The sequence below is a fragment of the Brachybacterium kimchii genome (genome assembly GCF_023373525.1).
GTDB lineage: Bacteria > Actinomycetota > Actinomycetes > Actinomycetales > Dermabacteraceae > Brachybacterium > Brachybacterium kimchii.
In genome coordinates this window covers 282,695-396,014 of the sequence record NZ_CP097218.1, presented here as the reverse complement: position 1 = coordinate 396,014, position 113,320 = coordinate 282,695, and the positions used below count along the sequence as shown (strand labels likewise).

The following is a 113,320-nucleotide window of genomic DNA, read 5'->3' as shown; positions in this document are numbered from 1 at the left end:
AAGTCCGCGCCGAGCGCGTAGAGCGCGAACCCGGTGCCGCCGGCGGCGCCCGCACCGGGGCGCCCGCGTAGGGGCGACATGGCCGACGGGTCCGCGCTCGTCCGCTCGACGGCGTCGGCCCAGCGGCCGAGGACCTCGTCGGCCGCCCGGATGTCGGCGTCGGCGAGTCCCTTCTGCGGTCCGAAGACCTCGGCGGCGCCGTCGGGTCCGAGCAGGGGGTTGGTCACGTCGCACGCCGCCTCGAGGTGCACGCCCTCGAGGGCGGCGAGGGCCGGGCCGAGATCCGCGCTAGCGACGGCCGCGAGTCCGTCATGGCCGTCGGGGATCGGGGCGCCGTCGCCGTCGAGGAGCCGGGCGCCGAGCGCTGCGAGGAGACCTGCGCCGCCATCGGTGCTCGCGCTGCCGCCGAGGCCGATGACCAGGTGAGCGGCGCCGGCGTCGCGGGCCGCGAGGATCAGCTCGCCCAATCCGCGGGTGCTCGCGCGGGCATGGTCGAGGAGCGTGCGGCCGGCCGCGTCGCAGGGCAGGCGGCGCAGGCCGGAGGTCTCGGCGAGCTCGAGGACCGCGTCGGTGCCGTTCTGGGCCCAGCGCGCGGAGATCGGCTCGCCCGTCGGCCCGGTGATCCGGGCCTCGTGCGCGGTGAAGCCGGCGGCGAGCGCGGCCTCGACGGTGCCGTCGCCTCCGTCGGCGATCGGGAGCAGCTCGGTGTGCGCATCGGGGCTGGTCGCGGCGATGCCGCGGGCGAGCGCCCCTGCGACGTCGGCGGCGCTCAGGGAGCCCTTGAACTTGTCGGGGGCGATGAGGACGGTCGGCATGCGTTCTGACTCCTTGTGACCGGCGGCGCGGGATCCGCCGTGGTGGTGCGCTCGGGTGGATGCCCGTGCGCTCGTGCGTTCAGTCGGACCGGGCGCTCCCGCTCACGTCCAGCGGGATGGTGATGACCCCCGTGCGCGTGATCCAGCCGATCAGCGGAGGATCCGTGACGGCCCCGAGGCGCACCTCGACGCTGCCGTCCTCGAGGACCCGGGCATCCTCGACGTGGATGTCGCGGGTGCGGGTCGATCCCGGCGGGTAGGACTCGAGGTACTCCTCGGCTTCGCGGCGCACGTCGGACCCCTGCAGGGAGGTGGGCCCCTCCTCGTAGACGGAGTCCTCGCCATAGGCCTGCGAGGCGGCGAGGGCCGCGCCGTCGGCCGCGTTCTGCAGGCGATTCCTCTCCAGCTGCACGCCCGTGATGGCCGTGCCCACGCCGATCACCATGAGGATCACGACGAGCACACCGGTGGTCAGCACGGTCATCGTGCCCGTGTCCCGGCCGAGTGCGGTGCGCAGTCGCGAGAGGGGCCCCGTGCTCGCGGAGCCGACCTGTCTCCGTCGCACGCTCATGAGCCGTCACCTCGCTCCTGGTCTCCGGGTCGCGAGGCCTTCGGAGCGTCGTCGGCAGCAGGGACCTCGCCCTCTCCATCCTTCCCGGCGCGTTCTCCCGGCGCCCGGAACTGGTCGGCCTCGACGACGTGCTCGGCGCCGACGTGCACGGGGCCGTCCGCTCCGAGCATCGGTCCGAGGCCGGGGATGGGCACGCCGATCGTCACCTCCGCGGTGACCTCGCTGCCGGCCGCGGAGCACGGATGCTTCGAGCAGTGGATGGTGACGGCGTCCTGCGAGGTCAGCCCATGGTCCTCGAGGGTCATCCTCACCATGGCCTCGGTGCGCTCCTCGGCGCGTGACGCATCCGGCTCGGTGGCGTGGATCCGGGCGGCGTCGCGCGCGATCACATCGGCGGCGAACACGGCGCCCTGCACCGATCCCAGCGAGAGCACGAGGTAAAGGGAGGGGATCAGCAGGATCACCGAGAGCGCGACGAACTCGACGAGCGCGTTGCCGTCCTCGCGGCCCAGCCGTGAGCGCAGCGCGCGCAGCCCCTGCGGCAGGCGGAGGTCCGATCGTTCCCGGGGCCGGGCACGGCGATCCCTGCCGTGCCCGCTCACCAGGTGTCCTCGTCGATCGCATGGCCGTCCACGTGCATCGTGCCGGCGGGGCCGAGCAGCCCGACGAGCGGGAACGAGGCGCTGACGCGGACGCGGATCACGCCGTCGCCGTCCTCGTCTGCCTGGACGTCGACCTCGTAGTCCTCGCCGAAGCGGTCGTGGACGAGCTGCGCGCCGCGCACCTCGCCGTCCTCGGTCGAGTTGCCCTCGAGCGAGGCGGTGTGAGCCGCCTGCACGGCGGCATCGGTCAGCGTGTTGCGGGTGTGCACCACCAGCGCGCACTGGATGATCGTCAGCGCGATCACGATGATCAGCACGGCGACGAGTGGGAACTCGACGACGGCGGACCCTTCGTCATCGCGCAGGCGACGGCGCAGCGCACCGGCGCGAGTGCTCAGAGCTTCCGGTTCAGGAAGGGCTCCATGGCGTTGTTGAAGATCTGCACGATCTGATCGGACGCCACGGCCCACAGAGCGACGACGATCGCCGCCGTCATCAGGGTGATCATCACCCAGCCGGGCACGTCCCCGCGCTCGTCCGCCAGGGAGGCCCGGGAGCCCGCGGGCGTCGGGCGCCGGTGGCGAGGCCCGACGCGCAGGGATGCGGGGGGCGTGCGGTGCATCGTCAGTCGGTGGATCGTCATGGTGTTCTCCTTCTGCCGCGGTGGCGCGGCGCATGGGGTCAGGGATGGGGAGGAGGGACGGGGAGGATCGGATGCTGGCCATGGGCGCTCACAGGGCGATGTCCAGGACGGCGAGCCCGGGGAAGATGGCGAAGACGATCACCAGCGGCAGCACGAAGAACACCACGGGGACCATCATCAGGATCTCGCGGCGGCCGGCCAGCTCCATGAGGTCGCGCTTGGAGGCCTCCCGGGCGTCCTGCGCCTGCGCCCGCAGCACCTCTGCGAGCGGAGTGCCGCGCTCGATCGCGATCGAGACGCCCTCCCCGAAGCGCGCGAGCGCCTCGAGGGGTGTGCGGTTGCCGAGCTGGACGAGGGCATGCGAGACGCTCGAGCCGGCCCGGATCTCCGCCACTGTGCGCCCGAACTCCTCGGGCAGGGCACCCCGACTGGAGCGCGCCACCCTCTCCATCGCCGCGACGGGACTCTCCCCGGCGGCGACGGCGAGCGCGAGCAGGTCCGCGACCGTCGGGAACTCGCGGGCCAAGCGGGCGGCGCGACGGGCGACGGTGCGCTGGAGGAGGTGGTCGCGGCCGACGATTCCGATCACGCCCCCGAGCAGGACGATGAGCAGCCCCAGCAGCGGGCTCGCGCCGCGTGCGCCGACGGCGAGGAAGGCGAGCACCAGGCCGATCACGAGCCCGGCGATGCCCCACAGCACCTGTTCGACGCGGAACGCCTCGATGCCGCTCGTGCGGCCGGCCATGCGCAGCCTCTTCTCGAGCTGCTCGGATCCGCCCGTGAGCCGTTCGAGCAGGCCCAGCATGCGCTGCGCGACGGGGCCGAGGAGGGTGCGCACGAAGGTGCGGGCGCCGGAGGCCGAGGCCCCGTGCTCGAGCAGCGCGCTGCCGCGGTCTCGACGCAGATAGGGATCGACGCGAGCGGCGAGGTCGCGTCGGCGCAGCCACGGATTGCCCACCGCCACGAGGGCAAGCCCGATACCCGCGACCAGCCCGATCCCCGCCCCGATCAGCACGGGCGCCGCCCCGCTCATCGAAGCACCCGCTCGTCCTGCGGGAGGCGTGCGATGAGCAGCATGACGCGGTAGGCGATCACGGACACGACGCCGGCGGAGACGATCACGACGAGACCTGCCGTCGAGTCGTAGGCCTGCGCGGCCTGGGGGCGGGTGGACATGAGCGCGAGCACGATCCAGGGGGCGGCCAGCGCGAGCCGGGACGCGTTGACGGTCCAGGACTGGCGGGCCTCGAGCTCGGCGCGGGTGCGGGCGTCCTCCCGCAGGAAGGCGGAGAGGGTGCGCAGCAGCACGCCGAGGTCGGTGCCGCCCACGTCACGGGTGACGCGCAGGGCCTCGACGATGCGATCGGCGACGGGGTCCGCGAGGCGGTCCTTGAGTCGATCGAGGCTGCTCGCGAAGTCGCCGCTGACCTGGTAGTCCCGGCCGAACTCCTCGAAGGGAGGGCGCAGCTCCTCCGGCCCTCGCCGCCCCACCTGGGCAAGTGCCTCCGGAAGCGACATGCCGGCGCGGATGGCGGAGTTCATGTGGTCCACGACCTCGGGCCAGAGCTCGCGCAGCTGGGTGCGACGGCGGCGCGCGAGGGCTCGCAGCAGGATCGGCGGGAGCACGCTGACCACGGCGCCGATCGCGGCGGCCGGGACCGTCGCACCGGAGATCGACCAGACGAGGATCATGACGGCGAGGCCAAGGCCCAGGCACATGACGGGGACGGCGCCCGCGGGCACGGAGCCGAGCCCGACGGCGATGAGGTCGTCGCGCACCCGGTCCAGCCATCGCGAGACCGGTCCGTGTCGGGTCTCGCGCACGGGGGACTCCCAGAAGCCGAGCCATACGAGCAGCAGCCCGATGCCCGCGACGAGGCCGATGAACGCGCCGTCGATCATGCGCGCTCCTTCGTCCCGAGCAGGCGGCCGAGGTCCAGGCCCGCGCGCTCGAAGCGCTCGGCGTGCGGCGGGTACCCCTCGCCCCGCTCGAGCCGGCCGTCGCCGCTGCGGTGGAAGATGTCGGCGATCTCGACGACACCCTCCTCCGTGCGACCGGGCAGGGCGGCGATCTCGCGCACCTGGCGCTGGCCTCCGGGCAGGATGTCGAGGTGGACGACGAGGTCGATGCAGCTGGCGACGGTGGGCACGACGAAGCGGCTGGAGACGTTCTCCCCGGCGAGCAGCGGCAGCGTGCACAGCTTGGTGACGGCGTCGCGCGCGGAGTTCGCGTGGATGCTCGCGAGCCCTGGCAGTCCGCTGTTGAGCGCGATGAGCATGTCGAGGCTCTCCGCCTCGCGGACCTCCCCGACGACGATGCGGCTGGGTCGCATGCGCAGCGCCTCCTTCACCAGGCGACGCAGCGTGACCTCTCCGGTGCCCTCGAGGTTCGGCTGTCGGGTTTGCATGCCGACGACGTCCCGCAGGCGCAGGTCGAGCTCGAACACCTCCTCGATGGTGACCACGCGCTCGCGGGGACCTATCGCGGCGGCCAGGCAGTTGAGCATCGTCGTCTTCCCGGCCCCGGTCGCCCCCGAAACGATCACGTTGAGCCCGGCGGCGACGGCGCCGTCGAGGAAGTCGGCGGCCTGCGGGGTGAGGGAGCCGAGCGCCACCAGGTCGCGCATGTCGTGCGCGCGGGCGACGAACTTGCGGATGTTCACCGACCAGTGCTTGCGGGAGATCGGAGGGATGAGCACGTGCAGTCGGCTGCCGTCGGGCATGAGGGCGTCCACGAACGGCGAGCTGAGGTCCAGGCGCCGACCGGAGCTCACGAGCATGCGCTCGACGATTCCGCGGACCTCGTCGTCGGTGAGGACCACGGGCGTCAGCTCGCTGCGCCCGGAGCGGGCGCAGAAGATCTCGCTGGGTGAGTTCACCCAGATCTCCTCGACCTCGGGATCGTCGAGGAACTCCTGGAGCGGGCCGAAGCCGCCGATCCTCGCGGCGACCTCCGCGACCACGGTCTCCGCATCGCGGACGACGGGGACGGCGCCTCCAGCCGAGCGCTGGTCGTAGTCGGTGACGACCTCACGGATGAGGGGTTCGAGCTGATCGGCGCGGGCGTCGAGACCCCGCCGCCTGATCAGCTCCCTGGCCTCGGCCTCGATGATGGCCGCCGCTTCCATCCGGTCCCCTTCGTTGCTCCGTGTGCGCGTGCCCCTCGGGCGCGGCACGGATCCGTGATGCGCCTCTCAACGCTGGATACTGTACGGGGTCTGGGAATTGCAGGCCCGCCGATGTGGACAACTTCGGGCAGGGGCGCGCAGGGGCAGCGATCGTGGTGGAAGACGATGACGCCCGGGCCGATGTGCGGGGTGTGCGCCGCTCCGCGAGCCCCAGAGAGGCCCCACATTCTTCGTGCCGGGCGCACGCTCACCGTGTTCGCGCCGGTCGCGACGGCTTCCCGTGGCACGATGGGCGCGTCCCTTCCCCCTGATTCCCGCGGAGGCAACGATGGCCGAGAACCCCAGCGGCACCGCCGAGGACGAGAAGGTGCGCCTCAAGCGCCCCGCGATCATGTACATGATCAAGCGCGTCCTCAGCGAGTTCGGGCGCGACGGCGGCACCGACCAGGCCGCGAAGCTCACCTACTTCATGGTGCTCTCGATCGCGCCGATGCTCCTCGCCGTGTTCTCTCTGGCCGCGCTCGTGCTCTCGAGCATCAAGGATCAGATCGCCAAGCTCGTCACCGACGCCGTGATGAACTCTGGTCTCGGCCAGCAGCTCGGCGACCCCGACACCCTCAAGACGCTCGTGAACACCACGCTCCAGAGCCTCATGGGCAAGGCCTCCGGCGGCATCATCGCTCTGGTCATCGGCATCGCCGTCGCCCTCTGGTCCGCCTCGGCCTACGTGAAGGCGTTCTCCCGGGTCGCCAACCGGATCTACGAGATCCCCGAGGGGCGCAACCCCGTGCGCTTCAACCTCGGCATGCTCGCGGTCACCGCGGGCCTGGTCATCGGCCTCCTGGTCATCGGCATCTCCTTCATGCTCAACGCCACCATCGCCGAGAGCCTGCTGCGGCCGATCGCCGAGCCGCTGCACATGACCGGCTTCGTCGAGTTCCTCGTGACCTCCTTCCTGCCGCTCTGGGCATGGCTCAAGTGGCCCGTCATCGTGGTCCTCATGTTCGTGCTGGTCTCGGTGCTGTACTGGGCGGCCCCGAACATCGCCAAGCCCTTCCGGCTGATCTCCCCCGGCGGCGTCTTCGCGATCATCGGCATCGCGGTGGCCGCGGTGGTCCTCTCGATCTACATGAGCACCTTCGCGAGCTACTCGAGCTACGGCGCGATCGGCGGCGTGATGGCGATCCTGTTCGCCCTCTGGGTGATGAACATCGTGATCATCCTGGGCGCCGAGGTCGACGCCGAGTACGAGCGCGCGAAGGAGCTGCAGGCGGGCCTGCCAGCTGAGAACGGCTTCGAGGTGCCGATGCGCGGGGAGAAGGGCGCGGAGAAGAAGGAGGCGAAGTACGAGAAGGTCGTCGACGCCGGCCGCGACCTGCGCCTGCAGAACCTCCACCGCGACCAGGACTCCTACACCGGTGAGAACGCCCGCATCGTCCCGCGGAACCCCACGGGATCGATCCCTGCGCAGAGCGCCGACGACGCCGAGGACCCCACCGCCGCGGGAGCCGGCGGCGAGGACCACGAGGTACCGTCCGGCTCCTCCGATGCGGCCGACGGCGCGGACCGCTGACCCCGTCCCCGCTCCGCCCCCGGGCGGATCCGCTGCGGCGGGCTTCCGCCCGCGGGCGGACGCCCCGTCGGCCCCGGGAACCTAGGCTCTGGCCATGACCATCTCCCCGCCTCCCGAGGGCCGGACCGCCCCCGAGCCGGTGGACCCGCCGCCGACCCGGCTCGACGCGCCCTTCCGCTGGCTCGCCACGCACCCCCAGATCGTGGACGGCGTGCTCTTCGGCGGCATCGCCCTGCTGCTCGTGCTGGGATCGCTGCCGCTGGTGCCGTCGATGTCCGTGGACGGCTGGCTGATCTGGTCGATCCCGATGTTCGTCGCCGGGGCGTTCCTGCGCACCCGCACGGGCTGGGCGACCCTCGCGATCGCACTCCTCGCCATCGTGCACTTCCTGCTCGGGATGGTGCTCGTCCTGGGCGACGTGATGATCTTCTACGCCCTGTACTGCGCGACCGTGCACGGGCGCGGCCGGGTGCCGACGCTCGCCCTGATCGGCGGCTTCGTCGGCGCACTCCTGCAGTCGGTGGCGCTTGCGTTCGTGCTCGGGAACGGTGAGGTCTGGTACCTGCAGATCATCGCGAGCTTCGTCGTGTTCATGTTCGGATGCGCGCTCGTGCTCGCCACCTGGGCGACCGGCCGCTACCAGAGGGTGCGCGTGGATCAGCTGCGCATGGCCCGCGAGGCCGCCGCGCAGGCCGTTCGCGAGCGGGAGCAGCGCACCCGCCTCGCCGTGGCCGACGAGCGCGCCCGCATCGCCCGCGAGATGCACGACGTGGTCGCCCATTCGCTCTCGGTCATCATCGCCCAGGCCGACGGCGGACGCTTCGTCGCCTCCCAGGACCCCAGCAAGGCCACCGACGTGCTCGAGACGATCGGCAGCACCGGGCGGCGCGCCCTGGCCGACATGCGGAGCCTGCTGGGCGTGCTCCGCAGCGACGACGCCCAGGACCTCGGCCCCCAGCCCGGCCTCGCCTCGCTCGACGAGCTCGTGGACCAGGTGCGCGCGGCGGGCCTGTCGGTCGAGCTCGCGCACGAGGGCGAGGTCTCGGACCTGCCCGGACCGATGGGGCTCACCCTGTACCGCGTGGTCCAGGAGGCCCTCACCAACGTCATGAAGCACGCCGGCCCCGGTGCCTCCGCCCGCGTGTCCCTGCGTCGCGACGACTCCCTGCTCTCCCTGGACGTCGAGGACGACGGGCAGGGCGTGGACCCCCAGTCCGACGGGCTCGGGCACGGCCTCACCGGCATGCGCGAGCGCGTCAACATGTTCCGCGGCACCCTGCACACCGGTCCCCTGCCCGCGGGCGGGTACCGGGTGAGCGTGCGCATCCCCCTGAACGGAAGGACCCGATGATGTCACCGGAGCACACCCCCGAGCAGACGCCGGACCCGGCCTTCGAGCCGTCGGCCGATCGCCCCCTGCGGATCGCCCTGGTCGACGACCAGCCGCTCGTTCGCGCCGGATTCGCGATGGTCATCGACTCCCAGGGCGACCTCGAGGTCGCCCTGCAGAGCGCCGACGGCGCCGAGGCGGTCGAGCAGCTGCGCTCGCATCGGGTGGACGTCGTGCTCATGGACGTGCGCATGCCCCGGCTCGACGGCATCGAGGCCACGCGGCAGATCCTCGAGGAGGCCCCGGAGGGCAGGGCGCCGAAGATCGTGGTGCTCACGACCTTCGACATCGACGACTACGTGATGGCGGCGATCCGGGCGGGCGCGAGCGGCTTCCTGCTCAAGGACGCCCAGCCCGAGGAGCTGCTCGCGGCGATCCGCACCGTGCACCGCGGGGACGCCGTGATCGCTCCGTCGGCCACGCGCCGGCTGATGGCGCAGATGGTGAGCACCCCGCCGCCCGAGGACCGCGACGACTCGGTCCTCGAAGCCCTCACCGAGCGCGAGCGGGAGGTGCTCGCCCTGATGGCGCGCGGCTTCTCCAACCAGGAGATCGGCGCGGAGCTCTTCGTCGCCGAGGCCACCGTGAAGACCCATGTGGGCCGCGTGCTCGCCAAGCTGCATGCCCGCGACCGCGTGCAGGCCGTCATCATCGCCTTCGAGTCCGGGCTGGTCACGCCCGGATCCTGACCCTGTCCGGAGCGGCGTCATACCCAGGGCGGAGGGTCCTGCCCGACCGGGGTCGGGCGGCGCGCGGGGCAGGGGCGACCGGGCGCTGACGACGCGCCCCCTGCAGCGCGGAGAGGATCGTGATGTCCCGCCGCAGCCGGGACGCCGTCGCGAGGGAACCGCCCTCGCCCCGACCCACGGAGGAACTCCATGCACTCCCCCGCTCCTCACCACCGGGCCGCCGCGGCGGACCCCTCCTCGGCCGACGCCCCGACCGCTCCTGCCTCCCCTGCCGCGCACGCGACGACCGCGACCGGTCCCGAGCCGGCGACGCCCGACGCCGTCCTGCGGGCGCGCGGTCTGCGCAAGTCCTACGGGAGGGGCGAGAGCGTCGTGCGGGCGCTCGACGGCGTCGACGTGGACATCGCCCGCGGAGGGTTCACCGCGATCATGGGCCCCTCGGGCTCGGGGAAGTCGACGCTCCTCCACGTGCTCGCCGGTCTGGACGCGGTCGACGCGGGCTCGATCGAGATCGACGGCACCGAGATCACCGGCCTCGGCGACGACGCGCTGACCCGTCTGCGCCGCGACCGCATCGGCTTCGTCTTCCAGTCCTTCAACCTGCTGCCCATGCTCACGGCGGAGCAGAACATCCTGCTGCCGCTCGACCTCGCCGGCCGCCGCGCGGACCGCGCCTGGCTGGACACCATCACCGGCGCCTTCGGCATCGGCGACCGCCTGGACCATCTGCCCTCGCAGCTCTCGGGCGGGCAGATCCAGCGCGTGGCGATCGCGCGGGCGCTGGTCACCTCCCCCGCCGTCGTCTTCGCCGACGAGCCCACGGGCAACCTCGACTCGACGACCACCGAGGAGGTCCTGGACTTCCTGCGCGTGAGCGTCGACGAGTTCGGGCAGAGCGTCGTCATGGTCACCCACGAGCGCGACGCCGCCGAGCGGGCCGACCGCATCATCTCCCTGGCCGACGGCCGCATCAGCGCCGACGAGGTGCTGCGATGAGCCGCCGCATCCGCCTCACCCCGCCCCGCAGGCATCTCGCGGCGCTCATCACCGTGGGCCTCGCCAGCGGCTTCGTCGCGATCATGCTCATCGCGGCGAACCTCATGACCACGTCCCTCTCCGCGGGTGTCGAGCAGCGCTATGCGGGGGCCGACGTGGTCGTCAGCGACGAGGACCAGGACGCCGGGTCCGCGCCCGCGGCTCCCGACGTCCCTCACGCCCGCGCCGTCTGGCCCCAGTCCGACGGGTACACGCAGCTGGACGCCGGCTCGGGCCGCACGGCCTTCCTGCAGCAGCAGAGCGATCCCCCGCACGAGGTCGAGCCCCTCGAGCTGGCCTCCGGCCACGACGCGCGCTCCGCGCACGAGGTGGTCCTCGACCAGGCTGCCGCGGAGCAGCTCGGGGTCGGCGTCGGCCAGAAGGTCGAGATCCCCGCGGAAGCGCGCACGGACGGCAAGCCGGGCGACCTCGAGCTGACCGTCTCCGGCATCAGCGCGAGCGGCACCGCCACGGCGCTCGGCGGCACCCCCGTCGTCCACGTGAACTCCCACAACCGGGACGTGCTCGCCGCTCCGGGAGCGACCAGCACGTGGCTCGCGGCGCTGGAGCCGGGCGCCGATCCCGATCAGGTGGTCTCCGCGCTGCAGGAGGACTCCCTCACCGCGCTCACCGCCCAGCAGGCGATCGACGACGGCGTCTCCCAGGTCATGCAGGGATTCGGCGCCCTCGCGATGGTGTTCGTCGTGTTCGTCGTGATCGCCCTGGTCACGAGCGCGGTCGTGGTGGCGAACACCTTCGCCGTGACCCTCGCCCAGCGCACCCGCGCCCTCGCGCTCCTGCGCACCCTCGGCGCGACCCGCCGTCAGGTGGCCCGCACGGTGCTGCGCGAGAGCGTCCTGGTGGGGCTCCTGGGCGCGGTGATCGGCACTCTCGGCGCTCACCTGCTCGCCCAGGCGCTGCTGGCGGCCGCCGCCGGGGTCGGACTGCTCGACGGCCTGCTCGTCGTCCCGGTCACGCCGCTGTCCCTGCTCGTGCCCGTCGTCATCGGTGTCGCCCTCACGGTCCTCGCGGGGTTCGGCCCGGTGCGGGCCGCCGTGCGCGTCGCACCGCTGCAGGCGCTGCGCCCCGCTCCCCCGGCCCTGGACCGGCGTCTCGGGGCGCGCGGCATCCTGAGCCTCACGGCGGTCGCCCTGGGGCTGCTGGCACTGGTCGGGGCTGTCGCGGTGTCCTTCACGGGCAGCGTGGGCCTCGGCGTCGCGATCGGGCTCCTCGGCGGGGTCGTGAGCTTCGCCGGACTGCTCGTGGGCCTCGTGGTGCTCACGCGCCCGCTCACCCGCTTCGTGGGCGCGCTCGTCGCGAGGATCGGCGGACTGCCGGCGCGGATCGCGGGCGCGAACACCTCGCGCAACCCGCGGCGCAGTGCGGCGACGGTCGCGGCTCTGCTCATCGGCACCACGCTGATGACGATGATGGCCGTCGGCGCGCGCACCACCGAGTCCACGCTCACCACGGAGCTCGACAGCCGCAAGCCCATCGACTCCGTCGTCACCGCCGAGAAGCTCCCCGACGACGCCCTCAGCGCGGTGTCGGAGGTGCCCGGCGTGGCCCACGCCTCCGAGACCGAGCACGGGGACGTGGAGGTCGGGGCCGACGAGCCGATGACCCTGTACGCGGCGACGCCCGCGCAGATCCGCGAGGACTCCCACCGGCCCGATCTCGCCGACTCCCTCGAGGACGGCACCGTGGTGCTGGGCGAGGAGCGCGCGGAGACCTTCGGAGTCCACGACGGCCAGGTGCTCCAGATCGACGGGGCCGACGGCGCCTCGCACGAGCTGCGCGTGAAGGTGGACTCCAACCTGCAGATGTCGATCGTCTCCCCGAGCACCCTCACGGCGCTCGTCGGGAAGGACGCGCAGCCCGCCCTGTTCGTCGCGTTCGCCGAGAAGGGCTCCGCGGCGCGCGAGGGCCAGGACGCCATGGGCATCGTCTCCGGCGTCCAGGACGTCCTCGCCGAGCACGGCGCCCCGGACGCCCAGGTCGACGCCGCCGGCGTCGAGCGCGAGATGTACGGGCAGATCCTCACGGTGCTGCTGGGCATCACCCTCGCGCTGCTCGCGGTCGCCGTGCTCGTCGCCCTCGTCGGCGTCGCCAACACGCTGAGCCTCGGGGTGATCGAGCGGACCGGGGAGAACGCGCTCCTGCGAGCCCTGGGCACGACGCGGGGCCAGATGCGCGCGATGCTCGCCTGGGAGGGCCTGCTGCTGGCCCTCGTGGGAGCGGCGGTCGGGATCGTGCTCGGCTCGGTCTACGGGGTCCTCGGGATCGCGACGATCCTGGGCGGGCAGTTCCCGCTCCAGGTCACGATCCCGTGGGGGCAGATCGCACTGGTCCTCGGGCTCGCGCTCGCGGCGGGCCTGCTGGCCTCGGTGCTGCCGGGCCGTCGTGCGGCGCGCACGGCTCCCGCGCAGGCTCTCGCCTCGGCCGACGAGTAGTCGGGAGCGCCCCGGTGACCTCCGGCCCTCGCGGCGTCAGCCGCGGGGGCCGCGTCGGCCCTTCGCCTCCTCGTCGTCGAAGGGCAGCGGGGTCGCGCGCACGAGGGCCAGCAGCACCACGAAGGTCGCGATGGCCAGCAGCATGCCGATCCCGCCCACGACCACGATGGCGGCGCGCAGCATGCTCGCGGCGACGAGCGCCTGGAACAGCTGCCAGGTGACCCCGAAGCCGAGCCCGAAGCGGCCGCGGCGCGAGAGGGAGAGCGCGGCGAGGCCGACCGCGATCGCGAACAGCAGGATGAACACGGCCAGGCCGATCGCGAGGGAGGCGCCGACGTCCTGCGAGCCGACCCGTGTGATCATGAAGCCGCCGAGGAGGAGCAGGCAGAGCGCCTCGGCGCCCAGCAGCACGGTTCCCAGGCGCCGCGCGCCGGGTCGGTCCTCCGTCGTGGCGGGGCGCGGAGCGCCCCCGCGGGGCGAGGGGGACGGAGATCCGGAGGAAGCCATGTGCTGCACTCTATCGACGCGCTCCGCAGCGGGAGCGTCCCGTAGCAGTCCTCGGGCGCTCACGGCGCTGTGGGAAGTGCCACCCAGGTCGTGCCCGTGCGCTCTTGTCCCCCACCGCGAGGCCTCCGACAATGGAGGGAACCCAGGATCGGCCGCCTCGGCATCGGTCCGCCCGTAGATCCGTATCGCCTTGCCGAAGGCGACCACCAGCCGCGCCGTGGCTCCCGAGCCGCTGCGGGGTGACCGGAAAGTGAGTAGCAGATGGATTGGCGCCACCGCGCGGAATGCCTGACCCAGGACCCCGAGCTGTTCTTCCCGATCGGGAACACGGGTCCCGCGATCACCCAGATCCAGGAGGCCAAGGCGGTGTGCCAGCGCTGCGACGTGATGACCTCCTGCCTGAAGTTCGCCCTCGAGTCCGGCCAGGACTCGGGCGTGTGGGGAGGCCTCTCCGAGGACGAGCGCCGATCCCTCAAGCGCCGCAACGCGCGCGCTCGCCGCGCCGGCTGACCCGGCCACCGCAGCTTCCACGACGGGCGATCCCTCCGGGGGTCGCCCGTCGTCGCGTGCCAGGGGGTCGCGCGGAGAGCGGCGGGCAGGAGGGCCGCCGACGGACGCCGCCTCAGGCGTTCGCGGCGTCCACGCTGACGGGGTCGAGGTAGACGTCGATCGTCGCCCGGGTGCCGCCCTCGGGGCGGTTCTCCCAGTCCAGCGTCCCGCCGAGCTCCCCCTGCACGAGGGTCTGGGCGATGTTCGTGCCGAGCCCGGTGGGCTGGGCGGACTTCATGCCCGCGCCGTCGTCCTCGATGTGGATCACCAGGTGGCTGCCGGTGCGCTCGGCGCGGATGGTGAGCGTGCCGCCGGTCTCCGAGAGCCCGTGCTCCACGGCGTTGGTCGCGAGCTCGGTGACCACGAGCGCGAGCGGGGTGGCCTCCTCGGGCCGCACGGAGCCGACCTTGCCGACGCGCTGGGTGCGGACCTCGACCTGGTGCGGGTCCGTGACGTCGGCCCCCTCGCGGTGCACGGTCGCGCTCGCGGCGTCGACGGCGAGGCGCAGGCAGCGCTCGATGACCTCGTCGAAGAAGACGGCCTCCTCGCTGCCCTGCAGCATCGACTCGTGGACCAGCGCGATGGTGGCGACCCGGCGCTGCGCCTCGGCGAGCGCGTCGCGGGCCTCGTCGCTCTTCATCCGCCGCGACTGCAGGCGCAGCAGCGCCGCCACGGTCTGGAGGTTGTTCTTCACCCGGTGGTGCACCTCCCGGATGGTCGCCTCCTTGGTGATGAGCTCGCGCTCGCGGCGGCGCAGCTCGCTGACGTCGCGCACCAGGATGATCGCGCCGTCGCGCTTGCCGCCGGCGGTCAGCGGGATCGCTCGCAGCGAGAGGGTCCCGCCGCGGGCCTGCATGTCCGAGCGCCAGGCCGCGCGCCCCATGAGCACGAGCGGCAGGGACTCGTCGACGGGGGCGCGCGTCTGCAGCAGCTCCGTGGTGAGCTCGGCGAGCGTGCTGCCGGTCATGTCGCCGGCGACGCCGAAGCGGTGGAAGGCCGACAGCGCGTTCGGCGACCCCCAGATCATCACCCCCTGCGCGTCGAGCTCGACGATGCCGTCGCCCACGCGCGGCGCCCCGCGGCGCGGGGGGATCGGAGCGCCGGCGATCGGGTAGGCGCCCTCCCCCATCATGCGCAGCAGGCGCTCGCCCAGCTCGTGCTGGCGGGTCTCGTTGCGGCTGGGCTCGCCGGCGGGCACAGGGGCCTCGATCGTGAGCACGCCGATGGTCTGTCCCTCATGGCGGACGGGGGCGAGCTGGCGCAGCGCCTCCTGGCCCTCCCTCATCACCACGGCGGGCTCGAAGTACGGCTCCTCGCCGTCGAGGACCGCGCGCACCAGAGGCTTCTCCTCGGGGTCCGCCTCGATCCCCACGGGATCCTCGTAGTAGACGGTGGCGCCGGTCGACGGCCGGCAGTGCGCGACCGCGAGCGCGCCGGCGGGGATGCGGACCCACAGCACGAGGTCCGCCCGCAGCAGGTCCGACAGCAGGGCCCAGTCCCCCACCAGGAGCTGCAGCCATTCGGAGGTCTTCTCATCCATGTCCGGCACGTCGGAGAGGTACTTGGCGAGGCTCGGCATACGGCCAGGATATGTCCTGTGCGGGGGTGCTCGGCGCGGGCGACCGGCCCCGGACTCCCGCGCAGGCCGGGCCGATGGGGACGAGACACGGACGGGGCAGGGACAGGGCAGGGACGAGGCAGGGACGGGGCGGTCGACGGACCGGCCCACCTGGCATAGTGGGAGCATGCGCCTGAGCGAGAACCTGAACCTGCCGATGCCGCCCGAGGCGGCCGCGGCCATGTACGCCGATCCCGCCTACACCCGGATCCGCGGCCGCACTCTGCACGCGGAGTCCGCGACGTCGGAGGTGGAGGGAGATCCTGCCGGCGCCTTCACCGTCACCACGCATCTCGAGCTGGCCACCGAGGGCATCCCGGACATCGCCCGCTCGCTCGTGGGCAGGAGCGTGAAGATCCTCGAGGTGCAGTCCTGGCAGGCCCCTGCCGAGGGCGGTGCGCGCCAGGGCACCATCGAGCTGACCGTGCAGGGAGCGCCCGCCTCGATGCGCGGGCATCTGGAGCTGCGGCCCGCCGGCGAGAACTCCGCGGTGAGCATCGACGGGGAGTTCACGGCGAAGGTCCCGCTGCTGGGCGGCCGGCTCGAGAAGGCCGCGCTCCCGTACGTGACGAAGGTGCTGCGGGCCGAGGAGCGCTCGGCCGAGGACTACCGCAGCGGCGCCTCCGCGTAGTCGATCGCGGCGGGCAGCTCGCTCGCGTCGAACCAGAGCAGCGCGGGGTCGGTGTCGTCGACCTCCGCGGCCGCGGCGTCGAGCTCGGTGGCGTGGGCGCTCGCGACCACGAGAGCGTCCTCGCGGGCGAGGCGCAGCCCGAACGCTCCGCCGTCCTCGCTCGCGTCCACCAGGGAGCCGTCCGGCACGTCGCCGGCGAGGACCAGCGCCCGCATCCGCGGGTCGATCTGTGCCAGCGCACTGAACACGGCGTCCTGCAGCGCGTCGTACTCGAGCTCCTCGACGTCCTCCTCCGCGCGCTCGGCGCGGGCGGCGTCGGAGACGCCCCAGACGGGACGCCCCGTCTCCAGGGCGATCCGCGCGGCGCCGGAGCGCAGGGCGTCGTGATCGGCGGGTCCGACGGGCGCGAAGATCCTCATGGCGCTCATCCTGCCACGCCGGCGCCCGCGCGCTCGGGGTCCGCCCCGCCCGCGCCGGCGCCCTCCGCGCCCGGGTCGTCCGCACCGGCCGTGCTCCCCGCATCCTCCACGCCGACATGCTCCGCGCGCACCCGGGCGGCGAGGTCCCGCAGTGCCCTGCGCAGAGGGCTTCGCGGCGCCGCCTCCGCGAGCACCGCACCGTCCCAGGCGGCGCGGCGGCAGGTGGTGGCCTCCTCCGGGAGGATCGTCACGGAGGCGACGTCCATGCGCGAGCGCAGCAGCTCCTCGACCCTCTCCGCTCGAGCGGGCGGCCCCGCACGGTTGATGACCACGTGCAGCGGCCCGACGCCGATCTCGTCGAGCCGCTCGCGCTCCCGGACCAGTCGCGTGATCGAGACCGGGTCGGAGGAGACCACGGCGAGCAGCACGTCGGCCCGGCGCACGGCGCTCAGGGACGCCGCGCAGCGCTGCGGGGCCGCGGTGTCGTAGCTGAGGTCCTCGTCCTCCTCGAGAGGGGCGCCGACGTCCACGACCACGGCGCCGCCGCGGTCCGCGAGGGACTCCCAGACGTCCTCGAGGGAGCTGCGGTGGACCTCCGCCCAGCGGGCGGGAACGCCGATGCCGCTGAGCAGGTGGAGGCGCCCGCGCACCGCGGGGACGAGCGCATCGAGGGTCTCGTCGTCGAGCGTCCCGCGGGCGGCGGCGCGACAGGCGGCCACGAGCCCCGGGGACTCGTCGAGGACGCCGAGCATCTGGCTGAGGGAGGGTCCGTGGGTGTCGGCGTCCACGAGCACGGTCTGCTCGCCGGCGTCGGCGAGCTCGGCCGCGAGGTTCACGGCGACGGTCGAGCGGCCCGGCGCGCCTCCCGGGCCCCACGTCACGATCAGCGGCGCCCGCTGCGGCGGGAGATCCTCGAGACCGTCGGCGGTGTCCTGCACCCACGCGTCGCCGCCGGACTCCTGCTCCGACTCGGGCCGCAGGGCCCGTTCGCAGGCCTCGAGCAGCTCCTCGACGTCGGCCGACGCGTCCACGACGATGCGCAGGCCGAGCGTGGTGCGCGCCGCCGCGCCCTCCTCGCTGCGCAGCCCGACGACGCCCGCTCCGCCCCGCAGCATCTCGGCGGCGGCCTCACGGTCCAGGCCCCGCACCGCGAGGTCGATGACCACGACGTCGCCGATGCCGGCGGCCACCACGGCCGCGGTCTCCGCGAGATCGGCGCAGCGCCGCACGATCCGCGCCCTCCCGGAGGATCCCCGGGCCACGTCGTGGACGATCCGCACCTCGTCGCGCCCGGAGGCGCAGAGCACGATGTCGATCATGAGCCGACCCCCTCGTCACCGGGCACGCCGATGACGTCCATCCTGTCCCCCGATCCCAGGGCCTCGAGCACCTCGGGGAGGTCGTCGGCCGGGACGAGGACCTCGACGCTCATGGACCGCATGCCCAGGGTGCTGCCCTCGAACACGCGGCGCACGGTGGCGCCGTCCACGAGCTTCTCCGCGAGGGCGTCGCTGTCCTGCTCGTCGGCCGCCGTGCGCCAGAGCTCGACGGGACGGCCCTGGCTCACGGAGTCCGCGACCGCGCTGTCGACGGGGATGACGACGGGGCGCAGGTCGCCCCCGCCTCCCTGGCCGATCGCGGAGACGGGCAGCAGCTCTCCGGAGTGCACGGACTGCAGCGCCGTGGAGCCCTCCGGGATGTCCCCGGGCGAGGAGGCGTAGCGCCCGGACTGGTCGCCCAGCCGGACCTCGGCCGTGGTGAAGGCGTCGGGTCCGATCTCATCGCCGACCACCACCTCGTCGCGGGCGACGAGCACCGTCGTGGTCGCCGAGGCGCGCGAGGCGAGCAGGGCGCCCAGCAGCACGCTGAGGACGACCAGCAGGATGCCGACGATCAGGCGCGGATCCTTCCAGCGGGGTCGGCGCAGGCGCATGAGAGAAGGGGCAGGGGGCACGTGAGCTACCTCCGGGGAGCGGGCGGGGCCGGCGGACTCGGGGGATCCGACCCTCGAGCGAGAGGCTACGGCACTGCTCGTCCGCGCGCGGCCGACCGATCGATCCTGTGGACGACGCGGCGGCGCGCGAAGCACTGTCCGGCGTCAGCGACCGCTCGTCCACAATGCTCAGGATCCGAGGGAGCACGGGTGCGACAATGAGGCCCTTCCCCTTCCGAGGAGACCCATGACCACGCGTTTCATCCCGCTCTCCGACGTCGCCGAGCAGCTCTCGATCTCCGCGTCCCAGGCCTATGCCCTGGTGCGCTCCGGCGAGCTGCGCGCGATCAAGGTGGGCGGGCGCGGGCAGTGGCGCGTCGAGCTCTCGGAGCTCGAGGCGTACATCGAGCGCTCCTACGCCGCCACGGAGACCTTCCTCGAGCAGGAGCGCACGGAGGCGCCGCAGTCCTCGTCGGCCCCGCACCGCGGCGACCGCTGACCTGATCAGTCCGGCCGCTGCGCGGTGATCGAGAAGATCCCCGAGAGCAGGATCGTCACCGCTCGCGTCCCGTAGGCCGGGCGCTGCTCGCCCGAGGGCAGCAGACGGAGATCCAGGGCGTCCTGACCGACGCCCGCGATCCTGCCCCGCATCTCCCCCGCCGCCGTGCGCACGTGCACGAGCGCGCGATCCCGTGCGAGCGCCCGCAGCGCCGTGCCGAGCCCCGGCGGGCGCAGTCGCGTGCGGCCGGGTTCCCGCACGCGCTCCGGCAGGCCCTCGAGCAGCACGATCGCGCCGAGCACCAGCCACGCGGAGCGTGCGTCGGCCCCGGATCGCAGCCGCACCCAGTCGGCTCCGACCTCGACGACCTCTCCGCCGACGACCGCGCCGTCGCGCAGATGCGCCCTGATGTCGTGTCCCACGGCGCCGCGCAGACGATCGAGGACGAGCACCTGCGCGCGCTCGGCGCGCGTGAGCTCCTCGGTGACCGCGCGCCGCTCCTCGCTCTCGAGGTGGTCCATGCGCGATTCGAGGTCCTCGAACATCCTCTCCAGGCTCATCCGCCCACTCTAGGCGCTGCCACGAGCGCGTTTGCGCTTCACATCACATCGCGATAGATTCCCGCACATCGCTTCATTCGACAGCAAACTGCATCAAACGGCATGACTGATAGCGGAGTCACGGCATCGACGACGTGCCGGTGCGCACCGCGAGGGGACGAGATGAGCACGACGGACAGACCGAGCACGGGCATGAGGACCAGGACGACCGGCCGGCGCGCCGCGCTGGCCGCGCCGCTGATCGCCACGGCCTCGCTCGCGGCCGGCGCGATCCTGCTGCGGGTGACGGCGGCGCTCGAGGTCGAGTCGCGCTCGAGCTACGGCACCGACGCCCTCACGGCGCTCGTGCTGCTCGCGGTCGCGGCCCTCGGCGTCCTGCTGTGCGCGTATCTCGCTCTCGTCCACGCCCTCGCCGCCGTGGTGATGCTGCGCGGGGCCGACGCCGCGGGCTCGAGGGCGCTGCTCCGAGCGCTGCGCGTGCTCGCGCCGCGCCTCGCCTCCCGCGCACTGGCGACGCTCGCCGTGACCACGGCGGCCGCCGGACTCCTCGCGGGGCCCGCGCAGGCCCAGGGCACGCCGGCCGTCACGAGCGCGGCGGGACAGACGGCCTCCCCCGCCTCGGCGCCCGCCGCGGCTCCGCTGATGCGCCTGCCCGGATCGCAGGACCACCCGCCCGAGCACACGGATGCCTCACCCTCCGCGCAGCTGCCCGCCGAGCCCGACGCGCCGCCGCCCGAGGAACCCACGGACCGGCCCGACGACGGCGACCAGGACCTCCCCGGCCTGGGATGGGGCGATCAGGAGGCTCCCGCGGACGACCCCGACCCCCACGCCGGATCCGAGGCCTCCGATGCGGATGCCGAAGACAGCAGCGCCGATGACAGCAGCGCGGATGGCAGCGAGCGGCCGGACACCCTCACGGTGGTCGTGAAGGACGGCGATTCTCTCTGGTCGATCAGCGATGACCTCATGGGCGTCGGCACCGACGACCCGGGGGCGGTCTCAGAGGCCTGGCCCGAGCTCTTCGCCGCGAACGCCGACGTCATCGGCCCCGACCCCGACCACATCGAGCCCGGACAGGTGCTCACCGTCCCCGATGCCCTCCCCACCTCCCAGGAGAACTCATGACCGCGACGGACGGCCTCGTGCCCACAGATCAGCAGCTCGTCGCGGGCGTGGATCCGCGCGACCCCGAGGACGGACTCCGGCTGGTGGAGAGCGTGGCCCGCTGCGCCGTCGAGATCGTGCGCGACAGCCGGCCGGTGAGCACGCTGTCCCGGCTGGTGACCCCGGAGGTCTCGGCGTACCTGGCGCGGCGCGCGGCGCTCACACGCAGGATCCGCGGCCTCACCGGGCGCACTCCGCGCGTGCGCCTGGCGATCTCCGGGACCCGCACGTGCGTGGTCACGTCCGGCGTCGTCGAGGCGAGCACCGTGGTGCGCGACGCCGACCGCGCGCGGTTCCTCGCCATGCGCTGGGAACTGCGCCACACCGGGTGGAGGGTCACCGTCCTGGAGGTCGGCTGACCCTCCCCCGGAGGGGTCAGGAGCGCTTGGCGCGCCGTCCGCGCGAGGGACCGCTCGTGTTCCCGCCGGACGCCGTCGGCGAGTCGGAGCCGCGCGCGTTCGACGAGCCCTGCGCGCCCTTGGAGTCCTGCTTGCGCTGCTGGCGCTCGCGACGTCGGCGCTCGGCCCGCGAGAGCGAGGAGACGTCCTGGGTGCTGGAGCCCTCGGCCGAGGAGTAGCGCAGCTCGCGTGCGCTCGGCCCCTGGTCCAGGCCCTTCGCGCGCAGCGTCACGGCAGGGGTCGCATCCGCCGCGTCGGACCCGGCTCCATCGTCCGCCAGGTCCTCGTCGGCCGTCCCCTCCTCGTCCGAGGCGTCCTCGGACGAGCCGCCGGCGGCGGCCTCGGAGGCGTCCCCCGCAGGGGTCCCGGCGAGAGCGCCGACCGCACCGGCGGCCTTGGTCACCAGGTCGGAGACGGACTGCGGCACGACCGGCGCGGGCTGGACCTGCACCTCGAGGTTGAAGATGTACCCGACGGCGTCCTCCTTGATGCCCGCGATCATGTCGCTGAACATCAGGTGGCCCTCGCGCTCGTACTCGATGAGCGGGTCGCGCTGGGCCATGGCGCGCAGGCCGATGCCCTCCTTGAGGTAGTCCATCTCGTAGAGGTGCTCGCGCCAGCGGCGGTCCATGACCGACATCAGCACGCGGCGCTGCAGCTGGTCCATCGCGTCCTCGCCGAGCTCGGCCCGACGGTTCTCGTAGGCCAGGTGCGCGTCGGAGAGGATCTCCTCGCGCAGGGTCGCGGCGTCGAGGTTCTCCTTGCCGCCGTGCTCCTCGACGAGCTCCTCCGCGGAGATCGAGACCGGATAGGTGGGACGCAGGGTGCCCCAGAGCTCATCGAGGTCGACGTCCTCGGGGGTGACGCCGCGCGTGGCCGCGTCGACCGCACCGCCGATGACCTCGTCGATGTAGCGACCGACGTGCTCCTCGAGGTCCTCGCCCTCGAGGATGCGGGTGCGCTCCTCGTAGATCTTCTTGCGCTGCTTGGTGAGGACGTCGTCGTACTTCAGGACGTTCTTGCGGATCTCCGCGTTGCGCGACTCGATGGACTGCTGGGCGCGCTGGATCGCGGACGAGACCATGCGGCCGGTCAGCGGGACCGACTCGTCGACTCCGCCGCGGGCCAGCAGCGTCTCGGCCGCGCCCGCGTTGAACAGCCGCATGAGGTCGTCCTGCAGCGAGAGGTAGAAGCGGGACTCGCCCGGATCGCCCTGTCGGCCGGAGCGGCCGCGCAGCTGGTTGTCGATGCGCCGCGACTCGTGGCGCTCGGTGCCCAGCACGTAGAGTCCGCCGGCCTCGACGACCTCGTCGTGCTGAGCGGAGACCTGGGACTCGGCCTCCGCGATCGCGTCGTCCCACGCCGCCTCGTAGGCCTCGGAGTCCTCCTCCGGGTCCAGGCCGCGCTCCTTGAGCGCGCGGTGGGCCATGAACTCCACGTTGCCGCCGAGCATGATGTCGGTGCCGCGGCCGGCCATGTTGGTGGCGACCGTGACGGCGCCCTTCGCGCCGGCCATGGCGACGATCGCGGCCTCCTGCGCGTGGTTCTTCGCGTTGAGGACCTCGTGCTCGACGCCCTGGGCGTTCAGCAGCTTCGCGAGGTACTCGGACTTCTCGACGCTCGTGGTGCCCACGAGCACGGGCTGGCCCTGGTGGTGGCGGGAGACGATGTCCTCGACGACGGCGTCGAACTTCGCCTTCTCCGTGCGGAAGACCTTGTCGACCTGGTCCTGGCGGATCATGTCCTTGTGGGTGGGGATCGGCACCACACCGAGCTTGTAGGTGTTCATGAACTCGGCGGCCTCGGTCTCGGCCGTGCCGGTCATGCCCGACAGCTTCTCGTAGAGCTTGAAGTAGTTCTGCAGGGTGATCGTGGCGAGCGTCTGGTTCTCGGCCTTGATCGCCACGCCCTCCTTGGCCTCGATGGCCTGGTGCATGCCCTCGTTGTAGCGGCGCCCGGCGAGGATGCGGCCGGTGTGCTCGTCGACGATGAGCACCTCGCCGTTGAGGACCACGTAGTCCTTGTCCTTCTTGAACAGCTCCTTGGCCTTGATGGCGTTGTTCAGGAAGCCGATCAGGGGGGTGTTCAGCGACTCGTAGAGGTTGTCGATCCCCAGGTGGTCCTCGACCTTGTCGATGCCGGTCTCGAGCACGCCCACGGTGCGCTTCTTCTCGTCGACCTCGTAGTCGCGGTCGCGGCGCAGCAGCTGGACGACCTTCGCGAACTCGGCGTACCACTTGTTGGCGTCGCCCGAGGCGGGGCCCGAGATGATCAGCGGCGTCCTGGCCTCGTCGATGAGGATCGAGTCGACCTCGTCGACGATCGCGAAGAAGTGGCCGCGCTGGACGCGCTCGTCGGCGCTCAGGGCCATGTTGTCGCGCAGGTAGTCGAAGCCGAACTCGTTGTTCGTGCCGTAGGTGATGTCCGCGGCGTACTGCTCGCGGCGCTCCTCGGGCTTCTGCCCGGAGATGATGCAGCCCGTGCTCAGCCCCAGCGCGCGGAACACGCGCCCCATGATCTCGCTCTGGTAGGAGGCGAGGTAGTCGTTGACCGTGATCACGTGCACGCCCTTGCCCGCGAGGGCGTTGAGGTAGGCGGGGAGCGTGGCGACCAGGGTCTTGCCCTCACCGGTCTTCATCTCGGCGATGCGACCGCGGTGCAGCGCCGCGCCGCCCATCACCTGCACCTCGTAGGGCCGCTGGCCCAGGGTGCGGCTCGCGGCCTCGCGCACGGCGGCGAAGGCCTCGACCTGGATGTCGTCGAGGGTCTCGCCGTCCTCGAGGCGCTCGCGGAAGCGCACGGACTCCTCGCGCAGCTCCTCGTCGCTGTAGTCCTCGTAGATCGCGGCCGCGTCGTCGACGCGACGGGAGATGGTGGTGAGCCTGCGCAGCTCACGGCCTTCGCCGGCGCGCAGGATCGTGTCGAAGAGGTTGACCACTCGTGCTCCTCGGGGTGGACCGTGACCGGTCCGGTTCGTCTCGTCCGCCCGGGAGGGCGGATGGTGTTCCGGCCCGCCGGGGCGGGTCGGCAGTGCGCGGGCGCCGACGGCCCCGGAGGGCGCGGCGCCGCCCCATCCTACGTGCCCTCTCCTGCGAGCGCCGTGCCACAGGGCACACGGCGGGGCGGCGATCCGGGGACGCCTACGACAGCATCTCCGCGAGCGCGGGGGCGAGGTCGCCGACGCCGAGCACCTCGATGCTCATCAGTCCCTGCCAGCGCGCGGCGCGACCGAGCTCGTCGGCGAGCGCGGGAGCGATCTCCTCGACGCCCGGCACCCTCTCCCGCGCACGCATGGCGGGCAGCGGTTCGAGGTGCGCCTCGCAGACCTCGAGGACGCCGCGCCGGCGGTCGCTGCGCAGGTCGACCCGCGCGACGATCCGATCGCCCAGCAGGAAGGGCAGGGCGTAGTAGCCGTGGGTGCGCTGTGCTCGCGGCGTGTAGATGCCGATCCGGTACTCGACGTCGAAGAGGTCGCGCAGACGGGGGCGATGGAAGGCGACGGGATCGAAGGGGCTCACGAGAGCGGCCGCGGCGACCGGGGCGGGTCGCGGCGCCTCGTGGTGCAGCAGGAGGGGAAGCTCCCGGGAGCCGCGGCGCACGGTGACCTCGCGCAGCATCCCGGTGGCGAGCATGTCCCGGATGTGCGGGGCGACCTCGGCGGCGCGCAGCCGGAAGTAGTCGGCGATGTCCGCCGGGGTGGCGATCCCGAGCGCCTTCGCGGCGCGGCGGGCGAGCTCCCCCTGCGCGGCGGACGGATCCGGTCCGCTCCCCGCGTCGTCCCCGCCCTCCGCGAGGGCGGCGGGGTCGGCGGCGTGATCCGGCAGCGGCGCACCTGCCTCGGCCGCATAGAGCCGCTCGAACTGGGGGCTGCGGCCGACGCAGTCCACGTGGCCGGCGCGGAAGAGGTACTCGACGAGCCACTGCGTGTCCGAGCGGCGCCATCCCCAGCCCTCGGCGGGCTTCTCCTCGTCGCCCACGCGGCGGGCGACGGCGGCGGCGCTGATCGGCCCGTGCGCGGCGATGACGTCGAGCACGCGGCGCATCGCCCCGGCGTCCGAGCCGGCGGCGCGGCGCACGGCGCCCCAGTCCCTGCGCGCGGCGCGCTCGCGCCGGAAGCCCAGCAGGGAGTGGACCTCGGCGGTCGTGAAGGCGGCCTCGTGCGCGAGGGCCTCCTGGACCAGGCGCCCGCGGCCGGGCCGGCTCGCGCGGTCCAGGACGTCCACGTCCCAGCAGCCGCGGCGCGTGAACACGGGCATGTGATGGGCCCGGGCGAACACGCTCACGGAGTCGATCTGCAGCAGGTGGGTGCGCTCGAGGGTCCTCTCGAGGCTGCGCCGGCTCGCGGCGCGCGCGGGGAGGTCGTCGGCGCGGCGCCCGCCGATGCCCTGCGCGCGCAGGGCGATGCGGCGGGCGGATCTCCAGCTCAGTCGCTCGGCCATGCATCCGATCCTAGGAGCAGGGTGGGACGGAGCGGTCCGCACGCGGCTCCGCCCGCCGCGGGGAGCGCGACGGGCGGAGCATGCGGGGTCGATGGTCGACGGTCGATGGCGCACTGCGGGGTGCGCAGGGCGCCGCGCTCTCAGGCGCTGCGGGCGGCGAGCTCGTCCTCGGGGTCGATGTCGAGGGCGATCTCCTCCACGCGCTCGAGCTCGATGACGCCGTAGCTCCATCCCTTGCGGCGGTAGACCACCTTGGGGTTGCCGGTCGCCTCGTCGATGAAGAGGTAGAAGTCGTGGCCCACGAGCTCCATGCGGTTCAGGGCATCGTCGATGCTCATGGGCGCGGCCTTGTGCTTCTTCTCGCGGATCACGACGGGGCTCTCGTCGGCGGCGTCGCTCGTCTCGTCCTCGTCCGCAGCCGCAGCCGCGGGAGCCTCGTCGGCCGACGCCGCAGCCACCGAGTCCTCGGGGAGCAGCGGGATCTCCCCGGTGTGCCCCATGGTGCGCACGCTCTCGGCCCCGCGGCCGCGGGAGCGTCCGCGGCGGTGGTCCTTGCGGCGGTCGCGGGCGCGCCGCAGGCGCTCGAACAGCTTGCCGTAGGCGACGTCGAGCGCGCCGTAGAGGTCATCGGCCCGGGCTTCCGAGCGGATCACGGCGCCGTCGTCATGCACGGTGATCTCCACGCGGGCTGCCTGATCGGCCTGGCGGGGGTTGCTCTCCTCGGAGAGCTCCACGTCCACCCGCATGACCGCGGGTGCGAGCTGGGTGACCTTCTCGAGCTTCTCCGACAGATGGCGGTGGAAGCGCTCAGGGACGTCCATGTGGCGTCCGACGACGTTGATCTCCATGAGGTCCTCCTCATTCGAACGAACGCGGCCGATGATCAGCCCGGCCGCATTGGCTGGTCCGACTGCCACCTCCTCGCGCGAGGGATCCACTCGTCCGCTGCGAGTGTGACGTACAGCATGGCACGGAATCCTGGGGGACGTCAGGGGAACGTCCGAGTGGCGGGCAGTCGCGCCGAGGCGACCACGACCGCCCCCACGACCTCGATGCCCAGGCGCCCGATCGCCTCGGCGCTCGCCCGCAGGGTCGCGCCCGTGGTCACCACGTCGTCCACGAGGATCACCGGTGCGCCCTCGCGCCGCGTGCGCGGCAGCGACCCGCTGCGCACGGCGAGGTGGCGACGGCGCCGCTGACGCGCCGTGCGCCCCTCCTGCCCCTCGCCGAGCGTGCCGCGCAGGACCTCCCAGGGCAGGCCCGTGCGGCGCGAGATCGCCGCGGCCAGCTGGGCGGTGTGGTCCTCCCCGCGCCGCACGCGGGAGCCGAGCCTGCTGGGCACGGGCACGAGCACGGGGCCGCGCCCGGGGTCGGGCTCCTCCCCCGCCGCCGCGAGCGCCCGGGCCGCCGGGGCGAGGCCCCGCGCGAGGACGGGGACCAGGTGGGCCCTGCCGCCGTTCTTCCACGCCAGCACCAGGTCCTGCAGCGGTCCCGCGTACTCGCCGAGCGCCATCACCGGCAGCAGCGGACGATGGTCCACGCCCGCGGGGGCGCCGTCCTCCCCCGCGCGGACCCGCACGTCCTGCACCAGCTGCAGCGCATCGCAGACCGCCTCCACCCGGAGGGCCTCGGAGGCGAGCAGCCCCGCGCAGTCCTCGCACAGCAGTCGCCCCTCGCTGCCGCAGGGGCACTCGAGCGGCACGAGCAGGCCGCAGGTCTCGCGCACGATCGCGACGAGCAGCTCCGCGGCCCTGCGGCGGGGCGCCGCGGTGCGCGTGGGATCCCTCATCGGCTCAGCACAGCACGTCGGCTCCCGTCCCGCGGGACGGGAGCGCCGACTGTGGACGACGGCTTTCTGGGGAGGACCCGCGGAGGGCCCCGGAGCGGACGGGCGTCAGTAGAAGGAGGGGTCGCGGGCCTCCATGTCGACATCGCCCCAGGAGGATCCCTCGACGCGCAGCAGCCGGCCGTCGCTCGTGGTCGCCCAGACGGCGACGGTGACGCCGGTCCCCGCGACCCAGTCGACCGTGGTCGGCGGCGCGGGCAGGCGATCGCCGTCCTCCTGCAGGCCCATGATCTGGGCCCGCGGCGCCGCGCTCTCCGCGTCCTCGCCCAGCAGCAGCACGGTGGACTCGTCGTACCAGGTGGCCATGCGCAGGGACGTGAGGGAGGTGGGCAGCTGCACGGGCTCGGTGAGGGCGCGCGGCACGCCGTGCTCGTCCCGCACCACGGCGCTCAGGTCCAGGCGCGGGGTGCCGTCGTCGCTCGAGAGCACGAGCGCGCGGGTGGCGTCGGCCGCGAGGTCGAAGGAGAGCAGCCGGCGCCCGTCCAGCCAGGTCGCGTCGACCTTCGCATCGTCCTGCGTGCTGCGGCTGGACAGGGCGAGGAGCGCGCCCGAGGCCGCGCGCGTCGGCGCCCACACGAAGCCCGCATCATCGATCCGCGGGGGCAGCAGGTCGGGTCCGACGGCCACCTCGCGGCGGGGGACGCTGCCGTCGCTCGAGCACAGGACGACCGCGGAGCGGTCCTTGCGCAGGGCGGCCGCGAGAGGGGAGGCCTGGGACATCGCCGGGGCGTGCACGGTCTCCTTCGCCAGGGCGGGGATCATCTGCTCCGCCTTCGCCCCGGCGCCGACGTCCGCGAGGGAGACGACGCCCAGGGCGCCGGCGGCGATCGGCCGGTGGCCGGGGAGCGCCCGCGAGGGCCCGTCGGCGGGAGGCTCGAGGGTCTTCCCCTCGCGCAGCAGCTTCACGTCCGAGAGCGCCGGCACCGAGCGCAGGGTCGCCTGGATCTGGGCGGTCGCGAGATCGCGCGCGTCCGCGCCGAGCGAGGTGATGGTCCCGGGCAGCTCGAGCTGGAGCACGCCGTCGCCGCCCGCGCTCACGGGCGCCGAGCCCAGGTGCGCGCTCTCGGGGATCGCGGTGCGCACGGCCTTGGTGAAGGGCGCGGTGGGCCCGGACTCGAGGGCGCTGAGGGCCGAGGCGGTGACGTCGCGCGCGAAGAACCAGCGCGGATCGGGCACCAGATGGATCTGCCGGGGGTCGAGGAAGTAGAGGCGGACGGCGCGGAACAGCAGGGAGAACGCCGAGTCGGAGAGAAAGATGCCGGCGGGCGGATCGCTGATCCGCCACTGCCCGTCCTCCTGCACGACGCCGAGCCCGACCTCGCGCGCGCTCGCGCCGCCGTAGAGGGTGCGCACGCCGGCGCGGTCGACGTGCCCCACGGCCTGCACGCTCAGGTGCACGCTCGAACGGTTCTCGACGGTGATCGCGAGCTCGGTGCCCGCCGAGTACAGGGTGACCCCTGCCGCGGGATCCCAGCTCGCGCGCGCGGAGGAGGTGAGGTACTGGCGGGCGACGCCGAAGTCGTCCTCGGGGCCGACGCCCGCGAGCACGAAGCCCGAGACGATCTGCTCGGGGCTCGCGCCGTCGGCCGGAGGCTGCGGCTGCACATAGGGGACGTCGGAGGCCGCGGCCCCGCTCAGGCTCTCGCGGTGCACGTCGCCCGAGGTGGGGATGCGCGCGCACGCGCCGAGCGCGAGCGCCGTCCCCAGCAGCCCCGCGCCGCGCAGCACTCCGCGGCGTCCGATCTCATGCATCGTCCTCCACCTCCGCGTCCTCTCCGAGGGACGGCAGCGCGTCGGCCCGCACGGGGATCTCCCCGGTGACCGTGCCGACGCTCGCCTGGCCGCGATCGAGGCCGGTGAACGAGCGCTCGAGGGCGAGCGGGGAGCGCGCGATCTGCGTGCCGGGCCTGCGCGGGAGGGTCAGGCGGAACACGGCGCCCTGGCCCCTGCGGCCCCAGGCCTGCAGCCAGCCTCCGTGGAGGTGGGCGTCCTCGAGGGAGATCGCGAGGCCCAGACCGGTCCCGCCCAGGGTGCGGGCGCGCGAGGGGTCGGCGCGCCAGAAGCGGGCGAAGACCTGCTCGGCGTCCTCGGGGGTGAGGCCGACGCCGAAGTCCTGGACGATGACGGCGACCGCCTGGTCGTCGGCCCCCGTGCGCACGACGACGGGCCGTCCGGCCCCGTGCTCGATGGCGTTGGTGAGCAGGTTGCGCAGCACGCGGTCGATGCGCCGGGAGTCCACGACCGCCTCGGTCGAGAGGGACGTGAGCTGGACGTCGAGCAGGGAGCCGCGCGAGCCCGCGAGGGGGCGCGCGTCCTCGGCGGCGCGCATGACGAGATCCCCGAGGTCGTGGCGGCGGGCGTCGAGCACGGCGGCTCCGGCGTCGAAGCGGGAGATCTCCAGGAGGTCCGCGAGCAGGGTGTCGAAGCGCCGCACCTGCGCGGAGAGAAGCTCGGTCGTGCGGGCGACCTCGGGCGTGAAGTCCTCGCGGTGCTCGTCGAGCACGGAGGTCGCCATGCGGATCGTCGTCAGCGGGGTCCGCAGCTCGTGGGAGACGTCGGAGACGAAGCGCTGCTGGACGCGGGAGAGCTCGGTGAGGTCCTCGATCTTCTGCTCGAGGTTGCTGGCCATGGCGTTGAAGGAGCGCCCCACCTTCGCGATCTCGTCGGAGCCGGTGGCCTCGACGCGGCTGCCCAGGTCGCCCGCGGCGATCTTCTCCGCTGCGCTCGCGGCGCGCTGCAGGGGCGCGGTGACCAGACGCGCGACGACGATCGCGATGCCCATGACCAGGGCGAGCATGACGGCGCCGCCGCCCATCAGGGCCCGCTGCACGAACTGCAGCGTCTGCTGCTCCTGGCCCAGGGAGTACAGCAGGAACAGGTCGTAGGTGCCGCTGCCGGGCACCACCACGCGGGTGCCCACGAGCAGCTGCGGCTCGGTCGCGCCCGAGTCGTCGGGGCGCCCGACGCTGCGCCACACCAGCGCGTCCGAGCTCTCGGCGACCGAGGTGCGCATGTCGGAGTCGACGAGGTCGAGCATCGCCCGGTCCGAGGCGATCGTGGAGGTCGCGCTCGTGGTGTCGACGGGCACCAGGGCCGCATCGCGCCGGGCGCCGCTGTCGGTGCTGCGCAGGCCCTGGATGAAGCTCGCGGCGGCGTCCTGCGACTGGGTCGAGGTGGCGCCCGCGGTGCCGTTCAGGGTGTCCAGCAGGTCCTGGCGGATCGTCGTGGACTCCTCGAGCACCTGCACGCGGCGCTGCTCGTAGAGCCCGTCGGAGATCACGGAGGAGAGGTAGGTGCCGACGCTCATCACGGAGATCGCCGCGAGCAGGATCGTCAGCGCCACCACGCGCACCGCGAGGGTCCAGCGCCGCGGATCGAACCACAGGCGCGGGTGGGCGTAGCGGCCCAGCAGGAGGCGCAGCCGCTGCCACCCCGTCCGCCCCCTCGGCCCGTGCTCCTCGCCGCGTCCGCCCGACCCGGTCCGGTCCGCAGCGTCCATGGCGGTGATGCGCGCGCCCCGGGCGTCCAGGACGCTCAGGACGCGCCGCCCGCGCGGTAGCCCACGCCGCGCACGGTGACGACGATGCGCGGATGCTCGGGATCGATCTCGATCTTCGAGCGCAGGCGCTGGACGTGCACGTTGACCAGGCGGGTGTCGGCGCTGTGGCGGTACCCCCAGACCTCCTTGAGCAGGGTCTCGCGCGTGAAGACCTGCCAGGGCCGACGGGCCAGCTGCACGAGGAGCTCGAACTCCAGCGGGGTCAGCGGGATCTTCTCGCCGTCCCGGCGGACCTCGTGCCCGTCGACGTCGATGGACAGGTCGCCGACGCTCAGCTGCTCGGTGCTGGGCGCCTCGCTGCGCCGCACCCTCGCCTTGATGCGGGCGACGAGCTCATCGGGCTCGAAGGGCTTGGTGAGGTAGTCGTCCGCCCCCGCCTCGAGGCCCTCCACCACGTCGGCCGTGTCCGAGCGGGCGGTGAGCATGAGGATGGGGACGCCGGAGTGGCGGCGCAGGCGACGGCACACCTCGATGCCGTCCATGCCCGGGAGCATGAGGTCCAGGAGGACGAGGTCGGGGTGGAGGCGGTCGAAGGCGTCCAGCGCGGAGGCGCCGTCGGCCGTGGTGACCACGTCGAAGCCCTTGCCCCGCAGCACGATGCCCACCATCTCCGCGATCGCATGATCGTCATCGACCACCAGGATGCGTGAGGACGTCGTCATGGGCTCATTGTGCCATTCGTCCCGTCCTCCGCCGTGGACCGACGTCGTCGCAGGTCTCGACCATCGTCGTACCCGGCACGGGCGCCCGGCACCGTACGGTGGGGCAGGCGCGGCGCAGCGGACGCCACGGACCATCGAGGACGACGAGAGGTGAGCGACGTGACCGGACCGAGCGGACCCTGGAGCGCTCCCGGAGCGGGCGCACCGGCGACGTCCTCCCCCGCGTCGCCCGCCCCCGGGTCGTCGGACGCGCCGGGCCGACCCGGCCCCGTGCAGCGCGAGCTCGTCCGCAGCCCGGGCCTGTTCCCCCTGCGCCCCCTGGGGGTCGGCGAGATCTTCTCCGCGGCCGTCGGCATCTACCGCCGCCGCCCGAAGCTCGTGTTCGGCGTCAGCGCGATCGTGCTGGGCATCGCCTTCGTGATCAACTCGGTGGCCGCCGGCATCGGCATCGCGCCGACGGCCGTGCAGCTCCAGGGCATCTCCCAGGACCCCACGGCGGCGTCCTCGAGCGCGACGGAGCCGCTCGGCTCCTCGCTCGGCGACATGCTCGCGACCATCGGATCCTCCATGATCTCGGGAGTGATCACGCTGGTGGCGATGCAGCTGGTGCTCGTGGTCCTCACCCGGGTCACCCTCGCGGAGGCCGTCGGCTCCCGCACCGACGACGCATCCCTGCGCTCGGCGCTGCGCACGCACGGGCCGCGGGCCGCGCTCACGGCGATCCTCGTCTCCCTCATGGGATTCGCGGCCTTCGTGGTGATCTCCCTGATCGGGGGCCTGCCGCTGCTCGTGGTCCGCGAGGCGCACTGGTGGACGATCCTGCCGCTGCCGCTGTTCCTGGTCCTGGGACTGCTGGTCTCGCTGTGGGTGTGGGCGCGCACCGCCTTCTCGACCCCCGCGCTCGTCCTCGAGGACACGAGCGTGCTGGGCGCCGTGCGCCGCTCCTTCGCGCTCACCCGGGGCCGGCGTCTGTGGCGCGCGCTCGGGATCGCCGTGCTGCTGACGGTCTCCTACACCCTCGTGCAGCAGGTGATCGCCGGAGTCTTCGGGACCGTCGGCACGATCGTCTACGTGATCATCCTGCTGGCCACCCAGATGTCGGGCCTCGTGCCGGGCATGATCCTGCTGATGGTCGTGACGATGCTCGGCTCGTACGCGGCCTCCGTGGTGGTCGTGCCGTTCTGGGCCTCCGGCCTCACCGCGCTCTACGCCGATCTGCGGATGCGCCACGAGTCCTGGGACATCGCGCTGCGGCGCGCGCAGCAGGACGCGGACGGCAGGTGAGCGCACGTGGATCCCGATGAGGCGCGCCGGAAGGTCCTCGAGGAGCTCGCGCGCGGCGAGTACCACCGCGACCAGGGCTTCCTCCCCTGGCTCCTGGGGATGCTCGAGGACTGGCTGGACTCCCTGACCGGCGGCGCGGGCGGCGCGTCCTGGGTGCTCATCGTGCTGCTCGCGGTGGTCGTCCTGCTCGCGGCGCTCTCGGCCCTCGCGGTGCTCCGCCGCAGCGGGCGGATGCGGCGCGACACCGCGCTCAGCGTCTCCTCGCGCCTGGACGCGGATCCCGTGCTGAGCGCGCAGGAGCTGCGACGACGGGCCCGCGCCGCGGCCGACGAGCACCGCCCCGGCGATGCGGCGGTGCTGGGCATGCGCTCGCTCGTGCGCGATCTCCAGGAGCGCACCCTGCTCGATGTCGCCGAGGGCATGACCGCGCACGAGGCGGCCGAGGAGGCCTCCCGCGCCTTCCCCGATGTGCGCACGCGCCTGCTGCGCGCCGCCCAGGTCTTCGACACCGCCGCGTACTCCCGTCATCACGTCGACGCCAAGAGCGCCGAGGACGTGGTGCGCCTGGCCGAGTACCTCGCCGAGGCGACCCCGCAGCTCCGCGAGCCGGAGCCCGCATGACGGCCCCGTCGCCCACCACGGCCACCGTCCGCGCCGACGCCGCGCGGCCCGGGCCGCGCACCTCCACGCGCGTGCTCACGGTCGCGCTCGTCCTCGTGGTGCTCGCCGCGGTGGTCGTCGTCGCCCTGCGCGGCACCTTCCGCGACGGCCCGCTCGAGCCCGCCGCCCCCACGCCGCAGGGCTCGAAGGCCGTGGCCCGAGTCCTCGAGCGCGAGGGCACGGACCTCGAGGTCCGCCGGTACACGACCGACGCCGCGCAGGCCCTCGCCGAGGGCCGCACCGTCCTGGTCACCGACCCCTCGGCGCTCGACGGCGCCCAGCTCGACCGTCTGGCCGAGGCCCGGGAGAGCGGCCACGGTCACCTGGTCCTGGTGCGCCCGAGCTTCTTCGTCCTCGCGCGCCTGGCCCCGGGCATCCGGCCCGCCGGGTCGCTGGAGGAGACCACGAGCCTGAGCGCCGACGATTCCTGCGCGGCGGCGTCCCTGCACGCCCGCGAGATCCGCGTGGGCCCGGCCGAGGACGTCGCGAAGGCCGCGACCCTCTACCGGGCCGGGGACGGCTTCGACTCCTGCTTCCGCCGGGGCGACGGCGCGGCCGTGGTCACCGGCCAGGGCGTCACGGTGCTGGGCTCGGCGACGCTGCTGACCAACGCCGGCGCGGGCGATCTCGACAACGCGGCCGTCGCCCTGAACGCCCTCGGCGGGGACGACGAGGGCTCCGCCCTCACCTGGTACGTCCCCTCGCCGACGGATCCGCTCGCCGAGGAGCGCCCCTCCCTCCTCGACCGGCTGCCCGACTTCGCGCTGCCTCTGGCGCTGTGGGCGTGCGCGGTCGTCCTCTCCGTCCTCCTCGCCGTCTCGCGCCGACTGGGCCCGGTCGTCGTGGAGCCGCTGCCCGTGAGCGTGCGCGCCCGCGAGCTGACCGTGGGCCGGGCGCACCTGCTGCATCGCGCCGACGCCCGCGACGCCGCGGCCCGCGCGCTGCGGGCGAGGACCGCCGTGCGTCTGGCCTCCCGGCTCGGCGTGCGCCGCGAGGGCCGCCTGGACGCGCTGATCGCGGCGCTCGCGCCCCACACCTCCCTCATGCCCGAGCAGCTGCGGACGCTGCTGGGACCCACCCCCGTGCGCAGCGACCAGGAGCTGCTGCGCCTGAGCGAAGACCTCGACGCCCTCGAGAAGGAGATCGACCGATGAGCGCAGTCCCCGATCAGCCGACGCCGCCCGCAGCCGTCCCGGCGGAGCCCGGGCCCGAGAGCCCGCGCGAGCGCCTGCGCGCCCTGAGCGACGAGATCCACAAGGCGGTGGTGGGCCAGGACGCGGCCGTCACCAGCCTGGTGGTCGCGCTGCTGTGCCGCGGCCACGTGCTGCTCGAGGGCGTGCCGGGCGTCGCCAAGACCCTGCTGGTGCGCTCGCTCGCCGAGGCGCTCGACGTGGACATGCGCCGCGTCCAGTTCACGCCGGACATGATGCCCGGCGACGTCACCGGCTCCCTGGTCTACGACAACTCGACCTCGGACCTCGTCTTCCGCGAGGGCCCCGTGTTCACGAACCTGCTGCTGGCCGACGAGATCAACCGCACGCCCCCGAAGACCCAGTCGGCGCTGCTCGAGGCGATGGAGGAGCGGCAGGTGACGATCGACGGCAGACCGCGCGCCCTCCCGGATCCGTTCATGGTGGTCGCCACGCAGAACCCCATCGAGTTCGACGGCACCTACGCCCTGCCGGAGGCGCAGCTGGACCGCTTCCTCCTCAAGGCCGTGCTGCCGCTGCCCGAGCGCGAGCAGGAGGTGGACGTCCTGCGCCGCCACGCGGAGGGCTTCGACACCCGCGACCTCGCAGCGGCGGGGCTGCGCACGGTCGCCGACCCCGCCTCCCTGCGCGCCGCCCAGGAGGAGGTGCGCCAGGTGCGCGCCGAACAGAGCGTGCTCGAGTACGTGGTGGACGTGTGCCGCGCGACCCGGCGCTCACCGAGCCTGTCCCTCGGCGTCTCCCCGCGCGGGGCGATCGCGCTGCTGCGCACGGCGAGCGCCTGGGCGTACCTCACGGGCCGCGACTTCGTGACGCCCGACGACGTGAAGACCATGGCCCCGGCGACCCTCTCCCACCGGGTGCGCCTGACCACCGAGGCCGAGCTCGAGGGCTCGCAGGTGCAGGCGGTGCTCGCCGCGACGCTGGCCGGCGTGCCGGTCCCCCGCTGAGGAGCCGGACGTGAGGGACCTGCCCGCCCTGAGGATGCGCGGCGCCCTGCTGGGGGTCGTCGGCGCGCTGCCGATCGTGCTCGTCCCGCACTGGGCGACCGTGCTGGTGTGCGCCCTCGTGTGGGTCGCGCTGCTCGTGCTCGACCTCCTGCTCACGCCGTCGCCCAAGACCCTGCTGGTGCGGCGCCGCTCCCCCGGGCAGGTGCGGCTCGGCGAGGAGGGCACGGGCCGCCTGCTGGTGACGAACCCCGGTGACCGCGGCGTCGACGTCCGTCTGCGCGACGCCTGGAACCCGACGGCGGGCCTCCGCGTCCAGCGCGCCGCGCTCGCGATCCCCGCGCGGGAGCGCCGGGCCGTGGACCAGGTGTTCCGCCCCACCCGGCGCGGGCGGCACACGAGCCGCGCGCTCGTGCTCGCCGTGCGCGGAAGGCTGGGTCTGATCGAGCGCCGCGGGACGCGGGACGCGCCCGGGGAGCTGCTGGCCCTGCACGCCTTCGGCTCGCGCCGCCACCTGCCCTCGCGCACGCGCCGGCTGCGGGAGATCGAGGGCCTCGCGGCGGTCCACCAGCGGGGCCAGGGCACGGAGTTCGACTCCCTGCGGGACTTCGTGGACGGCGACGACGTGCGCTCGATCGACTGGCGGGCGACCGCCCGCCGCCGCAGCGTCGTGGTGCGCACCTGGCGGCCCGAGCGCGACCGTCACGTGCTCATCGTCGTGGACACCTCGCGGACGTCGGCCGGCCGGGTGGGCGACGCCCCGCGACTGGACTCCGCGCTCGATGCCACGCTGCTGCTCACGGCGCTCGCCGCACAGGCCGGGGACCGGGTGGACGTGCTGTGCGCCGACCGCGTCCCGCACGTGCAGGTGCACGGCGGCAACGCCCGCACGGTGCTGCACGACGTGGTCGCGGCGACCGCACCGGTCGAGCCGGCCCTCGTCGAGACCGACTGGGAGATGGTCGCCTCGGAGATCCGCCGACGCGCCCGGCGCGGGGCCCTCGTCGTCCTCCTCACCCCGATCGAGCCGGGGGCGGCGGGCCAGGGCCTGCTGCCCGTCGCCTCCCGGATCGCCGCCGATCATCCGCTGATCGTCGGCTCGGTGGCGGACCCCGCGCTCGCGGGCATGGCGCGCGAGCGCGGCAGCATCGGGGCGGTCTACCGGGCCGCGTCGGCCGAGCAGGAGAGCATCGAGCGCGAGGGCACCGAGCGAGCTCTCGAGCGCTGCGGGGCGCACGTCGTGGACGTCGTCCCGGACGACCTCCCGCAGGCGGTCGCCGACCAGTACCTCGCCCTCAAGGCGGCCGGGAGGCTCTGACCCGGGCGCAGGCGGGGCTCAGGCGGCGACGGCCACCTGGTCCCCCACGACCTCCTCGGGGAGGTCGCCGGTGATCCCGGCACGGGACACCCGGCGTCCGCGCACGATCATCACCGCGAGGAACGCGGCCCAGGCGAGGACGCCGATGCCGATGCGCACGGCGGCGGGGAGGGAGCTGGGCGTCACGAAGGCCTCGATCACCCCGGAGACCAGAAGCACGGCCACGAGGCCCACGCCCACCGTGATCATCGCGCGGGCCGCGCGGGCGAGCGCCCATGCGCGCGGCAGCGGCCCCGGACGCACCCATGCCCAGAACAGGCGCAGTCCGGCGCCCGCGCCCACGCAGATCGCCGTGAGCTCGAGCAGTCCGTGCGGCAGCAGGTACACCAGCAGCGTGCCCAGGTGCCCGTGCGCGGCGAGGACCCCGCCGGAGAGCCCGATGTTCAGCCCGTTGCTGAGCAGCATCCACGCCGGCCACACCCCGGTCACGCCGAGCACCACGGACTGCAGGGCGATCCAGGCGTTGTTCGTCCACACGCTCGCCGCGAAGCCGCTCGCCTCGCCCTGGAAGTAGTAGCCGACGAAGTCGTGCTGGGCGAGGCGGCGCTGCTCCGCCTCGGTGAGCACGGCGGAGCGGGCCGACGGGTCCAGGCCGAACCACAGCCCGGACACCAGTGCGGTGACGAGCAGCAGCGCGGCGCATCCGGCGACCCACCAGCGGGCCTCGTGCAGGGCGGCGGGCAGGTCCTCCCAGAGCATGTCCCGCACGCGCCGCCAGAGGGGCACCCGGGCCCCGGTGATCCGCAGACGCGCGCGCTGCAGAAGGACGGACAGGCGTGCGGTGAGCACCGGATCGGGGTTCGTCGAGCGCACCGTGGACAGGTGCGTCGCGGTGCGCCGGTACAGCGCGATCAGCTCGTCGATGCCCGCGGCGTCCAGGTCGCGGGTGCGGGTGAGCACCGCGAGACGGTCCCAGTCCTCGCGGTGCACGGCGATGAAGGCGTCGGTGTCCACCTCGCCAGCGTAGGCGAGGCGCGCGGACGGCACGTGCGACGAAAGTCGAGGCGCCGCGGTGCGCTCGTCGACCACCGGGTGAGGCCTCCCGCGCCCGCCGATGGGAGACTGGGCGCATGTCCACGGCAGCGGGTCCGACGAGCGCGAGCGCCCCGAGCGCGATGCGCGATGCGATCGTCACCGGCGAGGCCGTCCACCTGGACCTGCGCCCCGCCTCCTTCGCGACCCGTCTGCTGTCCTATCTGATCGACGGCGCCGTCATGCTCGCCCTCAGCATCGGCGCGACGGTGGGCATGGTCGCGCTCGCCTCCCGCACGGGGCTGGACGCTGGCTTCGTGCAGGCCGCCCTGGTCCTCGTGAGCGTGCTCGCCTTCCTCGGCTACCCGGTGCTCACCGAGCTGTTGATGGGCGGACGCAGCCTGGGGCGCCTGGCGACGGGCACCCGCGTGGTGCGCGAGGACGGGGGCCCGGTGCATGCGCGCCAGAGCCTGCTGCGGGCCCTCATGGGGATGCTCGAGATCTGGTCGACGACGGGCGCGATCGCCCTGGTCACGGCGCTCGTCGACCGCCGCTCGCGACGGCTCGGCGACATGCTCGCCGGCACCATGGTGATCCAGGAGCGCATGCGCGCCCCGCGCCCGGTGCGCGAGACCGTGCCCGAGGAGCTGCAGGCCTGGGCCACCGGGGCCGACGTGGGCCGACTGCCCCTGCCGCTGCTGCAGGACGTGCGCTCGTTCCTGCCCCGCGCGCACTCGCTGAATCCGGAGTCGCGCCGCGAGATCGCCCGCGACCTGCTGCAGCGCACCATGCCCTCGGTGACGCCCGCGCCGCCTCCGGGGACCGACCCCGAGATGTTCCTGCGGGCCGTGCTCGCCGAGCGCTCCCGGCGCGACGAGGAGAAGCTGCGTGCGGCCGCGACGCGCGAGCGCGAGCTCGCGGCCGACGTGCGCGCGGTGCCCTTCGCGCAGTAGCCGGTCCCGCAGCGATCCGCCCCGGAGAGGTCAGTCGCGCCCGGCGATGAGCACGGGGATGCCGCCGCGGATGCGGTACTCGTGACCCTGGCCGGTGCAGCGCAGCACGTGGTCCGCGCCGCCCTGCGCACCGTCCAGAGCGACGGCGTCGGCGAGCTCCGCCCCGCACCGGGGGCAGCGCAGGGTCCGGCGCAGCCACGCCGGCCCGTCGAATCCGGCCTCGCTGCGCATCGCGACCTCGCCCCCACTCTCTTCCTCGTGCTCGTGCTCGTGCTCGTGCTCGTGCACCGTGTCGTCGTGCACCGTGTCGCCGCCCGTGCCCTCGTCGATCATCCCGAGCACCTCGTCGCGCACGGCCCGCATGGTGGGCTCGTCGGCCGCCTCGACGTTCAGCCGCAGCGCCTGCTGGGTGTTGGAGGAGCGCAGGGAGAACCACCACTGCTCTCCCGCCGCACCCCAGTGGCGCACGGTGAGCCCGTCGAGCTCGTCGATCTCGACGCCCTCGCGCGGGGCGAAGGCCGCGCGGATCGCCTCGCGCGCCGCGGCGGCAGATGCGGGACGGCGATTGATCTCCCCGCTCGCCGCGTAGGGCGTGTGCCCTGCGACCAGCGCGGACATGCTGGATCCGCTCTCCTCGAGCGCCGCGAGCACGTGCAGGGCGGCGAGCATGCCGGAGTCGGCGCGGAAGAACTCGCGGAAGTAGTAGTGGGCGGAGTGCTCGCCGCCGAACACGGCGTCCTCGCGCTCCATGATCGCCTTGATGAGCGAGTGCCCGACGGGAGTGACCGTGAAGCGCCCGCCCGCGGCCTCGACGGCCTCGGCGACGTGCCGCGAGGAGACGACGTTCGCGACGACCGTCGGGGACTCCTCGCCCCGGGCGCGGGCCCGGGCGATCTCGCGCTCGGCGATCAGCGCCGTCACGGCCGAGGGCGGCACCGGGGCGCCGGTCTCGTCGACCACGGTGCAGCGGTCCGCGTCGCCGTCGAAGGCGAGCCCCAGGTCGGCGCCCTCCTCGCGCACGCGCGCGGCGAGGTCGGTGAGGTTCGCGGGGTCGGTCGGATCCGCCGGATGGTGGGGGAACGATCCGTCGAGCTCGAGGTGCAGACCGCTCATCCCGACGCTCGGCAGATGCTCGGCCACGGCGGGCATCGTGAGCCCTGCCATCCCGTTGCCGGCGTCGACGACCACCGTGAGCCTCCGCGTCCCGGGAACGGGCGCGAGCGCCAGCACGGTCGCGACGTAGTCCTCGAGGGTGTCGAGCTCCTGCAGCCGGCCACCGGGGATCTCGGGGATCTCCCCGGCGTCGAGCAGCTCCTCGGCGCACACACGGAGATCGTCGAGGCCGGTGTCGCGGCTGATGGGGCGCGCGCCGGGCAGGCACAGCTTGATGCCGTTGTCCTGCCCGGGGTTGTGGGAGGCGGTGATCATCGCGCCCGCCGCCCGGTAGAGGCCGGAGGCGCAGTACAGCTGGTCGGTCGCGCTCAGGCCGGCGAGGCCGACCGTGGCTCCGCGGCGCACCGCCCCGTCGGCGAAGGCGCGGGCGAGCTGCGGAGAGCTCAGGCGCATGTCGTGGCCGAGGATCAGGTCCTTCGCCTCGAGGCTGTCGGCGAACGCGGCGCCGAAGGCCCGGGCGACGTCCTCGTCCAGGGTCACGCCGGCGACTCCGCGCACGTCGTTGGCCAGGACGATCGGACGCAGATCGTGCTCAGTCATCGCTCGACCTCACCACGTGCAGGTGACGCTCGGCGGGACGCGGCTCGGGGCGGCCGTTCGCGCGGGCGGCGTCGCGGTCGACAGACGGGGCACCGGCAGTGTCCTCCGTCTCGTGCGCGTCGAGCGCGGCGGCGAGCGCCACGAGGTCGTCGACGGCATCGGCGCTGCCCGCGACCCGCAGCATCGTCCATCCGCGCGGCGGCGTCATCCGCGACGCGTGCTCCTCGCAGAGGTCATAGGCGTGGGGGTCGGCGGTGCGGGCGAGCGGTCCCACCACGAGCGTCGAGTCCTCGTACACGAAGGTCAGGGAGCTGACGGCGGGGCGGGTGCAGCCGGTCTTCGAGCAGTCGCGATGAGGCACGCCCTCGAGTGTACGCAGTGGGCGAGCCGGGCCGCGGCCCGCGACACGAGCGCGTTAGAGTGCGATGCATGACGGGTCAGCGAGTTCTCGGCGGCGCCTCGGGCCCGGTGGGCCGCTCCCGCGGGCGGCGCCGTGACCGGCACGGTCGCGGACTGCGCGGAGACCTGCTGCCTCCCCACCTGCCCGGTCACCTCTCCCGCCGCGAGCTCTTCGAGGACACCGTGCTCGACGCGGCCCGCGCGCTCGTGGAGCGATACCCGCGCCGCCTCGAGCATCTCGAGGTCGCGGTCGAGGAGGTCCCGCTCACGGATCCGGCGCCGTGGGAGGAGAGCGCGGTCGCACTCGGCCGGGCCTTCCCCGCGGACCGCGACCATCCGCCGCGCGTGGTGCTGTTCCGTCGGCCGATCCAGACCCGCTGCTCCCTGCCCGGGGATCTCGAGCTGCTGGTGCGCCAGGTCCTGGCCGACCAGATCGCCTCCCTGCTGCACCTGGACCCCGAGGACGTGGACCCCGAGGCCTGGGGCGAGGACTGACGGCGCCCCTCAGCCCAGACGCACCGTCGTCCCCGAGCCGCCGGTCGAGGCGGAGACCACGGGGACCGAGGTCAGCAGGGGCCCGGCCTTCGCGTCCGACTCGGTCTGGATCCAGGCGGCGTGGACCGCATCGGGGTCGTCGGGGACCACGACGAGTCCCGCGATGCCGCCCTTCGTGCCCTTGAGGTCTCCTGCGGGGATGTCGGTCGCGCTGTCGCCGGCGAGGTCGAGCTCGACGCTCTCCCCCGCGCCGCCGTCTGCCCCGACGGGGATCACGGTGACGTGGGTGTCGTCGGTCGCGGCCAGGGAGAGGGCGCCGTGGGCGCCGTCGGTCGGAAGGGCGGTCACCCCGGAGTCGCGCAGCGCCGGGGCGGCCTGGGCGACCGCGAGGTCGGAGGGCTTGCCGATCGTCTTGCCGAGCTTCTTCTCGGACTGGACGTGCGAGCGGACCGCGGCGCTCACCTTCTGGTCGGACTCCGCGGTGATCGCGAAGTCCCCGGCGATGCCCTCGACGGGCACTGTCGTGACGGATCCCGCGGGCACGGTGACCTCGTCGTCGAGCCCGGACACGTCCACGGGGCCCTTGGCGTCGTGGGCGGCGAGCTGCACGTGCGCGTCCGCGCCCGACTCGTTCATCAGCACCACCTGCGCGCTCGTGCCCTTCCCGATGCGCACGCCGGGGATGACGGAGCTGCGGGAGGCCTCGGGCAGGTCGGAGAGGATCTCGCCGCCCAGCGGGGTGAGACCGTCGCGCTCGGTGTCCTGCAGGGACATGGCCAGCGGCGCGCCGACGGTGCTCACGCTCACGCCGATCACGTCCTGGTCGGGGACGATCGACTCGAGCAGCACGCGCTCCTCCTTGCCCGGGGCCACCACGACCTGGGAGCGGCCGCCCATGTCGGCGGGGCCGTCGGCCGTCCAGACCTGGATCGAGGCCGTCGCGGGCCGGTCGGTGGTGCTGCGCAGCAGCAGGGAGGCGCTCGCGCCGCTCGCGGTGGAGGCGCCGAGGAAGGTCGCCTGCGTGGAGGCGCCGGTGCAGCGGGTCGCGCTCAGGGAGCGGAAGTCGCCGGAGTCCGTGGTCGTGGTCTGCACGGCGTCGGCGACGACCTGCTGATCCTGTGATCCGCGCACGGTCACCTGCGGGCCGTTCGAGATCGAGGAGATGGTCTGGGCGCTCGCGCCGACGTCGCCCGCCGAGGTGTCGATGCCGAGGTCCTCGCCCGCGGCGTCGGCGGCGGTGATCGAGGGCGCGAGGGGGTTGCCGTCCGCGTCCTGCCTCGTGCTGGAGGCGGCGACGCGGCCGAAGAGCAGCGAGGAGTCCGCGTCCAGGCCCAGCGTGCGCACGCCCACGCGGCCGTTCGGCCCCGTCGAGGAGAGCTTCTCGTCCCCCGTGCTCCCCTGCAGCTCCTTCGGGACTTGGACGGGGCCAGGGCACACGAGCGCGGCGGCGCTCGGCGAGGACGTGGTCTCGGCGCGCTCGACCGAGCGGTCCGAGGACCCGTCGGAGAGAGGGCCGACGAGCGCTCCGGCGCCGAGCACCAGGATCGGCACCACGCTCGCGAGGGCCAGTGCGGGCCGCATCGATCGAGTCACAGGGCACCACTCTCCTGGCTCTCCTGCCAGGGCTCCTCGCCCCGACGCCGGCCGGGGCCGGCCCGCCAGGGCACGGCGACCACGGCGGTGATCAGCACGGTCAGGGCCAGCACGATCGCGAGCACGAGGCGCCAGGGGTCCTGGCGGTGGATCTCGAGGTGCCCCGAGGCGCCGGCGGGGACGGTGAAGCCCTGGGCCCAGCCGTCGACGGTGACGGGTGCGAGCGCCTCGCCGTCGAGCGTCGCCTCCCAGCCGCTCTCGCGGCGCTCCGAGAGCACCACGGTGCGCTCGCCCTGCGCGACGGCCACGTCGCCCTCGGCGTCGAGCACTCCGCTCGCGAGGGCTGTCTCGTCGTCGGCCGACGGGTCCTCCCCCGCCGGGCGGATCACGACGCGGGATCCCGCGTCGACCACGCGCCACATGCCGCCGCTGCTCCCCTCGGTGACCTTCTCGAGCTGCGGGGAGGCGTCGAGGGCGTCCGTGAGGGCCGGTGCGTCCTGCGAGGACCCGGGCACGACGACGTAGCCGACGCCGAGGGTGCGCAGACGCACGGGGTCGCTCGCGGCGTCGGCCGTGAGCAGCTCGCCGGTGGCCTCGCGCAGCGCGGTCGAGGCGGGGTCCTCGTCGACGGCGGCGCCCGAGCCCGCCGCGGCGAGGGTCCTCGCGGCGACGGAGCCGGAGTCCTGCTGGGCGGTGGGTCCGCCGTCGACCACGAGGTGGGCGTCGACCGAGTCGTCGCCGCCCTGGGACAGCACGAGGACGCGTCCGCGCGTCTCGGAGGTCCCGAGGTCGCTCGCGGCCTGCGGCACCTCGTCGCTCTGCGTGCGGTGCACCTGCAGCGCGTCGGGCAGGCTCAGGGTCCAGCCGATCGTGGCGACGAGGCAGCAGGCGGCGACGAGCCCGGCGATCGCGACGGTCGCGCCGCGGCGCGCACCGGATTCGCGGCCGCTGCGGCGCGCCAGGGCGTCGCAGGTCGCCGCGCACCCCACGAGCAGGGAGAGCAGGGCGAGGCTGAGCACCCCGCCGATCGGTGCGCTCAGCAGGGTCTCGTCCCCGACCTCGGTGGGCACGGCGCGTGCGAGCAGCGCCGTCGCCATCGCGAGAGCGGCGAGCACGATCGCGTACCGTCCCGCGCGGCCCGCGTCGGCCCGCTGGAAGGGGGCGAGCAGCGCGCCCAGCAGCACCGGGGCCATCAGCAGCACGGGCAGCGCTCCGGCCGCGGACGCACCGAGAAGGCCCTCGAGCGCCGTCCAGCAGGGTGCGGGCGCGGGCCACAGGGCGAGCAGCTCGAGGCCCGAGGGGGCTTCGGCGGAGGCGGGGACGCCGGCGACGTGCAGGAGCGCGGCGGGGTGGGCGATGAAGGCGCCGAGGTAGGGAAGCTGCAGGGCGAGCGAGGGCACGAGCACCCAGATGAGTCGCCGCCGCCGGCCCGGCACGAAGGGTGCGAGCAGGGCGAGGGCGAGGCCGACGAGGATCACGAGCACCGGCTGCACGGCGCCGATCACGAGCAGCACGAGACCTGCGGCGGCGGCCGCGGAGACGCTGGCCTGGGAGACCTTGTGCACGAGCCCGATGGCGCGGCCCACCGCGAGGGCGAGCAGGGGCAGCAGCAGGTGGACGAGCACGAGCGGCCAGGCGCCGGAGCCCAGGGAGGCGAGGAGGGGCGGGCCGACGGCCCAGGCCACGGCGAGGGCCAGGCGCGCGCCGACCGCGCGGGTGAGGGCGCCGGCCGCCCACCAGGCGCCCATGGCGGCCAGCGGCACCGCGAGGACGAGCAGCACGCCGAGCGCGCCCTCGGGCAGGGGAAGCGGGGCGATCAGCCGCAGCAGGGCGTCGCCCGGCCCGCGTGCTCCCAGTCCGCCGTCGCCGCCGGGCACCCAGCTCGACCAGGCGACCTGCGTGCGCTCCCGCCAGTCGTCCGCGAGGGTCTGCAGCTGCGGGCCCGCGAGATGGCCGCGCGCGAGCAGCGGGCGCGCGCCCACGATCCCGGCGATCAGCGAGAGCGCCGCGAGGATGATCGTCCACACGCCGTGGCGGCCGAAGTCCGCGTCGTCGGAGCCGTGGGTGGTGCCGGCGATCCCCCAGGTGGTGCGGCGGATGCGACGGGCGCGCTCGTCGTCGGCGAACAGGCGCGTCCAGATCGCCTCGAGGCGGCGGCGCAGCGCCTCCGTGCGCGGAAGGTACAGGGGCGCGAGCCGCCGTCGGGGCACGAGCGCCCTGCGGGAGGCGCGCGCACCGCGGGCGATGACGCCCGGCGCGCGCCGGTAGGCGGCGAGGGTCCCGCGGAGCTCGGCGAGGGCGAGCCGGGGCGCCTGCGCGGCGACCTGCCCGAGCATCCGTGCCAGGGTCCCCAGCGGCATGCTCAGCAGGAGGGTGAGCACGACGCCCAGCAGCGGACGGTGCTTGAGCAGCAGGAGCATCTGCCCGCGCCGGTGCTCGCGCAGCAGGGCGGGGGCGGGGGCCGCACGATGCGGGGCCAGCACGCGCGCGTCGGGAGCGACCTCGACCCGCTCACCGCCCCGCCAGACCCTCTGGCCGAGGTCGATCTCGGCGAAGGGCGAGCCGAGCGCGGGGTCGGTGCCGCCGAGTCTCGCGAGGGTGCTCTCGCGCACCAGCAGGCCGGGCAGGGCGACCCCGAGCACGTCGTGGCGCCAGTCGGACTGCCCCTGGTCGATCTCGCCGGGCTCGACGCCGGTGACGATGCGGCCGCTGTGGGTGAGGGTGAGGCCCACGTCCACGAGCACGTCGGCGTCGTCGGCGGTCGGGCGGGCGGCGCTCCGGCCAGGGGTCTCGTCCTGGTCCTCGTCCTGCGCCGCGTCGTCCTCGCCGGACGCCGCGGGCCGCAGGCGCTTGGAGCCGATGAGCGCGGCAGTGGGCGAGGCCTCGGCGGCGTCGACGAGGGCGCGCAGGGAGGCGCGGCCGGGCAGCGCGTCCTCGGTGAGCAGCCAGAACCAGCTCTCGGAATCGGCGGAGGCGCGGCGCCTTCCGGCCGGCGGCGCGGCGATCGCCGAGCCTCCCTCGCGCAGGCGGGTCGGGATCTGCGCCGTCTCCTCGGCCTCGCGCACGAGCCCGCGCTCGTGCGCGTCGCGGTCGATGGGGCGCATGTGCCCGCCGGCGCGCGGAGCGGCCTCGGAGACGTCCTTCTGCTGGACGTTCGTGAGCACCCCGCTGGACAGGGAGGTCATGATCTCGCGGACGGCGCTCGCGAGCCCCGCGCCGGCAGGGATCCGCAGCACCTCGTCGATCGTGCCGTCGTCGGCGAGCGCGGCGACCTGCGCCTCGCGCTCCTCGCCGAGCTGTCCACGAGCGATCACCGCGACGCGATCGGCCGCCCTCTCCTGAGCGGAGAGGGCGGCGAGGGCGGTCGAGAGGGATTCGGGGTCGTCGCGTCCGCCGAGCAGGAGGACGGCGGTGACGTCGCGCGAGGTCACAGGCGGCGGGCCGGGTTCACGGGCCGCTCAGACGGCGCGGCGCTTGAGCTTGCGGCGCTCGCGCTCGGACAGACCGCCCCAGATGCCGAAGCGCTCGTCGTTCTCGAGGGCGTACTCGAGGCACTCGGCGCGCACCTCGCACGAGACGCACACCTTCTTCGCCTCGCGGGTGGACCCGCCCTTCTCGGGGAAGAAGGCCTCGGGGTCCGTCTGCGCGCACAGCGCGCGCTCCTGCCACGAGACCTCGGCCTCTTCGCCGTCGGCCACCAGCTGCAGGAGGGAGAATTCCTCCGACTGCGCATCATCCTCGTCGCGCATGCGTTCCATCGGCACAGTTCCTTCCTCAGGGGGACGCTTCACGTCGTGAGGCCGCTCCATGGCGGCCGACGGGGTTCGGGACGAGGCGGGGGGAGCCGCCGGACACCGCCTAAAATACACCCGTGTAACTCGGCCCCGTCAAGCCGGTGCACGCCCGCGACCAGGAGATGCGATGACCACGACCCCTCCCGACGGGCCCGCGGGGCCCCTGCAGCCGTCCGCTTCGTCCGGTCTCCGGGTGCTTCCGGTCGTCGGACTCGGCGAGGTGCGTGCGGGCGATGACCTCGCCGCGCTCCTCCTCGGCGCCCTCGAGGCCTCCGGGATCCTCCTGGCGGACGACGACGTGCTGTGCGTGTCGACCAAGATCATCTCGAAGACCAGGGATCTTGTCATCCCCGCCGTGGCCAAGCAGGAGGCGATCGCGGAGCAGAGCGTGCGCCTCGTCGCCCGCCGACGCCACCTGCGGACCACCACCTCGATCGTCGAGATCCCGGCCGGTCCGGTGATGGCGGCCGCCGGCATCGACGGCTCGAACTCCCCCGGCGGCCTCCTGCTCCTGCCCGGGGACCCGGACACCGAGGCGGAGGATCTGCGCGCGGCGCTCGCGCGCGCCACGGGACGCCGCCTGGGCGTCGTGCTCTCGGACACCTCCTCGCGCATCTGGCGGGTGGGCGTCGGCGACATCGCGCTCGGCGCGGCGGGGCTGCGCGCGCTCGAGGACCTGCGCGGGAGCACGGATGCCGACGGCCGGCCCCTCCACGTCACCGTGCGAGCTCTGGCCGACGAGATCGCCGCGGCGGCGGACCTCGTCAAGGGCAAGGCGAGCGGCGTGCCGGCGGTCGTCGTCCGCGGCCTCGGGGGCGTCGTCGTCGATCCGGCCGACGCCGTCCCCGCGCGCGCTCTGAGCCGCACCGGGGAGGACGACTGGTTCCGACGCCCGAGCCTCGAGTCCGTCTGGCAGGCCCTCGGCATCGCAGCCGAGGACGAGCCGGTCGCGGCGATGGATCCGGAGTCCGACGCACTGCGCCTGCACCGGGCGATCGAGATCGCGCGCACGCCCGCCCGCGCCGTGACCTCCGTCGACCCCGACCCCGGGCCTGCCTCCGCTGCGTCCGCCGCGCCGATCCTCGAGGACGTGGGCCCCGGCCCGACCGGGCGGCTCGCGCTGGTGGTGCGCCCGCACGATGACCGCGGCGGATCCTGGGCGGCCGCCGGCGTGTTCGCCGAGCGCCTGCGCACCGCGATCGGGGCCGAGTCCATCGCCCGCGAGCTGCCCGTCGATGTGCGCATCGAGGGGCCCCGCGCGAGGATGGAGCCATGACCTCCGCCTCTTCCCCTCCCCCGCTCCCCTCCCTCCAGGCGCTGCTCTCCTCCCTCGAGGCGCTCGGCCCGCGGCCCGCCCTGGTCTGGTACGGGGAGCAGAGCAGGATCGAGCTCTCCGGCCACGTCCTGGCGAACTGGGTGATCAAGACCGTGGGCCACCTCGATGCCGAGGTCATGCTCGAGCGCGACGAGCTCGTGCTGCTCGACCTCCCGCCGCACTGGAAGCGCCTCGTGCTCGCCCTCGCCGCCTGGGGCCTGGGCGCACGCGTCGCGATCGGCGACGGCGCGGGCACCGACCCCGCCCTGCCCTCCGACGAGGAGGTGCGCGTCCTGGTCACGGACCGCCCCGGCTCCGCGGCCCGCGCCGACGACGCCGACGAGGTCCTCGCCCTGGACGTCCGCTCCCTCTCCCTGCGCTTCGACGGCGAGCTGCCGCCGCTCGTCCACGACTGGGCCCAGGAGGTCCGCGCGCACCCGGATCACCTTGCGGTGCCGCTCGGCACCTGGGCGGGCCCCGAGCCCTCCCCGCTGCCGGCGTCCCTCACCGAGGCCCCAGGAACCCGCCTCCTCGTCGTGGCCGACGGTCTCACCGACCCCGCTCCCCTGCTCACGGCCCTGCTCGAGGGCCGTGGGATCGTCGGCCCGGCGGAGTCGGTCACGTCCCACCAGGCCCAGCAGGAGGACGCGCGCGAGGCATAGAGGCACCCCTCGGGTCACCTGCCCCGCAGACTCAAGGCCCGCCGTCCGTCCCCACACCCTCGTCGTCCACAGCCTCCGCACTGCTGTCCGGAATGTCCCACCCTCGTGGTGTGCTGGTGTTCGAGTCAGAGACAAAGGGACTGGCTGGCCGGGCCTCGGCGGTCGTGCGCACCCTCATCGGGCGCCGCACGCCGACCGGCCCGGGCGACGGATGAGCGACGAGGGGGTCGTGATGAGCACGGTGGTGCAGGAGCCGCACGGGGGACGCGGCACGGGATCCGGTGGGAGCGGTGGCGCGGGACCGCCCGAGGGCGGGCCCCGCCTCCTCGATGACGCGGAGGCCGAGGAGCTCGCGACGCAGATCCAGGCGCACGCCGCGCACGTCGCCGAGGCGGAGTGCGCGCTGCTGGACCTCATCGGCGAGTTCGATGCGGGCGAGGGGACCCGCTGGTATGTCGGCGTGAAGTCTCTCGCGCAATGGCTGGGCTGGACGTGCTCGATGACCCCCGGCACCGCGCGCGAGCACGTGCGGGTCGCCCGGGCGCTGCGTGGGATGCCGCTGACCCGCGAGGAGTTCGCCCAGGGCCGCCTCTCCTTCTCCAAGGTGGGCGAGATGACCCGCGTGGTCGGCCTCGTGGACGAGGGGACGCTGGTGCTGCTGGCACGGGAGATGACGGCCGCGCAGCTCGCCGCCGCGCTGCGCGCGTACCGGGCCGCGGAGGGCACACGGCTCCCGCAGGAGGCGCGGCGCGAGGCCTCGTGGCGGATGCGGGAGGACGGGATGATCGAGGTCCGCGCTGTCCTGCCCGCAGAGGCGGGCGCGGAGGTCGCCGCCGCCCTGGACCTCGCGACGCAGCGCGAGCAGGATGCAGGCGACCTCCCCGCGGATGCCGAGCAGGACCTGCCGCCGATGATCGAGCAGACCCGGGCCGACGCCCTCGTCGACATGGCCCGCGCCTACCTCGACGCGACGCCCGCCGACCGCAGCGGCGAGGACCGGCATCTCGTCGTCGTCCATGCGACGCCCGACGTGCTGGCCTCCGTGGACCCTCGGGCGTCGGAACCGCCGGCGGGTCCCGAGGGGTCCGACGCATCAGCCCCCTCGGCGCCCGGCAGGGATCTGACAGATCTGGCAGCAGGTGACGTTCCCGCGGGAACGTCTGCGACAGACGCTGGTACGCATTCAGCGGGCCCCTTCGATGCGTCCGCCGCGACCCCTCCCCTCCGGAACCGCTGCGAGATCGTGGGGGCCGGGCCGCTCGAGGCCGCCACGGCGCAGCGACTGAGCTGCACGGGGCTGCTCGCGCTGCTGGTCACCGATGAGAACGGGGAGATCCTGCACCTCGGACGCACCCGTCGACTCGCCTCCCGCGCACAGCGCCGAGCCCTGCGCGTCGCCCAGCGCACGTGCGGCTTCCCCGGATGCCATCAGACGAAGCACCTCGACGCCCACCACCTCGTGCCCTGGTCGCACGGCGGCGTGACGGACATCGAGAACCTCGTGCTGCTGTGCCGGCGTCATCACGTCCTCGTCCATGAGGGCGGGCTGACGCTCCGGCCGGCGCGATCATCGGCGCCGCACGCTCCGGCCGACGGCCCGCGCTTCGAGGTGGTCGACTCCACGGGCACCCCGGTCCAGGTGCACTGGCCACAGGTGCTCGAGCACGCGGTCATCGTCCCGCTTGAGCCCGAGCACCCTCTCGTGCGCGACGGCGAGAGCGGGCCGCGCTACCAGTGGGGCGAAGGGGACACGAGGATCGCGCCGACGACCGCCGGGTTCGGCTTCCGCCTGAGGGACGTCGTCGATGCGCTGTACGAGTCCGGCGCCGGGGAGGGGCCGGACGACCTGGACCCAGACTCCGACCCCGACGAGTGAGCGGCTCTCAGGCGACGGACTCGCTCGCCGACGTGCCGTCGGACTGCGAGGGCGTCGATCCCTCCGTCGAGCCCGAATCCTTCTGGGTGCCCTTCTCCTTCACATCCTGCTTCCTCTCGGGAGCAGGGTTCGCGGCGAAGGTCCTCTCCCAGGCCTCGAAGGAGGTGAGCTCCGCGGCGGCCCGGCGGTACTGGCGGCGCAGGTCGTTCCAGTGGCGGTAGAGATCCGCGTGGGTGCGGAGGCTGCGCGTGAACATCTCCCGCACGTGGTCGGGCCGGCGCTTGTACCAGGCGAGCTTCGTGCCGTCGGCGTTGGAGACCACGGCGCTGTCGAAGTGGCTGAGCGTCCACCACTTCGCGTCCAGGTGCGGGATCTCGGCCTGCGGGTGCAGACGGGAGGTCTCGCGCGGCGGGGCGAACATCTGGCGGGCCATCGTGCGCGCGGCCCACAGCGGCAGCCGGGAACGACGCGGCGGCGCGAACCCGCGACCCTTGCGCGGCGGCTTCGCCATCCGCACGGCCGGGAACTGCTGGGCGTCGGTGAGCGTCGCGGAGTCGTCGTACTGCTTGGCCATCGCGCGCAGCTCCGGGAGCTTGGTCCCGATCTGGTCGTGCAGCCCGCCGGGCCCGCGCAGCACGTCCTCCTGCGCCATCAGCCGCGCGGTCTCCGTGAAGTACTGCATGGAGATCATGTGCTTGAAGTCGATGCTCTGCGACTCGGTGATCACGTGGCCGCCGCGCTCGTAGACCGAGTGCAGCAGCGCGGTGATGATGCGGTTGCGCTCGTGGAAGTAGACCTGCCAGTCCAGGGCGTCGCTCTTGTCGGTCCAGGTGATGTGCCAGACCGCCGCGCCGGGCAGGGACACCGTCGGGTAGCCGGCGGCCTTCGCGCGGAGCCCGTACTCGGCGTCGTCCCACTTGATGAACACCGGCAGGCTGAGGCCGATCGCGCGCACGGTCTCGGTGGGGATCAGGCAGGTCCACCAGCCGTTGTAGTCGACGTCGGCGCGGCGGTGCAGCCACGGCGTCGAGCGCAGCGGCTCGAAGCCGAAGTCGTGTCCGAGGCGTCCGCCGGGGCTGACCACGCGAGGCTGGATCGCCCACGGGTCGACGCCCTCGCCGAAGGCGTGCAGCACCGAGCGGTTGTTGAGGTCGAACATGTGGGCGCCCACGAGCATGGGCGTGGTCGCGAAGTCCGCGAAGGTCAGCATGCGCAGCAGCGACTCGGGCTCGATGTCGATGTCGTCGTCGCAGTTGATGACGTAGGTCGAGCGTCCGTTGGTCGCCGCCTCGTACATGCCGCGCGAGAAGCCGCCGGAGCCGCCGATGTTGCCCTGCTCGATGAGCTGCAGCTGCTCGCCCATGGCCGCCTGCAGCGGCGCGAGCTCCTCGTGGTCGCTGAGACGGTCGGACCCCTGGTCGACGACGTACATGACGTCCAGCCGCTCGCGCAGGTCCTGGTCACGGCTGATCAGGCCGATGTTGTCCAGGCAGTAGGAGACCTTGTTCATCGTGGTCATGCCGATGGAGAACGTGCCCTCGGTGCGGGCGAGGTCGGCGTCGGCCGTCCACTGGGCGTTCACGACGGCGACCGGGTCGGCCCCCGCGATCACGTCGAACCAGTACCAGCCGCCGTCGCCGAAGGCCGTGAGCGGCAGCTCGAAGACCGACTCCGTGCTCTCGCGCACGGTGCGGAACTCGTGGCGCTGGATCGCTCCGCGCGCGTTCGAGCGGTAGACGATGACCTGGCCGCTGCCGGAGGTGGTCACGGTCAGCCGCACGGAGCGCACGGGCGTCCAGCGCCGCCAGTAGCCGGCCGGGAAGGCGTTGAAGTAGGTGCCGAAGGAGCGCACCGAGTGCGGGCCCACCTCGATGCTGTGGCGCGCGCTGAGCTCGTCGACGTCAGTCGTCAGGTTGTCCGCGCTCGGAGCGGAGGCCTCGTGGGTCTCCTCCTCCTCGCCGCCGAGCCCGAACGAGGCCGTCGAGATGCCCGAGCGGGCCGTGTGGGCCTCGACGTACAGGGGCACGATGTCCGGCGTCGGCACGAGCGGCATGATGAGCCGCTGGATCACACGCTGCGGGGTCGACGGGGTGCTCGCGTCCTCGGCCTCCGCGGAGGAGGGCATGGCTGTCGCAGGGGTGCTGGTGATGCTCACTGTGGGGGTCCTCCCGGCCGGCCGCTCAGGGCGCGGCTGATCGTTCACTGGCGAAGCAGGTCGGCCAGCTTGTTGTCCACGAGGCTCAGGGCAGAGCCGATCGCCATGTGCATGTCGAGGTACTTGTAGGTGCCCAGGCGACCGCCGAACAGGGTGCCCGGCTCGGCGTCCGCCATCTCCCGGTAGGCCATCAGGGTCTCGCGGTCCGTCCCCGAGTTCACGGGGTAGTAGGGCTCGTCCTCGCGCGCCGCGAAGCGGGAGTACTCGCGCTGGATGACGGTGCGGTCCGCGGGGTAGTCGCGCTCGGGGTGGAAGTGGCGCGGCTCGATGATGCGGGTGAAGGGGATGTCCGCGTCGGCGTAGTTCATGACCGACGTGCCCTGGAAATCGCCCGTGCTCTCGAGGTGCTCGGTCTCCAGGTCGATGGTGCGCCACTTGAGGTCGCCCAGCTCGTAGTCGAAGTAGCGGTCGACGGGGCCCGTGTAGATCACCGGGAGCTGCCCGCGCACGGCGTCGCGGTGGTACTCCTGCCTGGTGTCGAAGTAGTCCGTGCCCAGCCGCACCTCGATGTTCGGGTGGTCGGCCATGCGCTCGAGCCAGGCCGTGTACCCCTGGGCCGGCAGGCCCTCGTGGGTGTCGTTGAAGTAGCGGTTGTCGTACGTGTAGCGCACGGGCAGGCGGGAGATGATCCCCGCCGGCAGGTCCTTGGGGTCCGTCTGCCACTGCTTGCCGGTGTAGTTCTTGATGAACGCCTCGTAGAGGGGCCGGCCGATGAGCGAGATCCCCTTCTCGTCGAGGTTCTCGGGGTCGGTGCCGGCGAGCTCGCCGGCCTGCTCGGCGATCAGCGCGCGCGCCTCGTCGGGCGAGTAGGAGGCGCCGAAGAACTGGTTGATCGTGCCCAGGTTGATCGGCAGCGGGTAGACCACGCCCTTGTGGTTCGTATAGACCTTGTGGACGTAGCCGGTGAACTCCGTGAAGCGGTTGACGTACTCCCACACGCGCTCGTTCGAGGTGTGGAAGAGGTGCGCCCCGTACTTGTGGATCTCGATCCCGGTGGTCTCGTCGACCTCCGAATAGGCGTTGCCTCCGATGTGGTCACGGCGGTCGATGATGACGACCTTCGCGCCGTGCTCGACGGCTGCGCGCTCGGCGACCGTCAGTCCGAAGAGGCCGGAGCCGACGATCAGCAGGTCAGGAGACGCCACGGGGATACCTTTCGACGGGTGCTCGATGGCGACCACCCTAGCCCAGCGCTGCGGCGCGTCCGCGCACTTCAGAGCCCTGATCAGGGCATGGCGTGCATGCTCCACCGGACGCTCACGGACGCGTCACCGCCCGGCCGATCCGATGTCACTCGGTGTTCACCCGGCGTCGGGCCCGACGAGGCCCAGGTCACGTCAGCGCATCCGCTCGACGAGCAGGCGGTACCCCAGACGGCGCAGCCAGCCGGGCGCGAAGCGGTAGGCGGCGCGGCGTGCGAGGTTCGCGGCCGCCCCGGCGGGCGTGGTGACGCCGTCGCGCAGGAAGGTCCGCTGCAGGCGCAGGTCCGAGCGGAACATGCGGGCGCCGCCGCGGCGGGCGAAGAGGTCCTCGTCGACCCGGTAGTCCACGAGCACCTCGAGGAGGTTCGCGCTGCGCGCGCCGCCCAGCAGCATGCGCTCCCACAGCCAGTAGTCCTCGAGGTGGTCGAGCTCCAGGTAGCCGCCGACGGCGAGCGCCGTGTCGCGGCGCATCATCACCGCCGGGTGCTGGAAGGGGCTGTGGCGCGGGAGGTAGGCGAGGATCTCGGCGTGCGCGAGCGGCCGTGTGCGCAGGGGGCCGGTGCCGACGGGCACCGCGTCGGAGAACTCCTGGAGGGTGCCGCTGAGCAGGTCGAGGCCGCCGTCCTGCATCGCTCCGACCTGCAGGGCGAGGCGATCGGGACGGCAGAGGTCGTCGGCGTCGGCGCGTGCCACGAGGGTCGTGGTCGCGGCCTCGAGCCCGCGCTGGAGGGTGAGGGCGAGGCCCTGGTGGGCCTCTGCGCGCAGCACCCGGGCGGGACCGTGCTCGCCGGCCTCGATCGCGGCGACGACCGCGTCGAGCTCGGGGGTCAGCGGCCCGTCGATGCTCAGCAGCAGCTCGGCCGGCGCGAGGGTCTGCCGCGTGGTCGCGGAGGCGACGGCCGCCTGGAACCGATCGGCCCTGTCGCCGCGCCACACGGGCATGAGCACCGTGACGTCGTGGGCGACGGGCGGGTCCGACGGGACGGGCCGGTCCGACGGGGTGAGCGCACTCATCGCCCGGCGGACCTCTCCACGCGGGTGATCGAGGAGGCCGCCCCGGGGTCCTGGTCCAGGACCTGTGCACCGGGTCGGGGTCCGCCGCGCAGGGCGTCGCGCAGACCTCGTGCGCCGACGCGCGCGAGCTCGGGGTGGCGCACGAGCTGGCGCAGCCATCCGCGCACGGTGCTGCCGCCGTACATCGCGCGCTCCCAGAGGGTGAACGACCGGGTGCGGGTGAGCGCCCAGAGGCGGTTGCGGACGTCGTAGTAGAAGCGGTCGCCCGGCGAGGCCTGGGCGTTGGCGAAGACCTTCGTGCGGTGCTCGACGACGGAGCCGGGCACGTGGATGCCGCGCCCGCGGCGCAGCAGGCGGCCCGTGTGCTCGAAGTCGTCGGACCAGATGAAGTAGTCGGCGTTGGGGAGGCCCAGGCGGCGCACGTCATCGGCCCGCAGCAGCACGGAGACGTAGCTCGCGGTGCGGATCGGGTACCCGCCGGCGGCCTGCGCGTCGGCCCGCTCCTGCGCGCTCGCGCCCACGCGCAGTCGCGGCAGGTTCATGGGGTGGGCCCGCCCGTCGGTCCACACGGCCCGCGAGCTGAGCACGGACAGGCGCGCCGGGGAGGCGTCGATCGCGTCCGTGAGGGCGGCCAGGGCGGCCGGCCGCGGGATGGTGTCGTCGTCCATGAGCCACACCCAGTCGGCGCGGTGCTCCTCGAGCGCGCGGGCGATGCCGGTCGCGAAGCCGCCCGCGCCGCCGACGTTCTCGTGCAGGTGCACCACATCGGCCCCGATCGGGTGGGCGTCTGCCACGCTCCCCGAGGCGTCGGTCGAGGCGTTGTCCACGACCACGACCGCGTCGGGCCGACGGTCCTGCGCCGCGAGGGCATCGAGGCAGGACTCGAGCAGTGCTGCGCGGTTGTACGTGACGACGACCGCGACGACTCTCACACCGCCGTTCGCGGCATCTCGCGTGATGGGGGCGTCCTGCACGGGGTCTCCTCCGGGTCTGCGGGCGAAGGGCAGGTCACGGGGGCGCCTCCGCGTGCGTCGAAGTCTACGGAGAGCTCCCCGTGTTCACCCAGCCGTCCGCCCGCGCGCCGCGAACACGTCACGTCCGCGCCGCGCAGCCGCTGGGCGCTCGGAGATCCCGGGGCTAGTCTGTCGGGCACGCGCGCCGACCCCGCTTCCCCTCGTCGGCGCACACGACGGAAGGACCCTGCCCGTGGACGACCGGGACGAACGCTCGGCACGCCCCTCCGACCAGGAGGACCCGTTCGAGGAGGCCCCTCGCGCTGATCCCGCCCGCGGCGGATCCGCGCGCCCTCGCACACCGCGACCGGGCGCACCGCGCCGCCCCACCCCGCGCTCGCGGGCCCGGGCCGGCAGCAGCGTCCAGGCCGTCGGCCCCGCCTCGGGCGGACGCACCCGGCAGCCCGAGCAGCCCACGCGCGCCCTCCCGGCGGGCGAGAGGGCGCCGCAGGGCCCGTCCGGGCAGCAGGGCTCCTCCCCCGCCTCCCCGTCCCGTCCGTCCTCCCGCCAGGGCGCCCCGGTGCACCACCACGAGGGCGCAGGCGCCGCGGGCGCCGGCGCGGCCGTCCCGCCGTCGGGCCCCCAGGGACCGGACCAGCCCGGCGGTCCGCAGCGACCGGGAGGCCCCCGTCGGCGCTCCCGCGTCCCCCGGCCGATGCGGCTGGGCATGACCCTCGTCGCCCTCGTGCTCGTGATCGTGCTGGGCTGGGGCGCCGGCCTCGCCCTCTGGGCGAACTCGCGGATCGAGCACGTCGACGCGCTCTCGGGCGCGGCGGACACCCCGGGCACGACGTACCTCATCGCGGGCTCGGACGCCCGCGGCGGCAAGAGCGTCGCCGACGACGGCACCCAGGGCGGGCGCGCCGACACGATGATGCTCCTGCACCGCGCCGCCAACGGGAAGTCCTACCTGGTCTCCCTGCCCCGCGACACCCTCGTGGACATCCCCGGGCACGGGAAGTACAAGCTCAACGCCGCCTACTCCTTCGGCGGTCCGCAGCTCATGGTCAAGACCGTGGAGGAGTTCACGGGGATGACCATCGACCACTACGTCGAGGTCGGCTTCGACGGCGTCACCGACACCGTGGACGCCGTGGGGCACGTGAACCTGTGCATCGACAAGGACGTGGACGACGAGAAGTCCGGGCTGAAGATGGCCAAGGGCTGCCACGACGTGGGCGGGGAGCAGGCGCTCGCCTTCGTGAGGGCCCGCTACTTCGACCCCACGGCCGACATCGGACGCCAGGCCCGCCAGCAGCAGTTCGTCGCCGCCCTCATGGACCGCGTGACCTCGCCGGCGGTGCTTTTGAACCCCTTCGCCCAGGCGAAGCTCGCCGGCGCCGGCTCGGGCGCCCTGCTCACCGACGACCACACGGGCCTCGTGGACCTCGGACGGGCGGGACTGGCCATGCGCCGCTCGATGAAGGACGGCACCAACCTGTCGATCCCGATCGTCACCGAGAGCTACCAGACGAACAACTCGGGCGTCGCGATCCTCACCGATGAGACCGAGACCAAGCAGTTCTTCTCCTCGGTCGCGGACGGCACGGCGACCGCGAAGTCCGGGGACTGAGCGGGGCAGGGCGGGGGCCGGGGGTCAGCGGAAGAGCATGTCGATGACGATGTTCACCGAGTTGAGCATCGACTGGCCCTTCTGCTTCGAGTAGTCGGTGTAGAGGATATGCACCGGGTGCTCGCGCACGCTCAGGCGCAGCCTCCCGATCTCCTCGACGATCTCGGAGGCGTGCGCCATCCGGTTCTGCTCGATGGTGATGCGGCGGCAGGCGCCGCGGCCGATCACGCGCAGACCGTTGTGGGCGTCGGTGAGCTTCACCCCGGTGGTGAGGTTCGTGTAGCGCACGGCCGCCCGCAGCACGAGGCGCTTGAGCAGGCCCGGGCGCGTGCGCTGGTCGAGGAAGCGGGACCCCAGCACGAGGTCCACGTCCTCGCGCTCGCGCAGGCCGATCATCGCCGCGGCGTCGTCGACCTGGTGCTGGCCGTCGGCGTCGAACGTCACGACCTGGCGCATCGCGGGATCGCGCAGCGCATAGTCGATGCCGGTCTTGAGGGCGGCGCCCTGGCCCATGTTGAAGGGGTGGCGCACCACGGCGGCCCCGGCCTCGGCCGCGATCTCCGCGGAGCCGTCGCGGCTGCCGTCGTCCACGCAGACCACGAGCGGATAGCGGCGGCGCAGCTCGGTGACGACGTCGCCGATGACCTGGGCCTCGTTGAACAGTGGGATGACGAACCACGTCGAGGTGACGCCCGGGTCCGCCTGCTCGACGGTCCCGTCGGGGGACTCGCTCATCCACTTCCTCCCGGGACGACGTCCGCGCTGGGTGCGCTCAGGCCCAGGACGATACCCTGTCCACCGGGGACGATCCCGCGCCCGCGCGCCGGGCGCGCCCCGCCCACACAGCACGTCACATCCGCAGGCCCGCATGCGGGAGGAAGCAGGTACCGGTGAACACAGCCGTCGTCGCTCTCGGGAAGATCGGGCTGCCGCTCGCCGTGCAGTTCGCCGAGGCCGGGAGCCAGGTGGTGGGCGTCGACGTGAACCCGCGCCAGGTCGAGGCGATCAACGCGGCCCGCGAGCCCTTCCCCGGCGAGGCGCATCTCGCCGAGAAGCTCGCCGAGCTCGTCCCCTCCGGGCGCCTGCGCGCGACCACCGACTACGCCGAGGCGATCCCCCAGGCCGACACGGTGGTGCTCGTGGTCCCGCTGTTCGTGGACGAGGAGACCTCCGAGCCGGACTTCGGCTGGATGGACGACGCGACCCGCTCCCTGGCCCGGCACCTCACCCCCGGCACCACCGTCATCTACGAGACCACCCTTCCGGTGGGGACGCTGCGCGGCCGCTTCACCCCGATGATCGAGGAGATCTCCGGCCTCACCCAGGGCGAGGACTTCTTCATGGTCTTCTCCCCCGAGCGCGTGCTCACCGGGCGCGTGTTCGCGGACCTGCGCAAGTACCCGAAGCTGATCGGCGCGATCGACGACGAGGGCACGCGCCGTGCGCGGGAGTTCTACGAGTCGATGCTCACCTTCGACGAGCGCCCCGACCTCGCCCGACCCAACGGCGTGTGGGACCTCGGCTCCCCCGAGGCGGCAGAGCTCGCGAAGCTCGCCGAGACCACCTACCGCGACGTGAACATCGCGCTGGCCAACGAGTTCGCCCTGTTCGCCCAGGACAACGGCATCGACGTCTACAAGGTGATCGAGGCCTCCAACTCCCAGCCCTACTCGCACATCCACCAGCCCGGCATCGCCGTGGGCGGGCACTGCATCCCCGTCTACCCGCGGCTGTACCTCTCGACCGATCCTCATGCCGAGACCGTGCGCACGGCCCGCGCCCTGAACGCCTCCGTGCCGGCGCGCCTCGTGCAGCGCGCGGAGGAGCTGCTCGGATCGCTCGCGGGTCTGCGCGCCGTGGTGCTCGGCGCGTCCTACCGGGCGGGCGTCAAGGAGACCGCGTTCTCGGGCGTCTTCCCGGTGGTCGCGGAGCTGCAGCGCCGCGGCGCGCAGGTGAGCGTGCAGGACCCGTTCTACTCCGACGAGGAGCTCTCCTCCTTCGGCTGGGCCGCCTGGCACCGGGGCGAGGACGCGGACCTGGTGATCGTGCAGACCAACCACCCGGAGTACCGGGAGCTGGCCGCGGGCGACGTCCCGGGCGTGCGCCTGGTCGTCGACGGTCGCGACATCACCACGGCCGAGAACTGGCAGGGCGTGCCCCGGCTCGTGCTCGGCGACGGGTCCGCCTCGACCCACGACGCGCCCTCCGACAGGGGCTGACGTGATGGGCGCGATGGGGTCGACGCTCGTCATCCAGATCCTGCTGATCCTCGGGATCCTGGGGATCACGTTCTGGCTGTTCCGCACGCGCGGGGCCCGGCAGCTCGCCGTGCGGCGCCTGCTGATCCTCGGCTTCGCGCTGTTCGCCGTCGCCGCCGTCGTCTTCCCCCGCCTGCTCACCCGCGTCGCCCACCTGGTGGGCGTGGGCCGCGGCGCCGACCTGCTGCTGTACGCGACCGTGATCGTGCTGCTGGGCGTCATCGCCCTGCAGGAGGTCCGCGCGAAGAACGAGGAGAAGCGCATCACCTACCTCGCACGCCGGATCGCCCTGGACGAGGCCGAGCAGCCCGCCGCCTACCGCGAGCGCACGCAGAGCGGCGCATGACCGACCTGCTGCTCCTGGTGGTCGCGGGGATCGTGGTCCTCGCCGCCGCCGTCGTCCCCGGATTCCTCGCCGTGCGCGTCCTCGGCGGCGGGCGCCTGCTCGCCCTCGCGCTCGCCCCCGCCCTCGGCGCCGCGATCGCGGGCGTGGGAGCGGTGATCGCGGGGAAGGCCGGCGTGCCCTGGTCGCTCGCGACCTTCGGGGTGCTCTCCGCGCTCATGATCCTGATCGGGCTGCTCGCCCGCCGCCTGGGCCTGCGCCTGCCGGCGACCGTGCTCGACGGGCGCCCGGTCGTCGAGGGCTCCGACGGGGCCGACTCTCCGGACGGGGCCGCTCCTCGGCGCCGGGTCCCGGGTGGCCCCTGGTGGATCCTCGGTGCGGCGCTCGTCGCGATCGTCCCGATCGCGTACGCGGCGGGAGGGGCCGACCGGGTCCTCGAGCGCTGGGACACCCTCTACCACCTCTCCGCCCTCGAGCGGATCCGGGAGACGGGCGACGCGTCGTCCCTGGTGATCGGCACGGTCGCGAGCACGACCGGGCAGCCGAACCCCTATCCCGGCGGCTTCCACGCGCTCGCGTCCCTGGTCCCGCTGGTGCCGATCCCGGTGCTGCTGAACGCCGCGTGCCTGGTGCTCGCGGTGGTGCCGTGGGTGACGGGGATGGCTCTGCTCGCCCGCGCCCTGTGGCCCGAGGTGAGCTGGGGGCCGTTCGCCGCGAGCATCGTCGGCCTGCTCGCGCCCGCGGCGCCGTGGGACGAGTGGATCCATCTCTCGGCGATCCCGAACATGGTCGGCTTCGCGATGCTGCCCGGGGTCACCGCGGCGATCGTCGCCCTCTGGGGCGCTCTGCTGAAGGAGGCCACGGGCGAGGGTCCGGGCGACGGGCCGGCGCCCGGCCACGGCATCCCCGGGCGGCCCGTGCTGCGGCATCTGGCCTCGGTGCTCGCGCTCGGCGGGGCCGGGCTCGGCCTCGCGCTCATGCACCCGAACGTGGCGGTCACGGCCCTGCTGCTGATCGCCGCCCTGAGCGCGGTGACCGCCCTCCCCCACGCGCGGCGCCGTCCCTGGCTGCTCGCCGTGCCGATCGCGGCGCTCGTGCCCGTCGGACTGCTCTCCTGGACTCCCCTCGCGGCGGTGGTGACCGACTTCGGCGGGGGGCTGAAGGTCTCGTGGTGGACGGGCCTGGGCGAGCTGCTGCTGGGCCTGCTCACGGTCTGGCCGATGGCGCTCGGCGTGGTGCTCGCCCTGCTCTGGTGGCCGGGCCTCGTGGCCTCGTGGCGCAGCCCGCAGCGCTGGCTCGTGATCGCCTGGCTCGTGATGGGCGTGCTCTACTTCGACTCCGCGATCGACTCGCCGCTGAACCTCTCGACCCTCTACTACCGCGGCCAGGACCGCCTCTCGATGCCGGTCACGATGCTCACGAGCGTGCTCGTGATCCCCGGTCTGCGCGCCTGGTCCCGGGTGATCGCACCGCACGGGGAGAGGATCCCGCGCTGGGGCGCCGCCGTGCTGACCCTGCTGGCCGTGGTCGCGGCCGCGAGCTCCGTACCGACCCGGATCGACAACGCCCAGATGAATCTGGCCTGGACCTACGAGGGCCGCGGCCGCTTCCTCCAGCAGGACGAGGTCGAGGCCTGGGAGAAGGCCGCTCCCGAGATGGACACGAGCAAGAAGGTGCTCGCGAGCCCGTTCTCCGGCGCCTCCCACATGTACGCGATCCACGGCCAGCAGGTCTACTACCCCGTCGCCGGCATGGCCCTGACCTCGCAGGACAGGGCGCTGCTCTACGCGATCTCCGGGTCGAACGGCCCCGTGCCGCTCGCGGAGCAGTGCCAGATGCTCGAGGACGCGAACGTCGGCTACATCTACAAGGAGTACACGACCTACTCGTGGTCCTCCACGTTCGACCTGGTCAACCGCGCCTCCCAGGACCTGGGCAGCACCGTGTTCACGACCGACCACTCGCAGCTGATCCGCGTCGACTGCGGCTCCGGCTCCTGAGAGAGGATCCGGCTCCCCCGGCATGACCTCCTCCGACTCCTCGCCCGACTCGGCTCAATCCGCCCCGGCGCGCGAGTACCTGCCCCTCCTCGACGTCGTGCGGATCGCCGCGATCCTCGGCGTCGTGATGGTGCACGTGGTGGGAGGCGGCGTCGAGGCCGGGACCGTCGGGATCGGTGTGACGGCGCTGGACATGGCGGCCTCCGCCGCCGTCCCCGTCTTCCTCATGATGACCGGCGCCCTGAACCTGCATCCCGCCGCCCACCGGCGCGGACCGGGCGCCTTCTGGCGGCGGCGCGCGGTGCGCGTGGTGCCCGCGCTCGTGGTGTGGTCGGCCGTCTACATGCTGCTCATCGACCCGCTCGCGGGGGCCGACATCTCGCCCGGCATCGCGCTCGACGAGATCATCACCGGCAAGACGGCGGTGCACCTGTACTTCCTGTGGGCGGTCCTCGGCCTCTACGCCCTCGCGCCCGTCATCGCGGCGTTCCTCCACCAGCACGGGGCGCACGAGGGCCGACGGGCCTGGTGGATGGGCATCCTCGCCTGCGGCTGGACCGCGCTCGCCTTCGCCGTGCCCTTCCTCACCGCGGGACCGACGGACGGAGGGTCGCTCGACGGGCTCTCGCAGCACAGGCCGCTCGAGGCGGGCGCCCTCACCTTCGGGCTCGCCTTCGCGGGCTTCTTCGTGATCGGACGGGCGGCCGTCGCGGCCCCGCCGGGCCGCCGCACGGGGACCTGGCTGCTCGCGCTGAGCCCCCTGTGCGTCGTCGCGCTCACGGCCGTCTACGAGGCGGACCGGGGCGGGGCGGGTGCCGGATCGGGCTCCGCAGCCGACGCGTGGATCGCGGTGCTCGGCTCCGGCTACACCTCGCCGCTGGTCATGGTGTATTCGATCGCCCTGTTCGCGGGCGTGACCGCGCTCGCGCTGCGGTGGCGGGTCGGACCGCGTGCCCAGCACGTGCTGCGCACGCTCGGGGACGCGACCTTCGGGGTGTTCCTCGCGCACTTCGCGATCCTCGTGCTGCTGCGTCAGCTGCCGTGGATGGGCGACGGGGACGAGCTGGGCCAGATGGCGGTCGCGTACGTCGTCGTGGTGCCGGTGTCCTTCGCGATCTCCCTGCTCGCGCAGAGAATCCCCGCGGTGCGCCTGGTCTTCTGAGCGGCCGGTTCTGAGCGGACTGTTCCGACCGGCAGGTCCTAGCGCGCCGCCTCGAGGACCGCCTCGGCGGCCCGCTGGGCGGCGCCCTGCAGGGAGGCGTTCTCCAGGGTCCAGGTGCGCAGGTGCTCGGGCGTCGGCCGGTCCCCCCCGGCGAGCGCGGAGTGCATCGAGGCGGCGACGGCGGCGGGGTCGTAGGCGCTCGCCCAGCCCAGCTGCGCATCGCGCACCCGCTCGAAGGCGGCGCCCTCCCCCGCATGGATCACGGGCGTGCCCGAGGCGGTGGCCGCGTAGATCTTCGTGGGCAGGGCGAACTCGTAGCCTAGGCCCGGGGTGATCGAGCTCAGCCCGGCGACCGCGCCGCGCAGCACGCGCGACATGTCCGCAGGGGCGAGCCGGCCCCGGAACTCGACGCCCTCGATGCCCTCGTCTGCCACCTTCTGCGCGAGCGCCTCCTTGCCGCTGCCCTCGCTGAAGAACAGCAGACGGGCGCCCGGGTGCTGGGCGCGCACCCGCGCGAAGGCCTCGACGAAGACGTCGGCCCCCTGCCATTCGGAGACCGTCCCGCCGTAGACGAAGTACGGGCCCTGCGAGGTCTCCTCGGCGGGCTGCGATCCCTCGGGCGTGAAGGTATCGGTGTCGATGCCGTTGCCGACCATCGTGAGCGAGGGGCGGCGGCCGATGAGCGCGGCGACCCGGTCGTCGACCCCCGGGGAGATCGTGAGGACCTTCGCGGCCCGCTTCCAGCTGGTGGTCTCCATGAGCCGCACCGCCGCGCGGATCGGAGCGGGGACGCCCTCGACGCTCTCGGTCGCATCCGACCAGACGTCGGCCGCGTAGAAGACCGTCGGGACGCGGCGCAGCACGCCGAGCACCGTCGCGACCAGGCCCGTCGTGGGCGGCGGCTCGGCGACGATCAGGTCCGGACGGCGTCGCAGCAGAAGACGGAGGGCGAGCGGCACGTCGAAGCTCATGTAGCAGAGGTAGCCGCGCACCTGCTGCTGGTGGTCGCGCTTGACCGGGAAGCGGGCGACGCGGCGCACCCGGTCCGTCCCGGTCACGCCGCGCGGCGGCCGGGTGGTGAGGACCGTGACCTCGGCGCCCGCCTCCTCGAGGGCGCGCACGAGCGCCTCCTCGCGGAAGGCGGCGGCGACGGCCTCGGGCGTGAAGACGCGGGTCGCGAGGACGATGCGCGGCGGGCGGCTCATCGGGTGCGCTCGCGCAGGGCGTCGACCACGCGCTCGGCCGCGTGCCCGTCGCCGTAGTGGTCGGGGCGATCGGCCGTGGGACGGGGGCGCTCCAGGGCCCGTGCGATGCCCGCCGGGTCGGGGACCAGCTGGTTCCAGCCGTCCTCGAGGGTCTCGACCCATTCGGTCTCGGTGCGCACGGTGACGCACGGGGTGCCCAGCAGGTACGCCTCCTTCTGCAGCCCGCCGGAGTCCGTGACGACGGCGCGGGCGCGGGAGACGGCGGCCACGAGGTCCGGGTACGCGAGCGGCTCGCCCACGTGCACGCTGCCGCCCTCGAGCGGGAGGCCGGCCTCGCGGGCCTTCGCCACCAGGCGGGGATGGGCGAGGAGGGCGATCGGCAGGGGCGAGACCCGGAGGGCGCCGAGGACGGCCGCGAGGCGCTCGGGGTCGTCGGTGTTGTCGGCCCGGTGGATGGTGGCGACCGCGAAGTCGCCCACGGCGTCGATGCCCGCGGGAAGGTGCAGCGTCTGGTCGGCGACCGAGGCGGCCACCCGCAGGCAGACGTCGGTCATCACGTCGCCGACCACGAGGGTGCGAGACCCCAGGCCCTCGCCCTCGAGGTGCTCGCGGGCGACCTCGGTGGGCGCCAGCAGCAGATCGGCCGCATGGTCGGTGAGCACGCGGTTGTGCTCCTCGGGCATGCGGCGGTTGAAGGAGCGCAGGCCGGCCTCGAGGTGGGCGACCTTCACGTGCATCTTCACCGCGGCGAGGGCTCCCGCGAGCGTCGAGTTGGTGTCGCCGTAGACGAGCACCCAGTCCGGCTGCTGCTGCTCGAGGACCTCGTCCATCGCGGAGAGCATCGCGCCGGTCTGGCGGCCGTGGCTGCCCGAGCCCGCACCCAGGTTCACGTCGGGCGCGGGGATGCGCAGGTCGGCGAAGAAGACGTCGCTCATGGCGGCGTCGTAGTGCTGCCCGGTGTGGACAATGACGTGCTGGACATCGTCCCGCTGCGCGGCGGCGTCGGCGACCGCCGCGAGCTTCACGAACTGCGGGCGAGCGCCCACCACGGACAGGATCTTCATCGGGCTGGTTCTCCTGGGGGCTCGGGGACGATCGCGCAGGTACAGTGTGCCCGACCCACGATATTCGTCCCAGGAGCGCCATGCCCGAGCCTGACCCCGCGCCGCGCGTCGCGGTCCTCGTGCACAACGATGCCGCGAACGACTCGCGGGTCCTCAAGGAGTCGGCGTCGCTGCGCGCGGCGGGCATGGACGTGCGCATCATCGCCGTCGAGCGCCGGCTGAAGGGCCACGCGGCGGGCATCACGCAGCTGCCGGGCGGGATCGCCCTCGAGCGCGTCCCCGAGTTCGCCCTGGAGCGGATCGCCCCGCAGCTCACGCGGCTGACGCGGCGCGGCGGGGACGCGAGCGCGGCGGAGCCGACGTCGGCGTCGGCCGATGCGCCCTCCTCGTCGGCCCCCGCTCGACCCCGGGGCCTCGCCGCCCGCGCGCGCCAGGTCGGGACCGCCGTCGCCGGGGACCTCGGCAGGCGCGCCTATCGGACGATCGAGCTGGGCACCTACTGGTGGCGCTCGGCCCGTGCGGCCCGGGACTTCGCGCCCGACGTGGTCCACGCCAACGACACGAACACCCTGGTCCCCGCCTTCGCCGTGCAGCTGCTCGCCCGGCGCGAGGGGCGCCGGGTGCAGATCGTCTTCGACTCCCACGAGCTGTGGCGCCATCGCAACGTGGGCGAGCGCCGTCTGCTCGCGCCGCTGCTCGAGGCGCTGATCGAGCACGTCGCCGTGCCGCGGGCCGACGCCGTGATCACCGTCTCCCCCTCGATCGCCGACTGGCTGCAGCGCACCTACGACCTGCGCTCGCGTCCGCTGCTGGTGCGCAACGTGCCCGCCGCCGGGCCGCTGCCCGAGAACACGGCCGGCGTGCTGCGCCAGCGGGCCGGCCTTGCCGAGGACGATCTCGTGATCGCCTACGGCGGCCGGCTCACCACCGCCCGCGGCATCGAGGAGACCATCGCCGCGCTCCCCCACCTGCCCGCGCGCGTGCACTTCGTGCTGCTGGGCTACGGGGAGGCCGACTACGAGCGCTCGATCCTCGCCTCCGCGCGCACCGCCGGCGTCGCGGACCGCGTGCACCTCGTGGGCGCCGTCGCCCCCGCGGAGGTCTCCGCGGCCCTGGCCGACGGGGACGTCGCGGTGGTGCACGTGCAGCCCGTGTGCCTGTCCTATCGCTTCGCCCTGCCCAACAAGCTCTTCGAGTCGATCCGCGCGGGCCTCCCGATCGCCGCAGCGGACCTCCCGGACATGCGCGCCGTGGTCGAGGAGCTGGGCGTCGGCGAGGTCTTCGAGGGCTCCGACCCGGCCGAGCTCGCCGCCGCCCTGCAGCGGATCCTCGCCGCCCCGGAGGCCTACCGGCAGCGGGCCCGCGAGGCCGCGCCGGATCTCACCTGGGAGGCCGAGGCGACCGGGCTGCTCGAGGCGTACCGCCTCGTGCTCGCCGGGGAGGACGCATGAGAGCGACCCTGCTGACCACCTGGTTCCCCACGCAGGCCGCCCCCTCGCGCGGCTCCTTCGTGGTGCGCGACGCGCGCGCGATCGCCGAGCACGCCCAGGTGCGGCTCGTGCACCTGGTCCCGCCCGCGGACGACGACGGCACCCGCAGACTCGTCCACGAGGGCCTGGACGTGCTGCGGCTCCCTATGGATCCGCGCCGTCCCGACCAGGTGCTGCGCGCCGCCCGGGCGCTCGGCCCGGCCCTCGACGGCGCCGACGTGGTCCACTCGATGGCCTTCTCGACACTGCTGCCGCTCGCCCTGCGCCGGCCGCGGGCGCCCTGGCTGCACACCGAGCACTGGTCGGCGCTCACCACGCCCGAGACGCTGCCGGCGCCCGCGCGGATCGCACTGCCGGTGCTCTCCCGCCTGCTCGCCGCGCCGGATCGGGCGACGGCCGTGTGCGAGTACCTCGCCGAGCCGCTGCGCGTCGTGCGCGGGCACCGGCCCACCGACGTGGTGCCGTGCATCGTGGATCCCGGGACGCTGGTCCCCCGCCGGGACCGGGCCGACGGGTCGCTGCGGCTCGTCTCCACGGGCGGTCTCATCGACCGCAAGGATCCCCTGGTCGCCGTGCGGACCGTGGCCGAGCTGGCGGGACGCGGCGTGGACGCGCACCTGACCTGGCTCGGGGAGGGTCCGCTGCGCGAGCAGACGCTCGCCCTCGCGCGAGACCTCGGGATCGACGGGCGGATCGCACTGCCGGGCACGGCGAGCGCCGCGGGTGTGCGCGACGCCCTGGGGCGCGCCGACCTGTTCTTCGGGCCCACGCGGGCCGACAACTTCTTCGTCTCGGCCGCCGAGGCGATCGTCGCGGGGCGCCCCGTGGTGCTCGGCGCGACCGGCGGGCAGGGCGAGTACGTCGAGCCGTCCGTCGGCTCCCTCATCGACACGCAGGATCCCGTGCGCTACGCGGACGCGATCCTCGACGTCGACGCGCGCACCCGGGACCTGAGCAGCGAGGACATCGCCGCCACCATCGGCGGGCGTTTCTCGACGCGGGCCGTGGGCGCCGCCTACGCCGCGCAGTACACGCGACTGCAGGACGAGGCCGAGGACGCCGCCGGTCGCGGCGCCGCCGGGACGGGGATGCAGCGATGAGGCCGCTCAGCTCCCCCGACAAGCCCGTCGACGTCGTCATCGCGTGCCACACGCCCGAGCGTCCCGTGGGCCGCGCCGTCGCCTCGATCCTCGAGGGCAATGCCGAGCACGCGAACGTCGTGGTCGTCGCCCACAACCGACCCGCCGACGAGATCCTCGGCGCGATCCGTCCCGAGCACCGCGATCGGGTGAGGATCCTCGAGCACCGCGACGAGTTCCGCTCCGCCTCGGGTCCCTTCAACGCCGGGATGCGCGAAGGCACCGCGCCGTTCGTGGCGATCATGGGCTCGGACGACACCCTGGCTCCGGGCGCCGTCGCCTCCTGGCTCGCCCTGCAGGAGCGGACGGGCGCCGAGTTCGTCATCACCCGCCTCGCGCTCGGCACCGCCGGCCATGGGGTGCCCACCCCTGCGACGCGGATGCTGCGCGGCGGCCTCGCGGACCTCGCCCGGGACCGTCTGGCCTACCGCTCGGCGCCGCTCGGGCTCATGAGCAGGGCGATGCTCGCGCGCACCGGGGCGCACCTCGTGGAGGGCGCGACCGTGGGCGGCGACGTGGGCATGGTGACGCAGCTGATGGCGACCGTGCCCACGATCTACGACCGCTTCGGTCCGCCGTACGTGATCGGCGAGGACGCCGGGGACCGCGTGACCTACGTGATCCGTCCGATGCGCGAGCAGCTCGGCTTCTTCCCCGATCTGCTCGAGGCCGACTGGTTCGCCTCGCTCCCCCGTCCCGCCCGCCGCGCGATCGGCACGAAGCTGCTGCGCATCCACGTGTTCGGTGCCGTCTTCTACCGCCAGGACGCCGGGATCTGGACGCACGAGGTGCGCGAGGCTCTCGCGGAGATCTCGGCCGAGGTCCTGCGCCGCGCCCCCGGATGCGAGCGCCCGCTCTCGCGCGCCGATCGCCGACTGCTCGATGCGTGCCTGGATCCCGGGATCGGGGCCGACGAGCTCATGGCCGCCGCGCGCGACCGGCGCCGGCACGGGCGCCCCGCGACGCTGCTGCCCCGCGAGATCACCCAGGTGCTCGCCCGCGAGGCGCCGCCGCGGTTCATGGCCGCGTCGCTCGCCGTGCAGATGCTGCCGCGGGTGCGGCGGGGCTGAGGGGGCTCGTCACTCCCCCACGATCGCCGCGATCGCTCGCTCCCACGTCCGCACCTGCTGCTCGGCGCTGAGCTCGTCCGCCGCGGCGTCGCTCGCGCGCTTCCAGCCGTCGACCGTCTCCGGGGTCAGGCCCGCGATCTCCGCGTGCATCGCCGGGGCGTCGGCCGCCGGGAGCACCGCGCCGAGCCCGTGCGACGCCACGAGCTCCGCCATGTCCGGGGAGGGGCCGACGATCACGCCGGTCCGGCCCTGCACGGCCTCGAAGAGCTTGTTGGGCAGGGAGTGCTCGAGGTTGAAGGTGGTGTTCGGGAAGACGACGAGGGAGACGTCGTACTCGGCGACGGTGTCCACGAGCTGCGCGAAGGGGACCGGGTCCCGCAGGGCGACGCCCGGCACCTCCTCCGCGAGCTGCGCGAGGCGCTCGATGTACCCGGGCTCGCTGGGCATGAGCATGAGGTCGAGCGTCGCGCGACCCTCGAGGCCCCGCATCGCGTCGATCATCGACTCGAGGTGGCGGTTCGCCCGGGCCACGCCCGTGTGCAGCAGGCGGATCGGCGCCTGCGTCGGCCGCACCGGCAGGTCCCGGCGGGCGGAGGCGTTGGTGACGACCTCGACATCCACGCCGAAGCGGTGCGCGTACTCGCGGGCGAGACCGGGCGAGACCGTCGTCACCGAGGCGACGCGGGGCAGGCACGTGCGGCACAGCCAGCGCTGATAGGGGGCGACGAACCAGCGCCAGCTGCGCTGGTGCTCCTTCTCGCGGGGCGCGTACTCGTGCAGGTCGGCGTGGACGCCGCGGCGGGGCTCCAGCCAGAGGGCGAGCGGCAGGGTGTTCGTGTCGTTGGCGAGGACGGCGTCCATCGTGCCCCGACGGCCCTCGAGCAGGTCGTGGGCGGCGCGCACGGCGCTCATGGACCAGTGGGCGCCGCGGAAGCGCCGCGTGAGCAGGTGCTGCTTGGAGTCGGGCCAGGCGCGCGTGCCCTCGGGGATCTCCACGTGGGTGACGTCCGGGTGCGGGCTCGGCCCGAAGCCGACGGTGGTCACGCGGTACCGCGGGGCGAACAGGGCGATCTGCCGCTGCACGCGCGGATCGCTCACCAGGTGCGAGAAGGACAGGATCATGAGGCTCGGGCTCATCGGGCGCTCCCCTCCCGCGCGCTCGCGTCGCCGGCGCCGTCGAGGCCGGTCTCCAGGCCGTCCTCGACGTCCCGGGCGACCTTCTCCTGCACCCCGCCGCGCACGAGGCCGGCGAGGGCGGCCTGCTCGGCGAAGGCGGGGACCGCGCCCACGACCTCGTCGAACGTGCCCTGGGCGAGCACCTCGCCCTCCTGCATGTAGAAGACGACGTCGCAGTGCTGGATGGTCGCCAGGCGGTGGGCGATGGTGATCGTGGTGACCTCCTCGCCGAGGTCGCGGATGCCCGTGGTGACGGCGGCCTCCGTGGACGTGTCCAGGGCGCTCGTGGCCTCGTCGAGCACGAGCACCTGCGGATCGGAGTACAGGCCGCGCGCGATGCCGAGGCGCTGGCGCTGCCCGCCGGAGAGCGTGGTGCCGCGCTCCCCCACGGTCCCGTGGATCCCGCCGGGCCGCTCCTCGATGGTCTCCAGCAGCTGTGCGCGGGAGAGGGCCTCGTGGACGCGGTCCTCGTCCACGTCCGCGGGATCCCAGGTCAGGGCCACGTTCTCGGCGACGCTCACGTCGAACAGGGCGACCTCCTGGGGCACGTAGCCGACCTGGGCGCGCCACTGGCGCATGACGGTCGTGATGTCCTGCCCGCCCACGAGGATCCGTCCCGCGGTGGGGGTGATCAGTCCCAGCAGCAGGTCGACCATCGTGGACTTGCCGGCCCCCGAGGTGCCGACGAAGGCGGCCGAGGAGCCGGCGGGGATCCGCAGGGACACGCCGCGCACGGCGGGCTCCTCGCGGCTGGGGTACACGAAGCTGACGTCCTCGAGGACGATGTCGCGGTGGCCGGGAGCGAGCTCCGCGGAGTCCGGCCGCTCCGTGCGGGAGACGTTCTCCCGGGCCTGCTCGATGTCGTCGATGATGTAGTCGGAGAACGCCGCGTTGGTGAGGATCCGGTTCTGCGTGGACTGGAAGCGGGTCAGCGAGGGCACCAGGCGGAAGCCCGCGACGCCGAACAGCGCGACCGAGGACAGCGCGCCCGTCGGCCCGCCGGAGAGGTAGCCGACGCCGCCGACGACGACGAAGCCGCCCACCAGCCCGGCCTCGAGCACGAAGCGCGGCATCTGGTTGTAGTACTGGGCGAAGGCGCGGGTCTCCGAGGCCAGGTCGCGGCGGTCGGCGACGATGCCCTCGACCTCCTTCTCGTTGCCCTTGAGGGTGATCTCCTTGAGCGCGGAGAGGACCTCGCCGAGCAGGCGCACCACGCGGATCGAGTTGTCGCGGTTCACGGCGCCGTTCCTCACGGCGAGCGGGGAGATCACGCGGGACATGACGAGGGCGACGAGCCCCAGGTAGATCGTGGTCGCGAGCGCGAGCTTCCAGTCCATGACGAACAGGCCCACCGTGATCACGGAGATCGTCGCGAACTCGCTGACCACGGTCATCGAGGGCATGAGGACGTTCGCGACGACGGCCGCGACGCCCGAGTCGACCATGCGGATGATCTCCTGGCTCGAGCGGGAGGTGCGGTCCACCCACGGGGAGGCCATGTAGGAGCGGAAGAGCATCTGGCCGATGGCGACCTCGTGCTTGGCGAAGCGCTTGGTGGCCTCGCGGATCGTCAGCAGGTTCAGGGCGCTCTTGATGATCGTGAGCACGACGAACACGGCGACCAGCCAGACGACCTGCCCGAAGCCCTCGAAGCGCCAGCCCACCACGGGGATGACCACGACCTCCTTGCCGCCCAGGAGGGCCTGGAGGGCGATGGCCATGGCGCCGAGGGCGACGACGTCGAGCAGCGCGAGCAGGCTCATGATGATCGCGAAGGTCCACAGGAACCTCCTCGACTCGCGCGGGAGCACGGACAGCGTGCGCATCACGGTCTGGACGGTGCGCTTCACAGGGGCCTTCCTTCGCGGGGGACGGGCGGGCGGGCCGCACCGGGTGCGCTCACGCTACCGTGCGCGGTCCGTGAGGACCCTGCGCGGGCCGTCAGCACAGGGGCTCGATCTCATAGAGGGCGTAGGGGCCCTCGCGGTCGACCAGACGCAGCTTGGAGCGAGGGATCTTCGCGAGGCCCTCCCACAGCACGGACGCCTCGGGGGCGATCGCCTCGCCGGAGTCCGGGGAGGTGTCGACGTAGAGGTGGGTGGGACCGACCTTGTGCAGGGAGGTGCACACCTTCGGATCGCGGTCGGCCTTGAAGGCGTAGCGGGCGACGCGGCGCGAGTCCAGCGACTGCGGCTCGGCGAGGGTGGGGAACACGGTCTCGACGCCGCCGAGCGACCAGTACAGGCCCTCGCCGTCGCGCGGGTTGCCGATCACCACGGCGTCCTCCGGCAGCGCGGCGGCGGAGCGCTCGATGAAGTCGCGCTCCTCAGGGGTCGCGTAGGAGGCGATCTGGACGCCGTAATCGGTGTAGGCGAGGGAGCCGGCGAAGGGCAGGCGCCCGGGCAGCACGGCCGCCACGAGGGAGACGAGCGCGAGGACCGCGAGGGCCGACGTCCCGCGCGGGGACCGGCGCCCCTCCCCCGCGGCGTCCATGTCCCGCGTCCACAGCGCATCGAGTCCGATGGCCGCGAGGGCGACGAGAGCGCACATGAGCAGCGGGGCGATCCGCTCGCGCGCTCCGTACCAGGGGTTCACCCACGTGCGCGCCCAGATGGAGTCGAGATTCGTGAGGATGCTCAGGCCGAGCGCGAGGGCCAGCAGCACGATCGCCGTGGCCCCCAGCCGTCGGCGTTCGCGCACCGCCTGCACCGCGCCGAGCAGCGCGAGCGCCCACACCGCGAGGATCGGCCATTGGAAGCTGCCGAGCGCGGAGACGCGGGGTCGGTCGGTGACCAGGGAGGCGAGGAATGCCGTCCACGGCCACGGGCGGGCGGTGGTGAGGTCCATCGAGGCGAGCAGCAGGTGCGAGGTGATCCCGTAGGCCAGGAGCACGATCGCGATCGCCGTGAGCTCGAGGACCCCGCGGCGGCGCGTGCGGGCGCGCACCACGTCGAGGACGCCCTGGGCGAGGATCCCCGCGAGGAGGGCGACGGCGAGCGAGAAGAGCGTCGAGGGGTGGGCCGCGACCGCCCCGACGAGGAGCAGGGCGCAGGGCCAGAGCTCGGCGGCGCGGCGCTCACCGCTGCGCACGGCGCGGTGGATCGCCCACAGCGCGCCGAGGGCGGGCGGCAGGCACAGCGACCCCAGGGCCGAGGGCCACAGTCCCATCACCAGGATCATCACCGGCAGGGAGAGGAACATCGGTGCGCACAGCGCCGCCAGCATCGGCAGCACCCGGACCTCGCGCAGGGTGCCCCGGCCGCCCTGGAGCAGCGCGACCATGGCGCCGAGGGCGCCCGGGATCGCGGCGACCATCGCGAGGGCCATGGCGTTGGCGGCGGTGATCGCGTCACCGGGGAGCAGGGCGGCCAGCACGTCCCAGCCGGCGGGATAGAACGTGGTCTCGTGGTAGATGCCCTGCAGGGCGGTGAACAGGAAGGCGTCGCGGTCCGCGCGCACGAAGGCGATCGCGGCGATGTGGAACGACGCGTCGTAGCTGCCGTTCAGGGTGTCGATGCCGCCCATGTGGCGGGCGGCGGAGCCCGCCGTCAGCAGGCCCAGGGCGAGAGCGACAGCGCCCGGGGCGATCGCGAGCACGAGCGCCCGCGGGCGCCGGCGCGACGACGGCCCGACGCGGCCCCCGTCGGCCCGTCGGCGCCCGCCCCGGGCCCGCCGGATCAGCAGGCGCGCGCCGAGCACGAGAGCGAGCACCACGAGCAGCTGGACGCCGGCGGCGGCCGGCGTCCACGGGAGGCCGAGCAGGTGGTCGAGGGCGCCGAGGACGACGGCGAGCAGCACGGTGATCGCGGGGGCGGCTCCCCAGCGCCACCCGATGCGGGCCCCGCCCGCGACGAGGAGCAGCGCGCCGGGGGCGCACAGCAACGCCCAGGCTCCCACCGCGGGGAGGAGCCAGTCCCAGGTCATCGGGGCGTCGATCCGGTCGGCTCCTCGCCTGCCGACTGCTGCGGGGAGAGCGCCTCGGCGTACCGGCGGGTCACGGTCGCGGCGGTGCGGCGCTCGACGACCCACGCCCGCGCCTCGGCGGAGACCTCGGTGAGGGCGCCCTCGCGCTCGATGCGCAGCACGCGCTCGACGGCCTCCTCGAGGTCCTCGACCACCCAGCGGTCGGGGTAGATGACGCCTGCGCCGCCGTAGGGGCGGGCATCGGGCCAGTTCCTGATGAGCGGGACGCAGCCGGCCGCGATGCCCTCCATGACGGCCTCGTGGACGCCCTCGTGCAGCGAGGAGGAGATGATCCAGCCGGCCATCGCGAGCAGTTCGGGCACGTCCGAGCGGGCGCCCAGCACCTGCACGGCGCCCGTGGGGAACTGTGCGATGCGTCGGCGCACGCGGGCCTGGAACGCGGTGTCCTGCGCGGGGTCCTCGGGCAGCCCGGGGCCGATGAGCTGCAGGCGATGGCGCGGGTCCTCGGCGCGCACGCGCTCCAGCAGGTCCAGGGTGAACAGCACGTCCTTGACGGGACGCAGCCAGCCCACCTGGGCGAGCAGGTGCGGGTCCCGGTCCCCGCGCGGCTCCGGGCCCAGCCCGTAGGCGAGGAAGTTGTCGACCCCGATGATCTCGCCCGCGCGCTCGAGGTTCGGCGTGAGGTGCTGGATGAGGGTGCGCACGTGCGGGGAGACGAACAGCACCCGGTCGACGACGTCGAAGACCGTCAGCAGCGGGAAGGGGGTGTAGGCCTCGAAGCGGTGGATGCGCGCGGCGGTGAGGCGCGGCATGTCCGCGAGCAGGGAGACCCAGGTGAGCACGTGGTGTCCCCACTCCACGAGCACCACGTCGGCCCAGTCGAACGGCTCGGCCAGGGCCGCGGGCGTGGGCAGGCGCCGCCCCGTGCGGGCGAGCTCCATGCGCGCGCGCAGCACGCGCTCACGGGTGGGCCGCTCGGCGGGCGGGAGGTCGTCGACCTCGAAGCGACGCACCTCGAAGCCGTCCTCCTCGAGGGCGGCGATGACGGGGTTCACGAAGGTCCAGTTGCGCTGGGCGATGACGAGCAGGCGCACGGGGGCGGCGTCCTCCGCCCCGTCCGCTCCCGGCGCGGCCGCGCGGTCCCGAGGGTCGGGGCGGGAGGGCCCTTCGTCGTGCGCGGGCGGGGCGAGCAGGAGTCTGCCCACCGCGCTCGCCCGCACGGGCGCGAGGAACCGCTCGGGATCGGTGATCAGCGGGGAGTCCGCGAGCCCGTAGTGGAGGGAGGCGTGGTAGGCGACGCGCAGTGCCTTGTCGAACCACTCGACGGCGCCGTCGTCGTCCCCGCGCGCGAGCAGCGCGTCGGCCCGCCGCAGCTCGGCGAGCATCTCCTCGCGCCAGGCGGCCGGGACCTCGCCGCGGTCCATGCGCCGGGTCAGGCGGAGGTAGCGCGCCCGTGCGCCGACGCCGCCGGGGAGCACCGAGGCGGCCCTGACGCCCGCGCCCAGGGCGCGGCGCCGCAGCGTCGCGAGGCCGGACTGCAGCGTCGTCGGGGACGTCGTGCGCTGAGCGCTCATGCCCTCCCCCGCTCTCACGAGGCGACGTCGTCGGGGCGGACGATCCGTCCCTCGCGGGCCGAGCACAGCACGGCCTCGACGGCGCGCACGGTCTGCAGGCCCTCGCGCATGGTGACGATGTTCGAGGGATCTCCGGCGACGGCGTCGCGGAAGGCCTCGTGCTCGGTGCGCAGCGGCTCGGTGCGGCGCAGGGAGTAGCGGACCATGTCGCCCTCGCTGACCCCGCGGAAGGAGGCCATGGAGTCCCAGAGGTTCGTGGCGCTCTCGCCATTGGCGTAGAACGTGAGGTCGGCGTTGACGGTGTCCGCGACCAGGGCCCCGTTCTCGCCGGTCACCACGGTCACGCGCTCCTTGAAGGGCGAGAGCCAGTTCACGAGGTGGCTGGTGATGGTGCCGCTGGCGAGCTGACCGGTGACCGAGACCATGTCCTCGTCCTCGCGGCCGGAGCGGCGCGTGGAGAACGCCGCGACCTGCGCGAAGTCGCTGCCGGCGACCCAGGCGGTGAGGTCGAGGTCGTGCGTGGCGAGGTCCTTGACCACGCCCACGTCGGAGATGCGGGCGGGGAAGCCGCCCTGGCGGCGGGTGGAGATCTGGAAGATCTCCCCGAGCTGGCCGTCGGCCAGGCGCCGCCGCATCTCCTGCAGGGCCGGGTTGAAGCGCTCGATGTAGCCGACGGCTCCGACGAGGCCCGCCTGCTCGTACGCGGCGGCGATCTCCTCGGCCTCGGCGACGTCGAAGGCCAGCGGCTTCTCGACGAGGCAGTGCACGCCCGCCTCGGCGAAGGTGAGCGCGACGTCGCGATGGAACTGGGTGGGCACGGCGATGACGGCGTAGTCGATACCCGCGTCGACCAGGGCGCGCGCGTCGGGCAGCACGTCGTAGCCGGGGGCCGCGCCGTGCGGGTCGCCCTGCGGATCGGCGACGGCGACGAGCTCGACGCCCTCGAGGGCGCGCAAGTTGCGGGCGTGGTGGCGGCCCATCATCCCCAGCCCGATGAGGCCGGCGCGCAGGGGCCGACGATCCTCCGTGCTCATGCGGCACCCCCGGCGGCGACGGCGGCGACCGCGGCGACGATGCGCTCGAGGTCGTTCTCGGTGAGGCTCGGGTGGACCGGCAGGGACAGCACCTCGCGGGCGGCCCGCTCGGTGACCGGGAGGTCGAGGTCGAGGCCGAAGGAGGGCAGGCGGTGCACGGGCGTCGGGTAGTAGACGCCGCATCCCACCCGATGCTCCTCGCGCAGGGCGGCCGCGAAGGCGTCGCGCTCGGCGGCGCTCGCGCCGTCGAGGCGGATCGTGTACTGGTGGTAGACGTGCTCGGCCCCCTCGCGCACGACGGGCGCGACGACCCCGGCGATGCCTGCGAGACCCTCGTCGAGGGCGGCGGCGTTCGCCCGGCGCTGCGCGGTCCAGCCGACGAGCCTGGTGAGCTGGACGCGGCCGATGGCGGCGTGCAGGTCGGTCATGCGGTTGTTGAAGCCGGCGACCTCGTTGGCGTACTGGACCTCCATGCCCTGGTTGCGCAGCAGGCGCACGGCCCGGGCGAGCTCCTCGTCCTCGCAGGCGACCATGCCGCCCTCGCCGCTCGTCATGTTCTTCGTGGGGTACAGGGAGAACATGCCGAAGCGGCCGAAGGTGCCGACCTGCCGGCCCTTCCAGGTGGCGCCGTGCGCCTGGGCCGCGTCCTCGGCGACCCACAGGCCGTGGCGGCCCGCGATCTCGGCGATGGTGTCGATCTCGGCGGGGTGACCGTAGAGGTGCACGGGCTGGATGCCCACGGTGCGCTCGGTGATCGCGCCCTCGATCGCGGAGGGGTCGATGCAGAAGGTGTCCAGGTCGATGTCGACGAAGACGGGGGTCGCGCCGGTCACGGCGACGGAGTTCGCGGTCGCGGCGAAGGTGAAGGAGGGCACGATGACCTCGTCGCCCGGGCCGAGGCCCAGGGCGACCATGCCCAGGTGCTGCCCGGAGGTGCCGGAGTTCACGGCGACCGTGGGGCGGGAGCCGGCGAGCTCGGCGGCGAACTCCTCCTCGAAGGCCGCCACCTCGGGACCCTGCGCGACCATGCCGCTCCTCAGCACCCGGTCCACGGCCTCGCGCTCCTCGTCCCCGATGATGGGGCGGGCAGCGGGGATCATCTGCTCGCTCATGCGTGCTCTCCGTCCGTCGTCTCGTCCTGCTTCTCGGCCCCGGCGTCGGCGGCGAGGGTGAGCCCGCCCGTCGTCTCGTCGGCCACATACCACTCGCCCGTCGTCGGGCACACCCAGGCGTCGGTCCCGTCGGAGGCCGGCTCGAGCTTCTCCCCCGAACGGCCCACCCAGGCGATGCGGCGGGCGGGGGCGCCCGCGACCAGGGCGTGGGGCACGACGTCGCGGGTGACGGTCGATCCCGCGGCCACCATCGACCAGGCGCCGATGGTGACGGGGGCGACGCAGACGGCGCGCGCGCCGATCGAGGCGCCCGCCTCGCAGGTGACGCCTACCGGCTCCCAGTCGGCGGCGGACTTCGGGGAGAGGTCGGGGTTGACCGCGCGCGGCCGATGATCGTTGGTGAACACGGCGGCAGGGCCCACGAAGACGCCCTCGGCGAGCGCCGCGGGCTCGTAGACGAGCGCGTAGTTCTGCACCTTGCAGCCGTCGCCCATGCGCACGCCGGTGCCGATGTAGGCGCCGCGGCCCACGATGCAGTCGCGTCCCAGCCGGGCGTCCTCGCGCACCTGGGCGAGGTGCCAGATCGCGCTGCCCTCGCCGATGCGGGCGGTCTCGGCGACGTCGGCGGAATCGACGACGCGCACGCCCTCGCGCGAGGCGGCCGGGCGGTCGGCGGGTCCGTCGGACGAGCCGGCGGGCGACCCGCTGGACGACTCGGAGGTCTCGTTCATACCCCCGAAGATATCGGAGGGCGCCCGTCAGGACAGGGACGAGCGCAGCGACTCGCCCTTGGCGTGCGCAAGGTCGCGCAGCTCGCCCTGGAACTCGCGCATGCGCTCGCGCAGGCGCTCGCCCTCGGCGTCGTCGGCCGCCCCGAGGATGCGGGCGGCGAGCAGCCCGGCATTGCGGGCGCCGCCTATGGAGACGGTCGCGACGGGCACCCCGGCGGGCATCTGCACGATCGAGAGCAGGGAGTCCATGCCGTCCAGGTGCGCGAGCGGCACGGGCACGCCGATCACGGGCAGCGGGGTGAGGGCGGCGAGCATGCCGGGCAGGTGGGCGGCTCCGCCGGCGCCCGCGATGATCACGCGCAGGCCGCGGTCCGCCGCGGTGCGGCCGAAGTCGACCATGTCCTCGGGCATGCGGTGCGCGGAGACCACGTCCACGTGCACGTCCAGACCGAACTCGGCGAGGGCGTCGCGGGCGGGGCCGAGCGTCGGCCAGTCGGAGTCCGAGCCCATCACGATCGCGACGCGCGGGGCGTCCTGGGGCGTGGTCATGCGTTCTGCTCCTCGTGCACGGCGTCGATGATCAGTCGCTCGGCGCGGTGGGCGCGCGCGAGCAGGTCCGCGGGATCGCTCCCGGCGAGGGTCACGTGGCCGACCTTGCGGCCGGGCCGCACGGACTTTCCGTACAGGTGGACCTTGAGCCCGGGGTCCCGCTCCATCGCCTCGCGGGCGCCCGCGGCGAGGTCCTCGCGCGTCCCGCCCAGCAGATTCACCATCACCGCGTGCGGGGCGCGGGGCGCGCTCGCACCCAGCGGGAGGTCGGCGACGGCCCGCAGGTGCTGCTCGAACTGGCCGGTGACGGCGCCGTCCATGGACCAGTGACCCGTGTTGTGCGGCCGCATGGCGAGCTCGTTGACGAGCACCTCGCCGCCCGCGGTCTCGAACAGCTCGACGGCCAGCATGCCGGTGACGCCCAGGTCCTCGGCGATCCGCAGGGCGAGCTGCTGGATGCGCTCCTGGTCCGCGGGACCGAGGTCCGGGGCGGGGGCGAGCACCTCGAAGCACACGCCGTCCTTCTGCGTCGAGCGCACCACCGGGAAGGCGAGCATCTCGCCGCCCGGTCGGCGGGCGACCTGCGCGGAGAGCTCGCGGGTGAAGGGCACGAGCTCCTCGACGAGCAGCTCCTCGTGGTCCTCGAACCAGTCGGCGACGTCGCTGCCGGCGGAGACGACGCGCACGCCGTGGCCGTCGTAGCCGCCGCGCGGGGTCTTCACCACGGCGCGGCCGGCGGTGCCGAGCTCGGCGAGCGCGGCGTCGACGTCGGCCGCGGAGGCGGCGCGCCACCAGCGCGGGCAGGGGTGCCCGAGCGCGCCGAGGCGCTCGCGCATGAGCACCTTGTCCTGGGCATGGACGAGGGCGGCCGGTCCCGGCCGCACGGCGGCGAGGCCGTCCCGCTCGATGCCCTCGAGGATGCGGGGCGGCACGTGCTCGTGGTCGAAGGTGAGGACGTCGACCTCGGCGGCGAGCGCGCGCACGGCCTCCTCGTCGTCGTGACGGCCGATCCGCACGTGGGCCGCGCCCTGCGCGGCGGATTCCGCGGGGTCGGTGGCGAGCACGGTGAGCGGCAGTCCCAGCTCGATCGCGGGACCCAGCATCATCCGCGCGAGCTGCCCGCCGCCGATGACGCCGATGCGCGGCGCCGCGGGGCCGCTGGTGGGGACGGGGTCGTTCTCAGGGATGTCGGGGAGCACGCCCCCATCCTAGGAGCGGGTGCGGTCCTCGGGCGCCGACGTCCGGGCCGACGCGCGAGCGCGGTGGCCGTGCCCGCCGCTCCCCCGCCGGCGGCGCGGCAGCACCGCACCCTGCGGGAGGGAGCCCAGCTCGTCGGTCGACTCGCCGCCGAGCACCGTGTCCTCCTCGCCCGCCGTGTCCTCGTCGGGAGCGGAGATGAGGAAGACGCCGAAGGTCGCGGGCTGCTCGCTGAGCAGCTCGAGGCGCCCGCCGTCGTCCTCCACGAGAGTGCGGGCGAGGGCGAGGCCGACGCCCGTGCCGGAGGTGCGCCCCGAGACCGAGCGCTCGAAGACGCGCTTGCCGAGCGCCGGGTCGATGCCGGGCCCCTCGTCGGAGATCTCGACGACCGTGGACTTCTCGTTGCGGCGCACCTTGACCAGGGTGCGCCCACCGCCGTGGGTGAGGGAGTTCTCCACGAGGGTCGCGACGACCTGCGTGAGCGGTCCCGTGGATCCCCAGACGGCTGCGGCGCGCGGCACCTGGATGCGCAGCTCGCGGCCCGCGGCCCGGTACGCCGGGGACCACTCCTCGCTCTGCTGGGTGAGCACGGTGCGCAGCTCGACCACGCCGGGGGTGCGGCGCTGGGAGGAGCGGGGGGCGTTGATGAGGTCGTGGACGACCTCGGTGAGGCGGTCGATCTGCTCGAGGGAGATCCGTGCCTCGTCGCGCACCCACTCCTCGGAGCTGGTGGCGAGGATCTCGTCCAGGCGCATGGAGAGCGCGGTGAGCGGTGTGCGCAGCTGGTGGGAGGCGTCGGAGGCGAGTCTGCTCTCGGCCTCGAGGCGCTCGGTGAGCTGGGCTCCGGAGTTCGCGAGCTCCTCGGCGACGGTGTCGATCTCGGTGATGCCGCTCGGGCGCCAGGGGCCGCGGGCGCGGCCCGAGCCCATCTCCTCGGCGCGCCGGGTGAGGCGGGCGAGCGGCGCGGAGATCCGCTGGGCCTGCCAGAGGGCGACGGAGACGCCGATGGAGATCGCGGCCAGCCCCGCGACGATGATGAGCACGGCGGCGCTCGCGGTGTGGGCGCGCACGTCGGCCTTGGTGATGGTGACGGTGACGTTCACGCCCGAGGTGCCGGGCGTCGAGATCACCTTCGTGCTGTTGCCCGGGTCCGGGCCCGCCTCGATCGTGCGGCCCTCATAGGTCACCGTGATGTGCACGGCCAGATCGGGCTGGGAATCGGCGATCTGCTGGAGCATCGCCTTGTCGATGGGCCGGTCGTCGCTGATGCGCTTCTCGGCGTTGGTGCGGACCTCGTTGGCGATGGAGGTGGCGCGCGCGGTGAGGTTCTGGTCGGTCAGCTGAAGCCACGAGTACGCCAGCGGGATGCCCAGCAGCAGGACCGTGAGGATGACCGTGATGACCGTCGCCTGCAGCACTCGCGTGCGCACGCGTCAGCTCCCGTCTCCGGTCTCGAAACGGAAGCCGACGCCGCGGACGGTGGTGATCCTGCGGGGATTGGTCGCGTCATCGCCCAGCTTGCGGCGGAGCCAGGAGATGTGCATGTCGAGGGTCTTGGTCGAGCCCCACCACTCGGCGCCCCAGACCTCGCGCATGAGGTCGTCGCGGGTGACCACGCTGCCGGCCTCGCGCACGAGCACCGTGAGCAGGTCGTACTCCTTGGCGGAGAGGCTGAGCTCCTCGCCGTCGACGTAGGCGCGGCGCGCGGAGACGTCCAGGGACACACCGTTGACGTCGAAGGCGCTCGTGGACTCCTCGACGGTCTGGGCGCGTCGCAGCAGGGCGCGGATGCGCGCCTGCAGCTCGCCCAGCCGGAAGGGCTTGGTGACGTAGTCGTCCGCGCCGGCGTCGAGGCCGACGACGGCGTCGACCTCGTCGGCGCGGGCGGTGAGGATGAGGATCGGGGATTCCAGACCGCCCTTGCGCAGGCGCCGAGCGACCTCGAGGCCATCGAGGTCCGGGAGTCCCAGATCCAGGATGACCAGGTCGATCGGGTCCCCGGCGGCGGCGATGCCGAGGGCATCCATACCGCGCGAGGCGCGCGAGACCGTGTAGCCCTCGCGGTCGAGCGCGCGGGACAGCGGTTCGGCGATCGCGGAATCGTCTTCGACGAGCAGCAGTCGTGTCACAGGAGGCATCCTACGTCCCGACCTGTGCGCCTGCTCCGAGGCGCGAGCGCGGACCCCCTCCCGGGCCCCCGCATCACAGGCCCATGTCCAGCGGCTCGGAGGTGCCGCGGGTGAGCGCGACGGCCTCGACCGTGCCGATCCCGTGCAGTTCGGTGGGGCGGATCTCGGAGGCCCGGAACCCGCCGGGCAGCGCGCGCTCGACGGCCTCGGCCGTGGCGAGGTCGATGAGCACCCCGCCCGGGTCGGCGACGCTCTCCAGGCGCGCCGAGAGGTTGACCGTCGGCCCGAAGACATCGCCGTAGCGGGAGAACATCGACCCCCAGCACATGCCCACGCGGGCCGAGGGCAGATCGGGGTCGTCGCGGATCGCCTCGGCGATCGACACCGCGATCTGGGCGCCGTCCTCGGGCGCGTCGGCCAGGAACATGATCTCGTCGCCCACGGTCTTGACCACGCGGCCGCCTCCCACGGAGATGATGTCGCGGCAGGTGACCTCGAACTGGGTGACGACGTCCGCCAGCTCCGCCCCGCCGAGCGAGCGCGAGAGGCGCGTGAACTGCACGAGGTCGGCGAAGCCGACCGCGCGGTTCAGGGGGAACACCTCGTCGTGGGTGCCGTTCTCACTGGCCTGCAGCACCTCGGAGCCGGCCCGCGCGGAATAGGCGGCGAGCTGGCGGCGGAAGGTGAACAGCACCTGGGTCTCGAGGGTCTCGATGAGCTGGGGGACGGTCTCGAGCATCTGCTCGCGCGCCTCGCCGTCGTCCTTCCCGTCGCGGGTCTTGGCCTCCTCGACGAGGGCCTCGGTGATCCACATGGCCAGGCGGCCCATGTGGTACCCCAGCCCGCGGGAGATCGAGGTGAAGGCCCGCTCGGAGATCGCGCCGTCGTCGACCATGGCGACGAGGTCGCCGATCGCGAAGGCATCCTCGTCGGTGAAGACCACGGTGTCCTCGTCGACGGGGCCGAAGCCGAGGGAGCGCCAGTAGGTGGAGATCAGGCGCTCGGGGATGCCCTGCTGCTCGGCGAGGTCCCGGCGCGAGTGCTCGCGCGGGCCCTGCAGGAGCACGCGCTCGAGGGCGCCCACGCTGCGGCGCACCGACTGGAAGCGGCGGTTGAGCGCGGCCATCTCCTCCGGGGAGATCTCGGCCTCGCGCAGGTTCTCGGAGCCCTCGAGGTCGTCGAGCGCGGCGAGGGCGTCGTGCGGGACGCGCTCACCGGGCGCGGCGTCCTCGGGCTCCACGTCGAGGTCGGCGTCGCGGGCGTCGGGCTCGAGGTCCGAGGCGAGGTCCGGGTTCTCGTCGGTCACGGATGGGTCTCCTGGATGTCGTCGGGGGAAGCAGGGGCGGAGGTCGCGGCGGTCGCACCGGGCGGCGCCGGCGGCGGGTCGCCGTCGAGGGTGCGCAGATGCCGCACGTCGCCGACCGAGACGACCCGCTCCGCACCCTCGGGCAGGCCCAGCACGAGCCGGCCGTCGGCGTCCAGGCGCAGGGCCCGGGCCGTGGCGCCGCCGTCCGGCATGTGCGCGGCGGGCGCGCGCGAGCCGGGGACGGACGTCGCGGAGAGGTCGTCGAAACGCACCTCGCGCCCCAGTGTGAGGCACGCCATACCATAGCGTTCCCGCTGGCCGCTCGCCATCGCGTCCCCCTCGTGGGCGTCCAGGAGGGCGAGCTCGCGCTCGACGCCCTCGGCGATCGCCGCGGCGAGGGCGCGCGCCGCGGCGTCCCGCGCGGACGCGACGGGTCCCGGGTCCGCAGAGGCGATGCCGTCCTCGCCCCAGAGCCAGGCCGGGGGCAGTGCCGAGGCGTCGGCGAGCTCGACGGGGCCGGCGAGGTTGACCCCGATGCCCACCAGCACGTGACCGGGCCCGTCGCCCTCGAGAAGAATGCCGCCGAGCTTGCGCGCATCGGCGGTGAGCAGGTCGTTGGGCCACTTGAGTCCGATGCCCCCGCCCGCGCCGGTCGCACCGCGCAGGGCCTCGAGCGCGCCGAGGCCCGTCACCAGCGGGTACCAGGAGCGCATCCCGGGCCCGATCCCGCTCGCGCGGACGAGCGTGAGAGCGAGTCCTCCGCCCGGCGGCGTGCTCCACGGACGTCCGAGGCGCCCGCGCCCGCTGCGCTGGTCCCGCGTGAGGACCGCGAACGGGGGCTCGACCCCGGAGCGGAGCAGATCACGGGCGGCGTCCTGGGTGGACGAGGTGTGGGCGAGGACATGCAGAGCGGGTGCGCGCCCTCCCCGCGTCGTCGACTCGCTGCTGGCCATGCCCGTTCCCGTCCTCCCGCTCGTCCTGGATCGCGTGCGCCCTCCAGGGGCCCGCGACCTGCCCGCGGCGCCCCGGGTGCAGAGGCGCAGCGCCTGGGTAGCGTAGTATCCCCGTGTTTCCCCGACGGTCCGCACAGGAGGTTCCGTGACCGACGCCCCCCGGCCTCTGAACACGGCCGAACGACTCGCCGACCTGCAGAAACGCGAGGACCGAGTCGTCCACGCAGCTGACGAGGTCGCGGTCGAGAAGCAGCACGCACGCGGCAAGAAGACCGCCCGCGAGCGCATCACCGACCTCCTGGACGACGGCTCGTTCGTCGAGACCGACCGTTTCGTGACGCATCAGTCGCACGCCTTCGGGCTCGAGAAGCGCCGCCCCGACGGCGACGGCATCGTCACCGGATACGGCACGATCGACGGCCGCCAGGTGTGCGTGTACTCCCAGGACTTCACGGTCTTCGGCGGCTCGCTCGGCGAGGCCCACGGCCGCAAGATCCAGAAGGTGCAGGACCTCGCGCTGTCCACGGGCGTGCCGATCATCGGCATCCTCGACGGCGGCGGCGCGCGCATCCAGGAGGGCGTCGCCTCGCTCGCGATGTTCGCGGGCATCATGCGCCGCAACACCCGCGCCTCGGGCGTGATCCCCCAGATCTCGCTGGTGATGGGCCCCGCCGCGGGCGGTGCCGTCTACTCCCCCGCGCTCACGGACATCATCGTGATGGTCGAGAAGACCTCGCACATGTTCATCACCGGGCCCGACGTGATCCGCACCGTCACCGGCGAGGACGTCGGCTTCGAGGAGCTCGGCGGCGCGCGCACCCATTCGACGCGCTCGGGCGTGGCCCATTACATGGCGCCCGACGAGGACGACGCGCTCGAGTACGTCAAGGACGTCCTCAGCTACCTGCCCTCGAACACGCTCAGCCCGGCCCCGTCGTTCCCCACCCCGTTCGACGAGCAGACCACGGCGGAGGACCGGGGGCTGGACGACCTGATCCCCGACTCCCCCAACCAGCCCTACGACATGCTGCGGGTGCTGCAGACCGTGCTGGACGAGGGCGAGTTCCTCGAGGTCCAGCCCAGCTTCGCGCAGAACATCGTGGTGGGCTTCGGCCGCATCGAGGGCGGCAGCGTCGGCATCATCGCCAACCAGCCCTCGCACTTCGCGGGCACCCTGGACATCGACGCCTCCGAGAAGGCGGCGCGCTTCGTGCGCCTGTGCGACGCGAACAACGTCCCCGTGCTGACCTTCGTGGACACCCCCGGCTTCCTGCCCGGCACCGACCAGGAGTTCAGCGGCATCATCCGCCGCGGCGCGAAGCTGCTCTACGCGTACGCGGAGGCGACCGTCCCGCTGGTCACCGTGATCACCCGCAAGGCCTACGGCGGCGCCTACATCGTCATGGGCTCGAAGGACCTCGGGGCCGACGTGAACCTCGCCTGGCCCACCGCGCAGATCGCCGTGATGGGCGCCCAGGGCGCCGTGAACATCCTGCACCGCCAGAACCTCAAGAAGGTCGCGGAGGAGGGCGGCGACGTCGAGGCCGAGCGCGCGAAGCTGCAGACGGAGTACGAGGAGGAGTTCGCGACGCCGTACGCCGCCGCCGAGCGCGGCTGGATCGACAGCGTCATCGAGCCCTCCGCCACGCGCGTGCAGATCGCCCGCGCACTGCGCATGCTGCGCACGAAGCGCCAGTCGCTGCCCACCAAGAAGCACGGGAACATCCCCCTGTGAACGGGGGCAGCGCGCCGGGCGAGCCGGATCTGCGCGGCGGCCAGGCCGTCGCCGTCGCCGGCGGGGACGTGCGGCTGGTCGCCGGACGCCTGGCCGACGACGAGCTCGCCGCGATCGCGGTCGCCGTCTCCGCGATGAGCGTCGCGAGCCGCATCGAGGCCGGCGAGCGCGCGCTGGCCGACGAGCATCGAGGGGCGGCGGGAGCCTGGTCCGACGCCTCCCACAGCTTCCCGCGCTCCCACGCCCTGCGCGGCCTGCCCTCCGAGTCGGCCTGGATGTTCTCCGACCGCTGAGATCACGGCGGCTCCTCGCCTAGTCTGGCGTCATGACCTCCGACGCCCCCTCGCAGACCTCTTCCCCACGTGCGCGCACGGCCCTCGACGCCGTCGCCGACGAGCACGTCGCCCGCTCCATCGAGTCCGACCCGTTCCTCGCGACCTCCCTGGGCGTCCCCGGGCACGAGGGCGAGGTGACCGACTACTCCCCCGCGGCGAACGCCGCCCGCACCGACCAGGCCCGTCGGACCCTCGATCGCATCGATCGGACCCCCGACGAGGACGCGGTGGACGCGGTCACGCGCGCCGCCATGCGCGAGCGCCTGGGCCTCGAGATCGAGTTCGCGGACCGCGGTCTCGACGTCGCGAGCGTCAACAACCTCGCCTCGAACCTGCAGATGCGTGACGTGTTCGACCAGATGGCGACGGACTCCGCGGAGGACTGGGAGGTCATCGCCGAGCGCCTCGCGAAGATCCCGCAGTCGCTCGACGGCTGGGCCGAGTCGCTCCGCGAGGCCGCCGCCGAGGGGACGGTCTCCGCCCGTCGCCAGCTGGAGCTGGGCGCCGCCCAGGCCCGCGGCTACGCCGAGGACTTCTTCCCCGCCTTCGCGTGCGAGGCGAAGGGCGACGACGCCCAGCGCGAGCGCGTCCAGGAGGCGGCCGCAGAGGCGTCCCGCGGGTATCTGCGGATCGCCGATGTGCTCGAGTCCCTGCGCGAGCGGGCCCCCGAGGCCGACGCCGTGGGGCGCGAGCACTACCAGCTGGCCTCGCGCCTGTTCCTCGGTGAGGAGGTCGACCTCGAGGAGACCTACGCCTGGGGCATCGATCAGCTGCACGAGATCATCGCCGAGCAGGAGCAGGTGGCGAGCCGCCTGAACGCCCACTACGGTAACGACGGCGGATCCTCGATCGAGGCCGCCCGCGCCTCGCTCGACGCGGACCCCGCGCGGATCCTCCACGGCACCGATGCCCTGCGCGCCTGGATGCAGGAGAAGTCCGACACCGCGCTGCGCGAGCTCACCGGCACCCACTTCGACATCCCCGAGCAGCTGCAGCGCCTGGAGTGCATGATCGCCCGCACGGGCTCCGGCGGCATCTACTACACGGGCCCCAGCGAGGACTTCACGCGGCCCGGCCGGATGTGGTGGGACGTGCCGCCGGAGAACACGGAGTTCCGGACCTGGACGGAGACCACGACCGTCTACCACGAGGGCGTTCCGGGCCATCACCTGCAGGTCGGCACCCAGACCCTCCAGGCCGCGACGCTCAACCGCTGGCGCGCGCTGATGTGCTGGGTCTCCGGGCACGGCGAGGGCTGGGCCCTGTACGCCGAGAAGCTCATGGATTCCCTCGGCCACCTCGAGGACGACGGCGACCGCCTGGGCATGCTCGACTCCCAGCGCATGCGCGCGGGCCGGGTCGTCCTCGACATCGGCCTGCACCTCCAGCTGCCCGTGCCCGAGGGCCTCCCCGGGGCCGACGGCGGGTCCTGGACCTTCGACGCCGCCTGGGACTTCATGGCCCCGAACTGGGGCGCGAGCGAGGCCGAGCGCCGCTTCGAGCTGAACCGCTACGCGGGCTGGCCCGGCCAGGCCCCGTCCTATGCCGTCGGCCGCCGCACCTGGGAGCAGCTGCGCGCGCAGCACGTCCCCGCGGGCGGAGACCCGCGCGAGTTCCACCGCCGCGCCCTCGAGCTCGGCAGCCTTCCCCTGTCCGTCCTCAAGGAGGCCCTGGCATGAGCACGATCGACGAGTCCCTGCCCCTGCTCCTGCTCGCCTCGGGCTCAGAGGGGCGCCGCGCGACCCTCGAGCGGGCGGGCCTCGAGTTCGACCGGATGGCGGCCGATCTCGACGAGGACGCGCTGCTCGAGGCCGCAGGCGATCTCGAGCCCGCCGAGGCGGTGCTGCTGCTCGCCCGCGAGAAGGCCCACGCGGTCGTCGAGTCGTCCGAGGGCGGTTACGTCGTCCTCGGCTGCGACTCGATGCTCGAGGTCGACGGGGAGGTCATCGGCAAGCCCCACACGCCCGAACGGGCGACCGAGCGCTGGCGGCGGCTGCGCGGTCGCACCGCGGTGCTGCACAGCGGGCACTGGCTCGTGGACGACCGGGACGCCGAGGACGAGGGCACGGGCGCGACGATCGGGGCGACGGCGAGCGCCGAGGTCGCCTTCGCCGACCTCTCCGACGAGGAGATCGAGGCCTACGTCGCGACCGGCGAGCCGCTCGGCGTCGCGGGCGGCTTCACGATCGACGGGCTCGGCGGTCCCTTCATCACCTCCGTGACGGGGGATCCGCATGCCGTCGTCGGCCTGAGCCTCCCGCTGCTGCGCGATCTGCTCGCGCAGATCGGCATCGGCGTCCACGAGCTCTGGCGCGAGGGCTGAGGCCGCGCGCAGTGAGGTGCGCGGCGCGACGCGCGGATGGATTCGACGCGCGCTCCCGCTGAACTAGACTCGTCCCGATCATCTCCCCCGGAAGGACCCGCCCCATGGCATCTCGCAACTCCCAGCACCGCCCGTTCGGATCGGTGCTCATCGCCAATCGCGGGGAGATCGCGGTGCGTGTGGCCAGGGCCTGCAAGGACGCGGGGCTGCGCTCGATCGCCGTCTACGCGGACCCCGATCGCAACGCCCTGCACACCACGGTGGCCGACGAGGCCTATGCGCTGGGCGGCGAGACCGCCGCGAACTCGTACCTGGTCGTGGACAAGCTGCTGGACATCGCCGAGCGCTCGGGCGCCGAGGCCGTCCACCCCGGCTACGGCTTCCTCTCGGAGAACGCCGAGTTCGCGCAGGCCGTGATCGACGCGGGCCTGGTGTGGATCGGCCCGCCCCCGTCGGCCATCGAGTCGCTCGGGGACAAGGTCTCCGCGCGCCACATCGCCGAGAAGGCCGGCGCGCCGCTCGTCGCGGGCACCAAGGACCCTGTCGAGGGCAGCGACGAGGTCGTCGCGTTCGCCCGTGAGCACGGCCTGCCGATCGCGATCAAGGCCGCCTTCGGCGGCGGCGGCCGCGGTCTCAAGGTCGCCCGCGAGGAGTCCGAGGTCCGCGAGCTGTTCGACTCCGCGGTGCGCGAGGCGACCGCCGCCTTCGGCCGCGGCGAGTGCTTCGTCGAGAAGTACCTCGACGCGCCGCGGCACGTGGAGACGCAGTGCCTCGCCGATTCCCACGGCAACATCCAGGTCGTCTCGACCCGCGACTGCTCCCTGCAGCGCCGCCATCAGAAGCTCGTCGAGGAGGCGCCCGCGCCGTTCCTCAGCCGCGAGCAGAACGCCGAGCTCGTGGCCGCCTCGAAGTCGATCCTCGCCGAGGCGGGCTACGTGGGCGCCGGCACCTGCGAGTTCCTCGTGGGAACGGACGGCACCATCTCCTTCCTCGAGGTCAACACGCGCCTCCAGGTCGAGCACCCGGTCTCCGAGGAGGTCGCCGGTGTGGACCTGGTGCGCGAGCAGTTCCGCATCGCCTCCGGCGAGAAGATCTCCTCGACCGATCCGATCGCGCGCGGCCACTCCTTCGAGTTCCGGCTGAACGGCGAGGACGCGGGCCGCGGCTTCCTGCCCTCGCCCGGCGTGGTGAAGCTCTTCTCCCCGCCCTCGGGCCCCGGCGTGCGCGTGGACTCCGGCGTGCGCGAGGGCGACGAGGTCTCGGGCGCCTTCGACTCGATGCTCGGCAAGCTCATCATCACCGGCGCGACCCGCCAGGAGGCGCTCGAGCGCTCCCGCCGCGCCCTCGACGAGTTCCGCATCGAGGGCATGCCCACGGTGCTCCCCTTCCATCGCAAGGTCGTGAGCGACCCGGCGTTCGCGCCGTCGGACCCGAAGACCCCGTTCTCCGTCCACACCCGCTGGATCGAGACCGAGTTCCACAACGACATCCCGCAGGCCGCGCTGCCCGCGCAGCCCGAGGAGCCCGAGGGCCGCGAGTCCGTGGTCGTCGAGGTCGACGGCCGCCGCGTCGAGGTCAGCCTGCCGGCCTCCCTGCGGGCCCCGCAGCAGCCCGTGCGCCAGCGCCGCCGCGTCGGCAAGCGCCAGGCGGAGGCCGGCTCCGCGGGCGGCGCCGCCGTCACCGCGCCGATGCAGGGCACGATCGTGAAGATCATGGTCGAGAACGGGCAGAGCGTCGCCGACGGCGACCTCGTGCTCGTCCTCGAGGCGATGAAGATGGAGCAGCCCATCACCGCGCACCGCTCCGGGAAGATCTCGGGGCTGGACGCGGAGGTCGGCGCCACCGTCTCCGCGGGCGCCGTGCTCTGCAGCATCGAGGACTGAGAGCCCTCGCCCCTCGCGCCCGTGGAGCGGCCTACTCCCCCGCGGGCCGTCTCGCCGCCTCGGCGATCGAGCCCGTGAGCGAGGGGTAGACGGTGAAGGCCGAGGCGAGCTCCTCGGCCGTCATCCGCTGCGCGACGGCGAGGGTGATGGGGTGGATGAGCTCGCTCGCCCGCGGGGCCACGACCACCCCGCCCATCACGGTCCCCGATCCGGGACGCACGACGAGCTTCACGAAACCGTCCGTGAGCCCCTGCATCTTCGCGCGCGGGTTCGTGGCGAGCGGGAGCACGTGCACCTCGCCGTCGGCGCCGTCGACGAGCTCGCGGGCGCCGAGCCCGACCATCGCGATCTCGGGGCTCGTGAACACGGCCGAGGACACCTGCTGGTGGATGAGCGGTCCCACCGCCTCGCCGAGCGCGTGGTGCATGGCGATGCGCCCCTGCATGGCGGCGACGGAGGCGAGCGGATGGACGCCCGTGCAGTCCCCCGCCGCGTAGACCCCGCGCACGGAGGTGCGGGAGACCCGGTCGGTGTCGATGTGACCGCTGGGCCGCAGGCGCACGCCCGCCTCCTCGAGCCCCAGCCCGGCGGTCGCGGGGACCGCGCCGAGGGCCATCAGCACATGGCTGCCGCGGATCTCGCGGCCGTCCTCGAGGGTGACGACGACCCCTTCCGCGCTGCCGTCCCCGCCGTCGCCGTCGGCGACCCGCTCGCGCCGCGCGGAGGCGGCGCGGGAGCGGGAGCACAGCGTGACGCCGCGGCGGGTGAAGGCCTCCTCGAGCACGGCCGCGGCGTCCTCGTCGCCTCCCGGGAGCACCTGGTCGCGCGAGGAGACCAGGGTGACCTCGCTGCCGAGGGCCCGGTAGGCGCTCGCGAACTCGGCTCCCGTGACCCCGGAGCCGACGACGATCAGGTGCGAGGGCAGCTCGTCCAGGTCGTAGAGCTGGGTCCACGAGAGGATCCGCTCGCCGTCGGGACGCCCCTCGGGCAGCTCGCGGGGACGCGCGCCGACGGCCAGCAGGACCACGTCGGCGGGCAGCATCTCCACGGCCTCGCCGCCCTCTGCAAGCACCGCCACGTGCTCGGCGTCCTCGAGGCGTCCGCGGCCCGGGCGCACCACGACGCCGGCGGCTGCGAGCGAGGCCGCGATGTCCTCCGACTGGGCGCGGGCGAGGCCGCGCAGGCGCTCGTTCACCCGGGCGAGGTCCACCGTGAGCGACCCGGCGACGGGCTCCCCGGCGTCCTCGGCGTCGCGGATGCCGAGCCGGGCCGAGGCGCCGACGAGGTCGAGGACGTCGGCCGTGGCGACCAGGCTCTTGGAGGGGACCACGTCGGTGAGCACCGCCGCGCCGCCGATGCCGCGCTCCTCGACGAGGGTCACCCGGGCGCCGGTGCGCGCGGCCGTCAGGGCCGCCTCGTACCCGCCGGGGCCCCCGCCGATGATCACGACCCGCGGCGCCGAGCCGCCGTCGGCGCCGGTGCGGTCGGGGTCCGGGGGCAGTGCTGTGCTCGGATCGGCCATCTGCTCATTGTGGCCCACGAGCCGCCGTAGGCTGGGCCGCATGAGCGAACTCGACGTCGATCCCCAGGCCGCGGCCCGCGAGGCGGCCGCCCGCATCGCCGAACTCAGCGGCGTTCCCCGTCACGACATCGCCCTGGTGCTGGGCTCCGGCTGGGGCGGCGCGGCCGACCTGCTGGGAGAGACCGTCTGGGAGGCACCGGCGACCCAGGTCCCCGGCTTCCGCGCTCCCGCCCTCGCGGGGCACGTGGGGACGCTGCGCTCGGTCGCGATCGAGGGCACCGACGCCCACGCGCTGGTGATCGGCGCCCGCACCCACTACTACGAGGGCGCGGGGGTCGAGGCCGTGGTCCACGGCGTGCGCACCGCCGCGGCGACCGGCGCCGGCACCATGGTGCTGACCAATGGGTGCGGCGGTATCGACGAGTCCTGGGCGCCCGGCACCCCGGTGCTGATCTCCGACCAGATCAACTTCACGGGCGCGAGCCCGCTGCGCGGCGCGACCTTCGTGGACGTCACCGACCTGTACACCCCGCGCCTGCGGGACGTGGCCCACGAGGTCGACCCCTCCCTCGCCGAGGGCGTCTACATGCAGTTCCGCGGCCCCAGCTACGAGACCCCCGCCGAGGTCCGCATGGCGCGCACGATGGGCGCGACGCTGGTGGGCATGTCCACGGCGCTCGAGGCGATCGCCGCGCGCGAGGCGGGCATGGACATCCTGGGCATCTCCCTGGTGACGAACCTGGCGGCGGGCATCAGCCCGACCCCGCTCAGCCACGAGGAGGTCGTCGAGGCGGGCCGCGAGGCCGGCCCGCGCATCGCGGACCTGCTCGCACGCGTGGTCCGCAGGATCGCCGAGGCCGCGTGATGATCGACGCGCAGCTGCGCTCTCGCGCGCAGGAGTGGATGGACGACGATCCCGATCCGACGACGCGGGCCGCGCTGCGGGGCCTGCTCGACCAGGCGGACGGCGAGGGCCCGGAGGCGGAGGCCGCGGCCGAGGAGCTGGCCGACGCCTTCGACGGCACCCTCGCCTTCGGCACCGCAGGGCTGCGCGGCCGCATGGGCCCCGGCCCGCAGCGCATGAACCTCTCCGTGGTCTCCCGCGCCGCCCGCGGCCTGGCCGAGCACCTGCTCGGCGAGCTCGGCGGAGGCGGCACCGACGCGGCGCCGCTCGTGGTGATCGGGCACGACGCCCGCCACCACTCCGAGGCCTTCGCGCGGGAGTCCGCGGCGATCATGACGGCCGCCGGCTGCCGGGTGATCCTCTCCGACGGGCACTGCCCGACCCCGCTCGTGGCCTTCGCGACCCGGCACCTGGACGCCGACGCGGGGGTCGTCGTCACCGCCTCCCACAATCCCCCGGCCGACAACGGCTACAAGGTGTACCTGGGCGGTCGCGCGAGCGACGCCGACGGGCGGGGCGTGCAGATCGTCCCGCCGTCGGACGCGCAGATCGCCGCGCGCATCGCGGCCGTCGGCCCCGTCCGGGCGATCCCGCGGGCAGAGTCCGGCTGGGCGGTCATGGACCCCGCCGTCCCCGAGGCCTATCTCGAGGCCATCTCCACGATCCTGCAGCCGGACTCCCCTCGCGAGGCGCGCATCGTGCACACCGCCATGCACGGCGTGGGCGGGGCGACGGCGATCGCCGCCCTGCACCGGAACGGGTTCACGGACGTGCACTCGGTCGCCAAGCAGGCCGATCCGGACCCGGACTTCCCGACCGTCGCCTTCCCGAATCCCGAGGAGAAGGGCGCGATCGACCTCGCCCTCGAGCTCGCGCGGACCGTCGAGGCCGACGTGGTGATCGCGAACGATCCCGATGCCGACCGCTGCGCCGCCGCTGTCGTGGACCCGCACCTGGGCGGATGGCGCATGCTCACGGGCGATGAGCTGGGCGTGCTGCTGGGGGCGCGCCTCATGCGCGTGCACGGCACCCGCGGCGTATTCGCGAACTCGGTGGTCTCCTCCCGCTGGCTCTCGCAGGTCGCCGAGGCCGAGGGCCGCGGGTCGGCGACCACGCTGACCGGCTTCAAGTGGATCTCCCGCGCCTCGGGCATCGTCTTCGGCTACGAGGAGGCGATCGGCTACTGCGTGCTGCCGGACGTGGTGCGCGACAAGGACGGCCTGTCGACGGCGCTGCTGGTCGCGGAGGCGGCTGCCGACGCGCGCTCGCGCGGGCGCAGCCTCGTGGAGGACCTCGACGACCTCGCGCGGTCCACGGGACTCTTCGCGACCTCGCAGCTCTCGATCCGCGTCACCGAGCTCTCCGAGCGCGACGTGATGATGGCGCGTCTGCGCGAGCAGCCGCCCCGCTCGCTCGCGGGCAGCGTCGTCACCGAGGTGCAGGACCTCGCCGAGGGCTCCGTGGCGACGACTGGCCTGCCCCCGACCGACGGCGTGCTGCTCGCCACGGCCGACGACTCCCGCGTGATCGTGCGCCCCTCCGGCACCGAGCCCAAGCTCAAGTGCTACATCGAGGTGCACGAGGCGGTGGACCCGGAGGCCGACGCGGCAGCGCTCGGCGTCGTGCGGACGTCCGCCGCCGCGCACCTGGAGCAGATCACCCAGGAGATGCGGACGGCGCTGACCGGGGCGTCGTGAGCCAGAGCGGTCTGCTCCCCGTCGCCGACGGTCAGAGCATCTACTGGGAGGAGTGGGGCGCCCCGGACGGTGTGCCCGCCCTGTATCTCCACGGCGGTCCGGGCGGCGGGCTCGGCAGGAGCGGGTACCGCCACCGGTTCGACCTCGAGCGCACCCGGGTGATCGGCCTCGAGCAGCGCGGCTGCGGACGTTCGCTGCCGCACGCCTCGGATCCGTCGGTGTCCCTCGGGGAGAACACGACGCAGCACCTCATCGACGACATCGAGGCCCTGCGCGCGGCGCGCGGGGTGGAGAGCTGGATCGTCAACGGAGTGTCCTGGGGATCCACTCTCGCCCTCGCCTACGCGCAGGCCCGTCCCGAGCGGGTGCTCGGCGTAGTGCTGTTCGCGGTGACGACGACCCGCCGCCGCGAGATCGACTGGATCACCGAGGGCGTCGGGGCGATCTTCCCGGAGGCGTGGGACCGCTTCGCCTCCTTCGCCGAGGACGCGTGCATCGGATATGCGCGCGGCGAGGGCCGGGTCGTCGAGGCCTACGCTCGCCTCGTGAACTCCGCGGACGCGGCCGTGCGCGAGGCGGCCTCGCGCGAGTGGGCGCTGTGGGAGGACACCCACGTCTCCATCGGCACCGGCGGCATCGACACCCCGGAGCGCACGGGTTCTCCCCCTGCCGTCCGCCGCGACCCGCGCTGGGAGGACGACGCGTTCCGTCTCGCCTTCGTGCGCCTGACCACCCACTACTGGTCGCACGACGGATTCCTGGATCCGCCGCTGCTCGAGAACATGGCCGTGCTGGAGGGGATCCCCGCGGTGCTGATCCATGGTCGCCGGGACGTCTCAGGACCCGCCGTGACGGCCTGGGAGCTGCACCGCCGCTGGCCGGGATCGACGCTCGTGCTCGACGAGCAGGACGGACACGGGGGCACGTCCATGGTCGAGGCGTGGAGCGCCGCGAACACGAGGCTGCTCGACGGCGACCGCCGCAGATGCTGATCGCCCACTCATCCCGGCAGTCCCACAAGTGCCCTGCGCGCCGCCGCATCCGTGAGGATCGCGACGTTGTCGGTGCGCTGCTCGATGCTGCCGCGCCCCGGATGCAGCGCCAGGACCTCCGGCGAGCTGATGCCCTCGCGCAGCGTCTCGACGATGCGCGGATTCGGCTGCATGAACGGACGGTCCCAGAAGGCGACCGCAGCCGGCTCCGCGAACGGCAGACCGGCGCTCCGCTGGAGGCGCAGAAGCACGTCGAGCGACCGGGCGAGCGCCGCCTGTCGCTCGCGCCAGCTCGCAGCACGCATCACCTCGACGAGCGGTGCGGCGACCTGGTCACCGCAGTGCAGTCGCCGCAGCAGGGTGCCCCGCCACTTGGAGTACGGCGCCCACTGCTTCTCGAGCAGGAAGGCGAGATGCATGCACACGTCGACCATCCGCGCGGCGATCACCCGAGAGCCGAGGTCGTCCCCTCGCTGGCCCGCTCGTCCCAGGAGCGGCAGTTCCTCCTCGATCCTGGACCAGTCGCACGCGACGACGTACCGCCAGATCTCCTCGGGATACCAGCGCAGGCTCCGGCGCAGGGCTGTCATCTCGCCCGTCGTGTCGGTGAAGACCGCGCCTGCGGTGATCTCGAGGGCGGATTGGCCGGAGATCGAGAGCCACTCCGCGGCGTCCAGGCCCGTCCGCGGGTCGCAGCCGAGCCGCTCCCGGGCGAAGGCGCTCACGCTGCGGACCTCGACGTGATGCTCGGTGCACGCGCCGCCGGTGAAGGCGAATCGGGTGGGATGACCGGCGAACGACTCGGGCAGCAGGTCCGCGAGCAGGTCCCGCACCGGGACGACCATGTCCTCCTCGACGAAGAGGCTCAGGCGCAGCCCCCAGTCGTGGTCACGGGAGATCTCGTCGTCCAGGCCCAGCACGTCGGATCCCTGGCCGACCCTCCCCGCAGCGTGGGCGATGTCCGGCCAGCGCGTGAGGAGCAGCGGATGGACCACCCGGGTCCAGTACTCGCGTGCCAGCGCGATGCCGGAGGTCGGCGTGGAATCGGAGGACATGAGCCCATCATGGCCCGGTGATCGCTCGTCAGGTTCCCCGTCCGTCACGGGCGCCGCCGGTACCAGATCTGATGGGCGCGACCGCTGGGCAGCGTGACCGACTCGATGAAGAAGTCGTCGGAGGAGGGCAGGCCCCCTTCGAGCAGGCGCGTTCCCGATCCGATGGTGACCGGCACGATCGTGAGGTGCATCGTGTCCACGAGATCGGCCGCGAGGAACTCCCGCACGGTGCTCGGTCCGCCGCCGATCCGCACGTCCGTGCCCGGGGCGAGCTCATGCGCCCTCTGCAGGGCCTCGTGCGGCGAGGCGTCCAGGAAGTGGAAGACGGTGCCGTTCTCGAACGCGAGCGGCTCGCGCTCATGGTGGGTGAGCACGATGACGGGCGTGCGGAACGGCGGCTCCTCGCCCCACCAGCCGCGCCAGCCGTCATCGGTCCACGGCCCCGTCTGCGGTCCGAACTTGCGCCGACCCATGATCTCGACGCCGATGCCCTGGCCCCACAGGCTCGTCATCGCGGCGTCGAAGCTGAGGTCCTCGACCTTGTCGACGCCGTGGATGGCGCGGCCGTCGAACCCTCGGGTGAGCGCGATCGCCTCCCCGAACGGCTCCTCGAAGGTCACGTAGGAGCCTGCGGCGTACCCGTCGAGGGAGACGAACATGCCCTGCACGCGGGTCCGCGAGCCATCGGCGGAGGACGTGGGGTCGGTGCGATCAGCGCTCATGGAGCGAGTATGCGCGCCGCGCGGGTCGCGCGCGTGTCCATTCGTGCGGGCTCCTGACCGCGCTCTCCCGCGGGTCCTCCCGGCTGCTCGGAAATCGCTGGTCCGCCGCTCAGCGCGGGCATACCCTCGCGCCATGACCGGACTGGCACTGGACGGCATCGATGTCGACGCGCACTCGCCCGAGACGCTCGCTGTCTTCTGGGCCGCGCTCCTCGACCGCGAGGCGGCGCCCGGGACGGGACGCGACTGGTGCGTCCTCCCGCCCGACCGTGACGGCCTCCGCCTGCGCTTCGTGCCCACAAACGTCCCGAAGGCCTCGCAGAACCGCATCCACCTCGATCTCACCACCGCGAGCGCCCCGGAGATGGAGGCGACGATCGTGCGCGTGCTCCGCGCAGGGGGCCGACGGGCCGACATCGGGCAGGGCTCCGAGGACCCGCACGAGGTCCTCGCGGATCCCGAGGGCAACGAGATGTGCATCATCGAGCCGGGCAACGGATTCCTCCGCGGCACCGGGGTGATCGGCGCCGTCAACTGCGACGGCACCCACGCGCTGGGCGAGTTCTGGAGTGCGGCCCTGGACTGGCCGCTCGTCTGGGACGAAGGCGAGGAGACGGCGATCCAGTCGCCGCGCGGCGGCGCCAAGATCACCTGGTCGGGCACGCCTCTGATGCCGCGGCAGGGGAGGGACCGGATCCGCCTCGCCCTCCGCGTCGGGAACGCCGCGGAGCTGAGCACCGCGTGCGCGCGGCTGGAGCGCCTCGGCGCGCGCATCGCGTCCGGGGACGATCCTCTCCCGCCCGGGGCGACTTCGACGACGATGACGGATCCGGACGGCAACGAGTTCACCGTGCGCATCGCCCTGCCGCGATGAGCGCGCCGGCACGACCGGCGCGGTCTCAGCGCCCGCGGGCGGCTGCCTTCGCGAGCAGTCCCGCGGGGAGGAAGCGGGTGAGGCCGACGATCGCCCGGTAGCGACGGCTCGGCACCGAGACCGCCCTCCCGCGGGCGGCATCGCGCAGCGACTCCTCGACGACCCGCGGCGCATGGAGCCACATCCACCCGGGGATCCCCTCCTTGCCCAGGGCCAGGCCCATCCGGGCGTGGAACTCCGTGTGGGTGAAGCCGGGGCAGACCGCCGTGACCGTGACGCCGCGCGGCCGGTATCGGGCGTTCGCCCAGCGCGAGAAGCTCACGATCCAGGACTTCGCGGCCGAGTACGTCGAGCGCGGGGTGAAGGCGGCGACCGAGGCGATGTTCAGGATCGATCCCCGACCGCGCTCGAGCATGCCGGGGAGGACCGCATGCATCAGCCGCATGGGCACCTCGTCGTGCAGGCGCAGGTGGCGCACCTCGTCCTCGATGTCGTTGCTCTCGAAGGCGAGGGGCAGGCCGAATCCGGCGCTGTTGACGAGGGCGTCGACGGGACGCGACGGGTCCGCGAGCCGGGCGACGACGGCCTGCACGTCCGCGACCTGCGCGAGGTCCGCGGGAAGCACCTCGATGCCGTCGGCGCCGAGGCCTTCGAGCTCGGCCGCCAGCTCCTCGAGCGAAGCGGCCCGGCGCGCGACGAGGACCAGGTGGACGTGGCGACGCGCGAGAGCGCGCGCGTACTCCGCGCCGAGTCCCGCGCTCGCCCCGGTGATCAGCGCCGTCCGCGTCATCGGTGCTCCTTCCGGCGCCGTGCTCAGTACCCGGAGCCGGCCGCGTCGCCCGCGAGGACGCCGCGGGAGCCGGAGAGGCCGAGCCGGGAGGCGCCGGCAGCGACCATCGCCTCGGCGGCCTCGCGCGTGCGCACGCCGCCCGAGGCCTTCACGCCGAGCCGGTCGCCGACCGTGCTGCGCATGAGGGAGACCGCGTGCTCGGTGGCTCCCCCGGCGGGGTGGAAGCCGGTGGAGGTCTTCACGAAGTCGGCGCCCGCGCGCTCGGCCGCCTCGCACACCCCCACGATCTGCTCGTCGCCGAGGACGGCGGACTCGATGATCACCTTGAGCACGGTCGGGGCGGGGACCGCCTCGCGCACGGCGCGGATGTCGGCCTCGACGGCGTCGAAGTCGCCGGAGACCGCGAGGCCCACGTTGATGACCATGTCGACCTCGTCCGCCCCGCGCGCGACGGAGTCGGCTGCCTCGGCGGCCTTGATCGCGCTCTGGTGCTGGCCGGAGGGGAAGCCGCACACGGTCGCGACCTTCACGGTGGTCTCGACCGGGAGCATGGAGGGCGAGACGCAGATCGAGTAGGTGCCGAGCTCCTCGGCCTCGCGGGCGAGGGCGTCGACGTCGGCCCGCGTGGCCTCGGGCTTGAGCAGGGTGTGGTCGATCATCGGGGCGAGCTGATCGTTCGGGAGGTTCGTCATGACGCAGATTCTTCCACGCGCACCTCGAGGACGGGACTGCTCCCTCACACGCCGGCCCCACCTGTCTACCTGTGTGATAGGTTCGATTCGTCGTTCGGCGCCGCACGCAGGATCCACCCCGAGGGCATCTCCCCCGGTGACCCCGATGCGCGCGCCGCCGGGCCCGGCCATCCCCACCCAGTCCGTCCCGAGGAGTTCCGTCAATGTCGACGTCCGTGCAGTCGTCACCCCCAGAGCGCGCCACCCTGTCCGCGCGCGTCGATCCGTACCGGGTCGACGGCTCGCAGATCACCGATCCGCCGCGCACCTTCCGCGGCAAGCTGCGGTTCCTGGGACCGGGCATGATCACCTCGGCCGCCGTCGTCGGCTCCGGCGAGCTGCTCACCGCGACCACGCTGGGCGCGCAGGTCGGCTTCATGCTGCTGTGGCTCGTGATGGTCTCGACGTTCCTCAAGGTGTGGGTGCAGATCGAGCTGGCCCGCTGGTCGATCTCCACCGGCAGGGTCGCGATCGACGGCTACGACGACGTCCCTCCCCGCATCCTCAAGCGCGGCTGGATCTCCTGGCTCGTGCTGCTGATGTTCCTGCAGTTCTTCATCGGCCAGGCCGGCGTGATCAGCGCCTCCGCCTTCGCCTTCAGCTCCCTGATACCGATCGGCTCCGACCCCTATTCGCTGCTGTCCATCGGCGTGTGGGTCGCGATCCTCGTGGCCGTCGCCATCGGGATCCACGTCTTCAACCGCTACGCGGTCGTCGAGAACGTCTCCACGGTGCTCGTGCTCGTGGTGACCGCTTTCGCCGTGATCATGCTCTTCCTGCTCAACGGCACCGAGTACGCCTGGACCCTGGGCGACGTGGCCGACGGCATGCAGCTGCGCATCGCCGCAGGATCCGCCGGCGTCGCCCTCGCGATGTTCGGCATGACCGGCGTCGGCGCCGGCGAGACCACCGCCTACACCTACTGGGTCGTCGAGAAGGGCTACGCGGCCTGGACCGGCGTCGACGACGGCTCGCAGGCCTGGATCGATCGCGCCCGCGGGTGGATCTCCGTGATGAAGGTCGACGTCTGGGTCTCCTGGGTCATCTACACCTGCTCCACCGCGGCCTTCTTCATGCTCGGCGCGGCCGTCCTGCACCCCCAGGGGCTGGTCCCGGAGGGCAACGAGGTGATGGTGACGATCTCGTCGATCTTCGACTCGACGGTCGGCGCCTGGGGCGGGGTCGTCTTCCTCGCCGGCGCGGGCCTCGCCCTGTTCAAGACGATCCTCGCGAACGTCCCGAGCCTGGGCCGCCAGGTCGGGCACACCCTCGCGATCTTCGGCGCCTACGACTGGTCCGACCAGATGGTCCGCGACCGCTGGCAGAGGGTCATCATGATCGTGCTGCCCATCGGCTGGGGCGTTCTCGGCACGCTCGTCTCCTCGCCGCTGACCCTCGTGGTCATCGCGGGCATCCTCAACGCGATCTTCCTGATCGGCGCCGCGATCGCGACCCTGTACCTCGCGCGCACGCAGACCGCGCCGGCGATCCGCGACGGACGCCCCACCTCGGTGATGCTGTGGATCTCCGCGATCGCGATCATCATGGTGGGCGTGATCGGACTGGTGAACTCCCTGTGACCTCGACACCCGCCTGGGCCTACCTCTCGGACGACGGGACCGGCGAGGAGGGGACCGCCCTCAGCCGCGAGTCCCTGGCCGCCCGCGCCCGCCAGGCGCTGCTCGACCTCATCGACGACGAGGGGCTCGGGGAGGGCGACACCCTGCCCGCGACCGGCGCGCTCGCCGAGCGCTTCGGAGTCTCGCGCACGGTCGTCCGCGAGGCGCTGAGCGCCCTCGCGGCACTGGGCATCATCGAGATCACGAACGGGCGCAGCGCGAGCGTGCGCGCACAGGACCACTCCCTCATCCGCTTCTCCCTCGCGCGGGCCCTGCGCGAGTCCCCGGGCGGCGGGTTCACCGCCCTCATGGACCTGCGCGCCCCGCTCGAGGCGCGGGCGGCCCGCCTCGCCGCCGTGTCCCTCGCGTCCGACGAGCGGTCCGCGGACCGTCAGGGCCTCGCCGACCTGCTCCGGGAGATGGGCGAGGCGCTCGAGGACTCCGAGCGCTACCCGCAGCTGGACCTGCGCCTGCACGGCGAGATCACCCGGCTCAGCGGGAACCTCGCGCTGCAGAGCGTGCTCGACGCCGTGCGCACTCCCCTGTTCCGCGCGATGCAGGACCTGCGCGCGACGCGCGACACCCGCGGCCTCGTCGGCGCCGAGCACGCCGAGCACGTCCGCATCGTGGAGGCGATCCTCGTGGGAGACGCCCACGGCGCCGAGGCCGCCATGGCAGAGCACATGGAGTCCGTCGCCTCCCTCGATGCGCCGGCCGCGCCCGAGCACCCGCACCCGGGCTGAGCCCGCGGGGCCGCTCCCGCTCGTCCCGCGGCCCCGCTCCTGCTCCCCTCGCACTGCACTGCCACTCCACCGCTTCCTCGAAAGGCGAACATCATGCGCGCTCTCCAGCTCCAGAAGGCACAGGACCTCCGGGTCGTCGACCGCGAGATCCCCGAGCTCGGTCCCGACGACGTCCAGATCGACGTCGAGTGGGGCGGCATCTGCGGCTCGGACCTCGGCTACTGGCGCCACGGCGCGACCGGCACCGCCCAGATGCACCACCCGCTCGTGCTCGGCCACGAGGTCTCCGGCCGCATCCGCGCCCTCGGTCAGGACGTCGAGGGGCTCACAGTGGGCCAGGCGGTCACCGTGCATCCCGCGCGCACCACCGGGCCCCTGCCCGAGCGCCTCGTCGGACGCGACAACCTCCATCCCGACCTCACCTACCTGGGCTCCGCCATGCGCGACCCGCACACCGACGGCGGCTTCGCGCAGGTGCTGCAGGTGCGCGCCGCGCAGGTGATCCCGCTGCCCGAGGGCCTCGACACGCGCCGGGCCGTGCTCGCGGAGCCGCTGGGCGTCGCGATGCACGCCGTCCACCGGGCCGGCGACGTCGAGGGCGCGCACGTGCTGGTCAGCGGCTGCGGCCCCGTCGGCCTCCTGGTCATCCTCGCCGTGAAGGCGGCGGGCGCCGCCCACGTGACCGCGATCGACCTCGCCGAGCCCGCCCGTGCCGCGGCCGCCGCCGTGGGGGCCGACGTCACGACCGACGCCCCCGAGGGCATGGACGAGCGCATCCGCGTCGCCTTCGAGTGCTCCGGGGCGCCCGCCTCCCTCGACGGGATCATCCGCTGCATCCCCCGCGCCTCCACGATCGTGCAGGTCGGCAACCTGCCCGTGACGCCCGTGACGGTCTCCCTGGGCCCGATCGTCTCCGAGGAGATCGACTACCGCGGCACCTTCCGGTTCGTCGCCGAGATCGAGGACGCGGTGCGCCTGCTGGCCGGCAGCGAGACGGCGGAGCGCGTGATCAGCCACGAGTTCGCGCTCGACGAGGCCGAGGCCGCCTTCACCACCGCCGCGACCGATCCCACGAGCAGCAAGGTGATCCTGCGCATCGGCTGAGCGGGCGATCCCCGCGTCCTCGTCGGGGCCCGATCCCCTAGACTCGGACCCCATGACCGACCCCGCCGCCGCCCCTGCCCCACCCCGTCGGATCGTCCTGGTGGCGGGCCCCTCGGGCAGCGGCAAGGGCGTGATGACGCAGCGCAGCGGGCTGCCGCTCGTGCCGCTCGACGAGTTCTACCGCGACGGCGACGACGAGGCCCTCCCGCAGCGCTTCGGGATCGTCGACTGGGACGACCCCGCCTCCTGGAACGTGGGCGCCGCGCTCGAGGCGCTCACCGCCCTCGCCCACGACGGCCGCGCGGACATCCCCGAGTACTCGATCTCACGCTCGCAGCGCACCGGCACGCGCACGCTCGAAGTGGACGACGAGCGGATCATCGTCGCCGAGGGCATCTTCGCGGCCGAGCTCATCGCCCCGCTGCGGGCGGCGGGCCTGCTGGCCGACGCCCTCGTCGTCGACCGCCCCGCGCCCCTCGTGTTCTCCCTGCGCCTGGCCCGCGACCTCTCCCAGTCCCGCAAGCCCCCGCTCACGCTCGTGCGCCGCGGCTGGGGACTCGCCCGCGACCAGCGCGGCGACGTGTCCCGCTGGAGGGCGGCCGGGATGCGCTGCGTGGGTCTGCGCGAGGGCACCGCCCACCTGCGGGCGCTCGCGGACACGGCCCGCGCCGAGGCCCGGGCGCAGAGCCCGTCCCGCTCCGTCGGCGTTCCCGAGGCAGCCTCCGGGCCGGCATCGGGCGGGACCGGACCGGCCGTCCTGACCATCGCGGCGGTCTGCTTCCTGCGCGAGGGCCCGTCGGGGCTCGAGCTGTTCGCAGTCCGCAAACGCGGCACCGAGGCGTTCATGCAGGTCGGCGGCAAGCTCGAGCCCGGGGAGGACGCCCGTGAGGCGGCCGTCCGCGAGGTGATCGAGGAGCTCGACGTCGTGCTCGAGGAGGACGGCCTGGAGCTGCTCGGCGAGTTCGAGGCCCCGGCCGCGAACGAGGCGGAGACCATCGTGCGCGCGAGCGTGTTCCTCGCGCCCTCGGACTCCCTGCCGCGCGACGTGACGGTCTTCGCGGAGCTCGAGGAGGGCCGCTGGTTCCCCCTCGACGCGGACGATGCACCAGGGGTGCAGCTCGCACCGCTGATGACCGATCACATCGTGCCGCGCCTGCGCTCGCTGCTGGCCTGAGCGGGGCCGCCGCGCGTCCCTCAGGCGATGCGGTCCAGCACGATCCGGCGCGTCTGCTCGGAGGCTGCGGACTCGATCGTCCAGGCGCCGTCGATCGCCTCGAGCGCGCGGCCGAAGCGGTCGGGCGTATCCGTGTGCAGGGTCGCGAGCACATCGCCCGCCGCGACCTTCTCCCCCACCACCTTGTGCAGCTCGACGCCCGCGCCGGCCTGCACGGCCTCACCGGGGCGGGAGCGTCCGGCGCCCAGGCGCCAGCCGGCGACGCCGACCTGCAGCGCGTCCAGGCCCGTGACCACGCCGTCGGCCGATGCCCGGATCTCCTCGGTGTGGGAGGCCACGGGCAGCGGGGCGTCGGGATCGCCGCCCTGGGCGGAGATCATGCGCTTCCAGGTGTCCATCGCGCGGCCGTCGGCGAGGGCGGCCTCGACGTCGACGTCGTCCTTCCCGGCGGCGGCGAGCATCTCGCGGGCCAGCGCCACCGTGAGCTCGACGACGTCCGCAGGGCCGCCGCCCGCGAGCACGTCGAGGCTCTCGCGGACCTCGAGGGCGTTGCCGACCATCCGGCCCAGGGGCGCGGACATGTCGGTGAGCAGGGCGACGGTGCGCACGCCCGCGTCGGTGCCGAGGTCGACCATGGTGCGGGCGAGCTCGCGGGCGTCGGACTCCTCGCGCATGAAGGCGCCGGCGCCGGTCTTCACGTCCAGGACGAGCGCAGCGGTGCCCTCGGCGATCTTCTTGCTCATGATCGAGCTCGCGATCAGGGGGATCGCCTCGACGGTGCCGGTGACGTCCCGCAGCGCGTAGAGCTTCTTGTCGGCCGGGGCGAGGCCGGAGCCGGCCGCACAGATCACGGCGCCCACGTCCTCGAGCTGCGCCATCATCTCCTCGTTGCCGAGGTCGGCCCTCCAGCCCGGGATGGACTCGAGCTTGTCGAGAGTGCCACCGGTGTGGCCGAGTCCGCGTCCGGAGAGCTGCGGGACGGCGACGCCGAAGCTCGCCACGAGCGGTGCGAGCGGGAGCGTGATCTTGTCGCCTACGCCGCCGGTGGAGTGCTTGTCCGTCGTGTCCTTGGACAGTGAGCCGAAGTCCATGCGCTCGCCGGAGGCGATCATCGCGGCGGTCCAGCGGGCGATCTCCTCGCGGTCCATGCCGCGCAGGAAGATGGCCATGGCCAGCGCCGCCATCTGCTCCTCGGCGACGACGCCGCGGGTGTAGGCGTCGATCACCCAGTCGATCTTCTCGTCGCTCAGGCGGGCGCCGTCGCGCTTGTCGCGGATGACGTCGATCGCGTCGAATGCTTCGGTCATGGGGCCGTCTCCTCAGGTCTCGAAGGGTGCAGCGGCGAACGGTGCAGTGGCGAAGGGTGCAGCGGCGGGGTCGTCGGGGCCGACGAGGCATGCCCGACGGGTCCCTCGATCATCCCGCGAGGTCGGCGGGGCCGAAGGCCTGCGGGAGCAGTCCCTCGAGGTCGAGCACCCCGTGCGGGGAGAGCATGCGGAACTGCGGTCCCGCGTGCTCGGAGAGCAGCTGGCGGCAGCGGCCGCAGGGCATGACGACCTCGCGGTCGCCGGCGGCGACGTGCTCGTCCCCGCCCACGCACACGAAGCGACGCAGCGTCCCGCCGCCGCCCGCGACCAGGTCGCTGACCATGCCGCACTCGGCGCAGAGGGTGACGCCGTAGCCGGCGTTCTCGACGTTGCAGCCCGTGACCACGCGGCCGTCGTCCGTCGTCGCCGCGGCCCCGACCCGGTAGCGGGAGTACGGGGCGTAGGCGCGCTGGGCGACGGTGCGCGCGGCCTCGACCAGCTCGTCGAAGTCCGCGGTCCCGTCGCCGGTGCGCTCGCTCGCCTGCTGCTCGCTCGTCATGCGCTCACTGTTTCACGTAGGGGACGCCGTCGGCGGCGGGGACGCGCACGCGCCCCACCACTCCCGCGACCGCGAACAGGGTGACGATGTACGGGAGCATGAGCAGGAACTGGCTCGGGATCCCGGCGCCCGTGCCCGAGGGCAGGGAGGACAGGTTCAGCTGCAGGGCGTCCGCGAAGGCGAAGAGCAGCGCCGCGAGCAGCGCGCCCACCGGGTGGTAGCGGCCCAGGATCATGGCGGCGAGCGCGATGTATCCCTTGCCGGCGCTCATCTCCTCGCCGAAGGCGACGCCGGTGCCGATCGTGAGGGTCGCGCCGCCGAGCCCGGCGACTGCCGATCCCAGCAGCACGTTGGACCAGCGGGTGCGGCTCACGTCGATGCCCACGGTGTCCGCGGCGCGCGGGTGCTCGCCGACGGCCCGCACGCGCAGGCCCCAGCGGGTGCGGAACAGGGCGACGGTGAGCACGGCGACGATGATCCACATGAGGTAGACCAGCACGGTCTGCTCGAACAGCACGCGGCCGATGATCGGGATGTCCGCGAGCAGCGGGATGCGGATCGTGGGCAGGCGCAGCGGCTGGTTGAACATGCCGGGGTTCTGCTTCATCACGGTCCCGAAGAAGAAGCTGGTCAGCCCGATCGCGAAGACGTTGAGGACCACGCCCACGATGATCTGCTGGACCTGGTAGCCGATCGCGAAGAGGGCAAGCAGGGCGCCGATCACGAGCGCCATGATCGGCGCGGCGACGAGGCCGGCCCAGGCGCTGCCGGTGAGGGAGCCGACGAGCACGGCCCCGAAGGCGCCGAACAGCAGCTGGCCCTCGATCGCGATGTTGATGACGCCCGCGCGCTCGGAGAGCACGCCCGAGAGCGCGCCGAAGGCGAGCGGCACGGCGAGCAGCATCATGGTCTGCAGCAGGGCGCCCAGGTCCACCGTGGCTCCCTTGAACGCCCAGGTGAGGAACGACAGCACCCACAGCACGCCGAAGCCGACGATCACGGCGACGCGGGCCCGCCCGCGGGGCATGGCGCCCCGGGCGGCGCGCACCCACAGGTAGGCGGCGACGGCGAGCGCGAGCACGGCCAGCACGATCGCGGCGACCTTCGTGGGCACGGGCACGTCGCCGGGGATGATGCCGCCGGGGTTGAGGTCGCCGGGCGCGGCGATCCGGTAGGCGGTCTGCACGCCCGAGGGGGCGAGCATCCCGAAGACGAGCAGGGCGATCAGCGCGAGCGCGGTGAGGACGGTGGGAAGCAGCCACCAGCGCCGGGGGCGCTCGCCCGCGCCGCCGGATGCGCTCGCGCGCCCGGGCTCGGGCGTCGGCGCGGCTGCGGGGCCGGTCTGGTCGAGGGCGGTCATCGCTCCTGGCCTCCCGTCGTGTTCTCTGCGTCGGATGCGTCGGGTCCCGGTCGGACGGATGCTCGACCGGCGGATGCTGGACCGGCGGACGTCGGGGCCCCGCCGGGGTCCGGGGCCGGGTCGTCCCCGGCGGAGGGCGGCGAGGCCTCGGCGGTCTGATCTGCTCCGACGTCCGTCGTCCTCTCCTCGCCGGCACCAGGGCGTCCCTCTCCGGCGGCCTTCGCGCGGCGCGCACGGCGGGTCCTTCCTGGCTGGTCGATGCGGCGCAGGCCGAGCAGGAAGCGCACGAGCGGCGGGGCGGCGATGAACAGCACCACGAGGGCCTGGATCACCTGGACGAGGTCGATCGGGACGCCCTGCGAGGTCTCCATGAAGCGGCCGCCCGTGGAAAGCGCGGCGAACAGGATGCCGGCGAGCAGGATGCCGATCGGGCCGGAGCGGCCCAACAGGGCCACGGTGATCGCGTCGAAGCCGATGGATCCGGCGATCGAGCCGGTGAGGCGGTGCTCGGTGCCCAGCACGTGCACGGCGCCGGCGAGGCCCACGAGGGCTCCGGCGACGAACATGACGCCGATCGCGCTGCGGCCCACGTCGATGCCGGCGACCTCGGCGGCGCGCGGGTTCGAGCCGACGGCGCGGAAGCGGAAGCCGATGGTCGAGCGGCTCATCAGCCACCACAGGAACACGATCGAGGCGAGCGCGATGAGCAGCCCGAGGTGCAGGCGGTACCCCTCGCCCGCGAGCAGCGGGAGGCGGGCGCTCGAGAGCACGGAGGGCGAGGTGGGCTGGGCCTTGTTCGAGCCGGTGAAGGCAGAGGTGGTCAGGGCGAACGCGAGCCCGTAGGTCGCGATCCAGTTCAGCATGATCGTGGAGATGACCTCGCTCGACCCGAAGCGGGCCTTGAGGTACCCGGCGATGCCGCCGTAGACGCCGCCCGCGACGATCCCGACCACGAGGCAGACGATCAGGTGGATGACCGGCGGCATCGGCACGGCGAAGCCGACGTACCCGGCGGCGGACGCGCCCACGATCAGCTGGCCGGTGCCGCCGATGTTGAACAGGCCCGAGCGGAAGGAGACGGCCATGCCGACCGAGGCGATGATGAGCGGGGTCGCGACCGTGAGGGTCTCCAGCAGCGGCTTGAACCCGCGCGCGAGGGCGGGCAGGAGCACGTACGTGCCCGAGCCGCCGCGCGCGCGGAGGTCGTCGGCGACCTTGCCGAAGGCCCGGTAGTCGAAGATCGACCCGCGGAACATCGCCGCGTACGCCTCGGAGATCGCGCTCCAGCCGGCGCTGAAGGTGTCGGCGGGGCGCGCGAAGAAGTAGCCGAGGGCCGTGCGGACCTGCGCGTCGGACACGAGGATCAGCACCGACCCGATGATGAAGGCGAAGACGAAGGCGCCCACGACCACGAGCACGTTGCCGCGCGCCAGGCGCTGGGCGAGGCCCGCGACGGACCTCGGGCCCGCGGAGCCCCCCGGCCCTCCGGTCTCGCTCGTGGTGCCGGGGTCGCCGGGCTGGACCGCGGTGCCGGGGGCGACCGGGCGGACCTCGCCGTCGATGCTCGCGCTCATGCGATCTCTCCTTCGTCCACGAGCTGGGAGTCGGTGGTGCGGGCGCCGGCGGCGACGGCCTCGCGCGCCGCGTCGACGGTGTAGCCGGCCATCATCAGGCCCAGCACGTCGCGGTCCTCGTCGGCGGGGACGACGCCCAGGATCCCGCCGCGGTACATCACGGCGATGCGGTCGGCGAGCTGGATGACCTCGTCGAGCTCGGTGGAGACGATGATGACGGGGGTGCCCTTGTCGCGCTCGGCGATGATCCGCCGGTGCAGGAACTCGATGGAGCCGACGTCGACGCCGCGGGTGGGCTGGGAGGCGATGAACAGCGAGAGGTCGCGCCCGAGGGCACGGGCCATCACGACCTTCTGCTGGTTGCCGCCCGAGAGCGTGGAGACCGGGTCGTCGATCGAGCCGGTGCGCACGTCGTACTCGGCGACGTCGCGCACCGCCCTCTCGCGGATCGCCCGGGGATGCAGCACGGGGCCCGTGCCGTAGGGGGCGCGGTGATGCTGGTCGAGCACGAGGTTCTCGGAGACGGAGAAGTCGGCGACGAGCGCGTCGTGGGTGCGGTCCTCGGGGACGAAGCCGACGCCCGCATCGAGGATCTCGCGGGTCGAGCGCCCCACGAGCTCCTTCCCGCCCAGGCGCACGGAGCCGCGCAGCTCCTTCTGCAGGCCCAGCAGCGCCTCGGTGAGCTCGGTCTGGCCGTTGCCCTGGACTCCCGCGATGCCGAGCACCTCGCCCGCGGCGACGTCGAGATCGACGTCGTCCAGCAGGGGGACGCCCGAGGGGTCGGTGACGCCGAGGCCGCGGACGGACAGGGCGGTCTCCCCGGGCTCCGCCGCCTCCTTCTCGAGGCTGAGCTCGACGGCGCGGCCCACCATGAGGGAGGCGAGCTCGGTCTGGTCGGTCGCGGGGTCGGCGGTGCCCACGACCTTCCCGCGGCGGATCACCGTGATCGTGTCGGAGACGGCCTTGACCTCGCGCAGCTTGTGGGTGATGAACACGATCGAGGTGCCCTCGTCGCGCAGCTGGCGCATAATGTCCATGAGCTCGTCGGTCTCGTGCGGGGTGAGCACGGCGGTGGGCTCGTCGAGAACGAGGACCTCGGCGCGGCGCGAGAGCGCCTTGATGATCTCGACCCGCTGCTGGGCGCCGACGGGCAGGTCCTCGACGACGGCGTCGGGGTCCAGGTCGAAGCCGAAGCGGGAGGAGATCTCGCGGACCGTGCGGCGCGCGCTCGCGAGGTCCAGCAGGCCCCCGGAGGTCGGCTCGTGGCCGAGCACGACGTTCTCGGCGACGGTGAACGGCGGCACGAGCATGAAGTGCTGGTGGACCATGCCGATGCCGGCGCGCATCGCGTCGCCGGGCCCGCCGAAGCGCACCGGCTGCTCGTCCAGCAGGATCTGTCCGCCGTCGGGCCGGTAGAGCCCGTACAGCACGTTCATGAGCGTGGACTTCCCGGCGCCGTTCTCCCCCAGCAGGCTGTGGATCTGTCCGGGCTCGACCACGAGGTCGATCGAATCGTTGGCCACGAAGGTGCCGAAGACCTTCGTGATCCCTCTGAGCTCGAGCTTCACGCCGGCTCTCCTCCTCAGGACGGGCTGGGTCGGGCCGACGGGGTCCGGCGGCGCGGGGGCGACGGGTGGTCCGTCGGCGGGGAAGCCGACGGAGGGGTCCGACGGCGGGCCGACGGCCCCGGGGCGCCGGGGCGGACCGAGCGGTCGCGCCACCGGGATCCGGGGCCGTCGGGGTAGGCGGGCAGCGGCCCGCCGGAGGGATCAGCCGAGGTTCTGGGGCGACGCGTCGGACTCGACGGTGATCTTGCCGTCGATGATGTCCTGCTTGAGCCCGTCGACCTCCTTCTTGAGGTCGGCGGGGACCTTCGAGTCGAGGTCGTGGTACGGCGCGAGGTCCACGCCGCCGTTCTCGAGGGTGCCGACGTACGGCTCGTTCTCGAACTTCCCGCCGGCCGCGGACTTCGTGACGTCCTCGACGGAGTTCGCGATGCCCTTCTGGACCGAGGTGAGGATGAGCTTCTTGGCGTCCCCGTCGGTCACGGACTCGTAGCCGTCGGAGTCGACCCAGATGACGTAGCGGTCCTTGCCCTCCTTGGCGGAGGCCAGGGTCCCGGAGCCGACGGGGCCGGCGACGGGCATGACGATGTCGGCGCCCTGGGAGTAGAAGCTGTCGGAGAGGGCCTTGCCCTTGGACTGGTCCTCGAAGTTGCCGGTGAAGGAGCCCTTCTGGGTCTTCTTGTCCCAGCCCAGCAGCTTGACGTCCTTCTTGTGGACCTCGTTGTACTTGGCGACGCCGTCGGCGAAGCCGTCCATGAAGATGGTGACCGTCGGGATCTGCATGCCGCCGTAGGTGGCGACGGTGCCGGTCTCCGAGGTGCCCGCGGCGACGTAGCCGGCGAGGTAGGCGGCCTGGGCGGTGTCGAAGGAGAGCGGCTTGACGTTGTCGACCTCGATGGCCTTGCCGTCCTCGTCCTGCGCGGTCGAGTCGATGATCGCGAACTCGACGTCGGAGTTCGCCTTCGCGGCGGTGCCGGTCGCGGGGGCGAGCAGGAAGCCGACGGTGAAGACGAGGTTGCAGTCGCCGGTGACGAGGTTGTCGATGTTCGTCGAGAACTGCGAGGGATCGGTGGACTCCGCGGTCTGCGTCTGGATCTTCAGATCCGACTCGGCCGTCTTCAGACCGTTGTAGCCGGACTCGTTGAACGACTTGTCCTCGAAGCCGCCGGAGTCGGAGACCATGCAGGCCTTGAAGTCGGAGGAGGCGGCCGAGCCGCCGCCGTCGCTGCCCGAGGATGCCTCCTCGGGGGCGCTGCCGCAGGCGGCGAGGGCGAGGGCGCTGACGCCGAGAAGGGCGAGGGAGCGGGACAGGTTCTTCAACGGGTCCTCCGGGGATTCGGGCGGAAGGGATGTCGCCGGTGCTGCGACGCGGTGGTGCACTGCT

99 protein-coding genes (1 of these 99 only partly in view) are annotated in these 113,320 nt (G+C 73.6%); 41 read left to right on the top strand and 58 right to left on the bottom strand.

Annotated features, from left to right (window positions below; translation table 11 throughout):
• From M4486_RS01795 to M4486_RS01760, 8 genes are all read right to left on the bottom strand, one after another.
• Nucleotides 1-815, bottom strand: partial view of a glycerate kinase gene (locus tag M4486_RS01795; protein ID WP_249479277.1) — the 5' portion only. The gene continues 337 nt to the left of window position 1, outside the view; the window shows 815 of its 1,152 coding nt (coding positions 1-815); its start codon is at nt 813-815; its stop codon lies off the left edge, out of view.
• 79 nt (nt 816-894) lie between these two features.
• Complete coding sequence (locus M4486_RS01790) at nt 895-1,386, bottom strand: pilus assembly protein TadG-related protein (RefSeq protein ID WP_249479276.1); 492 nt, start codon at nt 1,384-1,386, stop codon at nt 895-897.
• On the bottom strand, nt 1,383-1,988 hold the full coding sequence (locus M4486_RS01785) for an acyl-CoA synthetase family protein (protein ID WP_249479275.1): 606 nt from the start codon (nt 1,986-1,988) through the stop codon (nt 1,383-1,385). The genes M4486_RS01790 and M4486_RS01785 overlap by 4 nt, the downstream gene beginning before the upstream one ends.
• Nucleotides 1,985-2,353, bottom strand: coding sequence for a TadE/TadG family type IV pilus assembly protein (locus tag M4486_RS01780; protein WP_283257975.1), 369 nt, complete (start codon nt 2,351-2,353; stop codon nt 1,985-1,987). The genes M4486_RS01785 and M4486_RS01780 overlap by 4 nt, the downstream gene beginning before the upstream one ends.
• 29 nt (nt 2,354-2,382) lie before the next feature.
• On the bottom strand, nt 2,383-2,631 hold the full coding sequence (locus M4486_RS01775; protein ID WP_249479273.1) for a hypothetical protein: 249 nt from the start codon (nt 2,629-2,631) through the stop codon (nt 2,383-2,385).
• 88 nt (nt 2,632-2,719) lie between these two features.
• A complete protein-coding gene (locus M4486_RS01770) occupies nt 2,720-3,664 on the bottom strand; it encodes a type II secretion system F family protein (RefSeq protein ID WP_249479272.1) in 945 nt (314 codons plus the stop codon).
• Complete coding sequence (locus M4486_RS01765; RefSeq protein WP_249479271.1) at nt 3,661-4,533, bottom strand: type II secretion system F family protein; 873 nt, start codon at nt 4,531-4,533, stop codon at nt 3,661-3,663. Before M4486_RS01765 ends, M4486_RS01770 begins: the two co-directional genes overlap by 4 nt.
• Complete coding sequence (locus tag M4486_RS01760) at nt 4,530-5,759, bottom strand: TadA family conjugal transfer-associated ATPase (protein WP_249479270.1); 1,230 nt, start codon at nt 5,757-5,759, stop codon at nt 4,530-4,532. The genes M4486_RS01765 and M4486_RS01760 overlap by 4 nt, the downstream gene beginning before the upstream one ends.
• A 328-nt stretch (nt 5,760-6,087) precedes the next feature.
• On the opposite strand from M4486_RS01760, the gene M4486_RS01755 reads away from it, so the two are divergent.
• The 5 genes from M4486_RS01755 to M4486_RS01735 all read left to right on the top strand — a co-directional run bounded on the left by M4486_RS01755 (nt 6,088) and on the right by M4486_RS01735 (nt 12,899).
• Nucleotides 6,088-7,332, top strand: a complete 1,245-nt coding sequence (locus tag M4486_RS01755) for a YihY/virulence factor BrkB family protein (RefSeq protein WP_249479269.1) — start codon at nt 6,088-6,090, stop codon at nt 7,330-7,332.
• Between the two features lie 94 nt (nt 7,333-7,426).
• Nucleotides 7,427-8,683 (top strand): sensor histidine kinase, encoded by a 1,257-nt coding sequence (locus M4486_RS01750; RefSeq protein WP_249479268.1) that lies wholly within the window; start codon nt 7,427-7,429, stop codon nt 8,681-8,683.
• Nucleotides 8,680-9,411 carry a response regulator gene (locus tag M4486_RS01745; RefSeq protein ID WP_249479267.1) on the top strand — a complete coding sequence of 244 codons (732 nt, stop codon included), beginning with the start codon at nt 8,680-8,682 and terminating at the stop codon, nt 9,409-9,411. The genes M4486_RS01750 and M4486_RS01745 overlap by 4 nt, the downstream gene beginning before the upstream one ends.
• Before the next feature lie 189 nt (nt 9,412-9,600).
• Entirely contained in the window at nt 9,601-10,407 is an 807-nt protein-coding gene (locus M4486_RS01740; protein ID WP_249479266.1) for an ABC transporter ATP-binding protein, read from the top strand.
• On the top strand, nt 10,404-12,899 hold the full coding sequence (locus tag M4486_RS01735; protein ID WP_249479265.1) for an FtsX-like permease family protein: 2,496 nt from the start codon (nt 10,404-10,406) through the stop codon (nt 12,897-12,899). Before M4486_RS01740 ends, M4486_RS01735 begins: the two co-directional genes overlap by 4 nt.
• Before the next feature lie 36 nt (nt 12,900-12,935).
• Here M4486_RS01735 and M4486_RS01730 read toward each other — a convergent pair whose 3' ends face one another.
• Entirely contained in the window at nt 12,936-13,406 is a 471-nt protein-coding gene (locus M4486_RS01730) for a hypothetical protein (RefSeq protein ID WP_249479264.1), read from the bottom strand.
• Nucleotides 13,407-13,667: 261 nt separating this feature from the next.
• On the opposite strand from M4486_RS01730, the gene M4486_RS01725 reads away from it, so the two are divergent.
• Nucleotides 13,668-13,916: a WhiB family transcriptional regulator gene (locus tag M4486_RS01725; protein WP_152354364.1), complete on the top strand. Its 249-nt coding sequence runs from the start codon at nt 13,668-13,670 to the stop codon at nt 13,914-13,916.
• 112 nt (nt 13,917-14,028) lie between these two features.
• Here the strand turns inward: M4486_RS01725 and M4486_RS01720 are convergent, their stop codons facing one another.
• Nucleotides 14,029-15,534 (bottom strand): sensor histidine kinase, encoded by a 1,506-nt coding sequence (locus M4486_RS01720; protein ID WP_249479263.1) that lies wholly within the window; start codon nt 15,532-15,534, stop codon nt 14,029-14,031.
• Nucleotides 15,535-15,700: 166 nt separating this feature from the next.
• Here M4486_RS01720 and M4486_RS01715 point away from each other — a divergent pair, with 166 nt between their 5' ends.
• Entirely contained in the window at nt 15,701-16,204 is a 504-nt protein-coding gene (locus M4486_RS01715) for a DUF2505 domain-containing protein (protein WP_249479262.1), read from the top strand.
• Here M4486_RS01715 and M4486_RS01710 read toward each other — a convergent pair.
• The 3 genes from M4486_RS01710 to M4486_RS01700 are packed head-to-tail and all read right to left on the bottom strand — an operon-like array spanning nt 16,180 to nt 18,577.
• Complete coding sequence (locus M4486_RS01710) at nt 16,180-16,623, bottom strand: DUF6912 family protein (RefSeq protein ID WP_249479261.1); 444 nt, start codon at nt 16,621-16,623, stop codon at nt 16,180-16,182. The genes M4486_RS01715 and M4486_RS01710 overlap by 25 nt on opposite strands.
• A gap of 5 nt (nt 16,624-16,628) precedes the next feature.
• The gene (locus tag M4486_RS01705; RefSeq protein WP_249479260.1) at nt 16,629-17,942 is read right to left on the bottom strand and encodes a CpaE/TadZ family protein; all 1,314 of its coding nucleotides are present in this window, start codon (nt 17,940-17,942) and stop codon (nt 16,629-16,631) included.
• Complete coding sequence (locus tag M4486_RS01700; protein ID WP_249479259.1) at nt 17,939-18,577, bottom strand: SAF domain-containing protein; 639 nt, start codon at nt 18,575-18,577, stop codon at nt 17,939-17,941. Before M4486_RS01700 ends, M4486_RS01705 begins: the two co-directional genes overlap by 4 nt.
• A 226-nt stretch (nt 18,578-18,803) precedes the next feature.
• On the opposite strand from M4486_RS01700, the gene M4486_RS01695 reads away from it, so the two are divergent.
• Nucleotides 18,804-19,055 (top strand): helix-turn-helix transcriptional regulator, encoded by a 252-nt coding sequence (locus M4486_RS01695; protein WP_152354369.1) that lies wholly within the window; start codon nt 18,804-18,806, stop codon nt 19,053-19,055.
• Between the two features lie 5 nt (nt 19,056-19,060).
• On the opposite strand, the gene M4486_RS01690 is transcribed toward M4486_RS01695, so the two are convergent.
• On the bottom strand, nt 19,061-19,615 hold the full coding sequence (locus tag M4486_RS01690) for a hypothetical protein (RefSeq protein ID WP_249479258.1): 555 nt from the start codon (nt 19,613-19,615) through the stop codon (nt 19,061-19,063).
• A gap of 192 nt (nt 19,616-19,807) precedes the next feature.
• On the opposite strand from M4486_RS01690, the gene M4486_RS01685 reads away from it, so the two are divergent.
• Nucleotides 19,808-20,743: a LysM peptidoglycan-binding domain-containing protein gene (locus M4486_RS01685; RefSeq protein ID WP_249479257.1), complete on the top strand. Its 936-nt coding sequence runs from the start codon at nt 19,808-19,810 to the stop codon at nt 20,741-20,743.
• Nucleotides 20,740-21,141, top strand: a complete 402-nt coding sequence (locus M4486_RS01680) for an Rv3235 family protein (protein ID WP_249479256.1) — start codon at nt 20,740-20,742, stop codon at nt 21,139-21,141. The genes M4486_RS01685 and M4486_RS01680 overlap by 4 nt, the downstream gene beginning before the upstream one ends.
• 16 nt (nt 21,142-21,157) lie before the next feature.
• On the opposite strand, the gene secA is transcribed toward M4486_RS01680, so the two are convergent.
• The 7 genes from secA to mtrA form a co-directional block, all read right to left on the bottom strand.
• Nucleotides 21,158-24,118, bottom strand: coding sequence for a preprotein translocase subunit SecA (secA, locus tag M4486_RS01675; protein WP_249479255.1), 2,961 nt, complete (start codon nt 24,116-24,118; stop codon nt 21,158-21,160).
• 202 nt (nt 24,119-24,320) lie between these two features.
• The gene (locus M4486_RS01670; protein WP_249479254.1) at nt 24,321-25,619 is read right to left on the bottom strand and encodes a winged helix-turn-helix domain-containing protein; all 1,299 of its coding nucleotides are present in this window, start codon (nt 25,617-25,619) and stop codon (nt 24,321-24,323) included.
• A gap of 140 nt (nt 25,620-25,759) precedes the next feature.
• Nucleotides 25,760-26,467, bottom strand: a complete 708-nt coding sequence (hpf, locus tag M4486_RS01665) for a ribosome hibernation-promoting factor, HPF/YfiA family (protein ID WP_249479253.1) — start codon at nt 26,465-26,467, stop codon at nt 25,760-25,762.
• 140 nt (nt 26,468-26,607) lie between these two features.
• On the bottom strand, nt 26,608-27,408 hold the full coding sequence (locus tag M4486_RS01660; RefSeq protein ID WP_249479252.1) for a ComF family protein: 801 nt from the start codon (nt 27,406-27,408) through the stop codon (nt 26,608-26,610).
• A gap of 105 nt (nt 27,409-27,513) precedes the next feature.
• Nucleotides 27,514-29,217 carry an LpqB family beta-propeller domain-containing protein gene (locus M4486_RS01655; protein ID WP_249479251.1) on the bottom strand — a complete coding sequence of 568 codons (1,704 nt, stop codon included), beginning with the start codon at nt 29,215-29,217 and terminating at the stop codon, nt 27,514-27,516.
• A complete protein-coding gene (gene mtrB, locus M4486_RS01650) occupies nt 29,210-30,964 on the bottom strand; it encodes an MtrAB system histidine kinase MtrB (RefSeq protein ID WP_249479250.1) in 1,755 nt (584 codons plus the stop codon). The genes M4486_RS01655 and mtrB overlap by 8 nt, the downstream gene beginning before the upstream one ends.
• 35 nt (nt 30,965-30,999) lie before the next feature.
• The gene (mtrA, locus tag M4486_RS01645) at nt 31,000-31,686 is read right to left on the bottom strand and encodes an MtrAB system response regulator MtrA (RefSeq protein WP_152354376.1); all 687 of its coding nucleotides are present in this window, start codon (nt 31,684-31,686) and stop codon (nt 31,000-31,002) included.
• A gap of 150 nt (nt 31,687-31,836) precedes the next feature.
• On the opposite strand from mtrA, the gene M4486_RS01640 reads away from it, so the two are divergent.
• The 5 genes from M4486_RS01640 to M4486_RS01620 are packed head-to-tail and all read left to right on the top strand — an operon-like array spanning nt 31,837 to nt 37,103.
• The gene (locus M4486_RS01640; RefSeq protein ID WP_249479249.1) at nt 31,837-32,970 is read left to right on the top strand and encodes a glycerophosphodiester phosphodiesterase; all 1,134 of its coding nucleotides are present in this window, start codon (nt 31,837-31,839) and stop codon (nt 32,968-32,970) included.
• 6 nt (nt 32,971-32,976) lie between these two features.
• Nucleotides 32,977-33,591: a DUF4129 domain-containing protein gene (locus tag M4486_RS01635; RefSeq protein ID WP_249479248.1), complete on the top strand. Its 615-nt coding sequence runs from the start codon at nt 32,977-32,979 to the stop codon at nt 33,589-33,591.
• Entirely contained in the window at nt 33,588-34,784 is a 1,197-nt protein-coding gene (locus tag M4486_RS01630) for a DUF4350 domain-containing protein (RefSeq protein WP_249479247.1), read from the top strand. The genes M4486_RS01635 and M4486_RS01630 overlap by 4 nt, the downstream gene beginning before the upstream one ends.
• Entirely contained in the window at nt 34,781-35,788 is a 1,008-nt protein-coding gene (locus M4486_RS01625; protein WP_249479246.1) for an AAA family ATPase, read from the top strand. The genes M4486_RS01630 and M4486_RS01625 overlap by 4 nt, the downstream gene beginning before the upstream one ends.
• Nucleotides 35,789-35,798: 10 nt before the next feature.
• The gene (locus tag M4486_RS01620) at nt 35,799-37,103 is read left to right on the top strand and encodes a DUF58 domain-containing protein (protein ID WP_249479245.1); all 1,305 of its coding nucleotides are present in this window, start codon (nt 35,799-35,801) and stop codon (nt 37,101-37,103) included.
• Nucleotides 37,104-37,121: 18 nt separating this feature from the next.
• On the opposite strand, the gene M4486_RS01615 is transcribed toward M4486_RS01620, so the two are convergent.
• Nucleotides 37,122-38,117 (bottom strand): stage II sporulation protein M, encoded by a 996-nt coding sequence (locus M4486_RS01615; RefSeq protein ID WP_249479244.1) that lies wholly within the window; start codon nt 38,115-38,117, stop codon nt 37,122-37,124.
• A gap of 116 nt (nt 38,118-38,233) precedes the next feature.
• Here M4486_RS01615 and M4486_RS01610 point away from each other — a divergent pair, with 116 nt between their 5' ends.
• A complete protein-coding gene (locus tag M4486_RS01610) occupies nt 38,234-39,088 on the top strand; it encodes an RDD family protein (protein WP_249479243.1) in 855 nt (284 codons plus the stop codon).
• Nucleotides 39,089-39,118: 30 nt separating this feature from the next.
• Here M4486_RS01610 and M4486_RS01605 read toward each other — a convergent pair whose 3' ends face one another.
• Together M4486_RS01605 and M4486_RS01600 are read right to left on the bottom strand one after the other, a co-directional pair.
• Nucleotides 39,119-40,801 (bottom strand): phosphohexomutase domain-containing protein, encoded by a 1,683-nt coding sequence (locus tag M4486_RS01605; protein ID WP_249479242.1) that lies wholly within the window; start codon nt 40,799-40,801, stop codon nt 39,119-39,121.
• Nucleotides 40,794-41,162, bottom strand: a complete 369-nt coding sequence (locus M4486_RS01600; protein WP_249479241.1) for a DUF3499 family protein — start codon at nt 41,160-41,162, stop codon at nt 40,794-40,796. The genes M4486_RS01605 and M4486_RS01600 overlap by 8 nt, the downstream gene beginning before the upstream one ends.
• 68 nt (nt 41,163-41,230) lie before the next feature.
• Between M4486_RS01600 and M4486_RS01595 the strand changes: the two genes are divergently transcribed.
• Nucleotides 41,231-41,695: a metallopeptidase family protein gene (locus M4486_RS01595; protein WP_228357931.1), complete on the top strand. Its 465-nt coding sequence runs from the start codon at nt 41,231-41,233 to the stop codon at nt 41,693-41,695.
• A gap of 9 nt (nt 41,696-41,704) precedes the next feature.
• Here the strand turns inward: M4486_RS01595 and M4486_RS01590 are convergent, their stop codons facing one another.
• From M4486_RS01590 to M4486_RS01580, 3 genes are read right to left on the bottom strand one after another with little or no spacing between them, the layout of a single operon-like run.
• The gene (locus tag M4486_RS01590; RefSeq protein WP_249479240.1) at nt 41,705-43,288 is read right to left on the bottom strand and encodes a DUF5719 family protein; all 1,584 of its coding nucleotides are present in this window, start codon (nt 43,286-43,288) and stop codon (nt 41,705-41,707) included.
• Entirely contained in the window at nt 43,285-46,719 is a 3,435-nt protein-coding gene (locus M4486_RS01585) for a hypothetical protein (protein ID WP_249479239.1), read from the bottom strand. The genes M4486_RS01590 and M4486_RS01585 overlap by 4 nt, the downstream gene beginning before the upstream one ends.
• Nucleotides 46,720-46,746: 27 nt before the next feature.
• On the bottom strand, nt 46,747-47,046 hold the full coding sequence (locus tag M4486_RS01580) for a WhiB family transcriptional regulator (RefSeq protein WP_249479238.1): 300 nt from the start codon (nt 47,044-47,046) through the stop codon (nt 46,747-46,749).
• Between the two features lie 163 nt (nt 47,047-47,209).
• Between M4486_RS01580 and M4486_RS01575 the strand changes: the two genes are divergently transcribed.
• From M4486_RS01575 to M4486_RS01565, 3 genes are all read left to right on the top strand, one after another.
• The gene (locus M4486_RS01575) at nt 47,210-48,358 is read left to right on the top strand and encodes a coenzyme F420-0:L-glutamate ligase (RefSeq protein ID WP_249479237.1); all 1,149 of its coding nucleotides are present in this window, start codon (nt 47,210-47,212) and stop codon (nt 48,356-48,358) included.
• Complete coding sequence (locus M4486_RS01570; protein WP_249479236.1) at nt 48,355-49,059, top strand: TIGR03089 family protein; 705 nt, start codon at nt 48,355-48,357, stop codon at nt 49,057-49,059. The genes M4486_RS01575 and M4486_RS01570 overlap by 4 nt, the downstream gene beginning before the upstream one ends.
• Nucleotides 49,060-49,291: 232 nt before the next feature.
• Nucleotides 49,292-50,935, top strand: coding sequence for an HNH endonuclease signature motif containing protein (locus M4486_RS01565; protein WP_249479235.1), 1,644 nt, complete (start codon nt 49,292-49,294; stop codon nt 50,933-50,935).
• Nucleotides 50,936-50,942: 7 nt separating this feature from the next.
• On the opposite strand, the gene M4486_RS01560 is transcribed toward M4486_RS01565, so the two are convergent.
• From M4486_RS01560 to M4486_RS01545, 4 genes are all read right to left on the bottom strand, one after another.
• Nucleotides 50,943-53,090 carry a glycosyltransferase gene (locus tag M4486_RS01560; protein ID WP_346731761.1) on the bottom strand — a complete coding sequence of 716 codons (2,148 nt, stop codon included), beginning with the start codon at nt 53,088-53,090 and terminating at the stop codon, nt 50,943-50,945.
• Nucleotides 53,091-53,134: 44 nt separating this feature from the next.
• Complete coding sequence (glf, locus tag M4486_RS01555) at nt 53,135-54,295, bottom strand: UDP-galactopyranose mutase (RefSeq protein ID WP_249479234.1); 1,161 nt, start codon at nt 54,293-54,295, stop codon at nt 53,135-53,137.
• A gap of 192 nt (nt 54,296-54,487) precedes the next feature.
• Complete coding sequence (locus tag M4486_RS01550; RefSeq protein WP_249479233.1) at nt 54,488-55,366, bottom strand: glycosyltransferase; 879 nt, start codon at nt 55,364-55,366, stop codon at nt 54,488-54,490.
• Nucleotides 55,363-56,340 carry a glycosyltransferase gene (locus tag M4486_RS01545; RefSeq protein WP_249479232.1) on the bottom strand — a complete coding sequence of 326 codons (978 nt, stop codon included), beginning with the start codon at nt 56,338-56,340 and terminating at the stop codon, nt 55,363-55,365. Before M4486_RS01545 ends, M4486_RS01550 begins: the two co-directional genes overlap by 4 nt.
• Before the next feature lie 232 nt (nt 56,341-56,572).
• Here M4486_RS01545 and M4486_RS01540 point away from each other — a divergent pair, with 232 nt between their 5' ends.
• Nucleotides 56,573-57,952, top strand: a complete 1,380-nt coding sequence (locus M4486_RS01540; protein WP_249479231.1) for an LCP family protein — start codon at nt 56,573-56,575, stop codon at nt 57,950-57,952.
• A 24-nt stretch (nt 57,953-57,976) separates the two neighbouring features.
• Here the strand turns inward: M4486_RS01540 and M4486_RS01535 are convergent, their stop codons facing one another.
• On the bottom strand, nt 57,977-58,687 hold the full coding sequence (locus tag M4486_RS01535; protein WP_249479230.1) for a glycosyltransferase family 2 protein: 711 nt from the start codon (nt 58,685-58,687) through the stop codon (nt 57,977-57,979).
• A gap of 155 nt (nt 58,688-58,842) precedes the next feature.
• Between M4486_RS01535 and M4486_RS01530 the strand changes: the two genes are divergently transcribed.
• From M4486_RS01530 to M4486_RS01515, 4 genes are read left to right on the top strand one after another with little or no spacing between them, the layout of a single operon-like run.
• A complete protein-coding gene (locus M4486_RS01530; RefSeq protein ID WP_249479229.1) occupies nt 58,843-60,171 on the top strand; it encodes a nucleotide sugar dehydrogenase in 1,329 nt (442 codons plus the stop codon).
• 4 nt (nt 60,172-60,175) lie between these two features.
• On the top strand, nt 60,176-60,556 hold the full coding sequence (locus M4486_RS01525; protein ID WP_249479228.1) for a DUF2304 domain-containing protein: 381 nt from the start codon (nt 60,176-60,178) through the stop codon (nt 60,554-60,556).
• Entirely contained in the window at nt 60,553-62,553 is a 2,001-nt protein-coding gene (locus M4486_RS01520) for a DUF6541 family protein (RefSeq protein WP_249479227.1), read from the top strand. Before M4486_RS01525 ends, M4486_RS01520 begins: the two co-directional genes overlap by 4 nt.
• Before the next feature lie 22 nt (nt 62,554-62,575).
• Nucleotides 62,576-63,715: an acyltransferase gene (locus tag M4486_RS01515; RefSeq protein WP_249479226.1), complete on the top strand. Its 1,140-nt coding sequence runs from the start codon at nt 62,576-62,578 to the stop codon at nt 63,713-63,715.
• Nucleotides 63,716-63,753: 38 nt separating this feature from the next.
• On the opposite strand, the gene M4486_RS01510 is transcribed toward M4486_RS01515, so the two are convergent.
• Complete coding sequence (locus tag M4486_RS01510) at nt 63,754-64,920, bottom strand: glycosyltransferase family 4 protein (protein ID WP_249479225.1); 1,167 nt, start codon at nt 64,918-64,920, stop codon at nt 63,754-63,756.
• Nucleotides 64,917-65,984 carry a non-hydrolyzing UDP-N-acetylglucosamine 2-epimerase gene (wecB, locus tag M4486_RS01505; RefSeq protein ID WP_249479224.1) on the bottom strand — a complete coding sequence of 356 codons (1,068 nt, stop codon included), beginning with the start codon at nt 65,982-65,984 and terminating at the stop codon, nt 64,917-64,919. The genes M4486_RS01510 and wecB overlap by 4 nt, the downstream gene beginning before the upstream one ends.
• Before the next feature lie 80 nt (nt 65,985-66,064).
• On the opposite strand from wecB, the gene M4486_RS01500 reads away from it, so the two are divergent.
• From M4486_RS01500 to M4486_RS01490, 3 genes are read left to right on the top strand one after another with little or no spacing between them, the layout of a single operon-like run.
• Entirely contained in the window at nt 66,065-67,435 is a 1,371-nt protein-coding gene (locus M4486_RS01500; RefSeq protein ID WP_249479223.1) for a glycosyltransferase, read from the top strand.
• Entirely contained in the window at nt 67,432-68,574 is a 1,143-nt protein-coding gene (locus tag M4486_RS01495; RefSeq protein ID WP_249479222.1) for a glycosyltransferase, read from the top strand. The genes M4486_RS01500 and M4486_RS01495 overlap by 4 nt, the downstream gene beginning before the upstream one ends.
• Nucleotides 68,571-69,683 (top strand): glycosyltransferase family 2 protein, encoded by a 1,113-nt coding sequence (locus tag M4486_RS01490; protein ID WP_249479221.1) that lies wholly within the window; start codon nt 68,571-68,573, stop codon nt 69,681-69,683. Before M4486_RS01495 ends, M4486_RS01490 begins: the two co-directional genes overlap by 4 nt.
• Nucleotides 69,684-69,692: 9 nt before the next feature.
• On the opposite strand, the gene M4486_RS01485 is transcribed toward M4486_RS01490, so the two are convergent.
• The 13 genes from M4486_RS01485 to M4486_RS01425 form a co-directional block, all read right to left on the bottom strand.
• Nucleotides 69,693-70,820, bottom strand: a complete 1,128-nt coding sequence (locus M4486_RS01485) for a glycosyltransferase family protein (protein WP_249479220.1) — start codon at nt 70,818-70,820, stop codon at nt 69,693-69,695.
• Nucleotides 70,817-72,709 (bottom strand): ABC transporter ATP-binding protein, encoded by a 1,893-nt coding sequence (locus M4486_RS01480; RefSeq protein ID WP_249479219.1) that lies wholly within the window; start codon nt 72,707-72,709, stop codon nt 70,817-70,819. Before M4486_RS01480 ends, M4486_RS01485 begins: the two co-directional genes overlap by 4 nt.
• A gap of 91 nt (nt 72,710-72,800) precedes the next feature.
• The gene (locus tag M4486_RS01475; RefSeq protein ID WP_249479218.1) at nt 72,801-74,783 is read right to left on the bottom strand and encodes a DUF3367 domain-containing protein; all 1,983 of its coding nucleotides are present in this window, start codon (nt 74,781-74,783) and stop codon (nt 72,801-72,803) included.
• Nucleotides 74,780-76,357, bottom strand: coding sequence for a glycosyltransferase (locus M4486_RS01470; protein ID WP_249479217.1), 1,578 nt, complete (start codon nt 76,355-76,357; stop codon nt 74,780-74,782). The genes M4486_RS01475 and M4486_RS01470 overlap by 4 nt, the downstream gene beginning before the upstream one ends.
• Nucleotides 76,358-76,371: 14 nt before the next feature.
• Nucleotides 76,372-77,391: a Gfo/Idh/MocA family protein gene (locus tag M4486_RS01465; protein WP_249479216.1), complete on the bottom strand. Its 1,020-nt coding sequence runs from the start codon at nt 77,389-77,391 to the stop codon at nt 76,372-76,374.
• On the bottom strand, nt 77,388-78,503 hold the full coding sequence (locus M4486_RS01460) for a DegT/DnrJ/EryC1/StrS family aminotransferase (RefSeq protein ID WP_249479215.1): 1,116 nt from the start codon (nt 78,501-78,503) through the stop codon (nt 77,388-77,390). Before M4486_RS01460 ends, M4486_RS01465 begins: the two co-directional genes overlap by 4 nt.
• Nucleotides 78,500-79,234: an acyltransferase gene (locus tag M4486_RS01455; protein WP_249479214.1), complete on the bottom strand. Its 735-nt coding sequence runs from the start codon at nt 79,232-79,234 to the stop codon at nt 78,500-78,502. The genes M4486_RS01460 and M4486_RS01455 overlap by 4 nt, the downstream gene beginning before the upstream one ends.
• A 27-nt stretch (nt 79,235-79,261) precedes the next feature.
• Nucleotides 79,262-79,783: a 5-(carboxyamino)imidazole ribonucleotide mutase gene (gene purE / locus M4486_RS01450; RefSeq protein ID WP_200503055.1), complete on the bottom strand. Its 522-nt coding sequence runs from the start codon at nt 79,781-79,783 to the stop codon at nt 79,262-79,264.
• Nucleotides 79,780-80,982 (bottom strand): 5-(carboxyamino)imidazole ribonucleotide synthase, encoded by a 1,203-nt coding sequence (locus M4486_RS01445; protein WP_429798315.1) that lies wholly within the window; start codon nt 80,980-80,982, stop codon nt 79,780-79,782. Before M4486_RS01445 ends, purE begins: the two co-directional genes overlap by 4 nt.
• Before the next feature lie 9 nt (nt 80,983-80,991).
• A complete protein-coding gene (locus M4486_RS01440) occupies nt 80,992-82,410 on the bottom strand; it encodes an ATP-binding protein (RefSeq protein ID WP_249479213.1) in 1,419 nt (472 codons plus the stop codon).
• Between the two features lie 3 nt (nt 82,411-82,413).
• Nucleotides 82,414-83,118: a response regulator transcription factor gene (locus M4486_RS01435; protein ID WP_214651225.1), complete on the bottom strand. Its 705-nt coding sequence runs from the start codon at nt 83,116-83,118 to the stop codon at nt 82,414-82,416.
• Between the two features lie 64 nt (nt 83,119-83,182).
• Entirely contained in the window at nt 83,183-84,415 is a 1,233-nt protein-coding gene (locus tag M4486_RS01430; RefSeq protein ID WP_249479212.1) for an adenylate/guanylate cyclase domain-containing protein, read from the bottom strand.
• Entirely contained in the window at nt 84,412-85,368 is a 957-nt protein-coding gene (locus M4486_RS01425) for a biotin--[acetyl-CoA-carboxylase] ligase (RefSeq protein ID WP_249479211.1), read from the bottom strand. The genes M4486_RS01430 and M4486_RS01425 overlap by 4 nt, the downstream gene beginning before the upstream one ends.
• 145 nt (nt 85,369-85,513) lie before the next feature.
• Here M4486_RS01425 and M4486_RS01420 point away from each other — a divergent pair, with 145 nt between their 5' ends.
• The 5 genes from M4486_RS01420 (at nt 85,514) to M4486_RS01400 (ending at nt 91,644) form a co-directional block, all read left to right on the top strand.
• A complete protein-coding gene (locus tag M4486_RS01420) occupies nt 85,514-87,103 on the top strand; it encodes an acyl-CoA carboxylase subunit beta (RefSeq protein WP_249479210.1) in 1,590 nt (529 codons plus the stop codon).
• Nucleotides 87,100-87,396: a hypothetical protein gene (locus M4486_RS01415; RefSeq protein WP_249479209.1), complete on the top strand. Its 297-nt coding sequence runs from the start codon at nt 87,100-87,102 to the stop codon at nt 87,394-87,396. The genes M4486_RS01420 and M4486_RS01415 overlap by 4 nt, the downstream gene beginning before the upstream one ends.
• 32 nt (nt 87,397-87,428) lie before the next feature.
• On the top strand, nt 87,429-89,117 hold the full coding sequence (locus M4486_RS01410; RefSeq protein ID WP_249479208.1) for a DUF885 domain-containing protein: 1,689 nt from the start codon (nt 87,429-87,431) through the stop codon (nt 89,115-89,117).
• Nucleotides 89,114-89,761, top strand: a complete 648-nt coding sequence (locus M4486_RS01405) for a Maf family protein (protein ID WP_249479207.1) — start codon at nt 89,114-89,116, stop codon at nt 89,759-89,761. Before M4486_RS01410 ends, M4486_RS01405 begins: the two co-directional genes overlap by 4 nt.
• Before the next feature lie 104 nt (nt 89,762-89,865).
• Nucleotides 89,866-91,644, top strand: a complete 1,779-nt coding sequence (locus M4486_RS01400) for an acetyl/propionyl/methylcrotonyl-CoA carboxylase subunit alpha (protein WP_249479206.1) — start codon at nt 89,866-89,868, stop codon at nt 91,642-91,644.
• 31 nt (nt 91,645-91,675) lie between these two features.
• Here M4486_RS01400 and M4486_RS01395 read toward each other — a convergent pair whose 3' ends face one another.
• Nucleotides 91,676-93,166 carry an NAD(P)H-quinone dehydrogenase gene (locus M4486_RS01395; RefSeq protein WP_249479205.1) on the bottom strand — a complete coding sequence of 497 codons (1,491 nt, stop codon included), beginning with the start codon at nt 93,164-93,166 and terminating at the stop codon, nt 91,676-91,678.
• 40 nt (nt 93,167-93,206) lie between these two features.
• Between M4486_RS01395 and M4486_RS01390 the strand changes: the two genes are divergently transcribed.
• The 3 genes from M4486_RS01390 to M4486_RS01380 are packed head-to-tail and all read left to right on the top strand — an operon-like array spanning nt 93,207 to nt 96,759.
• A complete protein-coding gene (locus M4486_RS01390; protein WP_249479204.1) occupies nt 93,207-94,031 on the top strand; it encodes a purine-nucleoside phosphorylase in 825 nt (274 codons plus the stop codon).
• The gene (locus M4486_RS01385) at nt 94,031-95,767 is read left to right on the top strand and encodes a phospho-sugar mutase (protein WP_249481046.1); all 1,737 of its coding nucleotides are present in this window, start codon (nt 94,031-94,033) and stop codon (nt 95,765-95,767) included. Before M4486_RS01390 ends, M4486_RS01385 begins: the two co-directional genes overlap by 1 nt.
• Entirely contained in the window at nt 95,764-96,759 is a 996-nt protein-coding gene (locus tag M4486_RS01380; RefSeq protein ID WP_249479203.1) for an alpha/beta fold hydrolase, read from the top strand. Before M4486_RS01385 ends, M4486_RS01380 begins: the two co-directional genes overlap by 4 nt.
• An 8-nt stretch (nt 96,760-96,767) precedes the next feature.
• Here the strand turns inward: M4486_RS01380 and M4486_RS01375 are convergent, their stop codons facing one another.
• A complete protein-coding gene (locus M4486_RS01375) occupies nt 96,768-97,814 on the bottom strand; it encodes a DUF4037 domain-containing protein (protein ID WP_249479202.1) in 1,047 nt (348 codons plus the stop codon).
• A 44-nt stretch (nt 97,815-97,858) separates the two neighbouring features.
• Nucleotides 97,859-98,536 (bottom strand): dihydrofolate reductase family protein, encoded by a 678-nt coding sequence (locus M4486_RS01370; RefSeq protein ID WP_249479201.1) that lies wholly within the window; start codon nt 98,534-98,536, stop codon nt 97,859-97,861.
• A 133-nt stretch (nt 98,537-98,669) separates the two neighbouring features.
• Here M4486_RS01370 and M4486_RS01365 point away from each other — a divergent pair, with 133 nt between their 5' ends.
• Nucleotides 98,670-99,410, top strand: coding sequence for a VOC family protein (locus M4486_RS01365; RefSeq protein WP_249479200.1), 741 nt, complete (start codon nt 98,670-98,672; stop codon nt 99,408-99,410).
• A 25-nt stretch (nt 99,411-99,435) separates the two neighbouring features.
• On the opposite strand, the gene M4486_RS01360 is transcribed toward M4486_RS01365, so the two are convergent.
• Together M4486_RS01360 and deoC are read right to left on the bottom strand one after the other, a co-directional pair.
• Nucleotides 99,436-100,200, bottom strand: a complete 765-nt coding sequence (locus M4486_RS01360; protein WP_249479199.1) for an SDR family NAD(P)-dependent oxidoreductase — start codon at nt 100,198-100,200, stop codon at nt 99,436-99,438.
• Between the two features lie 23 nt (nt 100,201-100,223).
• The gene (deoC, locus tag M4486_RS01355) at nt 100,224-100,892 is read right to left on the bottom strand and encodes a deoxyribose-phosphate aldolase (protein ID WP_249479198.1); all 669 of its coding nucleotides are present in this window, start codon (nt 100,890-100,892) and stop codon (nt 100,224-100,226) included.
• Between the two features lie 203 nt (nt 100,893-101,095).
• Here deoC and M4486_RS01350 point away from each other — a divergent pair, with 203 nt between their 5' ends.
• From M4486_RS01350 to M4486_RS01335, 4 genes are all read left to right on the top strand, one after another.
• Complete coding sequence (locus M4486_RS01350) at nt 101,096-102,511, top strand: Nramp family divalent metal transporter (protein ID WP_249479197.1); 1,416 nt, start codon at nt 101,096-101,098, stop codon at nt 102,509-102,511.
• Complete coding sequence (locus tag M4486_RS01345) at nt 102,508-103,293, top strand: FadR/GntR family transcriptional regulator (protein WP_249479196.1); 786 nt, start codon at nt 102,508-102,510, stop codon at nt 103,291-103,293. The genes M4486_RS01350 and M4486_RS01345 overlap by 4 nt, the downstream gene beginning before the upstream one ends.
• 93 nt (nt 103,294-103,386) lie before the next feature.
• Nucleotides 103,387-104,397: an L-idonate 5-dehydrogenase gene (locus M4486_RS01340; protein WP_249479195.1), complete on the top strand. Its 1,011-nt coding sequence runs from the start codon at nt 103,387-103,389 to the stop codon at nt 104,395-104,397.
• 52 nt (nt 104,398-104,449) lie between these two features.
• A complete protein-coding gene (locus M4486_RS01335) occupies nt 104,450-105,571 on the top strand; it encodes an NUDIX domain-containing protein (RefSeq protein ID WP_249479194.1) in 1,122 nt (373 codons plus the stop codon).
• A 20-nt stretch (nt 105,572-105,591) separates the two neighbouring features.
• Here M4486_RS01335 and M4486_RS01330 read toward each other — a convergent pair whose 3' ends face one another.
• From M4486_RS01330 to M4486_RS01305, 6 genes are all read right to left on the bottom strand, one after another.
• Nucleotides 105,592-106,878, bottom strand: coding sequence for a thymidine phosphorylase (locus M4486_RS01330; RefSeq protein WP_249479193.1), 1,287 nt, complete (start codon nt 106,876-106,878; stop codon nt 105,592-105,594).
• A 109-nt stretch (nt 106,879-106,987) separates the two neighbouring features.
• A complete protein-coding gene (locus M4486_RS01325) occupies nt 106,988-107,437 on the bottom strand; it encodes a cytidine deaminase (RefSeq protein ID WP_249479192.1) in 450 nt (149 codons plus the stop codon).
• Between the two features lie 4 nt (nt 107,438-107,441).
• A complete protein-coding gene (locus M4486_RS01320; protein WP_249479191.1) occupies nt 107,442-108,797 on the bottom strand; it encodes an ABC transporter permease in 1,356 nt (451 codons plus the stop codon).
• Complete coding sequence (locus M4486_RS01315; protein WP_249479190.1) at nt 108,794-110,371, bottom strand: ABC transporter permease; 1,578 nt, start codon at nt 110,369-110,371, stop codon at nt 108,794-108,796. The genes M4486_RS01320 and M4486_RS01315 overlap by 4 nt, the downstream gene beginning before the upstream one ends.
• Nucleotides 110,368-111,939, bottom strand: coding sequence for an ABC transporter ATP-binding protein (locus M4486_RS01310; protein ID WP_249479189.1), 1,572 nt, complete (start codon nt 111,937-111,939; stop codon nt 110,368-110,370). Before M4486_RS01310 ends, M4486_RS01315 begins: the two co-directional genes overlap by 4 nt.
• A 201-nt stretch (nt 111,940-112,140) precedes the next feature.
• Nucleotides 112,141-113,256 (bottom strand): BMP family lipoprotein, encoded by a 1,116-nt coding sequence (locus tag M4486_RS01305; RefSeq protein ID WP_249479188.1) that lies wholly within the window; start codon nt 113,254-113,256, stop codon nt 112,141-112,143.
• Nucleotides 113,257-113,320 lie beyond the last annotated feature (64 nt).

Excerpts from the sequence above, each read along its gene's own strand:
- M4486_RS01690 (WP_249479258.1), bottom strand. The coding sequence starts at position 19,615 with ATGAGCCTGGAGAGGATGTTCGAGGACCTCGAATCGCGCATGGACCAC.
- M4486_RS01475 (WP_249479218.1), bottom strand. The coding sequence starts at position 74,783 with ATGACCTGGGACTGGCTCCTCCCCGCGGTGGGAGCCTGGGCGTTGCTG.
- M4486_RS01565 (WP_249479235.1), top strand. The coding sequence starts at position 49,292 with ATGAGCACGGTGGTGCAGGAGCCGCACGGGGGACGCGGCACGGGATCC.
- M4486_RS01360 (WP_249479199.1), bottom strand. The coding sequence starts at position 100,200 with ATGACGCGGACGGCGCTGATCACCGGGGCGAGCGCGGGACTCGGCGCG.
- M4486_RS01515 (WP_249479226.1), top strand. The coding sequence starts at position 62,576 with ATGACCTCCTCCGACTCCTCGCCCGACTCGGCTCAATCCGCCCCGGCG.
- M4486_RS01595 (WP_228357931.1), top strand. The coding sequence starts at position 41,231 with ATGACGGGTCAGCGAGTTCTCGGCGGCGCCTCGGGCCCGGTGGGCCGC.
- M4486_RS01550 (WP_249479233.1), bottom strand. The coding sequence starts at position 55,366 with ATGAGTGCGCTCACCCCGTCGGACCGGCCCGTCCCGTCGGACCCGCCC.
- M4486_RS01315 (WP_249479190.1), bottom strand. The coding sequence starts at position 110,371 with ATGAGCGCGAGCATCGACGGCGAGGTCCGCCCGGTCGCCCCCGGCACC.
- M4486_RS01670 (WP_249479254.1), bottom strand. The coding sequence starts at position 25,619 with ATGGCCGAGCGACTGAGCTGGAGATCCGCCCGCCGCATCGCCCTGCGC.
- M4486_RS01715 (WP_249479262.1), top strand. The coding sequence starts at position 15,701 with ATGCGCCTGAGCGAGAACCTGAACCTGCCGATGCCGCCCGAGGCGGCC.
- M4486_RS01740 (WP_249479266.1), top strand. The coding sequence starts at position 9,601 with ATGCACTCCCCCGCTCCTCACCACCGGGCCGCCGCGGCGGACCCCTCC.
- M4486_RS01680 (WP_249479256.1), top strand. The coding sequence starts at position 20,740 with ATGACCGCGACGGACGGCCTCGTGCCCACAGATCAGCAGCTCGTCGCG.
- M4486_RS01410 (WP_249479208.1), top strand. The coding sequence starts at position 87,429 with ATGACCTCCGACGCCCCCTCGCAGACCTCTTCCCCACGTGCGCGCACG.
- M4486_RS01750 (WP_249479268.1), top strand. The coding sequence starts at position 7,427 with ATGACCATCTCCCCGCCTCCCGAGGGCCGGACCGCCCCCGAGCCGGTG.
- M4486_RS01790 (WP_249479276.1), bottom strand. The coding sequence starts at position 1,386 with ATGAGCGTGCGACGGAGACAGGTCGGCTCCGCGAGCACGGGGCCCCTC.
- M4486_RS01365 (WP_249479200.1), top strand. The coding sequence starts at position 98,670 with ATGACCGGACTGGCACTGGACGGCATCGATGTCGACGCGCACTCGCCC.
- mtrB (WP_249479250.1), bottom strand. The coding sequence starts at position 30,964 with ATGGACGCTGCGGACCGGACCGGGTCGGGCGGACGCGGCGAGGAGCAC.
- M4486_RS01770 (WP_249479272.1), bottom strand. The coding sequence starts at position 3,664 with ATGAGCGGGGCGGCGCCCGTGCTGATCGGGGCGGGGATCGGGCTGGTC.
- M4486_RS01685 (WP_249479257.1), top strand. The coding sequence starts at position 19,808 with ATGAGGACCAGGACGACCGGCCGGCGCGCCGCGCTGGCCGCGCCGCTG.
- M4486_RS01535 (WP_249479230.1), bottom strand. The coding sequence starts at position 58,687 with ATGAGCGAGTCCCCCGACGGGACCGTCGAGCAGGCGGACCCGGGCGTC.
- M4486_RS01370 (WP_249479201.1), bottom strand. The coding sequence starts at position 98,536 with ATGAGCGCTGATCGCACCGACCCCACGTCCTCCGCCGATGGCTCGCGG.
- deoC (WP_249479198.1), bottom strand. The coding sequence starts at position 100,892 with ATGACGAACCTCCCGAACGATCAGCTCGCCCCGATGATCGACCACACC.
- M4486_RS01485 (WP_249479220.1), bottom strand. The coding sequence starts at position 70,820 with ATGAGCCCGAGCCTCATGATCCTGTCCTTCTCGCACCTGGTGAGCGAT.
- M4486_RS01455 (WP_249479214.1), bottom strand. The coding sequence starts at position 79,234 with ATGAACGAGACCTCCGAGTCGTCCAGCGGGTCGCCCGCCGGCTCGTCC.
- M4486_RS01340 (WP_249479195.1), top strand. The coding sequence starts at position 103,387 with ATGCGCGCTCTCCAGCTCCAGAAGGCACAGGACCTCCGGGTCGTCGAC.
- M4486_RS01490 (WP_249479221.1), top strand. The coding sequence starts at position 68,571 with ATGAGGCCGCTCAGCTCCCCCGACAAGCCCGTCGACGTCGTCATCGCG.
- M4486_RS01730 (WP_249479264.1), bottom strand. The coding sequence starts at position 13,406 with ATGGCTTCCTCCGGATCTCCGTCCCCCTCGCCCCGCGGGGGCGCTCCG.
- M4486_RS01705 (WP_249479260.1), bottom strand. The coding sequence starts at position 17,942 with ATGATCGACATCGTGCTCTGCGCCTCCGGGCGCGACGAGGTGCGGATC.
- M4486_RS01390 (WP_249479204.1), top strand. The coding sequence starts at position 93,207 with ATGAGCGAACTCGACGTCGATCCCCAGGCCGCGGCCCGCGAGGCGGCC.
- M4486_RS01500 (WP_249479223.1), top strand. The coding sequence starts at position 66,065 with ATGCCCGAGCCTGACCCCGCGCCGCGCGTCGCGGTCCTCGTGCACAAC.
- M4486_RS01725 (WP_152354364.1), top strand. The coding sequence starts at position 13,668 with ATGGATTGGCGCCACCGCGCGGAATGCCTGACCCAGGACCCCGAGCTG.
- M4486_RS01350 (WP_249479197.1), top strand. The coding sequence starts at position 101,096 with ATGTCGACGTCCGTGCAGTCGTCACCCCCAGAGCGCGCCACCCTGTCC.
- M4486_RS01325 (WP_249479192.1), bottom strand. The coding sequence starts at position 107,437 with ATGACGAGCGAGCAGCAGGCGAGCGAGCGCACCGGCGACGGGACCGCG.
- M4486_RS01460 (WP_249479215.1), bottom strand. The coding sequence starts at position 78,503 with ATGAGCGAGCAGATGATCCCCGCTGCCCGCCCCATCATCGGGGACGAG.
- M4486_RS01760 (WP_249479270.1), bottom strand. The coding sequence starts at position 5,759 with ATGGAAGCGGCGGCCATCATCGAGGCCGAGGCCAGGGAGCTGATCAGG.
- M4486_RS01400 (WP_249479206.1), top strand. The coding sequence starts at position 89,866 with ATGGCATCTCGCAACTCCCAGCACCGCCCGTTCGGATCGGTGCTCATC.
- M4486_RS01510 (WP_249479225.1), bottom strand. The coding sequence starts at position 64,920 with ATGAGCCGCCCGCCGCGCATCGTCCTCGCGACCCGCGTCTTCACGCCC.
- wecB (WP_249479224.1), bottom strand. The coding sequence starts at position 65,984 with ATGAAGATCCTGTCCGTGGTGGGCGCTCGCCCGCAGTTCGTGAAGCTC.
- M4486_RS01775 (WP_249479273.1), bottom strand. The coding sequence starts at position 2,631 with ATGACGATCCACCGACTGACGATGCACCGCACGCCCCCCGCATCCCTG.
- M4486_RS01320 (WP_249479191.1), bottom strand. The coding sequence starts at position 108,797 with ATGACCGCCCTCGACCAGACCGGCCCCGCAGCCGCGCCGACGCCCGAG.
- M4486_RS01610 (WP_249479243.1), top strand. The coding sequence starts at position 38,234 with ATGTCCACGGCAGCGGGTCCGACGAGCGCGAGCGCCCCGAGCGCGATG.
- M4486_RS01660 (WP_249479252.1), bottom strand. The coding sequence starts at position 27,408 with ATGAGGGATCCCACGCGCACCGCGGCGCCCCGCCGCAGGGCCGCGGAG.
- M4486_RS01655 (WP_249479251.1), bottom strand. The coding sequence starts at position 29,217 with ATGCATGAGATCGGACGCCGCGGAGTGCTGCGCGGCGCGGGGCTGCTG.
- M4486_RS01335 (WP_249479194.1), top strand. The coding sequence starts at position 104,450 with ATGACCGACCCCGCCGCCGCCCCTGCCCCACCCCGTCGGATCGTCCTG.
- M4486_RS01695 (WP_152354369.1), top strand. The coding sequence starts at position 18,804 with ATGACCACGCGTTTCATCCCGCTCTCCGACGTCGCCGAGCAGCTCTCG.
- M4486_RS01395 (WP_249479205.1), bottom strand. The coding sequence starts at position 93,166 with ATGGCCGATCCGAGCACAGCACTGCCCCCGGACCCCGACCGCACCGGC.
- M4486_RS01745 (WP_249479267.1), top strand. The coding sequence starts at position 8,680 with ATGATGTCACCGGAGCACACCCCCGAGCAGACGCCGGACCCGGCCTTC.
- M4486_RS01720 (WP_249479263.1), bottom strand. The coding sequence starts at position 15,534 with ATGCCGAGCCTCGCCAAGTACCTCTCCGACGTGCCGGACATGGATGAG.
- M4486_RS01630 (WP_249479247.1), top strand. The coding sequence starts at position 33,588 with ATGACGGCCCCGTCGCCCACCACGGCCACCGTCCGCGCCGACGCCGCG.
- M4486_RS01575 (WP_249479237.1), top strand. The coding sequence starts at position 47,210 with ATGACCACGACCCCTCCCGACGGGCCCGCGGGGCCCCTGCAGCCGTCC.
- M4486_RS01465 (WP_249479216.1), bottom strand. The coding sequence starts at position 77,391 with ATGAGCACGGAGGATCGTCGGCCCCTGCGCGCCGGCCTCATCGGGCTG.
- M4486_RS01435 (WP_214651225.1), bottom strand. The coding sequence starts at position 83,118 with ATGCCTCCTGTGACACGACTGCTGCTCGTCGAAGACGATTCCGCGATC.
- M4486_RS01525 (WP_249479228.1), top strand. The coding sequence starts at position 60,176 with ATGGGCGCGATGGGGTCGACGCTCGTCATCCAGATCCTGCTGATCCTC.
- M4486_RS01405 (WP_249479207.1), top strand. The coding sequence starts at position 89,114 with ATGAGCACGATCGACGAGTCCCTGCCCCTGCTCCTGCTCGCCTCGGGC.
- M4486_RS01375 (WP_249479202.1), bottom strand. The coding sequence starts at position 97,814 with ATGTCCTCCGATTCCACGCCGACCTCCGGCATCGCGCTGGCACGCGAG.
- M4486_RS01330 (WP_249479193.1), bottom strand. The coding sequence starts at position 106,878 with ATGACCGAAGCATTCGACGCGATCGACGTCATCCGCGACAAGCGCGAC.
- M4486_RS01495 (WP_249479222.1), top strand. The coding sequence starts at position 67,432 with ATGAGAGCGACCCTGCTGACCACCTGGTTCCCCACGCAGGCCGCCCCC.
- M4486_RS01735 (WP_249479265.1), top strand. The coding sequence starts at position 10,404 with ATGAGCCGCCGCATCCGCCTCACCCCGCCCCGCAGGCATCTCGCGGCG.
- M4486_RS01625 (WP_249479246.1), top strand. The coding sequence starts at position 34,781 with ATGAGCGCAGTCCCCGATCAGCCGACGCCGCCCGCAGCCGTCCCGGCG.
- M4486_RS01765 (WP_249479271.1), bottom strand. The coding sequence starts at position 4,533 with ATGATCGACGGCGCGTTCATCGGCCTCGTCGCGGGCATCGGGCTGCTG.
- M4486_RS01580 (WP_249479238.1), bottom strand. The coding sequence starts at position 47,046 with ATGGAACGCATGCGCGACGAGGATGATGCGCAGTCGGAGGAATTCTCC.
- hpf (WP_249479253.1), bottom strand. The coding sequence starts at position 26,467 with ATGGAGATCAACGTCGTCGGACGCCACATGGACGTCCCTGAGCGCTTC.
- M4486_RS01710 (WP_249479261.1), bottom strand. The coding sequence starts at position 16,623 with ATGAGGATCTTCGCGCCCGTCGGACCCGCCGATCACGACGCCCTGCGC.
- M4486_RS01470 (WP_249479217.1), bottom strand. The coding sequence starts at position 76,357 with ATGAGCGCTCAGCGCACGACGTCCCCGACGACGCTGCAGTCCGGCCTC.
- M4486_RS01385 (WP_249481046.1), top strand. The coding sequence starts at position 94,031 with ATGATCGACGCGCAGCTGCGCTCTCGCGCGCAGGAGTGGATGGACGAC.
- M4486_RS01520 (WP_249479227.1), top strand. The coding sequence starts at position 60,553 with ATGACCGACCTGCTGCTCCTGGTGGTCGCGGGGATCGTGGTCCTCGCC.
- mtrA (WP_152354376.1), bottom strand. The coding sequence starts at position 31,686 with ATGACGACGTCCTCACGCATCCTGGTGGTCGATGACGATCATGCGATC.
- M4486_RS01570 (WP_249479236.1), top strand. The coding sequence starts at position 48,355 with ATGACCTCCGCCTCTTCCCCTCCCCCGCTCCCCTCCCTCCAGGCGCTG.
- M4486_RS01605 (WP_249479242.1), bottom strand. The coding sequence starts at position 40,801 with ATGACTGAGCACGATCTGCGTCCGATCGTCCTGGCCAACGACGTGCGC.
- M4486_RS01755 (WP_249479269.1), top strand. The coding sequence starts at position 6,088 with ATGGCCGAGAACCCCAGCGGCACCGCCGAGGACGAGAAGGTGCGCCTC.
- M4486_RS01425 (WP_249479211.1), bottom strand. The coding sequence starts at position 85,368 with ATGGCCAGCAGCGAGTCGACGACGCGGGGAGGGCGCGCACCCGCTCTG.
- purE (WP_200503055.1), bottom strand. The coding sequence starts at position 79,783 with ATGACCACGCCCCAGGACGCCCCGCGCGTCGCGATCGTGATGGGCTCG.